Annotated in this window: 96 protein-coding genes, 1 tRNA gene and 1 riboswitch (2 of these 98 cut by a window edge); of the genes, 32 read left to right on the forward strand and 65 right to left on the reverse strand. The window is 72.4% G+C overall.

Annotated features, from left to right (window positions below; genetic code table 11):
* The 3 genes in view from meaB to EMA17_RS15090 are tightly spaced (each overlapping or abutting the next) and all read right to left on the reverse strand, a layout consistent with a single transcriptional unit that may run on beyond the window.
* On the reverse strand, positions 1-183 hold the beginning of the coding sequence (gene meaB / locus EMA17_RS15080; RefSeq protein ID WP_126637496.1) for a methylmalonyl Co-A mutase-associated GTPase MeaB. The gene continues 816 nt to the left of window position 1, outside the view; only the first 183 of its 999 coding nucleotides appear in the window; it begins with the start codon at positions 181-183; its stop codon lies off the left edge, out of view.
* A complete protein-coding gene (scpA, locus tag EMA17_RS15085; protein WP_126637497.1) occupies positions 183-2,399 on the reverse strand; it encodes a methylmalonyl-CoA mutase in 2,217 nt (738 codons plus the stop codon). The genes meaB and scpA overlap by 1 nt, the downstream gene beginning before the upstream one ends.
* The gene (locus tag EMA17_RS15090; protein ID WP_126637498.1) at positions 2,396-4,303 is read right to left on the reverse strand and encodes a methylmalonyl-CoA mutase subunit beta; all 1,908 of its coding nucleotides are present in this window, start codon (positions 4,301-4,303) and stop codon (positions 2,396-2,398) included. The genes scpA and EMA17_RS15090 overlap by 4 nt, the downstream gene beginning before the upstream one ends.
* A 395-nt stretch (positions 4,304-4,698) precedes the next feature.
* On the opposite strand from EMA17_RS15090, the gene sdhC reads away from it, so the two are divergent.
* Genes sdhC through EMA17_RS15110 form a run of 4 tightly spaced genes read left to right on the forward strand, consistent with a single transcriptional unit; the run spans position 4,699 to position 8,103 of the window.
* Positions 4,699-5,079 carry a succinate dehydrogenase, cytochrome b556 subunit gene (sdhC, locus tag EMA17_RS15095; RefSeq protein ID WP_078979260.1) on the forward strand — a complete coding sequence of 127 codons (381 nt, stop codon included), beginning with the start codon at positions 4,699-4,701 and terminating at the stop codon, positions 5,077-5,079.
* Between the two features lies 1 nt (position 5,080).
* The gene (locus tag EMA17_RS15100) at positions 5,081-5,527 is read left to right on the forward strand and encodes a succinate dehydrogenase hydrophobic membrane anchor subunit (protein WP_126637499.1); all 447 of its coding nucleotides are present in this window, start codon (positions 5,081-5,083) and stop codon (positions 5,525-5,527) included.
* A gap of 39 nt (positions 5,528-5,566) precedes the next feature.
* Positions 5,567-7,324: a succinate dehydrogenase flavoprotein subunit gene (sdhA, locus tag EMA17_RS15105; protein WP_126637500.1), complete on the forward strand. Its 1,758-nt coding sequence runs from the start codon at positions 5,567-5,569 to the stop codon at positions 7,322-7,324.
* On the forward strand, positions 7,321-8,103 hold the full coding sequence (locus EMA17_RS15110) for a succinate dehydrogenase iron-sulfur subunit (RefSeq protein ID WP_371863005.1): 783 nt from the start codon (positions 7,321-7,323) through the stop codon (positions 8,101-8,103). Before sdhA ends, EMA17_RS15110 begins: the two co-directional genes overlap by 4 nt.
* A 72-nt stretch (positions 8,104-8,175) precedes the next feature.
* Here the strand turns inward: EMA17_RS15110 and EMA17_RS15115 are convergent, their stop codons facing one another.
* From EMA17_RS15115 to mfd, 3 genes are all read right to left on the reverse strand, one after another.
* Positions 8,176-9,228: a nucleoside triphosphate pyrophosphohydrolase gene (locus EMA17_RS15115; protein ID WP_126637501.1), complete on the reverse strand. Its 1,053-nt coding sequence runs from the start codon at positions 9,226-9,228 to the stop codon at positions 8,176-8,178.
* 21 nt (positions 9,229-9,249) lie between these two features.
* Entirely contained in the window at positions 9,250-9,966 is a 717-nt protein-coding gene (locus tag EMA17_RS15120) for a SurA N-terminal domain-containing protein (protein ID WP_160161411.1), read from the reverse strand.
* A 208-nt stretch (positions 9,967-10,174) separates the two neighbouring features.
* Positions 10,175-13,732: a transcription-repair coupling factor gene (mfd, locus tag EMA17_RS15125; protein WP_126637503.1), complete on the reverse strand. Its 3,558-nt coding sequence runs from the start codon at positions 13,730-13,732 to the stop codon at positions 10,175-10,177.
* 266 nt (positions 13,733-13,998) lie between these two features.
* Here mfd and EMA17_RS15130 point away from each other — a divergent pair, with 266 nt between their 5' ends.
* The 3 genes from EMA17_RS15130 to EMA17_RS15140 all read left to right on the forward strand — a co-directional run bounded on the left by EMA17_RS15130 (position 13,999) and on the right by EMA17_RS15140 (position 17,603).
* Positions 13,999-15,465: an aldehyde dehydrogenase family protein gene (locus EMA17_RS15130; RefSeq protein ID WP_126637504.1), complete on the forward strand. Its 1,467-nt coding sequence runs from the start codon at positions 13,999-14,001 to the stop codon at positions 15,463-15,465.
* Between the two features lie 195 nt (positions 15,466-15,660).
* A complete protein-coding gene (locus EMA17_RS15135) occupies positions 15,661-16,290 on the forward strand; it encodes a hypothetical protein (protein WP_126637505.1) in 630 nt (209 codons plus the stop codon).
* Positions 16,291-16,346: 56 nt separating this feature from the next.
* The gene (locus EMA17_RS15140) at positions 16,347-17,603 is read left to right on the forward strand and encodes a nucleotide sugar dehydrogenase (protein WP_126637506.1); all 1,257 of its coding nucleotides are present in this window, start codon (positions 16,347-16,349) and stop codon (positions 17,601-17,603) included.
* Positions 17,604-17,701: 98 nt separating this feature from the next.
* Here EMA17_RS15140 and EMA17_RS51750 read toward each other — a convergent pair whose 3' ends face one another.
* The 7 genes from EMA17_RS51750 to EMA17_RS15170 form a co-directional block, all read right to left on the reverse strand.
* Positions 17,702-17,857 carry a hypothetical protein gene (locus EMA17_RS51750; RefSeq protein WP_160161412.1) on the reverse strand — a complete coding sequence of 52 codons (156 nt, stop codon included), beginning with the start codon at positions 17,855-17,857 and terminating at the stop codon, positions 17,702-17,704.
* 371 nt (positions 17,858-18,228) lie between these two features.
* A complete protein-coding gene (locus tag EMA17_RS15145) occupies positions 18,229-19,791 on the reverse strand; it encodes an MBL fold metallo-hydrolase (protein WP_126637507.1) in 1,563 nt (520 codons plus the stop codon).
* Positions 19,788-20,924, reverse strand: coding sequence for a DegT/DnrJ/EryC1/StrS family aminotransferase (locus EMA17_RS15150; protein WP_126637508.1), 1,137 nt, complete (start codon positions 20,922-20,924; stop codon positions 19,788-19,790). The genes EMA17_RS15145 and EMA17_RS15150 overlap by 4 nt, the downstream gene beginning before the upstream one ends.
* Positions 20,914-21,624, reverse strand: a complete 711-nt coding sequence (locus EMA17_RS15155) for an acetyltransferase (RefSeq protein ID WP_126637509.1) — start codon at positions 21,622-21,624, stop codon at positions 20,914-20,916. Before EMA17_RS15155 ends, EMA17_RS15150 begins: the two co-directional genes overlap by 11 nt.
* Positions 21,624-22,844 carry a DegT/DnrJ/EryC1/StrS family aminotransferase gene (locus EMA17_RS15160; protein WP_246126667.1) on the reverse strand — a complete coding sequence of 407 codons (1,221 nt, stop codon included), beginning with the start codon at positions 22,842-22,844 and terminating at the stop codon, positions 21,624-21,626. The genes EMA17_RS15155 and EMA17_RS15160 overlap by 1 nt, the downstream gene beginning before the upstream one ends.
* A gap of 39 nt (positions 22,845-22,883) precedes the next feature.
* Positions 22,884-23,852, reverse strand: a complete 969-nt coding sequence (locus tag EMA17_RS15165) for an SDR family NAD(P)-dependent oxidoreductase (RefSeq protein ID WP_246126668.1) — start codon at positions 23,850-23,852, stop codon at positions 22,884-22,886.
* On the reverse strand, positions 23,849-24,922 hold the full coding sequence (locus EMA17_RS15170; RefSeq protein ID WP_126637510.1) for a Gfo/Idh/MocA family protein: 1,074 nt from the start codon (positions 24,920-24,922) through the stop codon (positions 23,849-23,851). The genes EMA17_RS15165 and EMA17_RS15170 overlap by 4 nt, the downstream gene beginning before the upstream one ends.
* A 290-nt stretch (positions 24,923-25,212) precedes the next feature.
* Here EMA17_RS15170 and EMA17_RS15175 point away from each other — a divergent pair, with 290 nt between their 5' ends.
* A complete protein-coding gene (locus tag EMA17_RS15175; RefSeq protein WP_126637511.1) occupies positions 25,213-25,725 on the forward strand; it encodes a YwqJ-related putative deaminase in 513 nt (170 codons plus the stop codon).
* A 1-nt stretch (position 25,726) separates the two neighbouring features.
* Entirely contained in the window at positions 25,727-26,209 is a 483-nt protein-coding gene (locus EMA17_RS15180; protein WP_126637512.1) for an SUKH-3 domain-containing protein, read from the forward strand.
* A 75-nt stretch (positions 26,210-26,284) separates the two neighbouring features.
* Here the strand turns inward: EMA17_RS15180 and pth are convergent, their stop codons facing one another.
* From pth to EMA17_RS15205, 5 genes are all read right to left on the reverse strand, one after another.
* Entirely contained in the window at positions 26,285-26,881 is a 597-nt protein-coding gene (gene pth, locus EMA17_RS15185) for an aminoacyl-tRNA hydrolase (RefSeq protein WP_126637513.1), read from the reverse strand.
* 38 nt (positions 26,882-26,919) lie between these two features.
* The gene (locus EMA17_RS15190) at positions 26,920-27,498 is read right to left on the reverse strand and encodes a 50S ribosomal protein L25/general stress protein Ctc (protein ID WP_126637514.1); all 579 of its coding nucleotides are present in this window, start codon (positions 27,496-27,498) and stop codon (positions 26,920-26,922) included.
* 422 nt (positions 27,499-27,920) lie between these two features.
* Positions 27,921-28,898, reverse strand: coding sequence for a ribose-phosphate diphosphokinase (locus EMA17_RS15195; protein ID WP_126637515.1), 978 nt, complete (start codon positions 28,896-28,898; stop codon positions 27,921-27,923).
* Positions 28,895-30,433, reverse strand: a complete 1,539-nt coding sequence (gene glmU, locus EMA17_RS15200; protein ID WP_246126669.1) for a bifunctional UDP-N-acetylglucosamine diphosphorylase/glucosamine-1-phosphate N-acetyltransferase GlmU — start codon at positions 30,431-30,433, stop codon at positions 28,895-28,897. Before glmU ends, EMA17_RS15195 begins: the two co-directional genes overlap by 4 nt.
* Positions 30,434-30,605: 172 nt before the next feature.
* Positions 30,606-30,678, reverse strand: a tRNA-Gln gene (locus EMA17_RS15205).
* Positions 30,679-30,978: 300 nt separating this feature from the next.
* On the opposite strand from EMA17_RS15205, the gene EMA17_RS15210 reads away from it, so the two are divergent.
* Positions 30,979-31,956 carry an acyl-CoA desaturase gene (locus tag EMA17_RS15210; protein ID WP_246126670.1) on the forward strand — a complete coding sequence of 326 codons (978 nt, stop codon included), beginning with the start codon at positions 30,979-30,981 and terminating at the stop codon, positions 31,954-31,956.
* A gap of 58 nt (positions 31,957-32,014) precedes the next feature.
* Positions 32,015-32,617 (forward strand): TetR/AcrR family transcriptional regulator, encoded by a 603-nt coding sequence (locus EMA17_RS15215; protein WP_126637516.1) that lies wholly within the window; start codon positions 32,015-32,017, stop codon positions 32,615-32,617.
* A gap of 234 nt (positions 32,618-32,851) precedes the next feature.
* Here EMA17_RS15215 and rocD read toward each other — a convergent pair whose 3' ends face one another.
* Together rocD and EMA17_RS15225 are read right to left on the reverse strand one after the other, a co-directional pair.
* Entirely contained in the window at positions 32,852-34,123 is a 1,272-nt protein-coding gene (gene rocD / locus EMA17_RS15220; protein WP_246126671.1) for an ornithine--oxo-acid transaminase, read from the reverse strand.
* A gap of 174 nt (positions 34,124-34,297) precedes the next feature.
* Positions 34,298-35,212, reverse strand: a complete 915-nt coding sequence (locus EMA17_RS15225) for a dimethylarginine dimethylaminohydrolase family protein (RefSeq protein ID WP_126637517.1) — start codon at positions 35,210-35,212, stop codon at positions 34,298-34,300.
* 335 nt (positions 35,213-35,547) lie between these two features.
* Here EMA17_RS15225 and trpS point away from each other — a divergent pair, with 335 nt between their 5' ends.
* From trpS to EMA17_RS15240, 3 genes are read left to right on the forward strand one after another with little or no spacing between them, the layout of a single operon-like run.
* Positions 35,548-36,576, forward strand: coding sequence for a tryptophan--tRNA ligase (gene trpS / locus EMA17_RS15230; protein ID WP_126637518.1), 1,029 nt, complete (start codon positions 35,548-35,550; stop codon positions 36,574-36,576).
* A gap of 10 nt (positions 36,577-36,586) precedes the next feature.
* Entirely contained in the window at positions 36,587-37,129 is a 543-nt protein-coding gene (locus EMA17_RS15235; protein WP_078975647.1) for a 2'-5' RNA ligase family protein, read from the forward strand.
* Between the two features lie 42 nt (positions 37,130-37,171).
* Positions 37,172-38,212 (forward strand): YihY/virulence factor BrkB family protein, encoded by a 1,041-nt coding sequence (locus EMA17_RS15240; RefSeq protein ID WP_246126672.1) that lies wholly within the window; start codon positions 37,172-37,174, stop codon positions 38,210-38,212.
* A 291-nt stretch (positions 38,213-38,503) separates the two neighbouring features.
* Here the strand turns inward: EMA17_RS15240 and EMA17_RS15245 are convergent, their stop codons facing one another.
* Complete coding sequence (locus EMA17_RS15245) at positions 38,504-39,712, reverse strand: D-alanyl-D-alanine carboxypeptidase family protein (protein ID WP_246126673.1); 1,209 nt, start codon at positions 39,710-39,712, stop codon at positions 38,504-38,506.
* Between the two features lie 107 nt (positions 39,713-39,819).
* On the opposite strand from EMA17_RS15245, the gene EMA17_RS15250 reads away from it, so the two are divergent.
* Positions 39,820-40,053, forward strand: a complete 234-nt coding sequence (locus EMA17_RS15250) for an SCO4848 family membrane protein (protein ID WP_126637519.1) — start codon at positions 39,820-39,822, stop codon at positions 40,051-40,053.
* Entirely contained in the window at positions 40,050-41,342 is a 1,293-nt protein-coding gene (locus EMA17_RS15255; RefSeq protein WP_126637520.1) for a cytochrome P450 family protein, read from the forward strand. Before EMA17_RS15250 ends, EMA17_RS15255 begins: the two co-directional genes overlap by 4 nt.
* 643 nt (positions 41,343-41,985) lie before the next feature.
* On the opposite strand, the gene EMA17_RS15260 is transcribed toward EMA17_RS15255, so the two are convergent.
* A complete protein-coding gene (locus tag EMA17_RS15260; protein ID WP_126637521.1) occupies positions 41,986-42,480 on the reverse strand; it encodes a MarR family winged helix-turn-helix transcriptional regulator in 495 nt (164 codons plus the stop codon).
* A gap of 210 nt (positions 42,481-42,690) precedes the next feature.
* Between EMA17_RS15260 and EMA17_RS15265 the strand changes: the two genes are divergently transcribed.
* Positions 42,691-43,635, forward strand: a complete 945-nt coding sequence (locus EMA17_RS15265) for an ADP-ribosylglycohydrolase family protein (RefSeq protein ID WP_126637522.1) — start codon at positions 42,691-42,693, stop codon at positions 43,633-43,635.
* 221 nt (positions 43,636-43,856) lie between these two features.
* Here EMA17_RS15265 and EMA17_RS15270 read toward each other — a convergent pair whose 3' ends face one another.
* Positions 43,857-44,360 (reverse strand): carboxymuconolactone decarboxylase family protein, encoded by a 504-nt coding sequence (locus EMA17_RS15270; RefSeq protein WP_126637523.1) that lies wholly within the window; start codon positions 44,358-44,360, stop codon positions 43,857-43,859.
* A gap of 47 nt (positions 44,361-44,407) precedes the next feature.
* On the opposite strand from EMA17_RS15270, the gene pdxR reads away from it, so the two are divergent.
* A complete protein-coding gene (gene pdxR, locus EMA17_RS15275; protein WP_126637524.1) occupies positions 44,408-45,892 on the forward strand; it encodes a MocR-like pyridoxine biosynthesis transcription factor PdxR in 1,485 nt (494 codons plus the stop codon).
* 30 nt (positions 45,893-45,922) lie between these two features.
* Here the strand turns inward: pdxR and EMA17_RS15280 are convergent, their stop codons facing one another.
* Complete coding sequence (locus tag EMA17_RS15280) at positions 45,923-46,912, reverse strand: malate dehydrogenase (RefSeq protein WP_126637525.1); 990 nt, start codon at positions 46,910-46,912, stop codon at positions 45,923-45,925.
* Between the two features lie 263 nt (positions 46,913-47,175).
* Here EMA17_RS15280 and EMA17_RS15285 point away from each other — a divergent pair, with 263 nt between their 5' ends.
* A complete protein-coding gene (locus tag EMA17_RS15285) occupies positions 47,176-48,582 on the forward strand; it encodes a type I glutamate--ammonia ligase (RefSeq protein ID WP_246126674.1) in 1,407 nt (468 codons plus the stop codon).
* Between the two features lie 70 nt (positions 48,583-48,652).
* Here the strand turns inward: EMA17_RS15285 and EMA17_RS15290 are convergent, their stop codons facing one another.
* The 3 genes from EMA17_RS15290 to EMA17_RS15300 form a co-directional block, all read right to left on the reverse strand.
* Positions 48,653-49,033, reverse strand: coding sequence for a DUF3017 domain-containing protein (locus EMA17_RS15290; RefSeq protein WP_160161413.1), 381 nt, complete (start codon positions 49,031-49,033; stop codon positions 48,653-48,655).
* Between the two features lie 80 nt (positions 49,034-49,113).
* The gene (locus tag EMA17_RS15295; protein ID WP_126637527.1) at positions 49,114-49,971 is read right to left on the reverse strand and encodes a bifunctional methylenetetrahydrofolate dehydrogenase/methenyltetrahydrofolate cyclohydrolase; all 858 of its coding nucleotides are present in this window, start codon (positions 49,969-49,971) and stop codon (positions 49,114-49,116) included.
* A complete protein-coding gene (locus EMA17_RS15300) occupies positions 49,968-52,046 on the reverse strand; it encodes an FUSC family protein (RefSeq protein WP_160161414.1) in 2,079 nt (692 codons plus the stop codon). The genes EMA17_RS15295 and EMA17_RS15300 overlap by 4 nt, the downstream gene beginning before the upstream one ends.
* 347 nt (positions 52,047-52,393) lie before the next feature.
* Between EMA17_RS15300 and EMA17_RS15305 the strand changes: the two genes are divergently transcribed.
* On the forward strand, positions 52,394-53,056 hold the full coding sequence (locus EMA17_RS15305) for an RDD family protein (RefSeq protein WP_126637529.1): 663 nt from the start codon (positions 52,394-52,396) through the stop codon (positions 53,054-53,056).
* A 111-nt stretch (positions 53,057-53,167) separates the two neighbouring features.
* Here EMA17_RS15305 and purH read toward each other — a convergent pair whose 3' ends face one another.
* Both purH and purN read right to left on the reverse strand, forming a co-directional pair.
* Positions 53,168-54,754: a bifunctional phosphoribosylaminoimidazolecarboxamide formyltransferase/IMP cyclohydrolase gene (gene purH, locus EMA17_RS15310; protein ID WP_126637530.1), complete on the reverse strand. Its 1,587-nt coding sequence runs from the start codon at positions 54,752-54,754 to the stop codon at positions 53,168-53,170.
* The gene (purN, locus tag EMA17_RS15315; protein ID WP_126637531.1) at positions 54,751-55,395 is read right to left on the reverse strand and encodes a phosphoribosylglycinamide formyltransferase; all 645 of its coding nucleotides are present in this window, start codon (positions 55,393-55,395) and stop codon (positions 54,751-54,753) included. Before purN ends, purH begins: the two co-directional genes overlap by 4 nt.
* Positions 55,396-55,741: 346 nt before the next feature.
* Between purN and EMA17_RS15320 the strand changes: the two genes are divergently transcribed.
* Positions 55,742-56,401 (forward strand): hypothetical protein, encoded by a 660-nt coding sequence (locus tag EMA17_RS15320; protein WP_126637532.1) that lies wholly within the window; start codon positions 55,742-55,744, stop codon positions 56,399-56,401.
* Here EMA17_RS15320 and EMA17_RS15325 read toward each other — a convergent pair.
* Positions 56,398-58,305: a cell division protein PerM gene (locus tag EMA17_RS15325; RefSeq protein WP_246126691.1), complete on the reverse strand. Its 1,908-nt coding sequence runs from the start codon at positions 58,303-58,305 to the stop codon at positions 56,398-56,400. The two genes, EMA17_RS15320 and EMA17_RS15325, sit on opposite strands and share 4 nt — an antisense overlap.
* 140 nt (positions 58,306-58,445) lie before the next feature.
* Between EMA17_RS15325 and EMA17_RS15330 the strand changes: the two genes are divergently transcribed.
* Positions 58,446-59,627 (forward strand): RNA polymerase sigma factor, encoded by a 1,182-nt coding sequence (locus EMA17_RS15330; protein WP_126637534.1) that lies wholly within the window; start codon positions 58,446-58,448, stop codon positions 59,625-59,627.
* A gap of 81 nt (positions 59,628-59,708) precedes the next feature.
* Here EMA17_RS15330 and sucD read toward each other — a convergent pair whose 3' ends face one another.
* The 6 genes from sucD to EMA17_RS15360 all read right to left on the reverse strand — a co-directional run bounded on the left by sucD (position 59,709) and on the right by EMA17_RS15360 (position 67,396).
* A complete protein-coding gene (sucD, locus tag EMA17_RS15335) occupies positions 59,709-60,593 on the reverse strand; it encodes a succinate--CoA ligase subunit alpha (RefSeq protein ID WP_126637535.1) in 885 nt (294 codons plus the stop codon).
* Positions 60,594-60,609: 16 nt separating this feature from the next.
* Positions 60,610-61,785 carry an ADP-forming succinate--CoA ligase subunit beta gene (gene sucC / locus EMA17_RS15340; protein ID WP_126637536.1) on the reverse strand — a complete coding sequence of 392 codons (1,176 nt, stop codon included), beginning with the start codon at positions 61,783-61,785 and terminating at the stop codon, positions 60,610-60,612.
* Between the two features lie 393 nt (positions 61,786-62,178).
* Complete coding sequence (locus EMA17_RS15345; RefSeq protein WP_126637537.1) at positions 62,179-63,342, reverse strand: VWA domain-containing protein; 1,164 nt, start codon at positions 63,340-63,342, stop codon at positions 62,179-62,181.
* Positions 63,339-65,618: a DUF5682 family protein gene (locus EMA17_RS15350; protein WP_126637538.1), complete on the reverse strand. Its 2,280-nt coding sequence runs from the start codon at positions 65,616-65,618 to the stop codon at positions 63,339-63,341. Before EMA17_RS15350 ends, EMA17_RS15345 begins: the two co-directional genes overlap by 4 nt.
* The gene (locus EMA17_RS15355; RefSeq protein WP_246126675.1) at positions 65,618-66,727 is read right to left on the reverse strand and encodes an ATP-binding protein; all 1,110 of its coding nucleotides are present in this window, start codon (positions 66,725-66,727) and stop codon (positions 65,618-65,620) included. Before EMA17_RS15355 ends, EMA17_RS15350 begins: the two co-directional genes overlap by 1 nt.
* Before the next feature lie 81 nt (positions 66,728-66,808).
* The gene (locus EMA17_RS15360) at positions 66,809-67,396 is read right to left on the reverse strand and encodes a Uma2 family endonuclease (RefSeq protein WP_160161415.1); all 588 of its coding nucleotides are present in this window, start codon (positions 67,394-67,396) and stop codon (positions 66,809-66,811) included.
* Between the two features lie 329 nt (positions 67,397-67,725).
* Between EMA17_RS15360 and EMA17_RS15365 the strand changes: the two genes are divergently transcribed.
* Positions 67,726-68,259 carry a Uma2 family endonuclease gene (locus EMA17_RS15365; protein WP_126637540.1) on the forward strand — a complete coding sequence of 178 codons (534 nt, stop codon included), beginning with the start codon at positions 67,726-67,728 and terminating at the stop codon, positions 68,257-68,259.
* Here EMA17_RS15365 and EMA17_RS15370 read toward each other — a convergent pair.
* The 3 genes from EMA17_RS15370 to icmB form a co-directional block, all read right to left on the reverse strand.
* Positions 68,202-69,716 (reverse strand): DUF5691 domain-containing protein, encoded by a 1,515-nt coding sequence (locus tag EMA17_RS15370; RefSeq protein WP_246126676.1) that lies wholly within the window; start codon positions 69,714-69,716, stop codon positions 68,202-68,204. The two genes, EMA17_RS15365 and EMA17_RS15370, sit on opposite strands and share 58 nt — an antisense overlap.
* Before the next feature lie 89 nt (positions 69,717-69,805).
* Entirely contained in the window at positions 69,806-71,122 is a 1,317-nt protein-coding gene (locus tag EMA17_RS15375) for an SWIM zinc finger family protein (protein WP_126637541.1), read from the reverse strand.
* Between the two features lie 99 nt (positions 71,123-71,221).
* Positions 71,222-71,632: a coenzyme B12-dependent isobutyryl CoA mutase small subunit gene (icmB, locus tag EMA17_RS15380; RefSeq protein ID WP_126637542.1), complete on the reverse strand. Its 411-nt coding sequence runs from the start codon at positions 71,630-71,632 to the stop codon at positions 71,222-71,224.
* 225 nt (positions 71,633-71,857) lie between these two features.
* On the opposite strand from icmB, the gene EMA17_RS55350 reads away from it, so the two are divergent.
* Together EMA17_RS55350 and EMA17_RS15390 are read left to right on the forward strand one after the other, a co-directional pair.
* The gene (locus tag EMA17_RS55350; protein ID WP_281290496.1) at positions 71,858-73,489 is read left to right on the forward strand and encodes a M23 family metallopeptidase; all 1,632 of its coding nucleotides are present in this window, start codon (positions 71,858-71,860) and stop codon (positions 73,487-73,489) included.
* Between the two features lie 40 nt (positions 73,490-73,529).
* Positions 73,530-74,447: a glutathione S-transferase family protein gene (locus EMA17_RS15390; RefSeq protein ID WP_126637543.1), complete on the forward strand. Its 918-nt coding sequence runs from the start codon at positions 73,530-73,532 to the stop codon at positions 74,445-74,447.
* 147 nt (positions 74,448-74,594) lie between these two features.
* Here the strand turns inward: EMA17_RS15390 and EMA17_RS15395 are convergent, their stop codons facing one another.
* Positions 74,595-75,365, reverse strand: a complete 771-nt coding sequence (locus EMA17_RS15395; RefSeq protein WP_126637544.1) for a hypothetical protein — start codon at positions 75,363-75,365, stop codon at positions 74,595-74,597.
* A gap of 73 nt (positions 75,366-75,438) precedes the next feature.
* Positions 75,439-76,734 carry a PspC domain-containing protein gene (locus EMA17_RS15400; RefSeq protein ID WP_160161416.1) on the reverse strand — a complete coding sequence of 432 codons (1,296 nt, stop codon included), beginning with the start codon at positions 76,732-76,734 and terminating at the stop codon, positions 75,439-75,441.
* A 133-nt stretch (positions 76,735-76,867) separates the two neighbouring features.
* On the opposite strand from EMA17_RS15400, the gene EMA17_RS15405 reads away from it, so the two are divergent.
* Together EMA17_RS15405 and EMA17_RS15410 are read left to right on the forward strand one after the other, a co-directional pair.
* Positions 76,868-78,127, forward strand: a complete 1,260-nt coding sequence (locus EMA17_RS15405; RefSeq protein WP_246126677.1) for an ATP-binding protein — start codon at positions 76,868-76,870, stop codon at positions 78,125-78,127.
* On the forward strand, positions 78,124-78,801 hold the full coding sequence (locus EMA17_RS15410; RefSeq protein ID WP_126637547.1) for a LuxR C-terminal-related transcriptional regulator: 678 nt from the start codon (positions 78,124-78,126) through the stop codon (positions 78,799-78,801). Before EMA17_RS15405 ends, EMA17_RS15410 begins: the two co-directional genes overlap by 4 nt.
* A gap of 96 nt (positions 78,802-78,897) precedes the next feature.
* Here the strand turns inward: EMA17_RS15410 and EMA17_RS15415 are convergent, their stop codons facing one another.
* On the reverse strand, positions 78,898-79,983 hold the full coding sequence (locus EMA17_RS15415) for a C40 family peptidase (protein WP_126637548.1): 1,086 nt from the start codon (positions 79,981-79,983) through the stop codon (positions 78,898-78,900).
* A 9-nt stretch (positions 79,984-79,992) separates the two neighbouring features.
* Positions 79,993-80,123: riboswitch (cyclic di-AMP (ydaO/yuaA leader) on the reverse strand.
* Positions 80,124-80,499: 376 nt separating this feature from the next.
* Here EMA17_RS15415 and EMA17_RS15420 point away from each other — a divergent pair.
* Entirely contained in the window at positions 80,500-80,856 is a 357-nt protein-coding gene (locus EMA17_RS15420) for a hypothetical protein (protein WP_126637618.1), read from the forward strand.
* Between the two features lie 19 nt (positions 80,857-80,875).
* Here the strand turns inward: EMA17_RS15420 and EMA17_RS55355 are convergent, their stop codons facing one another.
* Complete coding sequence (locus EMA17_RS55355) at positions 80,876-81,595, reverse strand: PIG-L deacetylase family protein (RefSeq protein ID WP_218042828.1); 720 nt, start codon at positions 81,593-81,595, stop codon at positions 80,876-80,878.
* A gap of 180 nt (positions 81,596-81,775) precedes the next feature.
* Between EMA17_RS55355 and pcrA the strand changes: the two genes are divergently transcribed.
* The gene (gene pcrA / locus EMA17_RS15430; RefSeq protein ID WP_126637550.1) at positions 81,776-84,292 is read left to right on the forward strand and encodes a DNA helicase PcrA; all 2,517 of its coding nucleotides are present in this window, start codon (positions 81,776-81,778) and stop codon (positions 84,290-84,292) included.
* A 68-nt stretch (positions 84,293-84,360) separates the two neighbouring features.
* Here pcrA and EMA17_RS15435 read toward each other — a convergent pair whose 3' ends face one another.
* Together EMA17_RS15435 and guaA are read right to left on the reverse strand one after the other, a co-directional pair.
* The gene (locus tag EMA17_RS15435; RefSeq protein ID WP_126637551.1) at positions 84,361-85,557 is read right to left on the reverse strand and encodes a hypothetical protein; all 1,197 of its coding nucleotides are present in this window, start codon (positions 85,555-85,557) and stop codon (positions 84,361-84,363) included.
* A 334-nt stretch (positions 85,558-85,891) separates the two neighbouring features.
* Positions 85,892-87,481, reverse strand: a complete 1,590-nt coding sequence (guaA, locus tag EMA17_RS15440; protein ID WP_126637552.1) for a glutamine-hydrolyzing GMP synthase — start codon at positions 87,479-87,481, stop codon at positions 85,892-85,894.
* Between the two features lie 286 nt (positions 87,482-87,767).
* Here guaA and EMA17_RS15445 point away from each other — a divergent pair, with 286 nt between their 5' ends.
* Complete coding sequence (locus EMA17_RS15445; RefSeq protein WP_126637553.1) at positions 87,768-88,052, forward strand: chorismate mutase; 285 nt, start codon at positions 87,768-87,770, stop codon at positions 88,050-88,052.
* A 607-nt stretch (positions 88,053-88,659) separates the two neighbouring features.
* Here the strand turns inward: EMA17_RS15445 and EMA17_RS15450 are convergent.
* From EMA17_RS15450 to EMA17_RS15505, 12 genes are all read right to left on the reverse strand, one after another.
* The gene (locus EMA17_RS15450) at positions 88,660-90,237 is read right to left on the reverse strand and encodes a succinic semialdehyde dehydrogenase (RefSeq protein WP_246126678.1); all 1,578 of its coding nucleotides are present in this window, start codon (positions 90,235-90,237) and stop codon (positions 88,660-88,662) included.
* A gap of 93 nt (positions 90,238-90,330) precedes the next feature.
* Positions 90,331-91,722 (reverse strand): dihydrolipoyl dehydrogenase family protein, encoded by a 1,392-nt coding sequence (locus tag EMA17_RS15455; RefSeq protein WP_126637554.1) that lies wholly within the window; start codon positions 91,720-91,722, stop codon positions 90,331-90,333.
* Between the two features lie 66 nt (positions 91,723-91,788).
* Positions 91,789-93,615, reverse strand: coding sequence for a serine/threonine-protein kinase (locus tag EMA17_RS53295; RefSeq protein ID WP_218042836.1), 1,827 nt, complete (start codon positions 93,613-93,615; stop codon positions 91,789-91,791).
* Positions 93,616-93,837: 222 nt separating this feature from the next.
* Positions 93,838-95,526: a serine/threonine-protein kinase gene (locus tag EMA17_RS54070; protein ID WP_246126679.1), complete on the reverse strand. Its 1,689-nt coding sequence runs from the start codon at positions 95,524-95,526 to the stop codon at positions 93,838-93,840.
* A gap of 107 nt (positions 95,527-95,633) precedes the next feature.
* Positions 95,634-97,940 carry a serine/threonine-protein kinase gene (locus EMA17_RS15470; protein ID WP_126637556.1) on the reverse strand — a complete coding sequence of 769 codons (2,307 nt, stop codon included), beginning with the start codon at positions 97,938-97,940 and terminating at the stop codon, positions 95,634-95,636.
* Between the two features lie 34 nt (positions 97,941-97,974).
* Positions 97,975-99,837, reverse strand: coding sequence for a serine/threonine-protein kinase (locus EMA17_RS15475; RefSeq protein WP_126637557.1), 1,863 nt, complete (start codon positions 99,835-99,837; stop codon positions 97,975-97,977).
* A 209-nt stretch (positions 99,838-100,046) separates the two neighbouring features.
* The gene (locus EMA17_RS15480; protein ID WP_126637558.1) at positions 100,047-101,753 is read right to left on the reverse strand and encodes a glycerol-3-phosphate dehydrogenase/oxidase; all 1,707 of its coding nucleotides are present in this window, start codon (positions 101,751-101,753) and stop codon (positions 100,047-100,049) included.
* Between the two features lie 219 nt (positions 101,754-101,972).
* On the reverse strand, positions 101,973-103,088 hold the full coding sequence (locus tag EMA17_RS15485) for a GuaB3 family IMP dehydrogenase-related protein (RefSeq protein ID WP_078975688.1): 1,116 nt from the start codon (positions 103,086-103,088) through the stop codon (positions 101,973-101,975).
* 135 nt (positions 103,089-103,223) lie between these two features.
* Positions 103,224-104,726: an IMP dehydrogenase gene (gene guaB, locus EMA17_RS15490; protein ID WP_126637559.1), complete on the reverse strand. Its 1,503-nt coding sequence runs from the start codon at positions 104,724-104,726 to the stop codon at positions 103,224-103,226.
* A 207-nt stretch (positions 104,727-104,933) separates the two neighbouring features.
* On the reverse strand, positions 104,934-105,140 hold the full coding sequence (locus EMA17_RS15495; protein ID WP_078975690.1) for a hypothetical protein: 207 nt from the start codon (positions 105,138-105,140) through the stop codon (positions 104,934-104,936).
* Positions 105,137-105,730, reverse strand: a complete 594-nt coding sequence (gene shbA, locus EMA17_RS15500) for an RNA polymerase sigma factor ShbA (RefSeq protein ID WP_078979276.1) — start codon at positions 105,728-105,730, stop codon at positions 105,137-105,139. The genes EMA17_RS15495 and shbA overlap by 4 nt, the downstream gene beginning before the upstream one ends.
* A gap of 230 nt (positions 105,731-105,960) precedes the next feature.
* Positions 105,961-106,572, reverse strand: coding sequence for a response regulator transcription factor (locus tag EMA17_RS15505; RefSeq protein WP_020549179.1), 612 nt, complete (start codon positions 106,570-106,572; stop codon positions 105,961-105,963).
* Positions 106,573-107,119: 547 nt separating this feature from the next.
* On the opposite strand from EMA17_RS15505, the gene EMA17_RS15510 reads away from it, so the two are divergent.
* The gene (locus EMA17_RS15510) at positions 107,120-107,452 is read left to right on the forward strand and encodes a WhiB family transcriptional regulator (protein ID WP_078975691.1); all 333 of its coding nucleotides are present in this window, start codon (positions 107,120-107,122) and stop codon (positions 107,450-107,452) included.
* A 198-nt stretch (positions 107,453-107,650) separates the two neighbouring features.
* Here EMA17_RS15510 and EMA17_RS15515 read toward each other — a convergent pair whose 3' ends face one another.
* The 3 genes from EMA17_RS15515 to groES form a co-directional block, all read right to left on the reverse strand.
* Complete coding sequence (locus EMA17_RS15515) at positions 107,651-108,469, reverse strand: SDR family oxidoreductase (RefSeq protein WP_126637560.1); 819 nt, start codon at positions 108,467-108,469, stop codon at positions 107,651-107,653.
* Positions 108,470-108,677: 208 nt separating this feature from the next.
* On the reverse strand, positions 108,678-110,306 hold the full coding sequence (gene groL, locus EMA17_RS15520) for a chaperonin GroEL (RefSeq protein WP_126637561.1): 1,629 nt from the start codon (positions 110,304-110,306) through the stop codon (positions 108,678-108,680).
* Between the two features lie 134 nt (positions 110,307-110,440).
* Positions 110,441-110,749, reverse strand: a complete 309-nt coding sequence (gene groES / locus EMA17_RS15525; protein ID WP_078975694.1) for a co-chaperone GroES — start codon at positions 110,747-110,749, stop codon at positions 110,441-110,443.
* A 246-nt stretch (positions 110,750-110,995) separates the two neighbouring features.
* Here groES and EMA17_RS15530 point away from each other — a divergent pair, with 246 nt between their 5' ends.
* The gene (locus EMA17_RS15530; protein ID WP_126637562.1) at positions 110,996-112,183 is read left to right on the forward strand and encodes a class I SAM-dependent methyltransferase; all 1,188 of its coding nucleotides are present in this window, start codon (positions 110,996-110,998) and stop codon (positions 112,181-112,183) included.
* A 57-nt stretch (positions 112,184-112,240) separates the two neighbouring features.
* Here EMA17_RS15530 and EMA17_RS15535 read toward each other — a convergent pair whose 3' ends face one another.
* From EMA17_RS15535 to tsaB, 5 genes are all read right to left on the reverse strand, one after another.
* Positions 112,241-113,134 (reverse strand): polysaccharide deacetylase family protein, encoded by an 894-nt coding sequence (locus EMA17_RS15535; protein ID WP_126637563.1) that lies wholly within the window; start codon positions 113,132-113,134, stop codon positions 112,241-112,243.
* 276 nt (positions 113,135-113,410) lie between these two features.
* A complete protein-coding gene (locus EMA17_RS15540; RefSeq protein ID WP_126637564.1) occupies positions 113,411-113,686 on the reverse strand; it encodes a hypothetical protein in 276 nt (91 codons plus the stop codon).
* Positions 113,687-113,688: 2 nt separating this feature from the next.
* Positions 113,689-114,732 (reverse strand): tRNA (adenosine(37)-N6)-threonylcarbamoyltransferase complex transferase subunit TsaD, encoded by a 1,044-nt coding sequence (tsaD, locus tag EMA17_RS15545; protein WP_126637565.1) that lies wholly within the window; start codon positions 114,730-114,732, stop codon positions 113,689-113,691.
* On the reverse strand, positions 114,725-115,213 hold the full coding sequence (rimI, locus tag EMA17_RS15550; protein ID WP_126637566.1) for a ribosomal protein S18-alanine N-acetyltransferase: 489 nt from the start codon (positions 115,211-115,213) through the stop codon (positions 114,725-114,727). Before rimI ends, tsaD begins: the two co-directional genes overlap by 8 nt.
* A gap of 39 nt (positions 115,214-115,252) precedes the next feature.
* On the reverse strand, positions 115,253-115,343 hold the 3' portion of the coding sequence (gene tsaB, locus EMA17_RS15555) for a tRNA (adenosine(37)-N6)-threonylcarbamoyltransferase complex dimerization subunit type 1 TsaB (protein WP_126637567.1). Its footprint extends 593 nt past the window's final position; the window shows 91 of its 684 coding nt (coding positions 594-684); its start codon lies off the right edge, out of view; the stop codon is at positions 115,253-115,255.

Genomic DNA, 115,343 nt, shown 5'->3' on the forward strand with positions numbered 1-115,343 from the left:
GCCGGTGATGCCCACCCGGTGGGCACCGCCGGCGTGCGGCAGCAACTTGACCAGCAACTCCTGCGCCAGGTCGCGGTGGTCGGCCCGGGTGGACTCGACCAGCGTGACCGCCCGGGCCAGGATCGTGCGATTGCCCGCGAGCACGCCCTCGGCGTACGCGCCGACGTCGATCACCCGTGCCATCAGTCGACCGGCAGCTCGTGGTCCAACTGCTTGTACAGGCCCCGGAGCAGGTCCACCGCGGCGTCCGCGATCACCGTGCCGGGCGGGAAGACGGCGGTGGCGCCCATGTCGAGCAGTGGTCGCACGTCGGCGGGCGGGATCACCCCGCCGACCACGACCATGATCTCCTCGGCGTCCAACGCGGCCAGTTCCCGGCGCAGGGCCGGCACCAGGGTGAGGTGACCGGCCGCGAGCGAGGACACGCCGACCACGTGCACGTCCGCCTCGACCGCCTGTCGGGCCACCTCGCCCGGCGTCTGGAAGAGCGCGCCCACGTCCACGTCGAAGCCGAGGTCGGCGAACGCGGTGGCGATCACCTTCTGCCCCCGGTCGTGCCCGTCCTGGCCCATCTTGGCCACCAGGATGCGCGGCCGGCGGCCCTCCAGCTCCTCGAACCGGGCGACCAGCCCGCGGGCCGTCTCCACGTTGGCCGACATGCCCACCTCTTCCCGGTACACCCCGGTCAGCGTGCGGATCTGCGCCTGGTGTCGGCCGTACGCCGACTCCAGCGCGTCGGAGATCTCGCCGACGGTGGCCTTGGCCCGGGCCGCGTCCACCGCGAGCGCGAGCAGGTTGTGTTCGAGATCACGCGGCCGGGTGCCCTCGACGTCCGCCTGCGCGGCGCCGGACAGCGCGGCCAGCGCCCGGCGCACCGCGTCGTCGTCGCGCTCCTCGCGCAGCCGGCGCAACTTCTCCAGCTGGCCCTCGCGCACCGCGTTGTTGTCGATCTTGAGCACGTCGATCGCCTCGTCGCTGGCGACCAGATACTTGTTGACGCCGATCACCGACTGCCGGCCCGAGTCGATCCGGGCCTGGGTGCGCGCCGCCGCCTCCTCGATCCGCAGCTTGGGCAGACCCTCGGCGATCGCCGACGCCATGCCGCCCGCCCGCTCGGCCTCGGCGATGTGCTCCCGGGCGCGCACCGCGAGGTCGTGGGTGAGGCGTTCGATGTAGGCCGAGCCGCCCCACGGGTCGATCACGTCGCAGGTGCCCGACTCCTGCTGGAGCAGCAGCTGGGTGTTGCGCGCGATCCGGGCGGAGAAGTCGGTCGGCAACGCCAGCGCCTCGTCCAGCGCGTTGGTGTGCAGCGACTGGGTGTGGCCCTGGGTCGAGGCCATCGCCTCCAGGCAGGTGCGCACCACGTTGTTGAACACGTCCTGCGCGGTCAGCGACCAGCCCGACGTCTGCGAGTGGGTGCGCAGCGAGAAGGACTTGGGGTTCTTCGCGCCGAACGACTTGACGATGTCGGCCCACAGCAGGCGCGCCGCGCGCAGCTTGGCGACCTCCATGAAGAAGTTCATCCCGATCGCCCAGAAGAACGACAGGCGCGGCGCGAACGCGTCGATGTCCAGGCCCGCCTCGACGCCCGCGCGCAGGTACTCGATGCCGTCCGCGAGCGTGTAGGCCAGCTCCAGGTCGGCCGTGGCCCCGGCCTCCTGGATGTGGTAGCCGGAGATGGAGATCGAGTTGAACTTCGGCATCTTCTGCGAGGTGTACGCGAAGATGTCGGAGATGATCGACATCGAGGGCTTGGGCGGATAGATGTAGGTGTTGCGGACCATGAACTCCTTGAGGACGTCGTTCTGGATCGTCCCCGTGAGCTGTTCCGGTGCCACCCCCTGCTCCTCCGCCGCGACGATGTAGAGCGCGAGCACGGGCAGCACCGCGCCGTTCATCGTCATCGACACCGACATCCGGTCCAGCGGGATGCCGTCGAAGAGTTGGCGCATGTCGTAGATCGAGTCGATCGCCACGCCCGCCATGCCGACGTCGCCGGTCACGCGCGGGTGGTCCGAGTCGTAACCCCGGTGGGTGGCCAGGTCGAACGCGATCGACAGGCCCTTCTGGCCGGCCGCCAGGTTGCGCCGGTAGAAGGCGTTGGACTCCTCGGCGGTGGAGAAGCCCGCGTACTGGCGGATCGTCCACGGCTGGTTGACGTACATCGTCGGGTACGGCCCGCGCAGGAACGGCGTGATGCCCGGGTAGGTGCCCAGGAAGTCGAGCCCTTCCAGGTCCTCGTCGGTGTACAGCGCCTTGAGCGGGATGCCCTCGGGAGTGTCGTGGGTCAGCGCGTCGGCGTCCTTGCCGGTCTCCTCGCGCACCGCGTCGCGCCACGCGTCGAGGTCGCCGGACGCGGGCGCGTCGAGCTCGACCTGGGTGAAGTCGGGAATGCTCATTTCGCCCCCTCCGGGGTCGACGAGAGGTTGTCGTACGTGGTGTGCAGCACGTCGAGCGCGTCGCATCCGCTGTATACGTACCCGTCCACGTCGGCTCCGTGCGCCTTCTGCCCCGCGAGCAGGATCCGGCCCGCTCCGGCGGCGCGCAGCGCGGCGGCGACCGGGGCCGCGAGCGTGGCGTAGAGCTTCTCCGAGGAGGTCAGCACCACGGTCGCCGGGCGGCCCGCCTCGATCCAGCGCGCGACGATCGCCTCGGCGGCGCTCTCGTCACCCTCGGTGGTACCCGCCTCCACGGTGGCGACGCCGCCCGCCGCGAACAGGTTGGCGGCGAAGCCGGCCCGCGCGGTGTACTGCGCGAGCGGTCCCAGGGTGGCGAGGAAGACGGTCGGCCGGGAGCCGGTCGCGGCGAGCCGCGCGTCGGAGCGGTCGCGCAGCGACTCGTACGCCTCGGCGTAGCGCACCCGGGGCAGTCCGGCGGCGGAGACCGGGACCTCGGGCGCGGGCTCGCGCACGACGGGGGCCTCGGTCAGGTTCGGGAACTCGCTGACCCCGGTGATCGGGTCGGTCCGGGTCGCGATGGCCCGGTCCCGCTCGGCGCGCACCTCGGCGAGGCGGTCGGCGAGCCACCCCGAGTCGAGCGCCGCGACGATGCCGCCCCGCCGCTCGATCTCCCGGAAGAACTCCCATCCGGCCCGGGCGAGGTCGTCGGTGAGTTGTTCGACGAACCACGAGCCGCCCGCCGGGTCGATCACCTGTGCGAGGTGCGACTCCTCCAGGAGCAGTGCCTGGGTGTTGCGGGCGATCCGCCGGGAGAACGCGTCGGGCAGCCCGATCGCGGCGTCGAAGGAGCGCACGGTGACCGCGTCGGCGCCGCCGACGCCGGCCGCGAAGGAGGCGACCGTGGTACGCAGCATGTTGACCCAGGGGTCGCGCCGGGTGGTCATCGCCCACGAGGTCAGCGCGTGCTGGCGCTGGGCGCCGGCCGCGGGGGACGCGCCGGACGCCTGGGCCACCCGGGCCCAGAGCCGGCGCGCGGCGCGCAGCTTGGCGATGGTGGGGAACTGTTCGGCGGTGGCGGCGAAGCGGAACTCGATCAGCCCGAGGGCGGTGTCCACGTCGAGTCCGGCGGCGGTGAGCGCGCGCAGGTAGGCGACGCCGGCGGCGGTGGCCGCGCCGAGTTCCTGTCCGTCCGAGCCGCCCGCCTCGTGATACGGCTGTCCGTCGGCGACGATCGCCTGGATCCCGGCGAACTCCGCGTGGGCGCGCGCCGCGAGCTCCGCGGCGGCGCTCGGGTCGGCGCCCGAGCCGGTGCGCGCGTGCGAGGAGATCGGGTCGGCGCCGAGGTTGCCGCGCAATTCGGCGGGCGCCACGCCGCTCTCCCGGAACACCGCGAGCAGCGCGTCGGCGGCCGGAACGAAGTCGGCGCCGGTGGCCAGGGCGACCGGCGCCAGGTCGAGCAGCACGCCGTCGAGCGCGCGGGCCAGGGCGTCGGGGGCGAGGGCGTCGGCACCGACGTACAGGAAGACGGAGGTGACCCCGTTCTCCAGGTCCGCGAGCACGCTCTCGTTGACCCGCCCCGGATCGGTGTCCGCGTGCGCCTGGCGCACGTCCCAGCCGTCGGCCGCGTGACCGGCCGCGCGCGAGCCCCGGACGAACGGGCTCAGCCCGGGCAGGCCCGGCCGCGCCGCGGCCTCGGTGTAGAGCGGGGACAGCGTGACGCCGTCGTAGGTGGTGGTCGCGAGCAGGTCTTCGGGGCGCTCGGGCGTGTCGTTCTCGCCCAGCACCTTCGATTTGCGGAGCACGCCGGCCACGAGGCGCTGCCATTGGTCCCGCGTGGGTTGCGGGAACTGGCTCGCGAAGGTGGATCCGGTAGACGTGCCGCCATCGACAGTAGCCTCCGTCATGCGTCGCATCGTAGGGACCGGGGCGGCGGATGAATACGCACGACTGATGTGATGTCAGCCCTACCGGCGGGTCACCTCACCGACCTGCGCGTTCGCGCTTGCGGTGATCTTTCGTCCGGGCGTGGCCCGCTTTCCCCCATACGAGTGCTGACGGGGCGTCAGGAAATGGTGACCCGCTACGCGCACGTCACCCGGATGGTTCCACTCCGCCGTGCGGAATGGATCACATCGCGCGCCCTGCCACAAGAGGGCCCCCGATCGGTGGCTACCATGGCCGGGGCCGGGCGACCGATACCCGGCCGGGCCGACCGACAACCAGAGGGTCCGACACCGAACGCGGACACCCTCCCAGCCGGCCGTGTCCCCTCATGTACCGCACCCGGAGGGTAGTTTCCGTGCCGGCTGGAACGCTCTACCGCGGCCGGGAAGGCATGTGGTCCTGGGTGGCTCATCGAGTCACCGGCGTCCTCATCTTCTTCTTCCTGTTCGCGCACGTCCTCGACACCGCACTCGTTCGCGTATCCCCCGAGGCGTACGACGAGACGATCGACATCTACAAGAACCCGTTCGTCAACCTGCTCGAATACGGGCTCGTCGCGGCCATCCTGTTCCACGCGCTCAATGGTCTGCGGATCATCGCGGTGGACTTCTGGGAGAAGGGCCCGCGCTACCAGAAGCAGATGCTCTGGACGGTCGTCGGCGTCTGGGTCGTGTTGATGGCCGGCAGCGCCTACCCGATCCTGCAGCACTCGATCAAGACCATCTTCGGGAGCTGAAGTGTCCGCCACCATCGAAAACGCACCCAAGATCCACGGCGGCGGACCGTCGATCGAGTCGCCGCGCAGCAAGCGTTCGCCGCGCTCGACCAAGACCAACTTCGAGCTGTACGGCTGGCTGTTCATGCGGCTGTCCGGCGTGCTCCTGGTCGTCCTGGTCCTGGGCCACCTGCTCATCCAGCTCGTCCTGGACGGTGGCGTGTCCAAGATCGGCTTCGCGTTCGTCGCGGGCCGCTGGGCGTCGCCGTTCTGGCAGTCGTGGGACCTCATCATGCTGTGGCTCGCCGAGCTGCACGGTGTCAACGGTCTGCGCACGATCATCAACGACTACGCGGAGCGGGACCAGACCCGGTTCTGGCTCAAGGCGCTGCTGTACACGTCCGCGCTGATCGTGCTTTTCCTGGGGACGCTGGTGATCTTCACCTTCGACCCCAACATCGGCAACTGACCGCGGCCGATCCCAGCACCCGAGGACTGAACGAGCATCATGCAGACCCACAAGTACGACACCGTCATCGTCGGCGCGGGCGGCGCCGGCATGCGCGCGGCCCTGGAGTCGAGCAAGCGCAGCCGTACCGCCGTACTGACCAAGCTGTACCCCACGCGTTCGCACACCGGCGCCGCGCAGGGCGGCATGTGTGCCGCCCTCGCCAACGTCGAGGAGGACAACTGGGAGTGGCACACGTTCGACACGGTCAAGGGTGGTGACTACCTCACCGACCAGGACGCCGCGGAGATCATGTGCAAGGAGGCGATCGACGCCGTCCTGGACCTGGAGAAGATGGGCCTCCCCTTCTCCCGGACCCCCGAGGGCCGGATCGACCAGCGCCGCTTCGGCGGGCACACCCGCGACCACGGCAAGGCGGCGGTGCGCCGCTCCTGCTACGCGGCGGACCGCACCGGCCACATGATCCTCCAGACGCTGTTCCAGAACTGCGTCAAGCAGAACGTCGAGTTCTACAACGAGTTCTACGTCCTGGACCTGCTCCTGGCCGAGGACGAGGCGGGCAACAAGTCCACCTCGGGCGTGGTCGCCTACGAGCTGGCCACCGGCGAGATCCACGTCTTCCAGGCCAAGTCGGTGATCTTCGCGACCGGCGGCTTCGGCAAGGTCTTCAAGACCACCTCGAACGCGCACACCCTCACCGGCGACGGCATGGGCATCGCGTGGCGCCGGGGACTGCCGCTGGAGGACATGGAGTTCTACCAGTTCCACCCGACCGGTCTCGCGGGCCTGGGCATCCTGCTCACCGAGGGCGCCCGCGGCGAGGGCGGCATCCTGCGCAACGCGGACGGCGAGCGCTTCATGGAGCGCTACGCGCCCACCATCAAGGACCTCGCGCCGCGTGACATCGTCGCGCGCTCGATGGTCCTGGAGGTGCTGGAGGGTCGCGGCGCCGGTCCGAACAAGGACTACGTCTACCTCGACCTGACCCACCTGCCGGCGGAGCAGATCGAGGAGAAGCTGCCGGACATCACCGAGTTCGCGCGCACCTACCTGGGCGTCGAGCCGACCACCGAGCTGGTCCCGGTGTACCCGACCGCGCACTACGCGATGGGCGGCATCCCGACCAACGTCGAGGCCGAGGTGCTGTCGGACAACACCACGGTGGTCCCGGGTCTGTACGCGGCCGGCGAGGTCGCCTGCGTGTCCGTGCACGGCTCGAACCGGCTCGGCACCAACTCGCTGCTCGACATCAACGTGTTCGGCCGGCGCGCGGGCATCGCCGCCGCCGAGTACGCGACCACGCACGACTTCGTCGAGCTGCCCGAGGCCCCCGAGACCACGGTCGTCGAGCTGATCGAGCGGCTGCGCGACAGCTCGGGCACCGAGCGGGTCGGCGCGATCCGCGCCGAGATGCAGGAGACGATGGACGCCAACGCCGGCGTCTACCGCACCGAGGAGACGCTGAAGCAGGCGCTCGCCGACATCAAGGGCCTGCAGAAGCGCTACCTCGACGTCTCCATCCAGGACAAGGGCAAGCGGTACAACACCGACCTGCTCGAGGCGATCGAGCTGGGCTTCCTGCTCGACCTCGCCGAGGTCCTGGTCGTCGGCGCGCAGAACCGCAAGGAGTCGCGCGGCGGCCACGCCCGCGAGGACTTCCAGGCGCGCGACGACGAGAACTACATGAAGCACACGATGGCGTACCGCGAGGTCGACGCGAAGGGCGAGCACTCGATCCGCCTGGGCTACAAGCCGGTCGTGGTCACCCGCTACCAGCCGATGGAGCGTAAGTACTGATGACTGCCGTAGTGGAAGAGACCGCGCCCGGCACCGGGCACGGCAGCACGGCCGCCGAGCGCGACCACACGCCGATCGTGATCACGCTGCGGATCCGCCGGTTCAACCCGGAGACCGACGCGGAGCCGTACTGGCAGGACTTCAAGGTCGAGGCCGACCCGACCGAGCGCATCCTGACCGCCATGATGAAGATCAAGGCGGAGCAGGACGGCTCGCTCACCTTCCGCCGCTCCTGCGCGCACGGCATCTGCGGCTCGGACGCGATGCGGATCAACGGGCGCAACCGGCTGGCCTGCAAGACCCTGGTCAAGGACCTGGACATGGCCAAGCCGATCACGGTCGAGGCGATCAAGGGTCTGAAGCTGGAGAAGGACCTCGTCGTCGACATGGACCCGTTCATGCAGGCGTACAAGGACGTGATGCCGTTCCTGATCACGTCGGGCAACGAGCCGACGCGCGAGCGTCTGCAGTCGCCCGAGGACCGCGAGCGTTTCGACGACACCACCAAGTGCATCCTGTGCGCGGCGTGCACCACGTCGTGCCCGGTGTTCTGGAGTGACGGGCAGTACTTCGGCCCGGCCGCGATCGTCAACGCGCACCGGTTCATCTTCGACTCGCGGGACGAGGGCGCCGAGGAGCGTCTGGAGATCCTGAACGAGAAGGAGGGCGTGTGGCGCTGCCGCACGACCTTCAACTGCACCGAGGCGTGCCCGCGTGGCATCGAGGTCACCAAGGCGATCCAGGAAGTGAAGCGCGCGCTGATCTTCCGCCGCGTGTGATCGATTCGTACCGACGAGGGCCCGGAACCGTGCTTCGGTTCCGGGCCCTCGGGCGTCGGCGGTCGGCGTCCGTCAGCCCGCTTCGGCCGCGCGGACCCGCTCTCCGTGGCGCAGGGTCGCGGCGCGCAGCGCGGTCTCGGCGTCGACGCCCCGGCGGGCGGCCAGTTCGGTGACGGCCAGCAGCAGGTCGCCGATCGCCTCGGGGCCGGCGTAGTCGTCGGCGTCGACGGCGGTCGGGAGCGTGGGGGTGGGTACGGTCAGGCCGGCCTTGCCGGTCCGGGACAGGAACTTCGCCGCCAGCGCCAGGGCCGGCTGGCTCATCGCGACGCCGTCGAGGGCCGATGCGCGATGCGACTTCTCCGCGGCCTTGAGCGCGTCCCAGTTGGCCTCGACCGCCTCCGGGGTGTCGGCCTCCACGTCGGCGAACACGTGCGGATGGCGGCTGATCAGCTTGTCCACGATGCCGCCGGCCACGTCGTCGATGCCGAACGGGTCGGCCTCGTCCTCCTCGGCGACCCGGGCGTGGAAGAACACCTGCATCAGCACGTCGCCCAGTTCCTCGCGCAGGTGGTCCCGGTCCCCCGAATCGATCGCGTCGACCAGCTCGTAGGTCTCCTCGACCAGGTAGCGGGCCAGCGACTCGTGGGTCTGCTTCGCGTCCCACGGGCAGCCGCCGGGCGAGCGCAGCCGGTCCATCACCGCGACCAGGTCGAGCAGGCGCGCGCCCGGCAGGTCCCAGGCGCCGGGCAGCAGTTCGATCTCCGGGACCGGCTCGCCGCCCTCGTCGCCCGCCGCGACCCGGGCCAGCGCCGGGCCCAGGCCGGGGTCGTCGTCGGTCGCCGCGAGCCAGACGACCAGGCCCGCGCGGGCCCGGTCGAGCAGTTGCCGGGCGAGCGCGAGCGGGCCCGCGTCGAGGTCGGCGATGTCGACCTCGACGCCCGCCTCGCGCAGATAGGGCAGCTGGGGGTGGTCGGCGTCGGCGGTCAGCACGCACCCGGTCGGCGTGCCGGCCGCCTCGCGCAGCGTGCGCCACGCGGGCCAGCTCAGCAGGCCGGGGGCGACCCGGTGGGTGCCGGCGAGCAGGACGAGGCGGGCGGGCGGCGCGGCGGTAGGCGTGTCACTCACCCGGCCAGCCTACGGTCCGGCTCAGGTGCCGCTCGCCGCCCCGGGCGGGGTGTCCACGGAACCGGTCGCCGGCTGGGTGCCCGGGGCCAGCCACGAATAGGTCGCGGCGGTGGTGGTCATCTTCGCCGAGTCCCAGGCGCCGTACCTCGGGTTCACCTTGATCTTCATCGAGGCCGCCACGTCGCCCAGGTAGGCGTCCAGCTGCGCCTGGCCGTCGGCGGTGCCCAGGTCGATCCCGCGAGCCCGGGCGATCTCCGCCTTCAGCGACTCGGTCCGGACGAAGTCGTCCACCTCGGCGGGCAGCACGCCGATCCGCACCAGGCGGGCCTCCAGGTTCTGCGCGCCGCCGAGCCGGGCCTCCAGCGTGCGGCGGGCCTGGAGCACCTGGGTCGCGTTCAGGGCGACGTGGTTGCGCTCGGCCGCCTCGGCGATCACCCGACGCGAGATCAGCTGGACCAACTCGGCCTGGTTGGCCTCCAGTTGGGCGCCGGTGCCGTTGAGCGGCAGGTTCTGCCGGGAGAACGCCTGCTCCAGCTTGTCGACCTTGGCGTTGAGGGTCGAGATCTCGATGCGCTCCCCGCCGACCATGGCGGCCGCGCCCGCCTTGGAATCCGAGCAGCCGGAGAGCGCGAAGCCGGTGACCAGCACCAGCCCCACCGCGGCCACCCGGGCCCGGGACGCGGCCCGCCGCCGGCGGTGCGCGGAATCGACAGGGACGGAACGCGACGTGCGACTCACACGAACTCCCGATGCTCGATGGCGCTGTACGGCGGTACGACTGTCGGCCACGGCGGACGTGCGACCCATGACCAACGATCAAAGATACGGGTGGGCACGCCCGAAGTCCGCACATTCGCCAAGATCATCCTCGGCGGCCGAGCACCCGCCGCGGCTCCCGAATCGGCGACCACGCGCCGGTCCGGGAGCCGGAGAGCCGGGCCGCGGCCTACTTCTTCGCCGCCGCGATCGGCTCCAGCAGGATCGCGTCCACCAGATCCCGCGCCCAGGTCAACAGCGCCCCGTCACGCAGCGGTTGCCCACCGATCCGGGCGGTCATCGGCTTGGGCACCAGGATCTGCTGGGTCGCCGCCTTGACCAGCGTCTTCGGATACAGCCGCTGGAGCCGCAACTGCTGCGACTCGCGCAGTTCGACCGGGCCGAACCGGACGAAGTTGCCCTGGAGCGTGACGTCGGCGATCCCGGCGGTGCGTACGTGCGCCCGGAACCTGGCCACCTCCAGCAGGTTCTCCACCGGCTGCGGCAACGGCCCGTAGCGGTCCACCAGTTCGGCCCGCACCGCGTCGATGTCCGCCTCGCAGGTGATCGCCGCGATCCGCCGGTACGCCTCCAGCCGCAGCCGCTCGCCGGGCACGTAGTCGTGCGGGACGTGCGCGTCGATCGGCAGCTCGACCCGGATCTCCGGGACCTCCTCCGCGCCGTCGCCGCCCGCCGCGAGTTCCTTGTACTGGTTGACCGCCTCGCCCACCATGCGCACGTACAGGTCGAACCCGACGCCCGCGATGTGCCCGGACTGTTCGCCGCCGAGCAGGTTGCCCGCGCCGCGGATCTCCAGGTCCTTCATCGCCACGAACATGCCCGCGCCCATCTCGGTGTGCTGGGCGATGGTGGCCAGGCGCTCGTGCGCGGTCTCGGTCAGCGGCTTCTCCGGCGGGTACAGGAAGTACGCGTACGCCCGCTCGCGGCCCCGGCCCACCCGGCCGCGCAACTGGTGCAGCTGGGAGAGCCCGAAGTTGTCGGCCCGCTCCACGATCAGCGTGTTGGCGTTGGAGATGTCGATGCCGGACTCGACGATCGTGGTGCAGACCAGGACGTCGAACTCCTTCTCCCAGAAGTCCACCACCACCTTCTCCAACGCGTTCTCGTGCATCTGGCCGTGGGCGACGGCCACCCGGGCCTCGGGCACCAGTTCGCGGATCCGGCCCGCCGCGCGGTCGATCGACTCGACCCGGTTGTGGATGTAGAAGACCTGCCCCTCGCGCAGCAGTTCGCGCCGGATCGCGGCGCCCATCTGCTTCTCCTCGTACGGCCCGACGAAGGTGAGCACCGGGTGCCGCTCCTCGGGCGGCGTGGTGATCGTGGACATCTCCCGGATGCCGGTGACCGCCATCTCCAGGGTGCGCGGGATCGGGGTCGCGGACATGGTCAGCACGTCGACGTTGGCGCGCAGCTTCTTCAACTGCTCCTTGTGCTCGACGCCGAAGCGCTGCTCCTCGTCGACGATGACCAGGCCCAGGTCCTTGAACCTCGTCTCGGCCGAGAACAGCCGGTGGGTGCCGATCACGATGTCGATCGAGCCCTCGCGCAGGCCCTCCAGGACCGCCTTGGCCTCGGTCTCGGTCTGGAACCGGGACAGCGACTTCACCACCACCGGGAACTGCGCGTAGCGCTCGGAGAAGGTGGAGAAGTGTTGCTGGACGAGCAGCGTGGTGGGCACCAGGACGGCCACCTGCTTGCCGTCCTGGACCGCCTTGAACGCCGCGCGCACCGCGATCTCGGTCTTGCCGTAGCCGACGTCGCCGCAGATCAGCCGGTCCATCGGGATCGGCTTCTCCATGTCGCCCTTGACCTCCTCGATCGAGGAGAGCTGGTCGGGCGTCTCGACGTAGGGGAAGGCGTCCTCCAACTCGCGCTGCCACGGGGTGTCCGGGCCGAAGGCGTGTCCGGGCGCGGCCATCCGGGCCGAGTAGAGCTTGATCAGGTCGCCCGCGATCTCCTTGATCGCCTTCTTCGCCTTGGCCTTGGTCTTGGCCCAGTCGGCGCCGCCGAGGCGGTGCAGCGACGGGCTCTCGCCGCCGACGTACTTGGTGACCTGCTCCAACTGATCGGTTGGCACAAACAGGCGATCGCCCGGTTGGCCGCGCTTGGCGGGGGCGTACTCCAGGACCAGGTACTCGCGCTGCGCGCCCTGCACCGTGCGCCGGACCATCTCCACGTAGCGCCCCACGCCGTGCGACTCGTGCACCACGAAGTCGCCGGGCTTGAGCTGGAGCGGGTCGACCATGTTGCGTCGCCGGCTGGGCAGCCGGCGCATGTCCTTGGTCGAGGTGCGCTGTCCGGAGACGTCCTCCTCGGTCAGCACGAGGGTGCGCAGCGACTCGGAGCCGAAGCCGTGTCCGATGCAGCCGGTGGTCACGTGCACCACGCCGGTCTCCGGCACCTCGGCGAGGTCCGCGTCGAGCCGGGCCGGCACCCCCTCGCCGGACAGCGTCTCGACGAAGCGCGCGGCCGGTCCGTGGCCCTCGGTGACCAGCACCACGCGCCAGTCGTCGGCGAGTCGGCCCTTGATCTCGGCCAGCACCCGCTGCGCGTCGCCGCGGTAGGCCTCCACCTCGACCGCGCCGATCTCGGTACCCGAGTCGTCGGCGTCGGGGCCGAACGGGCTGAGCGACCACCACGGCACGCCGATCCCGGCGGCGTGCTCGCGCACGTCGGCCAGGCTCCACAGGGAGGCGGCGCCCAGGTCGATCGGGCTCTCCCCGCCGCCCGCCGCCGCGGCCCAGGAGGCGTCCAGGAACTCGCGGCTGGTGGCCACCAGGTCGGCGGAGCGGGTGCGGACCCGCTCGGGGTCGCAGACCAGCACGTGGCTGCCCGCGGGCAGGACGTCGAGCAGCAGCTCCATGTCGTCCACCAGCGCGGGGGCCAGCGACTCCATGCCCTCCACCGCGATGCCCTCGGCGATCCTGCCCAGCATCTCGACCAGGCCCGGATGCTCCACCAGGAGCTCGCGGGCCCGCTCGCGCACCTCGTCGGTGAGCAGCAGCTCCCGGCACGGGGGTGCCCACAGGCCGTGTTCGGCGGTCTCCAGGGAGCGCTGGTCGGCGACCTTGAACCAGCGGATCTCCTCGACCTGATCGCCCCAGAACTCGACCCGGAGCGGGTGCTCCTCGGTCGGCGGGAACACGTCCAGGATGCCGCCGCGCACGGCGAACTCGCCGCGCTTCTCCACCAGGTCGACACGCGCGTAGGCGGCCGCGGCCAGGCGCTCGACCACGGTGTCGAGGTCGATCTCCTGCCCGGCCGCCAGGGCCACCGGTTCCAGCTCGCCCAGGCCCTTGACCTGCGGCTGGAGCACGCTGCGGATCGGCGCGACGACGACCTTGAGGGTGCCGGTGCCGGCGTCGGCGCGCTCGCCCGAGGTCGGGTGGGCGAGCCGGCGCAGCACCGCGAGCCGGCGGCCGACGGTGTCCGAGCGCGGGGACAGCCGCTCGTGCGGCAGCGTCTCCCACGAGGGGTATTCCACGACGGAGTCCTCGGGCAGCAGCGACCCAAGGGCCGCGACCAGGTCCTCGCACTCGCGGGTGGTGGCGGTGACCGCGAGTACGGGTCGATCCGCGCGGGCGGCGACGGCGGCCACCACGAAGGGTCGCAACGCCGGTGGTCCGACGAGGTCGAGGGCGGTACCGCGGCCCTCGGACGCGGCCCGCACCGCCTCGGCGACGGCGGGGTCCTGGACGACGATGTCTAGCAGACCGGTCAGACTCATGGGCCGGTTGGATCCTCCGCAACGCGAACGGCCCCGACCTTGGAAAAGGACCGGGGTTCCCCGACAACCCTACGCCCGAAGGGGTCGGTGCCGCCCGCGATGACAACGTGTGACTGTGACCAGTACCGCCCACCCCTCCCCCTTGGCAATGTGACTGATAGGGGGTCCAATGGCCTCCGAACAGGAATCTGACGGGTCGTCGGATTTCCGGCGGGCGGCCGTCGGCAGTCCGGGCGGCGGCTGGACCAGGGGAGACGACGGACACGATGAGCAGCGCGCAGCAGAAGCTCTACATCGGCGGCGAATGGGTCGAGCCGGAGCGCGGTCACTACGAGGTGATCAACCCGGCCACCGAGGAGGTCGTGGGCCTGGCGCCCGAGGCGTCGGTGGAGCAGGCGAACGCGGCGACCGCGGCGGCGGCCGAGGCGTTCGGCACCTGGTCGCGGACCACCCCCGAGGAGCGCTCCCGGATCCTGGACCGGGCCGCGGACCTGTTCCTGAAGATGGGCGGCGAGGTGGTCCCGCTGGCCTCCGCCGAGACCGGCGCCACACTCTCGGTCACGGGCATGATGCAGCTGGGCACCACCTACTCGCGGTTCAAGCGCTACGCCAAGGGCGCGCTGGAGCCGACCGAGTTCGCGCTCGCCCCGCAGCCGACCCCCGAGACCGCGCTGAGCCGGGCGGGCATCTTCGGCGCCGTGGAGGTGCGCCAGCCGGTCGGCGTGGTCACCTGCATCACCTCGTACAACAACCCGCTGGCGAACACCGCGGGCAAGGTCGCGCCGGCGCTGGCGATGGGCAACACGGTCGTGGTCAAGCCCGCGCCGCAGGACCCGCTGGCGGTGTACCGGATGGCCGAGGCGCTGGCCGAGGCCGGGCTGCCGGCGGGTGTGCTGAACGTGGTCACCGGCTCGGGCGTGGACGTGTCCGAGGCGACGGTGGCCTCGCCGCACGTGGACATGATCAGCTTCACCGGCTCGACCGCGATCGGCGCGCGGATCGCCGAGGTGGCCGGCCGTACCTTCAAGCGCCAGCTGATGGAGCTGGGCGGCAAGGGCGCGTGCATCGTGCTCGACGACGCCGACCTGGACGCGGCGGTGCACGGCATCGGCACGGTGTGGAGCTTCTACGCGGGCCAGATCTGCACCGCGCCGACCCGGGTGATCGCCCAGCGCGGCATCTACGACCGGCTCGTGGAGCGGCTCGCCGAGCACGCGAACGGGCTGAAGGTGGGCAGCCCGCTGGATCCCGCGACGCAGGTCACCCCGGTCATCTCCGCGGTGCAGCGCGGCCGGGTGGAGGCGCTGATCGCCAAGGGCCGCGAGGAGGGCGCCCGCCTGGTGGTCGGCGGCGAGCGGCCCGACTTCGCGAAGGGCTTCTACGTGGCGCCGACGCTGTTCGCGGACGCGACCAACGAGATGACCATCGCGCGTGAGGAGTTCTTCGGCCCGGTGGTCACGGTGATCCCGTTCGACGGGGACGAGGAGGAGGCGATCCGGATCGCCAACGACTCGGACTACGGCCTGATCTCCTACGTCTTCGCGGGGGACACCACGCGCGCCTACGGCGTCGCCCGCCGGCTGCGCTCCGGCGGCGTCGGGGTGAACACCGTCGGGCGCAACATGGAGGCCCCGTTCGGCGGCTTCAAGCAGTCGGGCGTCGGCCGCGACGGCGGCTCCTACGGCCTGGCCGCCTACAGCGAGATCCAGAGCATCGTCTGGCCCAGCGCCTGACCGGCGCGACACGATCCGCGAGCGGCCCCGGGATCCTTCCCCGGGGCCGCTCGCCCGTTTTCGACCGCCCCTTCGTGTTCGGATTCGGGACACTTCGGGTTCGCCGGTTTCCCGCGTGGGGACGAGGTCGTGGCCATAACCTGAGGGGCGGTTCGCGGCGCTCGGTCGTGGGCCCGTCAGGGGGGATCTCTCGCAATGTCGCAACCGCAACGTCTGGTCCGGGCCTGGTCGGTGCGCGCGGGGGCCGCGCGCACCCAGGTGGAAGCCGGGGTGCGGGCGCGACGGTGGTTGTGGTTCCGCGAGGCGTTCCCGGACATCGAGCGGTTGCGCGTGGTGGACCTGGGCGGCTCCACCGAGTTCTGGTGGCACGCCCCGGTACGACCCGCGCACGTGCGGGTGATCACGACGGCCGAGCGGGCCGCCGAACCGGCTCCGTGGCTGGCCGTCGAGGCCGGCGATCCGCTGGCCTGGAACGGCGGTTGCGACCTGGTGGTGAGCGACGGCCTGCTGGACCGGCTGGCCGCGCCGACCGACCGGGCCCGGCTCGCCGACGTCGTGCACGCCTCGGCCGAGCGCTATTGGCTGCGCACCGCCGCCCGCGAGCACCCGCTCGATCCGCAGACCTCGCTGCCCGCCGTGCACCTGCTGCCCGGTCGGGTCCGGACCCGGATCGACGGCTTCGCGCCGAGGGTGTTTCCGGCCCGACGCGCGGAGTTGGCCTCGCGCTTTCCCGGGTCGGTGGTCCGCGGCGAGCGGGTGGCCGGGCTCGTGTCGTCCTGGGTGGTGGCCAAGCCGCGTGCCGATCACGTGCCGGGCCGCTCCTGACGTTGCATCACCAGCCGCTCGGGGGTGGGCGGTTGCGCGAGGAGGGGGATTCTCGGATGCGTGTTGTCATCGCCGGTCAGGGATATGTGGGACTGCCGCTGGCGGTTCGGGCCGCGCAGGTGGGCCACGAGGTGGTCGGCTACGACGTCGACCAGGGGCGGGTCAAGCGGCTGGCGGCGGGTGAGTCCTACGTCGAGGACATCCCCGCCGCCGAGGTGCGCGCGATCCTGGACGCGGGCCGCTACCGCGCCACGAGCGAGCCGAGGGATCTGGGCGGCTACGACATCGCGGTGATCACCGTGCCCACGCCGCTGCGCGAGGGCGTACCGGACCTGAGCTACATCGAGGAGTGCGCCCGCACGCTCGCGCGGTATCTGCGCCCGGGCGCGTGCGTGGTGCTCGAATCGACCACCTACCCGGGCACCACCGAGGAGTTGGTCGGCCCGATCCTGGAGGAGGGCTCGGGGCTGACCGCGGGCCGCGACTTCCACCTGGGCTACAGCCCGGAGCGGATCGACCCGGGCAATCCGACCTGGAACCTGGTCAACACCCCGAAGGTGGTGTCGGGGGTGGACGCCGCCTCGCTCGCGGTGGTGGAGGGCTTCTACGGCTCGCTGGTCGAGCGGGTGGTGCCGGTGTCCTCGCCCAAGGAGGCCGAACTGGTCAAGCTGATCGAGAACACCTTCCGGCACGTGAACATCGCGCTCGTCAACGAGGTCGCGATGTTCGCCCACGACCTGGGCATCGACGTGTGGGAGGCGATCGACGCCTGCTCCACCAAGCCGTTCGGGTTCCTGCGCTTCACGCCGGGTCCCGGGGTCGGCGGGCACTGCCTGCCGATCGACCCGTCGTACCTGTCCTGGCGGGTGCAGCGCGCGCTCGGACAGAGCTTTCGTTTCGTGGAGTTGGCCAACGACGTCAACAACCACATGCCCGACTACGTGATCCGCCGACTCACCGCCGCGTTCAACACCCGGCGGCGCTCGGTCAACGGCTCGCACGTGTTGCTGGTGGGGCTCGCGTACAAGAAGAACACCGGCGACGCCCGGGAGTCGCCGTCGACGCACGTGGCCCGACTGCTGCTGAACCTGGGTGCCGAGGTCACCGCCGCGGATCCGCACGTGGAGCAGTCCCAGGTGGTGGACGCGCGGTTGCGGCGGGTGGAGTTGACGCCGGAGACGGTCGCCGCGGCCGACGCGGTCGTCCTGCTCGTCGACCACGACGACATGGACCTGGAGTTGCTGCGCACCGCCGACTACGTGCTCGACTGTCGTCGGGTGCTCGGCGCGGGGCCCAACATCGAGGTGTTGTAGGCCGATCGCGGCCGGCGCGCGGTGGTCGGGGGTGTCGACCACCGTGCGCCGCTCCGGCCCGTCCCGGGCCCCTGCGGCCCGTTCCCGTCGGTCCCGCCCTACCTGTATTCGATGATCTTCGTCTTGTGCCCGGTGGCCTTGGTGTGCGCCTTGGCCGCCACCTGTGCCGCGTCCTTCGACCGGTACCGCTGGCGCGCGCCGTCCGACTTCGACGGACAACCGCCTTCTTGGCAAAGCCATCCCCAGGTACTCATGGACAACCTCCAGACATCACGGGCGCCATTCCCGTCCCGACGCAGGACACGAATGACTTGGACGGCCACACCGCAGCACCTGCGGCCGCCGTGCGACCGACACTCGACACGTCATGACACGCTCGTGACGGAACCCGGACGTTCCGGAGAAAAACGTTTTCCTTTTGAATGCTTACCGCTTCGCTATCGACATACAAAGGATGCAATACCGCGATCAATGATCTTTTCTGCCTATTACGACGAAAGAGTGGTACCGGGTAGCTCGCCGGGGTGACGGCACACAAGGCGCGGCGGTCGATTGCCGATAGGCGCGACACGTTATGTCAACCGGATCGCCTCGAACGCGCGCCCTCGCCGCCCGGCGGCGAATGTCACGGATCCGGGACATCCGGACCGGCACGATCGACGCCGCCGGCCGGGCCGACACGCAGCGGCACCGTCCCGCCCGAGACGCACTCCCCGGTGTCCAGCCGCCACTTCCAGTGGTGTCGAGGGCACTCCAGCACGCCCGCCTCGATGTCCGCGTGCGACAGGTCCTCGCCGGCGTGCGGACAAAAGCGCTGCATCCGCACCCCGCACCGCTCGATCGACTCGCCGCGCGCGGCCGATTCGCGTTCCCTGACCATCTGCATGGTCTGCGCCGGGTGTTCGCCGTAGCGCAGCAGGCTCATCAGGGTCAGGTCGAACACGTCCGGATCGCGGGCCAGGCCGAGCCGCATGGACAGCAGCGCCTCCTCCCAGCCCACCTCGCCGTCCACGATCGCGCGCAGCGCCCGCTGCGGCACCTCGATCGTGTAGGCGGGATCGACGGGTTCGTCCTCGAACACGATGTCGCCGGCGATCCGGCCCAGCCGCACCGACCACGAACCGCCGTCCGAGGTCAGTCGCACGTCCTTGCGCCACTCGCCGAGGAAGCGCTTGTTCCAGCTCTGCAACCGGGCGAGGTAGGCGTCCAGTTCGGCGGGCGTCACCGGCTCGAAGGGCGGCTCGGCGTACGCCCGCCACTCCTGCTCGCGGCGGTCCCGGTAGGCGCTCAGGTAGGCGTCGGTGCGCCAGTGCGCCGACGGGCCGCTCGGCGCCGCGAGGTCGTCGCCCGGCGCCGCCTCGATCACCCGCACCCTCGGGCAGGCCGCCGCGAAGTCGGCCGCGAACGCCTCCCACAGCGGGAAGATGGTCTCGTCGCGGTCGTTGTACCGGGCCAGTTCCGGGTCCAGGAACACCGGCGGGCCGGCCGAGGGCAGATAGGACCGCGCACCGGTCAGCCGGACCTTGCGCACGAGCGTGTCGAACAGGTCCGAGCGCACCTCGGCGGTCTTCTTGCGCTGCACCTCATCGGGATACGCGTACGCGTTCGGGTACCACATCGCGCCGGAGAACTGGGCGGACAACAGGTCGATCTCGTCCGGGAGTTCGCCGAGCGGGGTGTTGCAGTCGTTGAGGTCGAGGAAGCGGTATCCGTCGAGGTCGACGAGCAGCCCGCTGTCCTCCTTGTGGCTGGTGTCGAGGAACATCGTCAGGGTCAGCCCGGGCACCGGCGTGAACGACTCGCGGTGGCCGAGCACCACCTGCTCGCGGAACCCGAGCGCGGTCATCCGCCGGACCAGCGACTTGGACCGGTAGCGGGGCAGCACCACGGTGACGCCCCGGTCCAGCCGGTCCAGCAGCCGCTCGTCGAAGTGGTCCTCGTGCAGGTGCGAGAGGTAGAGGAGGTCGGGTCGGCCGGCGACCACCTCCGGCAGCAGTTCGCGGTTGTCGGGGAAGGGGAACCACGAGCCGAGGAAGGCGGGGTGGAACCACGGGTCGATCAGCAGCGAGACGCCGGCGTGCGCGACCACGAAGCCCGCGTGGCCGAGATAGCGGATCGTGCCGGGCGCCGGCGGGCGGGGCCTCGGGGCGACCGGCCCCGGCCGGCGGCGGTCGGACCCGGGCGTCACAGCCGGCTCAGCGCTCCCGCGAGCACCTCCGCGACGCGCTCCTGCTGCCCGGCGGTAAGCTGCGGGTACAGCGGCAGCGAGAGCAACTCCTCGGCGGCCCGCTCGGCGACCGGGAAGTCGCCTCGGGCGTGGCCCAGTTCGGCGAACGCGGGTTGCAGGTGCACCGGCACCGGATAGTGCACGCCGGCGCCGACGCCCGCCTCGTTCAGCAGCGCGAGCACCTTGTCCCGCTCGGGCACCCGGACCGCGTACAGGTGCCACACGTGCTCGTTGCCGGGCGCGGTCCGGGGCAGCCGTACACCCTCGATACCGGCCAGCAGCGTGTCGTAGCGCGCCGCCGCCGCCCGCCGCCGCACGTTCCAGTCGGCCAGCCGGCGCAGCTTCGCGCGCAGCACCACGGCCTGGATGGTGTCCAGGCGCGAGTTGAACCCGAGCCTGGTGTGCACGTACTTGCGCGAGGAGCCGTGGTCGCGCAACTCGCGCAGTATTCGCGCGTGTTCCTCGTTGCCGGTGCACACCGCGCCGCCGTCGCCGTACGCGCCCAGGTTCTTGCCCGGGTAGAAGCTGGTGGCCGCGATGGCGTCCGGACCCCACGCGCCGGGGGCCACGCCGTCCTGGGTGGCGCCCTGGCACTGCGCGGCGTCCTCGACCAGGAACACCCCGCGCGCCTTCGCCAGCGCCCGCAGCGCGCCCATCGGGGCCAGTTGCCCGTTCAGGTGCACCGGCAGCAGGGCGCGGGCCCCCGACGGGTCGCCCAGCGCCTCGGCGGCCCGCTGCGGGTCGAGCAGGAGGTGGTCCTCGTCCACGTCGGCCAACACCGGCCGCGCGCCCGCCCGGACCACCGCCTCCGCGGTCGCCACGAACGTGTTGGCGGGCACCACCACACCCTCGCCCGCGCCGACCCCGAGCACCCGCAGCGCCAGCTCCACCGCGTCGGTGCCGTTGGCCACGCCCACGCAGTGCGCGGCACCGGTGAACGCGGCGAACTCGGCCTCGAATTCCGCCACATCGGGGCCGCCCACGAACGCGCAGGTGTCCAGGACCCGGGCGATGCCGGCCGCCACCTCGGTCGCCACCTCGGCGTGCGCGGCGGCCAGATCCACCAGCGGGATCCGGTTCGGCTCAGCACTCATGCGTGTCTCCCCCACCTCGTCGCTCCGATTCGGCGAGGTCCGGCGCCGCGCGCAGTCGGCGTGCCGGCACCCCCGCCCACACCTCGGCCGGCGGCACGTCCCGCGTCACGACCGAGCCCATCCCCACCAGTGATCGGGCGCCGATCACCCGGTGCTCGCGCACCAGCGCACCGGCCCCCAGGTACGCCTCCCGGCCCACCACGACCCCGCCGGCCAGCCGCACTCCCGCGGCCAGCGTGGCGAACTCGCCCACGTCGTCGTCGTGGGTCAACACCACCTGCGGCATGGTGTGCGCGTGCGCGCCGACCCGGACCCCGGTGGTCAACACCGTCTGCGCCATCAACACCACGCCGGGGCCCACCTCGCAGGTCCGCGGGACCACCGCGCTCGTGTGCACCAGGGTGGCCCAGCGGTCGACCGGCAGCCCGAGCCGGGCCACCACCCGCGACCGGCTCCACCAGTGCGCCGGGCTGCCCGTGCACACCACCACGAGGGCGTCCGGCCACTTGTGCACCGCGTCGGCCCCGCCGAGCACCGGCACGCCGTCCACCTCGGTGTCCCGCCGGGCCGGGTCGTCGTCCAGGAAGCCGAGCAGCCGCCATCCCGAACTCCCGCGCGGGGCACGAAAGTCCGGCAGCGCGGCGGCGACCTCCCGGGCGAAACCCCCGGCGCCGACGAGGAGCAGATCGCGAAAGGACACTAGACGGCCGCCCGCACGCCCGCCGCCGCCCGCACCGCGGCGACCACCCGGTCCTGCTGCGCCTCGGTCAGCTCGTGGAACAGCGGCAGGATCAGCGAATCGCGGGTCAGCCGCTCGGTGACGGGCAGCGGTACGTGCTCGACATCGGCGTAGGCGGGCTCCAGGTGCGCCGCCATGATCCCGCGCCGGGCGGAGATGCCGGCCCGGGCCAACCCGCCGAGCAGTTCGTCGCGCGACATCGGGAAGTCCTCGGGCAGCAGTACCCAGAACGCCTGGAAGTTGGTCAGCCCGTACGCGGGATCCGCGGCCGTCTCCAGGCCCGCCACATCGGCCAGCGACTCCCGGTATCGGGCGGCCAATTCCCGCCGCCGCTCGACCATCGCGGCGAGCCTGCCGAGCTGCACCAGGCCGATCGCCGCCTGCACGTCGGTCATCCGGTAGTTGAAGCCCAGTTCGTCGTAGCTCTCCACCACCGGCGCCCCACCCGCCCGGTCCGCCGCGTCCCGATCGGCCGCGCTCACACTCATCCCGTGCTCGCGCAGCCGGCGCAACCGCGGCGCGTGGCCCGCGCGTGCCAGCGTGAGCATGCCGCCCTCGCCCGTGGTCAGCAGCTTGCGCGGGTGGAACGAGAAGGTCGCGGACATCGCCCCCGCGCCGACGGGCCGGCCCTTGTAGGTCGAACCCGCCGCACAGGCGGCGTCCTCCACCACCACGATGCCCCGGTGGTCCACCAGGGCCCGCATCGCGTCCAGGTCGGCCGGGATGCCGCCCTGGTCGACCAGGATCACCGCCCGCGTGGCCGAGGTCAGCACCGGCTCGACGGTGTCCGGGGACAGGTTGCCGGTGGCCCGCTCGACGTCGGCGAACACCGGGCGCGCGCCCACGTAGCGCACCGCGTTGGCGGTGGCCACGAAGGACAACGAGGGCACCACCACCTCGTCTCCCGGCCCCACCCCGGCGTTGATCAGCGCCAGGTGCAGCGCGGTGGTACACGAGGACACCGCGATCGCCTCCGCCACCCCCAGACGGTCCGCGAAGGCCCGCTCGAAGGCCGCCACCCGAGGTCCCTGGGCCACCCACCCGGAGCGCACCGCGTCGGCCGCCGCGGCCGCCTCCTCGTCGCCCATCCAGGGCCGCATCACCGGAATTCGTTCCATGCCCATCGTGTCCTCCCCCAGCCCCGTCCGCGCCGAACCCTTGACCCAGCTCCGCGTGTCCATGCCCGAGCCGCACCGAACTCCCGCGGTGCGCCCATCGGTTCAGACCGCGTCCCGCCACCACGCCACCAGTCGGCGCAGCCCCTCGTCGATGTCCACCTCGGCGGTGAAGCCCAACTCCCGTGCCGCCTTGGTGGTATCGGCCAGCCGCCGGGTCACCCCGCCACTGGCCCGGGCCGGGCCGTACTCGATGCCGAGGTGCTCGGCGCCCATCACCACCAGCAGCCGCTCGGCCAGCGCGCCCAGCGAAGTCTCGCTCCCGGACGCGATGTTGAACACCTCACCGCTCGCATCCGCCCGCGCGGCCAGGAGATTGGCGCGCGCGATGTCGTCGGTGTACACGAAGTCCATGGTCTGCAGGCCGTCGCCGAAGATCAACGGGGGCTCCCCCTTGCCGATCCGCTCCATCCAGCGGATCAACACCTCGGTGTACAGGCCGTGTACGTCCATCCGGGGGCCGTAGACGTTGAAGTAGCGCAGCGCCACGTAGTCCAGGCCGTACATCGCCCGGAAGCTGCGCAGCAGGCCCTCGTTGAACAGCTTGGCCGCGCCGTAGAGCGTGTCGTTGTCGTACGGGTGGTGCACCTCGGTGGTCGGGAAGTGCTCGGCCAGCCCGTACACGGACGCGGAGGAGGACGTGACCACCTTGCGCACGTCGGCCGCGACCGCCGCCTCCATCACGTCGTAGGTGCCGTCCACCAGCACTTCGAGGGCGAGCCTGGGCTCCTCGACGCACTGCGTGATCCGGATCGCGGCCAGGTGGAACAACACGTCGACGCCCGGCGTCAGCCGGGCCAGCAACGCCCGGTCGCGGATGTCGCCGTCCACCAGCTCGACCCGCTCGTCGGCCAACGCCCGGGCCAGGTTGCCCCGGTGACCCCGGGTCAGGTTGTCGAGCACGACCACCTTGGCCGCGCCCGCGTCGAGGAGGCGGTCCACGATGGTGGATCCGATGGTCCCGGCCCCGCCGGTGACCAGGCAGTGCGATCCGGCGATCTCGACACTCGTCACGATTGTTCCCCCACGGCGACGGCGACGCCGCCCAGTTCCAGGCTGCGCGAGGCGGCCTCCAACAGTTCCAGTACCCGCAGTCCCGCCCGCCCGTCGGTGAGCGCGGGGCGGGCCGCGCCGATCGCCTCGGCGAACTCGGCCATCACCGCGCGCAGCGCCTCGCGTTCGGGCAGCGCGGGCAGAACCACGTCGCCCATCCGGTAGGAGATCAGCTTCTCCCGGCGGGCGTCGTGGTCGAGCGTGGTGTCCTCGATCCGGTCCACCCCCTTGTCGTGCACCTGGAGCCGGGCCGCCGGGTTGGTGTCGTCCCACACCAGCGTGCGCCGCGAGCCGCCGATGATGGTGGTGCGGACCTTGGTCGGCGAGAGCCAGTTGACGTGCACGTGCGCGATGGCGCCGTTGCTCAGCCGCAGCACCAGGTAGGCCAGACAGGCCCGGCCGGTGCCCAGCGGGTCCGCGCCGTGCGCGGACACCGACACCGGGCGCACCCCCGGCGGCAGGATGAAGTCCAGGATGGACAGGTCGTGCGGCGCGAGGTCCCACAACACGTCCACGTCGGGCTGCACCAGCCCGAGGTTGATCCGGACCGAGTCGAAGAAGCGGATGTCGCCCAACTCGCCGCCGTGGATCATCTCGCGGATGTGCCGGACCACCGGCATGTAGCAGAACGTGTGATCGCACATCAGGGTCAGCCCGGTGCGCTCGGCCAGTTCGACGAGCTTGACCGCCTCGGCGTACGCGGCCGTGATCGGCTTCTCGACCAGGACGTGTTTGCCCGCCTCCAGGGCCGCCGCGACCAGTTCGAAGTGCGTCGCGGCCGGTGTCGCGATGGCGACGGCCTGCACGGCCGGGTCCGCGAGCACGTCCCGATACGACGTGCTCACCCGGACCGTGCTGTAGTCGCCCAGGACCGCTCGGGCCCGTGCCTCGTCGAGGTCACACAGCCACTCCACCCGCAGCGCCGGCGTGGCCTGCGCGTTGCGGATCAGATTGGGACCCCAGTAGCCGGCCCCTATGACGGCCAGCCCGATGGGCCGACCGGATCCGGAACCAGATCCGGAATTCGACATGACGGAACGTCAACTCCCCTGCACCCCCCGGCCGCACGGGCCCAGCCGCCGCACGGCACCCCCACCCGAACGAAGCTAGCGCCCGATCCGGCCCGGCGCGGGCCAACCGGGAAATCCGCGGGGGTCGGACCGGCCTGCGAAGATCCTTGGCGGAGTCCCGGTTGCACGTGACGCCGAGGCGTTTGGCACGCTGTTGCACGCACAGTCACCGATCCGGGCGCCGGCACGATCCCAGCATCGATGGGAACGGCCGCCCGGCAAGCAGCACATGAACGAGAAGGGAACGCCACGTGGCCGCGGGTACCCCGACGACGACACTGGCGAAGGAACGTACGGCGGAAGTGGATCCGACGATCGAACCGGCCCGCGAGACCCCGGACCGGGGCACCCCGCGGGGAACGCGCGAGAGCATCCTCCCGGCCGTGGCGGCCGCGCTGATCATCGGCAAGCGGATCAGCACCCGGGCGGGCGCCAAGGGCGACACCGTGCCGAACCCGCATCCGCTGGTCCGGGACTTCCTGCTGGCACTGCCGCCCGAATCGCGCGAGCGCTGGCGGGGCCGCTGCCCCGAGGTCGAGTTGGTCTCCGAGCACCTCTTCGAGGCCGAGGCGGCGCGCAGCAAACGGGCGGCCCGGCGGCCGTTCACCGTGCAGGAGGCGCGCCGCTCGCTCAAGGGGGCCAAGCTGACACTGCGCCGGATCCGCGAGGACGGCGACCCACAGCACGACACCTATCAGCCGCCGTGCCGATCCTGCGCTCCGATGCTCGACCACTTCGGCGTCACACCGACGGAAAGCGGCTGACGTGTCCCGGTTCTCCTCCGACGTGGTGCACGAACTCAAGCGGGCCGGCTGGACGGTGGGCCGGCGTCGGCTGACCCAGGCCGAGACGTGGGCCCGGCAGATCAGCGACCACGAGTCGCCCGACGGCCACCGGCACAGCGTGTTCCCGGCGGCGCTGGTGGCCTGGGCCGAGTTCGGCACCCTGCACTTCGCGATCGGCGGCGCCGGCAAGGACGTCCTGCGCCGACCGTTCACCATCGATCCCACCCGGGGGTTGCACCTGCCCCGCACGCTGACCGACGTGGGCCGCGCGCTGGGCACCCCGCTGGCGCCGCTCGGCGACGAGGACGGCGGCAGCGCCTACCTGGCCATCGACCCGGGCGGTCGGGTGTTCGGCCTGGACCACACCGGCGAGTGGTTCATCGGCTCGTCGATGGACGCCGCGATCAGCACGCTGGTCCTGGGGCACGCCCCGGTACGCATCCGCGACGACGGGCGCTGGTAGCCGCGGCCGGCGGTGCCACGCGTGCGAAAGGGCGGCGCCCCGCAGGGGGCACCGCCCTTTGTCGTCGTGGCTCGCTCAGGTGTTGAAGCGGTTCTGCGCCCGCTCCAGCCCCTCGCGGACCAGTGCCTCGCACGCGTCGGCCGCCCGGTCCACCTCGAACCCCAGTTCCTTGCGCTCGGTCGCGGAGAAGTCCCTGAGCACGAACGCCGCGACGTCCATCCGGCCCGGGGGTCGCCCGATGCCGAACCGCACCCGCAGATAGTCCGGCCCGAGCGACTTGGTGATCGACTTCAGGCCGTTGTGCCCGTTGTCGCCCCCGCCGCGCTTGAGCCGCAACACGCCGTAGTCGACGTCCAGCTCGTCGTGCACCGCGATGATGTTCGCGACCGGGATCTTGTAGAAGTCGCGCAGCGCGGTCACCGGACCGCCGGAGAGGTTCATGAACGACATCGGCTTGGCCAGCACCACGCGGTGCGGGCCGATCCGGGTCTCCACCACCTGGGCGCGCGACTTGTGCGCCTTGAATTTCGACCGATCCCGCTCGGCGAGCAGGTCGACCACCATGAACCCGACGTTGTGGCGATTCCCGGCGTATTCGGGGCCGGGATTGCCGAGGCCCACGACCAGCCAGGGACTGTCGTCCGTGGTGGCGTGGGCCTGCGACTCACTCATGATGCCGTTGTCCCCGCGTTCGTCGCGCGTGTGTCGACTCAGGCCTCGTCGGCCGCGGTCTCCTCGGCGGTCGGCTCGGGCGCCGACGGGGTCAGGATGTGCAGGATGACCGCCTCGGGGTCGCCCGCGAGCGCGGTGCCCTTCGGCAGCTTGATGTCCTTGGCGTGTACCGAGGCGCCCGGCTCCAGGCCGGTCACGTCGATCTCGATGGTGCCGGGGAGGGCGGTGGCGTCGGCCTCGACGGGGAGCGCCGGGACGACGGTCTCCAGCAGGCCGCCCGGGGCGATCTCGCCGACGGTGCTGACCGGAACCTCGACCGTGACCGTCTCGCCCTTCTGGACGATCAGGAGGTCGACGTGCTCCAGGTGCCGCTTGATCGGGTGCCGCTGGACGTCCTTGGGCAGGGCGAGCTGCGCCTTGCCGTCGATGTCCAGCGAGAACAGCACGTTGGGGGTCTTGAGCGCGAGCATGAGCTCGTGGCCCGGAAGCGCAAGGTGGAGCGGAGCGGAGCCGTGACCGTAGAGGACGGCCGGCACCTTACCCGCGCGACGGGCGCGACGGGCGGCACCCTTGCCGAACTCGGAACGCGGCTCGGCGACGATACGGACCTCGGACACGACGGGTACTCCTCGAACGACGCGGTGGCGGATGGCGGGGCGGGGTCCCCATGATGCGGATCGACTGCGGACGGTGATCGCCGGAGCCGGTTCGTAGGTGCCCGAGTGGCACCGGGTCCCCTGCAAAAGCCTTGGAGGAGTACACGACACACAACTACCGCGTCGATCACGGAGCAAGTAGCGCGCATCCCTCGCCGGGCAACCCCGTTAGCCTACCCGCTCTTCTCGGTCGACCCGAAATCGGGTCGCGACAAGCACCACTCGAACGAGTGATGGCACGCCCCCCGGTCAGGGCACGATACCGCGAAGAGCGAGCGGGCACACGTACGCCGCCCGGCCGAACGGACGGGCGGCGTACGCGAGTTGGAACAGTCGAGACTCGGCATCCCGCTAAGGTGCCGAATGTCGGCCGGACCTTCGGATCAGCTGTGGCCCTCGAACAGGCTCGTGACCGAACCGTCCTCGAAGACCTCGCGGATCGCGCGGCCCACCATCGGGGCGATCGACAGGACGGTCAGCTTGTCGAACCGACGCCCCTCCTCGATCGGCAGCGAGTTGGTCACGATGACCTCGCTGATCCGCGAGTTCTTCAGCCGGTCCACGGCGGGGCCGGAGAGCACCGCGTGGGTGGCGGCCACGATCACGTCGGCCGCGCCGTTCTCGTACAGCGCGTCGGCGGCGGCGCAGATCGTGCCACCGGTGTCGATCATGTCGTCGACCAGCACACAGGTGCGGCCGGCGACGTCACCGACCACCTCGTGCACGGTGACCTCGTTGGCGATGTTCGGGTCGCGACGCTTGTGGATGATCGCCAGCGGGGCGCCGAGGCGGTCCGTCCACTGGTCCGCCACCCGGACCCGGCCGGCGTCCGGGGAGACCACGGTCAGCCGCTCGCGGTCCACCCGCTTGCCCACGTGGTCGGCCAGCAGCGGCAGCGCGAACAGGTGGTCCACCGGGCCGTCGAAGAAGCCCTGGATCTGCGAGGTGTGCAGGTCCACGGCCATCAGTCGGTCGGCGCCCGCGGTCTTGAACAGGTCCGCCATCAGCCGCGCCGAGATCGGCTCGCGACCGCGGTGCTTCTTGTCCTGACGGGCGTAGCCGTAGAACGGGACGATGACCGTGATGCGCTTGGCGGAGGCCCGCTTGAGCGCGTCGATCATGATCAGCTGTTCCATGATCCACGTGTTGATCGGAGCCGTGTGGCTCTGGATCACGAAGGCGTCGGCACCTCGTACGGAGTCCTCGAACCGTACGTAGATCTCCCCGTTGGCGAACTCGAAGGCCTTGGTGGGAACGAGGTCCGCACCGAGCTCCGAGGCCACCTCCTTCGCAAGTTCGGGGTGGGCCCTGCCCGTGAAGAGCATGAGCTTGCGCTCAGGCGTCACCTTGATCCCGCTCACAGCACCGTCTCCTTGCCATTCGCCTCGGCAGAACCGTCGTTCGGCCCGGCCGTTGTGTGCACGTCACCCGCGTCGCCCTGGCTCGACGCGAGCGCGCGTTCGGCGGCCTGCGCCGAGGCCGTACCCGCGCGTTTGCGTGCGACCCACCCGTCGATGTTGCGTTGGCGCCCCCGCGCCACCGCCATCACACCGGGTGGGACATCTTCGGTGATCGCCGATCCGGCGGCCGTGTAGGCGCCGTCGCCGATCTCGATCGGGGCGACCAGCATGGTGTCGCTGCCCACGCGGACGTGGTCGCCGACCACCGTGTGGTGCTTGTTCACGCCGTCGTAGTTCACGAAGATCGTGGCCGCGCCGATGTTGGTGCCCACTCCGATGGTCGCATCCCCGACATAGGTCAGATGCGGCACCTTCGAACCCTCGCCGACCACGGCGTTCTTCATCTCCACGAAGCCGCCGGCCTTGGCCTTGGCGGCGAGGCGGGTACCGGGCCGCAGGTAGGTGTACGGGCCCACGGTCGCCTCGGGGCCGATCTCGGCACCCTCGCTCGTGGTGTTGTACACGTGCGCCCGCGGCCCGACGACCGTATCGCGCAGCGTGCAGTTGGGACCCACCACGGCCTCGGCGGCGATGCTGGTGACGCCGTGCAGCTGGGTGTTGGGGTGCACGACGGCGTCCGGCTCGAACGTCACGTCGACGTCGATCCAGGTGGTCGCGGGGTCGATCACGGTGACCCCGGCGCGCATCACGGCCTCGATCAGGCGGTCGTTGAACACCCGCCGCGCCTCGGCGAGCTGCACCCGGTCGTTGACGCCCAGGATCTCCCGGTGGTCCACGGCGGCCGCGGCGCCCACCCGGTGTCCGGCCTCGCGCAACACGTGCAGCGTGTCGGTGAGGTATTCCTCGCCCTGACTGTTGTGCGGGGTGATCTGTCCCAGCGCCTCGCGCAGCAGCTTGCCGTCGAACGCGTACACGCCGGAGTTGATCTCGGCGATCGCGCGCTGCGCGGCGGTGGCGTCCTTGTGCTCGACGATCGCGGTCACGGCGCCGCGCCCGTCGGGGGTGTTCTCCCGGACGATCCGGCCGTAGCCGGTCGGGTCGGGCACCACCGCGGAGAGCACGGTGACGGCGTTGCCCTCGCTCTCGTGGGTGGCGACCAGGGCGGCCAGGCTGTCCGAGGTCAGCAGCGGGGTGTCCCCGCAGGTGACCAGGACCACTCCGTCGGGTTCGCGGCTGCTCGCGGCGAGCCCGTCCAGGGCGACGCGCACGGCGTGGCCGGTGCCGTTCTGCTCCTCCTGGACGACCACCTTGGCCGCGGGGTCCAGTACGGAGAGGTAGCCGGCGACCTTGTCGCGGCCGTGGCCGACGACGACGATCAGGTCTTCGGGATCCAGTCGTCGGGCGGCCTCCACCACGTGCCCGACCATGGCCCGACCGGCCAGGGTGTGCAGCACCTTCGGGGTGGTCCTGGAGCGCATGCGGGTGCCCTCACCCGCAGCGAGTACGACGACGGCAGCCGGGCGGATGGGGCTCACAGAGCAAGGCTCCTCGGCATCGCTGGCGGGGGATGCCCGACGACCCCGAAGGCCGACTTCGGAGATACGAAATGACGGCACGACGAAGCCGAGCCGAACAAACCGGGCCCTATGAGGATAGCGCCGTCGGCGGGAGCCTCCACGCGCCGATGCGGTCCGCACGACCGAAGGGCTCCGCTACCAGGATTTGAACCTGGACCAAGGGGACCAAAACCCCGTGTGCTGCCGAGTTACACCATAGCGGAATGAATCGGGCATTCCGCCTGAGCAGCGGGTTCATCCCGTTTTCACGGCACCCACTATGCCGGCCCCCCGGCGTCCCGTGCGCGAATAACCCCCCGGAAACCGGGCCCAAGATCGCCGACGCGCCGTCGGCATGCTCGCGCGCGCACCTGGAAAACGTCCTCCCCGGGGTGCGCGAAGGAAGAACGAGAAGGCGTACAGACCCCTCGCTTTCCGCTCATGACCTGCCATACTGACGGAACTTACGGCTCCGTAGGTTACGTCGCCGTAGCGTTGCCTGCCCCCGACCTGAGGGAATCCCTATGACCGTTTCCTCCCCCGGTTCCCCCGGCGCCGGCGTGCTCGAAGCCGAACGGAAGTCCGCCGACTCGGCCCCACGCGGCACGCTCGGCGGCGAGCGCAAGCACGCCGCCGAACAGATCGCGCTGGCGCTCTTCATCGGCGTCCCGTTCCTCGCGCTGGTGGCAGCGGTACCGGTCGCCTGGGGATGGGGACTGTCCTGGCGCGACGTGGTGCTCGCGGTGGTGATGTACGCCATCACCGGTCACGGCATCACCATCGGGTTCCACCGCTACTTCACCCACGGGTCGTTCAAGGCCAAGCGCCCGGTCCGGATCGCGCTGGCGATCGCGGGCAACATGGCCGTACAGGGGCCGCTGGTGCGCTGGGTGGCCGACCACCGCAAGCACCACAAGTTCTCCGACAAGGAGGGCGACCCGCACTCGCCGTGGCGCTACGGCACCGGCGTCGGCGCGCTGTCCAAGGGCCTGTGGTGGGCGCACATGGGGTGGCTGTTCGACGTCGAGCAGACCTCGCAGGAGAAGTACGCGCCCGACCTGCTCAAGGACCGCGACATGATTCGCGTCTCCCGCCAGTTCCCGCTGTGGGTGGCGGTCTCACTGGCCGCTCCCGCGCTGGTCGGCGGGCTGTGGGCGTGGTCGTGGCAGGGCGCGGTGACCGCGTTCTTCTGGGCCGGCCTGGTCCGGGTCGCGGTGCTCCACCACGTGACGTGGTCGATCAACTCGATCTGCCACGCGGCGGGCGAACGGCCGTTCAAGTCGCGCGACCGTTCCGGCAACGTGTGGTGGCTGGCCATCCCGTCGATGGGCGAGTCCTGGCACAACCTGCACCACGCGGACCAGACCAGCGCCCGGCACGGGGTGCTGCGCGGTCAGCTCGACAGCAGCGCCCGGACGATCCGCTGGATGGAGAAGCTGGGCTGGGTCTGGGACGTGCGTTGGCCGGACCGGGAACGGGTCGCCGCACGGCGCGCGGCATGATGGGCCAGTGACCGAGACCAGCAGGCGGAGTGCACCGCGCGGCGGCGGTCGTGTGCGCATGACCGGAAAAGAGCGCCGGGAGCAGTTGATCGACATCGGTCGAACACTGTTCGCGGAGCGTGGCTACGACGCGACCAGTGTCGAGGAGATCGCGCACAAGGCCGGCGTGTCGAAGCCGGTGGTCTACGAACACTTCGGCGGCAAGGAAGGGCTGTACGCGGTCGTCGTGGACCGCGAGACGAGCGCACTGCTGGACGGGGTGACCGGCGCGCTGACCGGCGGCCACCCCCGGGAGCTGCTGGAGCAGGCCGCCTTCGCGCTCCTCGACTACATCGACCACAACACCGACGGCTTCCGCATCCTGGTCCGGGACTCGCCGGTGGCCCAGTCGACGGGCACCTTCGCCTCGCTGATCAGCGACATCGCCTCGCAGGTCGAGGACGTGCTCGGCCTGGAGTTCAAGTCGCGCGGCTACGACCCGAAGCTGGCCCCGATGTACGCCCAGATGCTGGTCGGGATGGTCGCCCTGACCGGCCAGTGGTGGCTCGACGTCCGCCGCCCCAAGAAGGCCGACGTCGCCGCGCACCTGGTCAACCTGGCCTGGAACGGCCTCTCCGGCATCGAACCCAAACCGAGGCTGGTCGGCCGCCGCAGCTCGTGACCCGACCCGGAGTCGGCGGCATACGTGGCGGGGGCGCCCCCCGGGGGGTGGCCCCTTTCTCGGCCCGCGCCGCGGCCGACCCCGACATCCGACGCGTCGGCCTCGACACGTTGTCCGGCCCGGCGTCGCATCGAGGCCGGCGCCGGCCCATCGGCGGCGGACTCGCGCCGTGTGGCGTGGGGACGGCCGCGGAGTGCCGGAGGCTCCGCGGCCGTCGCGATCCGGCGGACCGGGCTACGCCAGGACCGCGCGGAGTTGGTCCAGGGACCACTCCAGGTCGTCCTTGGAGATCACCAGGGGCGGGGCGATGCGGATGGTCTGGCCGTGGGTGTCCTTGACCAGTACGCCCCGGTCGAGCAGGGCCTGGGAGACCGCGCGCGCGGTGCCGTGCGCCGGGTCGACGTCGACGCCCGCCCACAGGCCGCGGCCGCGGACCGCGGTCACGGAGTGCCCCACCAGCGTGGCGAGTTCGCGGTGCAGGTGGTCGCCGAGGTCGGCGGAGCGCTGCTGGAACTCGCCGGAGCGCAGGATCTCCAGGACCTCCAGGCCCACCGCGCAGGCCAGCGGGTTGCCGCCGAACGTGGAGCCGTGCTCGCCGGGGGCGAACACACCGAGCACCGCGCGGGACGACACCACGGCCGAGATCGGCAGGATGCCGCCGCCGAGCGCCTTGCCCAGGATGTACATGTCGGGCACGACACCCTCGTGCTCGCACGCGAAGGTGCGGCCCGTGCGGCCGAGTCCGGACTGGATCTCGTCGGCGATGAACAACACGTCGCGCTCGGCGGTGACCCGGCGCACCTCGGCCAGGTAGCCGGGCGGCGGGACCAGCACGCCGGCCTCGCCCTGGATCGGTTCGAGCAGCACCGCCACCGTGTCGTCGGTGATCGCCGCGCGCAGCGCCGCCGCGTCGCCGTAGGGCACGACGTCGAAGCCCGGGGTGTACGGGCCGAAGTGCCGGCGCGCCTCCTCGTCGGTGGAGAAGCTGACGATCGTGGTGGTGCGGCCGTGGAAGTTGCCCGCCGCCACGATGATCCGGGCCCGCCCGTCCGGCACGCCCTTGACCTCGTAGCCCCACTTGCGCGCGGTCTTGACCGCGGTCTCCACCGCCTCCGCGCCGGTGTTCATCACCAGGACCATCTCCATGCCCGCCAACTCCGCGAGTTGCTCGCAGAACGGCGCGAAGCGGTCGTTGTGGAACGCCCGGCTGGTCAGCGTGACCCGGTCCAACTGCCGCTTGGCGGCGTCGATCAGGCGCGCGTTGCCGTGTCCGAAGTTGAGCGCGGAGTACCCGGCCAGCATGTCCAGGTAACGCCGGCCCTCGACGTCGGTCATCCAGGCCCCGTGCGCCTCGGCGACCACGATCGGCAGCGGGTGGTAGTTGTGCGCGCTGTAGTCCTCGGCCAACGCGATCAGTCGGGTGCTCTCGGTGCCGGGGCCGCCCGGGCGGCCGACCCCGGACTTGTGCTCGGGAGCGGAGGGGGCGGGGGTGTGCTGCGTGCTCATGACGTCCTTTCGCAACGGTGGAGAACCGTGGAATCGCTACGAGAGTGGAGAACGGCGATAGGGGGATACCGAGAGGAGATTTGCTACGAAGACGGGAAAATCCCGTGACAAACGACAAGGCGGAGGAAAGTCACCCGGGTGGGTACGGACGGGATACCCCGCAGGGGCGTTGGATCAACGAGCGGCGCGCAGTTCCAGTACGCAGCCGCGCACGCTCGCGCCGTGGGCCGCGAACGCGGACATGTCCAGCTCGATCGTACGGAATCCCCGCTCCGTCAATCGGGCGGCGAGCGCGGGTGTCGTGTCGCCCATCACCACGCTGCGCCCGTCGGAGACCGCGTCGAGGCCGAACGCCGCCGCGTCCGCCTCGTCCACCTCTATCCGCTCCGGGAACACCCGGGTCAGCCGGCGCAGCGCGGTCGGGGTGAACGCCCCCGGGTAGTAGGCCGCGGTGTGCTCGCCCAGCACGGTCAGCGCCGAGCCGAGTCGGGGAAAACGCGGGTCGGCCAACTCCAGCGGGACCACCGGCAGGCCGAAGAACGCCTGCGCCTCGGCATGCGCGGCCGACTCCGTCAGCGGCCCCACCGCGGCCAGCAGCCGGGGGCCGACCGGGATCAGATCGCTCTCGCCCTCGTGGGCGAACACCGGCTCGAGCGCGGAGCGGAAGCCGTGCCGGGCGAACCACTCCAGATACGCCGGTGTCTCGGCCGACCGGGCCGCCGCGCGCGGACGCGCGCCGAGCACCCGCCCGCCCACCACGGTCGCCGCCCGCGAGGCGAAGACCATGTCGGGCAGCCCCGGGCGACCCGGCACCAGGCTCACCCGATGCCCGAGCCCGATCAATACCGTGCGCAACCGCTCCCACTGACCCATCGCGGTCGTGGTGCGCGCCGTGAACGCGGTCGCCGGCGGCGTCTCGTCCAGGAACACCGGCGGACACATCACGTAGTGCCGCAGTTCGGCCGCCCTCGGGGCGACGAAGCCGCGTCGCCGCTGTCGGGGCACCCGCGCCCGCTCGGCTCCGGGCGATATGCGTTCCGACCGCAGGTCGGAACGGCCCGATCGACCGCAGCGCGAGGTGAGGCGCACGCGATATCCCCTTCTCGCGACGGCGGCGGCAGGCGCGTGCCCGGGATTTCCGCGGCCCACGCCCGTCCGACCCTGCCGATGGTGATGCCGTGCAGTCGGCGGCAGGCCGGGGGCCGCACCCGATCGTCACCGTGGATAGGCGGTCGACGACCCTGTGTGTCGGCCCTGGAAAGCCTAGGCGCCGGCACCGGGGGCGTAAAGGCGGCTGCGTTGTCCCATCCCGCACGATCGTTGCGTGTTTCCCCGGGCGCTCACCCGCTTTGTTGTGCGCCCCGCGCGGACGTCGCGTGGCTCCCCTGACCGGAACCGGGTCACGCGCCTGAGAGAATGGCGGCATGGCCTCGACGCGTCCCCGTGTTCTGTCCGGAATCCAGCCGACCGCGGATTCGTTCCACCTGGGTAACTACCTGGGCGCGATCCGGCAGTGGGTGCCGTTCCAGGACAGCCACGATGCCTTCTACATGGTGGTCGACCTGCACGCGATCACCGTTCCGCAGGATCCGAAGCAGTTGCGCGAGCGCACCCGGATCTCCGCCGCGGAACTGCTCGCGGCCGGTCTGGACGCGGACCGCTGCACCCTGTTCGTGCAGAGCCACGTGCCCGAGCACGCACAGCTCGCGTGGGTGATGAACTGCATGACCGGGTTCGGCGAGGCCGCGCGGATGACCCAGTTCAAGGACAAGTCCGCCAAGCAGGGCACCGACCGCACCACGGTCGGTCTGTTCACCTACCCGGTGCTCCAGGTCGCCGACATCCTGCTCTACCAGGCCGACGCGGTCCCCGTCGGCGAGGACCAGCGCCAGCACGTGGAGCTCACCCGCGACATCGCGCAGCGGTTCAACTCGACGTTCGGCGAGACGTTCACCGTCCCCAAGCCGTTCATCGTCAAGGAGACGGCCAAGATCGTCGACCTCCAGGATCCGACGATCAAGATGAGCAAGTCCGCCTCGACGCCCAAGGGCATCGTCAACCTGCTCGACGACCCCAAGACCAGCGCGAAGAAGATCCGCAGCGCGGTCACCGACACCGGTACCGAGGTGCGCTTCGACGAGGTCGAGAAGCCGGGGGTGTCCAATCTGCTCACCATCCACTCGGCGCTCTCCGGTACCTCGATCGCCGCGCTGGAGGAGCGCTTCGCGGGTCGGGGCTACGGCGACCTGAAGAAGGAGGTGGCCGAGGTGCTGGTCGAGTTCGTCACCCCGTTCCAGCAGCGGGTGCGCGGCTACCTGGACGACCCGGCCGAGTTGGACGCCGTGCTCGCGCGCGGCGCCGACAAGGCCCGCGCGGTGGCGTCGCGGACGCTCGCGGAGACCTACGACCGTGTCGGCTTCCTGCCCCCGGTCGCCGGCGGGTCGGGAGGCTGAGGCGCAGCACATGGCCAAGCGCACCATCGGGGTGTCGATCGCGATTCCCGAGCCCTACGGCAGCGAGTTGCAGGCTCGCCGCGCCGGGTTCGGGGATCCGCTCGCGAACGCCATCCCGACCCACGTGACCCTCCTGCCGCCGACCGAGGTGGCCGACGAGGCGATGGCCGAGGTCGAGGAGCACCTGCGCGCGGTCGCCGCCGGCGAGGCCCCGTTCGACATACACCTGCGCAGCACCGGTACGTTCCGACCGACCTCGCCGGTGGTGTTCGTCCAGGTCGCGCGCGGTATCCCGGAGTGCGAGCGGATCGAGGCCGCGGTGCGATCCGGGCCGCTGGAGCGCGAGTTGCACTTCCCGTACCACCCGCATGTGACCGTCGCGCATCACCTGCCCGATCACATGCTCGACCTGGCGTTCGCGGAACTCGTCGACTACGACGCGGTCTTCCCGATCTGGGGCTTCAGCCTGTACGAGCACGGCACGGACGGGGTGTGGCGCCCGCAACGTGACTTCGCGTTCGGCCAATCGTTGCCAGGTCCGCTGCCCGTGTGATGCCGTCCCGGCCGCACGGGACGTCACGGAGTGGAGTCGCGTGTGGGCAGGACGTCGGGCGGGCAGCAGTCATCCGTGGCGATCAAGGAGCGGCTGGCGAGGATCCCGGTCATCGGCCCCACCTGGCGGGCCTATTCGCGCTACGGCGATCGATACGGCAATCGACTCGCCGCGGCGGTGACCTACTACGGGTTCCTGTCGCTGTTCCCGTTGATCACGCTCGCCGCGGCGGTGGTGGCCGCGGCACTCGACCCCTCCCAGGTCCGCCGGATGCAGAACAAGATCTCCGAGCAGATCCCCGGTATCGCCGACAAGTTGGACCTGGACGCGCTGGTGCGCAACGCGGGCGCGGTCGGGGTGATCGGCGGCGCGCTGCTGCTGGTGTCCGGGACGGGGTGGGTGGACGCGACGCGTTCCTCCATCCGGGCGATCTGGGACGTGGAGGAGGAGCCGGGCAACGTCGTCGTGCGCAAGATCGCCGACGTCGGCGTGCTGATCGGCCTGGGGCTCGCGTTGGCGCTGTCGGTCGGCGCGTCCACGTTCGCGACGGTGGTGATCCGGCACGTCTCCGACTCGATCGGGCTCGAACACCAGCCGGTCGGCCGGATCCTGCTGCAGATCGCCGCGTTCGCGGTCGCGGTCGGCGCGAGCGTGGTGTTGTTCCTGTACCTGCTCGTGGGGATGCCGCGACTGACCATGCACCGCTCGGTCGCGATCAAGGGCGCGTTGATCGGGGCGGTCGGCTTCGAGTTGCTGAAGCTGTTGGTGTCCTCGTACATCGCGGGGGTCGCGGGCAAGAGCGCCTACGGCGCGTTCGGGGTCCCGGTGGCACTGCTGCTGTGGATCTACTTCGTGACCCGCCTGCTCCTGTTCTGCGCGGCCTGGACGGCCAACGCCCAGGAGGCCGGGGAAGCCGCCGACAACATCGAGGCCGCCGCCGAAAAAGCCGCCGCGGAACCCCCATTGGACCTGTCCGCCTACGGCACCAGGCCCACCCACCCCATCCGCACCTACGCCCTGGCAATAGCCGGCACCGCCACCCTCGGCATCCTCCTGGAACGCTTCACCCGAAACCACCCATAACCGAGGACCACAACCCGACCACCGTTCAAAACCATCAACAAAAGCCGAGCACCTTCGCGAGACCAACCACCCCAGCCCGGCCGGCGTCCGAGACCATCAATAAAAGCCAAACGCCCCCACGAAGCCACGCACCCCAGCCCGGCCAGCGTTTGAGGCCATCGGCAAAAAGCCAAACAACCCCGCGAAGCCACCCACTTCAGCCCGGCCGGCGTTTGAGGCCATCCGTAAAAGCCAAGCACCCTCGCAAAGCCAACCACCGCAGCCCGGCCGGCGCCTGAGGCCGCCCCACCCCTACGGCAGGATGTCGTCCTCGAACCGCACGCCCGAACCCCCCTCGCGCCGCCGAAGGGCGAACAGCACGCCACCGCCCACCACAAGCGCCGCCGGCACCCCCAGCCCCGCCCACAACACCCAGTCGAACCCGTCGTCGTCCGAGGCGGACGAGGCCTTCGCGGTCTTGGCGTCGCCCGGCTTCCCGTCGGCCGCCTTCGTGCTCTTGTCGTTCTTGTCCCCCGGCGCCGACAACGGCTCCACCAGCATGCCGACCGGCTTCGCCTGGGCCATCGCGGCGAAGCCCCAGTCGAGCAGCTTCCCGGTGTCCTCGTACGTCTTGCCCTTGCCCTCGACGTGCATGATGCTCACGAGCAGCGTGTGCCCGCCCCGCTGCGCGCCGCCGACGAAGGTGTTCCCGGCGTTGGTGGTGTAGCCGTTCTTGACGCCGAGCATGCCCGGATACTGGCCCAGCATCGTATTGGTGTTCTGGATCTGGAACTTGGCCCCCGCGACACCGGGGAAGTCGGCGACCTTGGTGCTCGCGTACGAGCGGAAGTCGTTGTTCTTGAGCCCTTCGCGGGCGAACAGCGCGAGGTCGTACGCGCTGGAGACCTGCCCCGGCGCGTCGTAGCCGTCCGGCGAGACCACGTTGGTGTCGCCCGCCCGAAGCTGCTTGGCCCGCTCGTTCATCTGCCGCACGGTGGTGTCCACGCCACCGTTCATCGCGCACAGCACATGCACCGCGTCGTTGCCCGAGCGCAGGAACACCCCGCGCCACAGGTCCTCGACCTTGTAGGTCTCGTTCTCCTTTATCCCGACCAGGCTGCTGCCCTCGCCGAGGTTGCGCAGCTCGGCCGGCGCCACCTGGTGGGTGGTGTTGCGGTCGATCTTGGGCAGCACGGTGTCCGCGAACAACATCTTCAGCGTGCTGGCCGGCGGCAACTTCCAGTGCGGGTTCTTCGCCGCCAGGATTTTGCCGGTCTCCGCCTCGGCGACCACCCACGAGTAGCCCTCGACGGCGGGCGGCGGCGGGCTCCCGGGCGGCAGGTCGCTCTGTACCCCCGGTTGGGCCAAGCGCGCGCCACCCACATCCGACATCGACGCGGGGGGCTGCGGCTCCGGCGTTTCCGGCGCCGCCTGCGCCATCGAGGCGGAACCCAACACGAAAGCGATCGCCCCCGCGCACGCGACAGCCGGCTTGCGAGAAGCCCGGAACCAGTAAGACATGCGATGAGCGTACTGGCGGCCCCCGGCTGCGGTTCGGCGCCCGCGCCGCCGCATACTGAACCGGGACAAATTTGCTGAACTTTTGACCGGGAAACGGGTGCTTCACGTTGAGGATCGGCCGCGGTACATCCGCCTGTCTGGTGTTGTTCGGCGTCTGGAGCTGGATCCTGTGGCCGAACTTCCTCAGGAACATCTGGGCCGACGACCGCTCCTGGAACGACGGCCCGACCGCGTTCTTCCTGATCCACCTGGCCCTGACGATCGTCTCGTTCGCGGCGGGCAACGCGATCGGTTGGCTCGGGATCAAGGGGCTGCGCGCGACACGGACGTCGCGGACGTGACCGACGACCCCGCGGGCTGCCCCGCGCACCCGGTGCCGGCCGGGCCCGAGTTGTTCACCCGGGAGTTCATCGCCGACCCGTATCCGGCGTACGCGCATCTGCGCAAGCACGCCCCGGTGCACCGCACCACGCTGCCCAGCGGGGTGGAGGCGTGGCTGGTCACCCGATACGCCGACGCCCGGCAGGCGCTCGCCGACCAGCGGCTGAGCAAGGACCCGCGACGGTCGGAGGCGGCCTGGAAACAGGGCAAGGTCGGCGTGCCCGGCGAGCAGCGCTCGGGGGTGGGCGCGCATCTGCTCAACCTCGACCCGCCGGACCACACCCGGCTGCGCCGCCTGGTGTCCAAGGCGTTCACGCCGCGCCGCGCCGAGGAGTTCCGCCCACGCGTCCAGGCCCTGACGGACCGGCTGCTCGACGACTTCGCCCGGACCGGCGAGGCCGACCTGATCCACGACTTCGCGTTCCCGCTGCCGATCTACGCGATCTGCGACCTGCTCGGTGTGCCGGAGGAGGATCAGGCGGACTTCCGCACCTGGGCCGGGATGATGATCCGGCACGGCTCGGGGCCGCGCGGCGGGGTGGCCCGGGCGGTGCGGCACATGCGTACGTATCTCGCCGAGTTGATCCACCGCAAGCGCGCGACGCTCACCGACGCGGACGACGACCTGATCTCGGGGCTGATCCGGGCGAGCGACCACGGCGAACACCTGACCGAGGACGAGGCCGCGGCGATGGCCTTCATCCTGCTGTTCGCCGGTTTCGAGACCACGGTCAACCTGATCGGCAACGGGCTCCTGACGCTGCTCACGCACGACCGGGAACGGCTCGCGCTCCGGGCCGACCCCGAACTGCTCGCACCCACCGTCGAGGAACTGCTGCGCTACGACGGGCCGGTCGAGGTGGCCACGTGGCGGTTCAGCACCACCGAGTTGGAGATCGGCGGGACCCGGATCCCGGCGGGCGAGCCGGTGCTCGTGGTGCTCGCGGCGGCCGACCGCGACCCGCGCCGATTCCCCGCGCCCGACCTGCTCGATCCGGCCCGCGCGGACAATCAGCACCTGGCCTTCGGGCACGGCATCCACTACTGCATCGGCGCGCCGCTCGCCCGGCTCGAGGGCCAGATCGCGATCGGCACGCTGCTGCGTCGGCTACCCGATGTGCGGCTCGCGCTGCCGGCGGACGAACTGCGGTGGCGCGGCGGGCTGATCATGCGGGGCTTGCAGCGGCTGCCGGTGACGTTCGCCCCGGAGACGGACGGCCGCGAGGCGGGTGGGCCGGAGGGCGGTTGAGCCGGAGGGCGCTCGACCGGAAGGCGGTTCGCCCGCGGTCGATCGGGACGGACGTGGGTCGGCGGGGTGACGGATCGTCATCCATCGCCCCGCCGACCCGCCGGTCCCGAGCACCCTTCTCCCCGAATCGCCCCCGCCCCCGGTCTTCCCGCCCCCGGTCCCGCCCCGGTTCCACCCCTGGTCCCGCCCCCGGTCCCACCCCCGGGTCTTCCCCACCCGTTCCCCGCCTTCGAGGCCCCCTGCGCGCGTTCCCCCGCCTCACATCCCGTTGTTCACCACCCCTACGCCCCCCGGCGTTCCACCCCTCGGATCACCGCCACCCGTCCGCTCCGGCGTTACTTCCCCAAGACGCCTTCGCGGATCCGGACGATGCTCCCCACCCCCCGACCCCCGTCACGACCCGGGCTAGTCGTGTCCGGTCAGTGCCGCGAGATCGGCGGGCGTGGGCCGACGGCGCCGCGTGCCGCGGACCGGGTGAATGGTGAAGGTCATGCCCTGCTCCTGTTCCCCGAGGCGAACCCTTGCGGTTTCGCTCCCAACAGGGACTTGTCTACAGGGCGCCGTTCCCGGCACACAACGGGTCCTTGACACATTTGATCACTTGGAGTGAATTCCGACCATGGAAGGGTCAAAGAGGTTTGTTTCAGGCGTGGTTGTCGAACGGCGCCACGAGCGAACGCAACAGCCCGGCCAGCGCGGCCTGCTGATCGACCGTCAGGCCGGCCAGGATGGCCCGTTCGTGGTCCAGCAACTCGGCCATCGCCGCGTCGACCCGATCCCGGCCGTCGTCGGTCAGCCGGACCAGCACCCCCCGCCGGTCGTCGGGGTCGGGCAGGCGCAGCACCAGGCCCTTGGCCGCGAGGCGGTCGATACGATTCGTCATCGTCCCGGAGGTGACCAGCGTCTGGGTGAGCAGTTGGCCGGGCGAGAGCTGATACGGCGCGCCGTCGCGGCGCAGCGCGGAGAGCACGTCGAATTCCCACGGTTCGAGGTCGCGCGCGGAGAACGCGGTACGCCGGGCGCGGTCGAGATGCCGCGCCAGTCGGGTCACCCGGCTCAATACTTCGAGGGGTTCGACGTCGAGGTCGGGGCGCTCCCGCTTCCATGCCGCGACAAGCCGGTCGACCTCGTCTTTCATGAGGTCATTCTAGCGAATCGTTCGATGCCGAGCCTCTTGATGTCGAGATAAGAATCAGCAATATTCGCCACGTTCCGAGAGGATGCGGCCACCTTATGGCCGTACCGCACCCCGAAGGGCCGGAACCCTCGTCTCGGGTCGGGCGAAGTCGCCGTCCCGGCACGGTAATCCCTTGGCTGCCGGCCCCGGCCGGCCGGCAGGGTGGGGCGCATGGACCGCACCCGACGCGTCGCGAACGCGGCGCGCTCCCTGCACGGATTGGCCCTCGGCGACGCCTTCGGCGAGCAGTGGTTCGGCTACCGGGGGGCCGAGCTCACCGAGCGGCTGACCCGCCGCATCGCCCCGCAGGCCCGCCTCTGGTACTGGACCGACGACACCGCGATGGCGCTCTCGCTGCTGCGGATCCTGCACCTGTGCGACGTGGTGGACCAGGACGCGCTCGCGACGCACTTCGCCGCGTCGTACGAGGCCGATCCGTATCGCGGCTACGGCCCGTCGATGCACGGCGTGCTGCGCGCGATCCACGAGGGCGAGCCGTGGCGGGAGGTGACGCGCCGCCAGTTCGAGGGCCAGGGCTCGTGGGGCAACGGCGCGGCGATGCGGGTCGCGCCGCTGGGGGCGTGGTTCGCCGACGACGGGCTCGCGGTGGTGGCGGCCGAGGCGGAGCGGTCCGCCGAGACCACGCACGCGCATCCGGAGGCGGTGGCGGGAGCGGTCGCGGTGGCGATCGCGGCGGCGCTGGCGACTCGGGGGCGGGGCGAAGCGGCCCCGGATCCGGCGGAGTTCCTGGCCGAGGTGGCCGGGCACACCCCGGAGAGCGACGTGGCGGCGGGCCTGCGGGCGGCCTCCCGACTGCCCGCCCACTCCTCGGTCCGGCACGCGACGGGCGTACTCGGCAACGGCTCGCGGATCAGCGCCCCCGACACGGTCCCCTTCGCCCTGTGGACCGCCGCCCACCACCCGGACTCCCTCCCGGAGGCCCTGTGGCACACCGCGACCGGCATGGGCGACGTCGACACCACCTGCGCGATCACCGCGGGCGTCGTCGCCTCCCGCACCACCCTGTCCGACATCCCGAAACCCTGGCTGACCGCCCGCGAACCGATCCCCACCTGGGTCGACACCGGCGGAACGCCGGCGCCGCCCCGGTCCTGACCGGACTCGGGAATCGAGCGCCCGACCACGCCGCATACTCCCGGCGGGTCCTCCGGCCCGGCCCCTTCGACGAGCGGTGACCGTGGGTCGGCCGCCGGGTCGTTCGGTTGTCCATGCCCTCGATCGCCGCGACCGGTGTCGGTCGGCGATTCCGGTGGTTCGACCGGATTCGCCCCGGCCGACCGGATCCCGCCCCCCGGGCGGGCGCGGCGTGGGATCCGTCAGCGGGCCAGGTCCGGGCGGTACGAGCCCACCACCCAGGCGCGAGTGGCGACGCCCACCCGGTTGAGGGTGTTGATCGCGGCGATCGACCAGACGATCCGGCCCATCTCCACGTCGTCGAAGTACTTCGCCGCCTCGTCCCAGACCGGTGTCGGCACGTGGCCCTCGGTGAGCAGCGTGACCGCCTCGGTCAGCGCCAGCACCGCGCGCTCCCGGGCGGTGAAGAACGGCGTCTCGCGCCAGACCGGGATCGCGTGCATACGCTGCTCGGTCTCGCCGAGTTCGCGGGCGTCCTTGGTGTGCATGTCCACGCAGTAGGCGCAGCCGTTGATCTGCGACGCGCGGATCTTGATCAGCTCCGCGACGATCGGGTCCAGACCCTCGGCCGCCACCGTGCTCAGCGCGATGGCGGCCTTGTACGCGGCGCCGTGCAGGGACTCGACGGGCAGTCGGGCCGGCTCGCCGGCGACGGGGGTTTCCGCGGTCACTTCCTGAATGCTCATGATCATGACCCTACGTGCGGACCGGACCGCGACTAAGGTCCAATCCCATGCGAAGTTCCCGGGCCATCGGCGATGTGGATCTGTACCTGGAACCCGGCCCCGTGCGCGGCCGGCGGATCGGATTGGAGCGTGCGCTGCGCGCGGCGATCGTGGACGGCCGGCTCGCCCCCGGCACCCGGCTGCCCTCCTCGCGCACCCTGGCCGTGGACCTCGCGATGGCCCGCAACACGGTCGCCGAGGCGTACGCCCAACTCGTCGCCGAGGGTTATCTGATCGCCCGTCGCGGCGCCGGCACCCTGGTCGCCGAACGCCCGGCCGACCCGGTGCCGGTACCGGTGTACGCGCGTGCCTCGGCCCCGCGCTTCGACCTGCGGCCCGGACGCCCGGACCTGTCCGCGTTCCCCCGGGCCCGCTGGGCCGCGGCCCAGCGGCGCGCGCTGGCCGCCGCCGGGCCCGACGCGTTCTGGCCGTCGGTCGACCCGCGCGGCCGGATCGAACTGCGCGAGCGCCTGGCCGACTACCTCGGCCGGGTCCGGGGGGTGCGCACCCGGCCGGATCGCATCGTGGTGTGCGCGGGCTACGCGCAGGGCCTGTTCCTGCTCGGCCACGCGCTGGCCGCCCGCGGTGCGCGCCGGATCGCCATGGAGGACCCGGGGCTGCCGTTCCTGCGCGAGATCGTGGCCCGCACCGGCGTCGAGGTCGCCTCCGTCGCGGTGGACGGGCAGGGCGCCCGGATCGACACCGCCGGCGACGCGGACGCGATCGTGCTGACCCCGGCCAACCAGTCCCCGATGGGCGTGCCGCTGCACCCGGATCGGCGCGCGGCGGCGCTGCGCTGGGCCGCGGAGACCGGTGGCGTGGTGATCGAGGACGACTACGACGGCGAGTTCCGCTACGACCGGCACCCGGTCGGCGCGCTCCAGGGCCTGGGCGCCGAACACGTGGTGTACGCGGGCACCGCGAGCAAGATGCTCTCGCCGGGCCTGCGGCTCGGCTGGCTGGTGGTGCCGCCGTACCTGCTCGACGACCTGCTCGCGGTCCGCGATCGGCCCGAGTTGACGGTGGGCACGCTGGACCAGCTCACCCTGGCCGAGTTCATCGCCGCCGGCGACCTGGACCGCCACGTCCGCCGCGCCCGCCTGGCCTACCGCGACCGCCGCGACCGGCTCGTCGCGGAGCTGGCCCGGCGGGTGCCGGCCGTACGGGTGTGCGGCATCGCCGCAGGCCTGCAGGTGCGGCTCGAACTGCCCGCGGGCGGACCGGGCGAGGAGGAGACGCGCACGCTGCTGGCCCGGCGCGGTGTGGCGGTGCATCGCCTGGGCTGGTACCACCTGCCCCCGTACGCCGAGCACCCGCCGGGTCTGGTCGTCGGCTACGCGGCCCCCTCCGCGGCGGCCTTCGCCGGCACGCTGGAGGCCCTGGTCGCCGCGCTGGCCGAGTTGTTCGGGCCGAGGACCGCGCCCGGGCGCGCCCGGCTCCCCGAACACACCGGCGGCGGGCCGTTCGGCCCGCCGCCGGTCGATTCCGCGTGAGGCCGGCGCCGGGAAGGCACCGGCTCCGACTCAGATCAGGCCCAGCTCGCGCACCGCGTCGCGCTCCTCGGCCAGCTCCTGCACCGAGGCGTCGATCCGCGCCCGGGAGAACTCGTTGACGTCCAGGCCCTGGACGATCTCCCACGCGCCGTCCTTGCAGACGACCGGGAAGGACGAGATCAGGCCCTCGGGCACCCCGTAGGAGCCGTCCGAGACGACACCCATCGAGGTCCAGTCGCCGTCGGCGGTGCCGTTGACCCAGGTGTGCACGTGGTCGATCGCCGCGTTGGCCGCGGACGCCGCCGAGGACGCGCCGCGCGCCTCGATGATCGCCGCGCCGCGCTTGGCGACGGTGGGGATGAAGGTGTCGGCGAGCCAGGTGCGGTCGTCGACCACGTCGGCGGCGTTCTTGCCGGCGATCCGCGCGTGGAAGATGTCCGGGTACTGGGTGGCCGAGTGGTTGCCCCAGATGGTCAGCTTCGCGATGTCGGTGACCGCGACGCCGGCCTTCTTCGCGAGCTGGGTCAGCGCGCGGTTGTGGTCCAGGCGGGTCATCGCGGTGAAGCGCTCGGCCGGTACGTCGGGCGCGTGCCGCTGCGCGATCAGCGCGTTGGTGTTGGCCGGGTTGCCGACGACGAGCACCTTGATGTCGTCGGCCGCGCCGGCGTTGATCGCCTCGCCCTGCGGCTTGAAGATGCCGCCGTTGGCGGCCAGCAGGTCGCCGCGCTCCATGCCCTTGGTGCGCGGGCGGGCGCCGACGAGCAGTGCCACGTTGGCGCCGGCGAAACCGTCGGTCGGGTTGTCGAAGATGTCGATCCCGGCGAGCAGCGGGAACGCGCAGTCGTCGAGCTCCATCGCGGTGCCCTCGGCGGCCTTGACCGCCTGGGGAATCTCCAGCAGGCGCAGGCGGACCGGGGTGTCGGGGCCGAGCAGGTGACCGGAGGCGATGCGGAACAGCAGCGCGTAGCCGATCTGACCGGCCGCGCCCGTGACGGTGACGTTGACGGGGGTACGGGACATTGCGCGCGGGTCTCCTCTGCTGCGGCGGGATCCGACGCCGATGGCAGTCCGCCGGTAGCTCGGCATCGAGATACTTTTCGCGGCCACACTACCCCCGCCTCCGGGGCGGCTCGGCCACCCACCGGTGTGAGGTTCGCCCCGGCCGCGCGTCGGGGCGAACACCCCCCGCCGGGGTACGTCGGGTTCGCCGGTTTCCGTTTCGGCGGAACCGGCCGGTAGGTTCGTGACGGATCGAAGTCGTACGGCCTCGGAGGGTGATCCCGATGTGCATGTCACCACACCGCGTCGCGTCGATCCCGGCGGAGGTGCCGGCGTCGGTGCCGGGACCCGTGCCCGCGCCCGTGCCGATCGCGCCCGCGATCGAGGGCGCGTCGGTCGACCCGATCGACGCGGTGGTGCTCGGCTGGGTCGACAACGCGGGCATCACCCGGGTCAAGACCGTCCCGTACTCCCGCCTGGACGCGGTCGCCGTGCACGGCGTGGGCTTCTCCCCCGTGTTCGACGTGTTCCTCGCCGACGACTCGATCACCGCGGGCAACCTGGTCGGCGGTCCGACGGGCGATCTGCGCCTGGTCCCCGACCTGACGGCGCTGCGGCCGCTGGCCGCGCAACCGGGCTGGGCCTGGGCGCCCGGCGACCGCTACACCCAGGACGGCGTGCCCTACGCGGGTTGCCAGCGCACCTTCGCCCGGCGGATGGCCGCCCGCGCCGGGCTGCGCGGGTTGTCGCTGCGGATGGGCTTCGAGGTCGAGTGGGTCACCGGCACCGAGGACGCGGCCGGCCGCTTCCTGCCCGCCTTCCACAAGGCCGCGTACGGGATGACCCGGGTGGTGCGGGTGTCCGCCCAACTGCGCGAGCTGATCCGCGCGCTCGCCGCGCAGGAGGTGCGCGTGTTGCAGGTGCATCCGGAATACGCGGCGGGTCAGCTGGAGGTGTCCGTCGCCCCGGAGGACCCGATCGGCGCGGCGGACACCACGGTCCTGGTGCGCGAGACGATCCGGGCGGTGGCCGCCCGGCACGGGCACGCGGTCAGCTTCGCCCCGTGCGTGGTGCCCGGCGAGGTGGGCAACGGCGCGCACCTGCACTTCTCGCCGTGGCGCGACGGGACGAACCTGTGCCACGGGGGCGAGGGGCCGCAGGGGCTGACCCGCGAGGGCGAGGCGTTCCTGGCCGGGGTGCTGCGCGAGTTGCCCGCGCTCCTGGCGATCGGCGCGCCCGGCGCGGCCAGTCATCTGCGTCTGGTCCCGGCGCAGTGGGCGGGGGTGTACCGCTGCTGGGGCCTGGAGAACCGCGAGGCCGCGATGCGGCTGGTCACCGGGATGGCGGGCGAGCGGCAGCACACCGCGAACGCCGAACTCAAGTGTTTCGACGCGACCGCCAATCCGTATCTGGTGGTCGGCACGGTGATCGCGGCCGGCCTGGCCGGGATCGAGGACGGACTGCGGCTGCCGGTGGAGGTGCCGAGCGACCCCTCGACCGCCGGCGACGTACCGCGCCTGCCCGGCTCCCCGGCGGCGGCGCTGGCCGCCCTGGAGGCGAGCCCGGTGCTGCGCGAGGCGCTGGGCGAGACCCTGTTCGACGCGATCACCGCGGTCCGCCGGGCCGAGATCACCCGCTCGGCCGGGATGACCCCGAACGAGATCGCCACCGAAGCGCGCCGGTTGTACTAGCCGCACGCGTCCTCTCGCGGCGGGACGCCCGACCCGGCGCGCCGGGTCGGGCGCGCCGGACGGGCCCCGGCTAACGGCCGGTGCGCTTGGGCACCCACGGCAGGTCGACCAGCGGTTCGGGGATGCTCAACCCCAGGAGCAGGACCGCGCCGCCGAAGAACAGCAGGATAACCACGTCGGTGAACCGGCTGCGGACCGCCAGCACCCCCACGTCGGACACGAACACCCGCAACAGCGCGGCGACCAGGAAGGTCCCGGCGATCATCATCGCGGCGGGACGGTAGCCGCTCAGCGCCGCGGTCAGCAGCGCGGCGAGCAGGCAGCCGAAGACCACCGTCGCGGGCCACTCGCGCAACCGCCCGGGGCCGGTCGGCGAGCCGGCGCCCTCGGGCGGGAAGGTGCCCGGATCCCTCCTCCTGCCGTCCCTGCGTCGCCCCCGAGTCGTTGCCACCACGTCCACCTCTCATCGACAGGGCGAGCGATGCCGCGACGGGCCCGGAGCGGTCCGGCCCCGGGCCCGTCGCGACCGGGTCACAGACCGGTGACCTGCCGCTCGGCGGCCTCGACGACGTTGGTGAGCAACATCGCGCGGGTCATCGGACCCACCCCGCCGGGCATCGGGGCCACCCACGCGGCCTTCTCGTACGCCTCCGGGTGCACGTCGCCGACCAGGCCGTGCTCGGTGCGGGTGATGCCCACGTCGAGCAGCACCGCGCCGGGCTTGACCATGTCCGCGCTGATCAGCCCGGGCACCCCGGCGGCGGCGATCACGATGTCGGCCTGGAGCACGTGGAACGGCAGCTCCTTGGTGCCGGTGTGGCACAGGGTCACCGTGGCGTTCTCGGTCCGGCGGGTGAGCAGCAGGCCGATCGGGCGACCGACGGTGACCCCTCGGCCGATCACGCACACCTCGGCGCCGTTGATCTCGATGTCGTGCCGGCGCAGCAGTTCCACGATGCCGCGCGGCGTGCACGGCAGCGGCGCCTCCTGGCCGAGCACCAGCCGGCCGAGGTTGGTCGGGTGCAGGCCGTCGGCGTCCTTGTCCGGGTCCATCAGCTCCAGGACCCGGTTGGCGTCCAGGTGCCGGGGAAGCGGCAGTTGCACGATGTAGCCGGTACAGGCGGGGTCCGCGTTGAGCTCGCGGACCACGTCCTCGACCTGCTCCTGCGTCGCGTCGGCGGGCAGGTTGCGCTGGATGCTCGCGATGCCGACCTGGGCGCAGTCGCGGTGCTTGCCGCGCACGTACGAGTGGCTGCCGGGGTCGTCGCCCACGAGCACGGTGCCCAGACCCGGCGTGATGCCGCGGGCCTTCAGGGCCTCGGCCCGTACGGCCAGTTCGGCTTTGATGGCGGCGGCGGTGGCCTTGCCGTCGAGGATCTGCGCCTTCAAGTTGTCTCTCCTGGTCCACGGTTCCGGGCCGGTCGTTGCGATTGTCCCGTATCCGGGCCGGCCGTGCGGCGGACCCCGTACAGCAACCGCGCCGGCGGGGCCAGGATGCGCTGCCGGACGAACGCGGGCAGGTGCCGGGCCGCCACCGGTTCGTTCGCGCGGGTGATCACCCGACCGAGTCGCCTGAGGTGTTGCCGCAGTACCGGATACCCCCACAGGTCCGGGAGTTCGGGCAGGGTCGGGGGACGGCGCTCCTCGGCGGCCGAGGCCAGTTCCTCGACGTAGGCGTCGAGTCGGGCCAGGTCGTCCTCGGGGATCGGCTCGGGCGGATCCGTGCGGTAGGTCTCGGGCGCGGTCATCAGCCGGTAGCCCAGCCGCTGGGCGGTGACGATGGCGGGCCACAGGCGTTCCGCGTCCAGGTGCCGGCCGGTGATCTCGCCGAGCGCGGACTCGTACACGCTCCACAGGTCGATCAGCTCGCGGCGGGCCGCCCGGCGGGTGCCGCCCCAGGCCCGATCGTCGACGATCTGCCCGGTGACGGTGGCGCGCAGCAACATCGCCTCGGCGCGGATGGCCCGGCCCAGCTGCCGGGGCAGCCGGGTGGCCGAGGCGCGCGGCCACAACACCAGGCTCGCGACCAGGCCGACCGCCAGGCCGAGCACGGTGTCGATCATCCGGGTGGCGGCCAGGTCGCCCACATGCGCGCCGGGGCTGCCGGCGGCGGCCAGGAACAGGCCGACGGGTGTCACGCAGGCCGCGCCCACGGCGAGGTTGCGGGCGATCACCGTCTGGGTGGCGCCGAACAGCAGCGCGACGACGATCACCACCATCCACCGGTCGGGCCGCAGGTCGTGGAAGAACAGCGCGATCACCGCGACGCCGAGCAGGGTGCCGATCGCCCGTTGCAGCACCCGGCCGAAGTCGAGCACGACATTGCCGCCCTGGAGCGCGGCACCGGCGGCGATGGCCACCCACACGGGGTGCACCACCGGCAGCAGCACGGCGGCGAGCGCGGCCGAGCCGACACCGAGGCCGGTGCGCAGGGCGGTCGGCGGCACCAGCGAGGACCGGTCGAACGCGGCGCGCAACCGCTCGCCGGCGCTGGGCCGCCGACCGGGGATGATCTCGCCCTCCTTGACCGCGGGTTGCCCCGCCGCCGCGGCGGCGGCCCGCAGCGCGGTGCGCAGGGTGCGTTCGGCGGCGGTCTCGGTGTCGGCGAGCACCGCGGGCAGCACCGGGACGAGGGTGGGCCGCCCGACGGCGCCGGCCAGCGCGCGCACGGTCTCGATGATCTCCGCCGGCAGCGGCCGGTCCCGCTCGACGGCGAGCAGTTGCGCGGCCTGGAACAGGTCGAGCGCGCGCCGGCACAACACCCGCAGCCGGCGGGCCTCACCGGTGCGCCGGTTGCGCCGGGTGTCGGCGCGCAGCACGGTCACCCACGCGCTGTGCACGGTCTCGGAGGCGCGGTGCCGGGCGGCGTCGCTCGGCTGGTCGCCGATCGCGGCGAAGAAGTCGGCCAGCGCCTCGAAGCAGGCGGCGAGCGCCAGGTGCTCGGGGTGGCGCGGGCGCACCAGCCAGCCGGACATCGACACCAGCCACGCCCCGGCGGCGCCCGCGAGCACGAGGGCGCCGCGTTCGAGCACCCGGTCCGGCTGGTGCGGCAGGAACGCGCCCATCGCGCAGACCAGGGTGAACATGTACCCGCCGGGACGGTCCACCTGGAGCGCGCCGCACAGGAAGGTGGCGACGCCGGCCACCAGGGTGATCACCGGGACGTACAGCAGCGGGGTGCCGGCCGCGAGCGAGCCCAGCATCAGCGACACGGCCAGGCCCAGGCCGACCAGGGCGAGGGTGATGCCGCGGCGCGCGTAGGGCTCCTTGGCCGCGTACAGGACGGCGTAGCCGCCGAGCGCGGCGAAGGTGGCGTCGCCGAGGCCGAGCGTGGCGGTGACGATCGCGAAGGGGATGCCGACGCCGAGCGCGGCGCGGATCCCGGCGGCCCAGGTGAAGCCTTTCCCGGTGAGCGTGACCAGCGGCCTGATCTGGTTCTGCGGACCCAACTCCGGCGGATGCACCGCCGGGAACGGAGGCAACGTCGGCGGCCCGTTCGGGTCTGCCGAGGGCCCGGGCGGCAACGCGAGGGGGGCACGTTCCGGATGGGGTCCCGGGGTCGCCTGATCCTGCATGCTCCCATGCAACGCACGTTTCGCCGGGAATGCCAAGTCCCGCTCGGATGATCCCGGTCACCGGACCGGGCGCAAACCTACCGGGCGCCAACCGTGGCGGTGTAAGGTGCCGCCTCCAATGGACTCTCGGGTCGTGGGGGCGACGCCGGGCTCGAACGCGGCGCTCGCGCGTCGACATGCCCGGGGGTCACCGGCGTCGCGCACGGTGTGCGCGCGTTCTCAGGGGAGAGTTCCAGATGTCCCAACCTCCGGGTCCGTACGGCCCGCCGCCCGGTTACGGCGCCGAGGGTCAAGGCGCGGGCTACGGCCAACAGCCCGGCTACGGCCAACCGGCCTACGGTCAACCCGCCTACGGGCAGCCCGGCTACGGCCAGCCCGATTACGGTCAGCAGGCCGGCTACGCCCAGCCGTACGGTTACGGACCGCCGCAGAATCTCGGCGACTACTGCGCGAGCTGGGGACGGCGCCTGGGTGGGATGCTCCTGGACGGGCTCGTCATGCTGCCGGTGCTGATCCCCTACTACATCGGGTTCGGGATGTACGTGAGCAAGACCGAGACCACCAGCAACCTCGACGGCAGCGAGACGACCACCTACGACGGTGGGTCCGGTCCGATCGTGCTGATGATCGTCGGCGGTGTGCTCTCGTTCGCGTTCGGTCTCTGGCAGCTCTACCGCCAGGGCAAGACCGGTCAGACGATCGGCAAGAAGGCGGTCGGGATCAAGGTCTTGCGCGAGCGGGACGGCATGCCGACCGGCTTCGGGATGGCCTTCGTCCGCGGCATCGCGCACTTCCTCGACACGATCGCGTGTTTCCTCGGCTGGTTGTGGCCGCTGTGGGACGACAAGAAGCAGACGTTCGCCGACAAGGTCTGCTCGACGGTCGTGGTCAAGGTCTGAGCACCACCACCGACGCGCGCGAGGCGCGGCCCCGTTCGGGGTCGCGCCTCGCGTGTGTCCGGGGCCGGATCGGTGCGGCCGGATCGGCGGTCCGGGATCGGTGGATCCGGATCAGTGGAAGAAGTGCCGGGTCCCGGTGAAGTACATGGTGATGCCGGCCGCGCGCGCGGCCTCGACCACCTGCTCGTCGCGGACCGAGCCGCCCGGCTGCACGACGGCCTTGACGCCGCCCTCGATCAGCACCTCCAGGCCGTCGGGGAACGGGAAGAACGCGTCGGACGCGCCCACCGAACCCGCCGCCCGCTCGCCGGCGCGCTGCACCGCCAGCCGGGCCGAGTCGACCCGGTTGACCTGGCCCATGCCCACCCCGACGGTCGCACCGCCGGTCGCGAGCAGGATCGCGTTGGACTTGACCGCGCGTACCGCCCGCCAGGCGAACACCAGGTCGCGCAGCGTCTCGGCGTCGGCCGGCTCGCCGGTGGCCAGCGTCCAGGCCGCCGCGTCGTCGCCCGGTGCCTGGTAGCGGTCGGCGTTCTGCAGCAGCAGCCCGCCGTCGATCTGGCGGAACTCGACCGGCGTGGCGGGCGCCTCGGGCGCGCGCAGCACCCGGATGTTCTTCTTCCGGGCCAGCACCTCGACCGCGCCGTCCTCGTAGCCCGGCGCCACGATGACCTCGGTGAAGATCTCCGCGACCTGCTCGGCCATCGCGACGCTCACCGGGCGGTTGACCGCGATCACGCCGCCGTAGGCGGACACCGGGTCGCTCGCGTGCGCCCGCAGGTGCGCCTCTGCGACGGTCTCGCCGATCGCGATGCCGCACGGGTTGGCGTGCTTGATGATCGCCACGCACGGCTGCTCGTGGTCGTAGGCGGCGCGGCGGGCCGCGTCGGTGTCCTGGTAGTTGTTGTAGGACATCTCCTTGCCGTGCAGCTGCTCGGCACCGGCCAGACCGCCGGTGCCGTCCACGTAGAGCGCGGCGGCCTGGTGCGGGTTCTCGCCGTAGCGGAGCACGTTCTCGCGGCGCCGCACCGAGCCGAGGAAGGTCGGGAAGCCCTCGTCGTCGGCCGGGGCGTAGCTGCTCGAGAACCAGGACGCGACCGCGACGTCGTACGCGGCGGTGTGGCCGAACGCCTCGCCCGCGAGCCGCTTGCGCTGCGCGAGGTCGAAGCCGCCGGCCTCGATCGCGGCGAGCACGTCGGCGTAGCGGTCCGGGCTGGTCACCACGGCCACGGACGGGTGGTTCTTGGCCGCGGCACGCACCATCGAGGGCCCGCCGATGTCGATCTGCTCGACACACTCGTCCGGCGTGGCGCCCGACTCGACGGTCGCGGTGAACGGGTACAGGTTGACCACGACCAGGTCGAACGGCCGGATCTCCAGCTCGTCGAGCTGCGCGCGGTGCGACTCCAGGCGCAGGTCGGCCAGGATGCCGGCGTGGACGCGCGGGTGCAGCGTCTTGACCCGGCCGTCCAGGCACTCGGGGAAGCCGGTCAGCTCCTCGACCCTGGTCACGGGCACGCCCGCGGCGGCGATCCGGCCGGCGGTGGAGCCGGTGGAGACCAGTTCGACCCCGGCGGCGTGCAGGCCGCGGGCCAGCTCCTCCAGACCGGTCTTGTCGTACACGCTGATCAGCGCGCGACGGATCGGGCGCAGCCCGTCCTGGTCGGCGGGGGTGGGGGTGGGGGCGGCGGAAGTCATGCGGGGATCCGGACCTTTCTTCCTTCGATGCGGTAGCCCTCGCGGGCCAGCCGGCCCACGACCTCGACGAGCAGGGTGCGCTCGACAGTCTTGATGCGCTCGTGCAACGCCTCGCCGCCGTCGGCGTGATCGCCGTCCTCGACCGCGACGACGCCCTGAGCGATGATCGGCCCGGTGTCCACGCCGGCGTCCACGAGGTGCACCGTGCAGCCGGTCACCTTGGCGCCGTACGCGAGCGCGTCCCGGACGCCGTGCGCGCCGGGGAACGAGGGCAGCAGTGCGGGGTGGGTGTTGACGGTGCGTCCCTCGAAGCGGGCCAGAAAACGCGGGCCCAGGATCTTCATGAAGCCTGCCGAGACCACCAGGTCGGGCTCGTGCGCGGCGACCGCGGCGGCGAGCGCCGCGTCCCAGTCGGCCCGGGTGGGGTGGTCGGCCACCCGCTCGACGAAGGTGGGTACACCGGCGCGTTCGGCGCGGGTCGGCCCCGCGATGCCGTCACGGTCGGCGCCCACGGCCACCACGCGCGCGCCGTACGCGGGATCCGCGCACGCGTCGAGCAGGGCCTGCAGGTTCGTGCCGGAACCGGAGACGAGGACGACGAGCCGGGCCGGCCCGGGGGTGCGCGGGGCGTGAACGGCCACTGCTTTCAGGCTCTTTCCGGAAGGGAAGGGCGGGAGGGGCACCCAAGGGATTCGCGCTCTCGCCGGGATCTCGCACGGGTCCGGCGGGCGTTCCCCGACGGGAGGCGGGAACACGGAGCGGCGCCCGTACGTCGGCAACGATAGCGTCAGGGGGTAGGCAGTACCGAACCGGCGGGGTGGGATGCCATCGGCGGTGCCGGCGTGATCCGGTCGACGGGCCCACGGGCCGCGGTCGACGGGGGCCTCGGGGCCCCGCGAACGCCGCCGCCCGGCTACGGTGCACCCCGCACACGTACGATCCTGGGAAGGGAATCCCGCGATCCGGCACGACGAGGGCAGGCAGAGGATGAGTACCGGCAACGAGACCGACGAGCGGGATCCCTACGCCCCGCCGCCGGAGGGTACGCCCGACCGCCCGCCGGCCGCCCCGTGGAACGTGCCCGGCAACGGGCGAGGGGACGGCAACGGAGGCAACCGACAGGGCCGCGAGGACCGGCCGCAGCGGGCACCGCGCGAGCCGCGCGAGCAGCCCGACCCGAAGGACGTCCGGGTCCGCAACGCGCGCCTGGCGCTGTGGGCGGGGGTGTGGGCGGTGTTCTTCGCCCTGTTCTTCCCGTCCGACCTGGGCCTGGTGCTCGGCGTGGTGCTGGGTGTGGTCGCCCTGGCACTCGGCATTCGCACCGTCCGCAGCACCACCCCGGCCACCGCCGGGCCGCGGATCGAGGAGGGCCCGGGCGGCACCGCCCGACACCCGGGACACGCGCCCGGCGGCCCGGCCCACCGGCCGCGCGTACGCCGGCCGGCCCGCGCCCGCTCGGGCGCCGCGCTCGCGGGTGTGGTCACCGGCGCGATCGCGGTGGTCTACGTGCTGGGCGTGTGGACCTTCGAGGCGGTCAACAAGGACTACTACGACTGCATGGACAGCGCGCTCACCAAGACGGGCGAGCAGCGCTGCCTGGACAAGCTGCCGGACCGGTACCACTGGGTCGTGGACGGCACGTTCTAGGGCTCCTGCCGGATCCGGGGCCCGGAATCTCGGGCCCCGGGGTTTCGGGGCTCCGTGTTCCGGGGCTCCGTGTTCCGGGGCTCCGCGGATCCGAGGAGCGGGCGCGGTCCCGCGTCGGTCGGGTCGGAATGGAACGAGGCGAGGGCCGTCTCCGCTGCGGCGGGGGCGGCCTTCGGGGTCTCCGGGCTCTTGGGGCTCTTGGGGCTCTTGGGGCTCTTTAGGGTCGTCGCGTCGTCCGGGGTCGTCGAGCCGGGCGGGTCGGCCGGGCTTGTCGGGTGCTCCCGGCCGCGCCACCAGGTGGCGGCCAGGGCGGCGGGGGCGGCGACCAGGGCGATCTCGACGGTGAGCGCGGCGGCGGTGCGCCACACGTTCGGGCCCAGGTCGGCGAGGTTGGCCAGGCCGGCGGTGCCGGTGGCCAGCCGGGTCGAGGCGAGGGCGAGCAGGCCGACGCCCACACCGGCGCCGACCGCGTGCGCGGTGACCGGGAGCCAGGACCGGGGCGGCTCGGCACGGGCCGCGAAGCAGCCCGCCACGACACCCGCGAGCACCGGCAGCACCGCGGGCGCCCACGCGGTGGAGGGCACCGTCGCGGGGCCCGGCAGGGCGGCGAGCAGCGGCAGCGTGGGCAGCGTGCCGAACGTGCTGCCGGTGGGCGCGATGGTGGTGGCCGCGCCCAGCGCGAAGCCGGTGCCGGCCGCGTAGCACACCGCCCAGACGATCGCGTTGGGCACGAGGGCGGCGCACAGGACGGCCAGGGCCGCGAAGCCGACCGCGTCGTTCGTGGTGAGCTTCAGGGCCAGGCGGACCTGCCCCGTATGGGCGAACAGGCAGACCAGGACCAGCAGTGCCCCGCCCGCCGCGAGCACCGCGGCCGAGGCCAGACCCGCGCGAACCGCGGGCACCCGGACCAGGATCGGGCCGAACGCCCCCAGCACGCCCGCGGCCAGGACACCGAGCCCGGCGACCGCGACGGTGTCCGCGACCGGCCGCACGCTCGCGGTGCCGACGCCGGCGGCCACCGCGTACATCAGGCCCGTGTAGACCGGCACCTGCGCCGCGAGCACGAGCACGGTCCCGGCCACGCCGTCGGCGAGCCGTCGGCCCATCCGGCACAGCAGCCAGATCAGCGGGACGGTCAGACCGAGCGGGGCGAGTTGCAGCGGCACCACCGTCACGATCGGCGCGACGGAGCCGGTGGCGACGTGGCTGGTCTCCACGACCTCGAAGCCGACGTGATGCGCGGCGAGCCAGATCCCGCCGACCACGCGCAGCAGCGCCCTGGGGTGGTCGAAGCTGCCCGAGCCGGCGCCGCAGGTGGCCACGATCAGCACCAGCAGCGCGACCGTGCCGAGTCCGGCCGCGGCCACCAGCAGCGCGGACACCACGCCTCGGGCGAGCGCCTGGGCGATCCGGGCGGTGTCGGGACGGTGTGCGGCGAGGGCGGTCAGGGTCGCCGCGCCGGGCAGTGTGGACCACACGAGCGGCGTCGAACCCGCGGGCACCGGTGGGCCCCACCGGCGGTCGGGCGGCGGTGGGGGTTCGGAGGCGGTGGGGGTGTCGACCGGGGCGGGCGCGGGGAGGGCGTCCGGGAGGTGGTCGGGCCTGGGGGGAACGACGGGGGGTGGGGTGTCGGGGCGCGGGGGCGGGGGCGGGGGTTCGTCCGCCGTTCCCGGCGTCGCCGGGGGTTGCCGCGGCGTCTGCTCCGGCGCGTCGTGGGTGTGTACCGCGTCGGCCGCCCGGGCCGGCTCCGCCGTCTCGTCGAGCGGGGTGGGGGGCGTGCTCGACGGGGCGGGTGGCTGCTCGAGGGGCCCGGAGCGGGGCGCGAGCAGGCTCTCCACGCCGGCCCACGGGCCGGCTCGGACCACCGCCCAGGGCGCCGCCGAGCCGTGCTCGGTTTCCGGCATTTCGGTCACGGTCCCCATGCTGCCCGCGCGACTCCGATCCGGACCGCATATGCCTGCCGAGCGGGGCAAGACACCCCATTTGCTCGATCGCAAGCATTTAATATGCATTTTCGGTCGACCCTCGGGTACCTCAGCCCCTCATGGGCATCGACGACGAGCACACGGTCCCGCGCGCGAGCGCCCCGGGGTTCGACGCCCTGCTCGCGGCGACCGCCCCCGACATCGCGCGCTACACGTTCCTGTTGACCGCGAGCCCGACCCGGGCCGCGCACGTGACCCGGCACACCTTCGCCCGGGTCTGGCGCGACCTGCCGGACGCGGCGGACACCCCGGCCGACGCCGCCTACGTACGCACCCTCGCCGGCGATCTCGCGCTCGGCCGCCGGTTCCTGGTCCGCCGGGCGCTGTGGCGGCTCGTACCGCACCCCGACCTCACCGCGCGGGTGGTCCCGCACGCCGACGACGACACGCGGCGCGACCAGGACATCGCGCTCCTGCGCGCGCTCCAGCGGGTGCCCGCGCACCGGCGCCGGGTCTTCGTCCTGCGGCACCTGTTCGGGTTGTCCCCGGAGCAGGTGGCGGCCGAGACCGAGGCGACCACCGAGGTGACCCGGATCCGGCTGATGCACGCCCACGAGGACCTCGCCGACCGGGTCCCGGCGATCACCGGCCCGTCCCCGAACTGCGCCGAGGCGCACGCGTTCCTGAGCACGCTCACCCGCGACCTGGCCGCCCGCCACGCGCCGCACGTCCCCCGCGCGCACACCGCGCGCGTGGGCAGCCGGGCCCGCACCGCGACGCTGGTCACCGTGGTGGTCGCGGCGATCCTGGCGCTCTTCGTGGCCGCGTTGCCCCGGCTGCTCACCCCGGGTACCTCCCGCGACCCGCGCGCGGGCGACCGGGTGCAGCCGCTTATCGGCCCCGAGGTGGCCCGCCGGGTTCCGCCGGTGCCCGCGGCCACGATGCCGGACGAGACCCCGCCGGCCCCGGCCGCGGCCCCGCCCGCGCCCGCGGAGCGGACGGAGGCGCCGAGCGAGGCACCGGCCGCCCCCGAGGCGCCCGAGCCGCCGCCCGCGGCCCCGGCGGACGGGCAACCGGCCCTCGGCGGGGCGCCGGTCCCCGCCGCCCCTGGGCGGCTCTCGCCGCTGATCCGACCGGCGACGCCCACCGGTGCCCGGACCGCGGCCGGATCGGCGGCCGACCCGCGGCCGCGCACGGAGGCCGCGGCGACCGGGCCGGGCGCGCTGCTGGCCCCGGAGCGGGCCTTCGTCCTCGACACGAGTTGTGTGAACAACGGGCTGCGCCGGGTCGCGGCGCCCTGACCGGAACGGCCGCGGAAGACACGACGCCCCGCACCCCACCGGGAACGGCGGGGTACGGGGCGTCGTCGGTGACCGGGTGGGTCAGCCGGCCATGATCTCGCGCATCAGGCGCGCCGTCTCGGACGGCGTCTTGCCGACCTTGACGCCGACGGCCTCGAGCGCGTCCTGCTTGGCCTGCGCGGTGCCCGAGGAGCCCGAGACGATGGCGCCGGCGTGGCCCATGGTCTTGCCCTCGGGGGCGGTGAAGCCCGCCACGTAGCCGACGACCGGCTTGGTGATGTGCTCGGCGATGTAGGCCGCGGCACGCTCCTCGGCGTCGCCGCCGATCTCGCCGATCATCACGATCGCGTCGGTGTCCGGGTCGTCCTGGAACGCCTGGAGGCAGTCGATGTGCGTGGTGCCGATGATCGGGTCGCCACCGATGCCGACGGCGGTCGAGAAGCCGATGTCGGCCAGCTCGTACATCATCTGGTAGGTCAGCGTGCCCGACTTGGACACCAGACCGATCCGGCCCGGCTTGGTGATGCTGGCCGGGATGATGCCCGCGTTGGACTGACCGGGGGTGATCAGGCCGGGACAGTTCGGGCCGATGATCCGGGTCTTGTTGCCCTTGGCGCCGGCGAGCGCCCAGAACTGCGCGGTGTCGTGCACCGGCACGCCCTCGGTGATCACCACGGCGAGCCCGATGCCCGCCTCGATCGCCTCGACCACGGCGTCCTTGGTGAACTTCGGCGGCACGAAGACCACCGTGACGTCGGCGCCGGTGGCCTCCATGGCCTCGGCCACGGTGCCGAATACCGGTACCTCGGTGCCGTCCACGTCGACCGTGGTGCCGGCCTTGCGCGGGTTCACGCCACCGACGATGTTCGTCCCGGAGGCGAGCATCCGGTGGGTGTGCTTCATCCCCTCGGAGCCGGTCATGCCCTGGACGATGACCTTGCTGTCCTTGGTCAGGAAGATAGCCATGCTGGGTCGGTCTCCCTTACTTCGCGGCAGCGAGCTCGGCGGCCCGCTCGGCCGCGCCATCCATGGTGTCCACCTGCTGGACCAGCGGGTGGTTCGCGTCGGTCAGGATCTGCCGACCCAGCTCCGCGTTGTTGCCGTCCAGTCGCACGACGAGCGGCTTGGTGACCGCCTCGCCCTTCTGCTTCAGCAGTTCGAGCGCCTGCACGATGCCGTTCGCGACCGCGTCGCACGCGGTGATGCCGCCGAAGACGTTGACGAAGACCGACTTGACGTCGGCGTCGCCCAGGATGATCTCCAGGCCGTTCGCCATCACCTCGGCGGACGCGCCGCCGCCGATGTCGAGGAAGTTGGCGGGCTTGACGCCGCCGTGGTTCTCCCCGGCGTACGCGACCACGTCGAGCGTGGACATGACCAGGCCCGCGCCGTTGCCGATGATGCCGACCGAACCGTCGAGCTTGACGTAGTTCAGACCCTTGGCCTTGGCCGCCGCCTCCAGCGGGTCGGCCGCGTCCTTGTCCTCGAGCGCCTCGTGGTCGGGGTGGCGGAAGTCGGCGTTCTCGTCGAGCGAGACCTTGCCGTCCAGCGCGATGATCTTGCCCTCTTCGGACTTGATCAGCGGGTTCACCTCGACGAGCGTGGCGTCCTCTTCGACGAAGACGGTCCACAGCGTCTTGAGGGTCGCGACGATCTGGTCGTGCAGCTCGGCCGGGAACTTCGCCGCCTCGACGATCTCGCGGGCCTTGGCCTCGGTCACGCCCTCGATCGCGTCGACCGGGATCCTGGCGAGCGCGTCGGGGTTCTCCTCGGCGACGACCTCGATCTCGACGCCGCCCTCGACCGACGCCATCGCGAGGAAGGTGCGGTTGGTGCGGTCGAGCAGGAACGAGACGTAGTACTCGTCCACCGGCTTGGCCAGCCCGGCCAGCATGACCTTCTTGACGATGTGGCCCTTGATGTCGAGGCCGAGGATCTGCTCGGTCTTCTCGACGACCTCGTCGGTGCTGAAGGCCAGCTTCACGCCGCCGGCCTTGCCGCGGCCACCGACCTTCACCTGAGCCTTGACGACGGCCTTGCCGCCCATGCGTTCGGCGGCGGCCCGTGCCTCCTCCGGAGTGAAGACGACTTCACCGGGCAGAACCGGCACACCGTGCTTAGCGAAGAGATCCCTCGCCTGGTACTCGAACAGGTCCACGCGGGTCCGTCCTTGTGATCGCGATCGGATATGCGGAACATGCGCAGCCGCGTCCGTCGTCGCGCAGGTCCGGCAGGCTCGCCCCCGGTTCCGGTGGACGGCGTCCGCACGCGTAGCTGATCCGCCTTGCAGGCTATCGGGCACGGGTGCCAGGCCCGAATCAGGGTCTCGGTCCCGCTCCCGGCCACCTCTCGACCGCGGCGGCGCCGCGTGTCGAGATCCGCCTGTTTGCGCCTGTTCCACCGTGACACAGGGAACACACCAAAACGGACAGTGACCACTCGATGTGGCCGACGACACGCCGAACACCGCGGCGGATGATCACGCCCGTCCCCAACCGTACGCCTGGAGTTCATCGTCCCGATGCCCGCGCCGCCGTCTCGCGGGCCGTTCCTACGGCTTCGGGACGGGCAGGGGCAGGCCCTGGAGGGCGGCGGCCATGACCTCCGGGAACAGGTCGGGAGTGCAGGCGAAGGCGGGGCTGCCGATCGCGGACAGGGCGGCGGCGTTGGTGTGGTCGTAGGCCGGGGCGCCCTCGTCGGAGAGGGCCAGCAGGGTGACGAAGGTGGTGCCGGCGGCCCGCATGCTCGCCGCGCGGCGGACCATCTCGTCCCGCACGCCGCCCTCGTACAGGTCGCTGATCAGCACGACGACCGTCTCCGTCGGCCGGGTGATCAGCGATTGGCAGTAGGTCAGCGCGCGGTTGATGTCCGTGCCGCCGCCGAGGCGGGTGCCGAAGAGCACGTCGACCGGGTCGTTCAGCCGGTCGGTCAGGTCGACCACGCTGGTGTCGAAGACCACCAGCGAGGTCCGCAGCGCGTGCATCGAGCCGAGCACGGCGCCGAACACCGACGCGTAGACCACCGAGGCCGCCATCGAACCGGACTGGTCGACGCACAGGATCACGTCCTTGCGCACCCCGTGCCGGCGGCGCCCGTAGCCGACCAGGCGCTCCGGCACGATCGTGCGGTGCTCGGGCTGGTAGTGCCCGAGGTTGGCCCGGATCGTGGCGTTCCAGTCGATGTCCCGCGGGCGCGGGCGGTGCACCCGGGTCGAGCGGTCGAGCGCGCCCCGGACCAGGCTCGTGGTGCGTTGCGCGACCCGGCGCTCCAGGTCGTCGACGACGCGCCGGACCACCGCGCGGGCGGCCTCCTTCGTCGCCTCGGGCATCAGCGCGGTGAGCGCGAGCAGGGTGCCGACCAGGTGCACGTCGGGTTCGACGGCGGCCAGCATCTCCGGCTCCAGGAGCAGCCGGGTCAGGTCGAGCCGCTCGATCGCGTCCTGCTGGAGGATGCTCACCACGCCCGCCGGGAAGTAGGCGCGGATGTCGCCGAGCCAGCGGGCCACCGACGGCGCGGAGGCACCGAGGCCGGCGGCGCGCGGCCCGGTCGCCCGCCGACTGCCGCGCGGGGCCTGGCTCTCCGGGCGGTACAGCGCGCTCAGCGCCCGGTCGATCCGGGCGTCGTCGCCGGTGAGGCCGTGACCGGTGCCGTCGGGTTCGCCGCCGAGCACCAGGCGCCAGCGGCGCAGCCGTTCGTCGTCGGCCTCGTGCGTCACGGGGTCACCTCCCGGTGCGCCAGGCCCAGGATCCCGGCCAGCAGCGGCAGTACGGCGTCGGCGCGCCCGCCGTCGAAGTGCTCGGCGGTCGCGATCGGGACGGCGGCCCGCGCCGGGGTGCGGATCCGCTCGCCGAGCAACCGGCGTTCGGGCGCGGCGAAGGTGGCGAAGGTGCGTCGCAGCAGCGGCAGGATCTCCACGAACAGGTCGTCGGGGGTGCCGGTGATCCAGGCGTCGACCAGGTCGAGGAGCCCTTCGTCGTGGATCAGCAGCATGCCGCCGCCGGCCAGGAATCCCTCGATCCAGGCGGCCGATTCGCGGTGCGGGACGCCCCGGGTGAGGGCGCGGGCCAGGCGGGGCGCGGCCGCCTCCGGCGCGAGGCGGCCCAGGTCGAGCAACAGGCGGGTGGCCCGGCCGGTGAGCAGGCCCGGCAGGTTCTCCCGGTCGGCGAGCCGCCGCAGGGTGGCGTACCACTCGTCCTGCCGGCGCTCCGGCAGCAGTTGTACCGCGGCGTGCACGTCGTCGAGGCGACGACGCATCGCCGCGGCCCCGTCGTGGTCCAGTCCGGCGCAGGCCGCGGGCAGCCCGACGCAGATCCGGACCACCAGGCCGGCCACGACGGTGTCGAGCGCCGAGGTGTCGGTGCCCCGGACGTCGCCGTAGCGCAGCGCCCGCACCAGTCCCGGCAGCGCGTCGGCGAGCCGGCCGACGTCGGCGTCCAGGGCGGCGCGCCGATCGAGCACCCGCATGATCACCGGCAGCGCGTCGGGCAGGTCGGCGCGCAGGCAACGCTCGGCGACCTCGGTGACGTCGGCGAGCGATTCGGCCCGGATCGCCAGGTCGCTCGCGCGCGCCTCGGCCGCGGCGACCACGGTGGTCCCCCACACGCCCGCCTCGGCCACCCGGATCGCCAACTCCGGCTGCCAGTCAAGCCGCCAGGTCTCCCGGAAGGTGCCGCGGCTCTCCCGACCCGGGACCGGCACGCCCCACGGGACGTCGAGCAGGGCGAGCCGGTTGAGCAGTCGGCTGCGGTCGGCGTGCGAGTCCTTGCGCAGGTCGAGTTCCAGTTCGCGGGCGGCGGGCTCGGGTCGCAGCCGCAGCCGGCGCTGCTCGCGGGTGAGGTCGCGCTGGAGCGGTACGGCGGGCACCGTCGGCGGCACCTCGCCGATCACGTCGCCGACCACGAGGGCGTCGTGCACCAGCGCGAGCGGCCCGGTGACGCCGTCGCACATCACCGCACGGACCGCTTCGAGGGTCTCGTCCAGACCGGCCAGCGGTCGTCCGCGCAGCGCGGCGAGCGCGTCGGCGTGGCGGGTCGCCTCGATCACATGCGCCGAGGAGACCGGGTGGCCCGCCTCGCGCAGCAGCGTGGCGATCCGGACGAACCAGCGGGGCAGCGGGTCGGGCTCGGCGGCGGTGTCGAACAGGTGCCGGTACCAGCCCGGGGACGCGACCCCGGCCCCGTAGCCGGAGTTCTGCGCGAGGCGGTGGTGGGTCCACGGCACCCACGTGGTCTCCACCTTGACCGCGGCCCGGTGCGGCGCGAGCAGCGCGCGGTCGGCGGCGGCGGAGGGCGGGTCGGCGAGCGCGGGCACGTGCCAGGCGCCGCACACCACGGCGATCCGGGTGTGTCCGGCCCGGCGCGCGGCCCGGACGCACTGGCGCATGTGGGCCTCGCGCAGTCGTTCGATGTCGGGCTCGGCGGTCGGGCCCGGGTCGACGGCGGGCCGCTCGTCCTCGCGCAGCGCGGCCATCGCCTCGGCGAGCGCCGCGAAGGGCCGCAGCGGGTCGTCGGCGGGCGGGCGGTGCTCGATCACGTCCTCCCACCAGTGCTCGGCGTCGTCCCGACCGGCCAGTCGGGCCAGCGCGGCGATCGGGTCCACCGGGGACGGGACGGGCTCGGCCGGCTCATCGTTCTCGCGCTCGCGGCGGGCCCGGTCGAGGGTGAAGGACACCGCGACCGGCAGGTCGATGAACCGGACCGGGACACCGTGCCCGCTCGCGTGGGTGATGGCCACCCACTCGGGGCTGAAGTCGGCGTACGGCCAGAAGCCGGCCTGCGCGGGATCGTCGACCGCGTGCGCGAGCAGCGCGACGGGCGGACGCAGGCCGGGCTCGGCGGCGAAGGACAGCAGCGGGTCGGCCTCGGGCGGACCCTCGATCAACACGATGTCGGGCCGCAGCCGGGCCAGCGCGGCGCCGACCGCCCGGGCCGAGCCGGGGCCGTGGTGCCGTACCCCGAGCAGGGTCGGTCGCGCGGCCGGGAGCCGCGCCATCAGGCCGGGTCCGCGTCGCGGCAGGCCCGGTAGAAGTCCTGCCAGTCGGCACGCGGGCGCACCGCGGTCTCCAGGTATTCGCGCCAGACCAGGGTGTCGGCGACCGGGTCCTTGACCACCGCGCCCAGGATCCCCGCCGCCACGTCGGCCGAGCGCAGCACACCGTCGCCGAAGTGCGCGGCGAGCGCGAGGCCGCCGGTGACCACGGAGATCGCCTCGGCGGTGGACAGCGACCCGGACGGGGTCTTCAGCCTGGTCCGGCCGTCTTCGGTGAGGCCGGCGCGCAGTTCGCGGAACACCGTGACCACGCGGCGCAGTTCGGCCTCGGCGCCGGCCACCGGCGGCAGTTCGAGGCCGGAGCCGAGCTGGGCCACCCGGCGGCCGACGATCTCCACCTCCGCGTCGGCGGTCGCGGGCAGCGGGAGCACCACGGTGTTGAACCGGCGGCGCAGCGCCGAGGAGAGTTCGTTGACCCCTCGGTCGCGGTCGTTGGCGGTGGCGATCAGGTTGAACCCGCGCACCGCCTGCACCTCGTCGTTCAACTCCGGTACGGGCAGGGTCTTCTCGGACAGGATGGTGATCAGCGAGTCCTGCACGTCGGCCGGGATGCGGGTCAACTCCTCGACCCGGGCGACCAGTCCGCGGCTCATCGCACGCATCACCGGGCCGGCCACCATGGCCGCGCGGCTGGGCCCGTGGGCGAGCAGTCGGGCGTAGTTCCAGCCGTAGCGGATGGCCTCCTCGGGGGTGCCCGCGGTGCCCTGGACGAGCAGCGTGGAGTCACCGCACACGGCGGCGGCCAGATGCTCCGACACCCACGTCTTGGCCGTGCCCGGCACGCCGAGCAGCAGCAGCGCGCGGTCGGTGGCCAGCGTGGTGACGGCGACCTCGACGATCCGGCGCGGCCCGATGTACTTGGGCGAGATCACCGTGCCGTCGGGCAGCGTGCCGCCGAGCAGGTAGGTGGCCACCGCCCACGGCGACAACCTCCACCGCGGCGGCCGGGGCCGCTCGTCGGCGGCGGCGAGCGCGGCCAACTCCTCGGCGAACGCGTCCTCGGCATGCTGCCGGAGCACGTCCTCCCCGACCGATTCGGCGGCAATTCCCACCACGGCTCCCCCAGCGCTCGAACAAACCCGAACAGGGACAAGTCTGCCGGTCGGGTCCGACACGCCGAGGCGGCAAAGAGGTCAGAGGTGATCGAGCAGGAACCCGGTCTCGACGGTCGCGTCGAACGGCTCCGGCAACATCACCGACGCCCCGGCCTTCACCCGCTCCGTGAAGGTGTAACGCCCGTCGACCGGCCCGAAGCGCACGATAACGTCGTGCTCCTGCCGGTCGACCGTCAGCATCACCGGCACGTCGGCCCGCGCGAACTCATGGGGCTTTTCCCGTAGGTCGACACGACGTGTGCTGTTCGAGGTCACCTCGACGAACATCCAGACGCCGGACGCAGAAGTCGCGTGCCCATCGCGAAATTCGGCTGTCTTGCGGGTGTCGACGACGACGAGGTCGGGCGTACGTTCGGTGCCGATTCCCACCAGAAAGGCAACGCCTTCCAGCACGACGACCTCGGCCGGCAGCCGCGGTTCGAGCAGGTGGCGCAGACCCGTGACGATCCGGGCGTGCTCCCAGTCGGGTGACGCCTGCATAACCAGGCCGGACGGTGACGCCTCCCAGCGCACAGCCTCGGGAAACTCGTCGGATGCGCGCAGTATCCGCAGGGCGGCCAGGCGCCACTTCGCCAGTGGGTCCGTCTCGGTGCCTTCGTCACTCACAAGGTGATCCTCTCGTGGCAGGGGCCCACGAATCGTCACGGGTTCGCGAACCTTCGATTGCATGCCTGCTCCCTGATCTTGTGCTGGGAAATCTCCCTTCGATATTGGTGGGTTCCGGCATTCGATCCGCGTCGGCCGCTCACGGATGAGTGGAATCCGACGAGATCCGACACTCCGAGTCGAACGTCCACTATCGTCGCAGGTTTGATCGACAACGCGGGGAGGACACCGGTGCGCTCTCGACCTTCGTTGCCCTGGTCACCCATCGAGCCCGAAGGTGGTTGGACCGCCGAGGACCTCGATCGGCTTCCACCAGGCGCCCCGCCCGGGTGGAACTGCTCGACGGGATGCTGGTCGTGCGGTCCCCGCAGTCGTTGCTCCACTCGGAAATGGTCGGCGACCCGACCCGATCCCTCGACGCGCAGGCCCCGGCCGCGCTCACCGTGGTCCGTCGCATGACGGTGCGCGTCGGGCCGCGATCCCGGCCGGAGGCAGATGTGTTGGTCGTGCGGACCGACTCCGCCACGAACCCGGATCTCATCATGTTCCAGCCGGCCGACGTGCGATTGGTCGTCGAAGTGGTCGCCCCGGATACGCGGGCACACGATCGAGGGATCAAGCCCGCGCTGTACGCACGGAGCGGCATTCCGTACTTCCGGCGCGTCGAGCAGGACACGGAGGGCACGACCGTCCACGTTCACCGGCTCGACCCCGCGACACGCACCTACGTCCCGACCGGCGGGCATCGTGCCGCCATGAGACTCGATGTGCCGTTCCCGGTCGTGGTGGATGTGGCCGCGTTGGCTCACCGAGCCGAACGGGGCTCACCGTCGAGGATTTCCCGGCGCATCCCGGCCCGGTAGCGGAGGGTTTCGGCGAGAGCGCGGAAGGCCTTGGGCCATTCGCCGTCGCCTTCGGCGAGCCCGTCGACGCGGGTGACCAGTGACGGGTCGAGGCCGCGGCCGGCGACGTCTCGGGCGCCGCTGAAGCTCCAGGGGTACGCGCCTGATCCGGCCGCCGTCGCGAAGGCGTCCAGGACCGCGTCGCCCAGCGAAACGGGCCACGGGGTCGGGCAGTTGGTGAGCAGTTGCAGGGCCTCGGACAGGCCGTGCTCGGCGATGTGGCGGGCCACGTGGTCGGCGCACTCGGCCGGCGGCAGCACGGTGAGCAGGCGGGTGGGCGCACCGCGACCGGCCAGTGCCCGGGCCCAGTCGACGTCGCGCTGGAGCACCGCCGCGCGGGCCCAGCCCTCCCGGACGTCCTCGGCGAACCGGCGCGGCAGCGCACGGGCCGCGATCTCCTCGGGGCTCGCCCCGAACACCTCCCGCCACACCGACAGCGGCGTGGCCGCGACGACCTCGCCCAGCCACCACGAGTGGTCCTCGCGCCCGGTCGGCGAGGACCGGTCGATCCCGTCCCGCAGCATCGCCTCGTCGCACTCGCCCGGCGGCACCACCAGCACCCGCCCCGCTCCGTCGGGTCGCAGGCAGGCCCGACCCCGCGCGCTCATCCGGGCCACGAACGCCGATCCGGGCAGCGCGCCGAGGCGCCGCGCCGCGGCCACCCGGACCACCTTGGCCCGATCGTCCAGGGCCGCCTCCAGGAACGCCTCGTCGCCCGCCGTCGCCCCGGTGCCCAGCGCCTCGACGAACACCGCGCGGTCCTCGGCCGGTTCGGCCCGCCAGGTCCGGGCCAGCAACTCCCTGGCCGCGTCCGGGTCCGCGGCCCGCAGCACCGCGAACGCGGCCAGCCGCTCGCCGAATCGGCCGTGCCGCCACAGGTCGATCGGGTCGTCGGGATCCCCGGCCGCGATCCGGGTCAGCCAGGCCCACTCCGGGTTGAGCCCGGCCAGCCAACGCCCCCTCGGCCCGGCGAGTTCGGCCACGATCGCCCGCAGGTCCGTGCGCGAGCGGGCCGCGGTCAACAGGCCCGGCAGTTCGGACTCGGGCGCCCGCAGGCCGGCCGTCCGGGCCACGGCGAGCCATTCCGGCAGGAAGTCCATCCCGTCGCCTTCGAGCAGGATCCGCAACCGCACCCGGGCCGACTCCGGCACCGACGGTCGCGGGTCCACCTCGGCGCACGGCTCCGGCGGCGCGCCCGCGGGGGCCCGTCGGCCCGCTCGCCGATGCACCATCACGATCGCCGCCAGGTCGAGCAGCCGGACCGCCTCGTCGGTCCGGTCCACCCGCGCGGCCAGCTCGCCCAGCGCACCCTCGGCGGGCCATTCCGCGGCCCTGCGCCGCCCGGTGCCCACCAGTGCCGCCGACACCAGGTCGTCCCACACCGGATCCGCGACCCGCATCCCGAACTCCCCTTCCACACATGGCGATCGTCCCCATGACGATCGGCCGCCGAAGATCGGCGGCGGTGTCCGTCCCGCGCCCGATCGGGCCGGTCGCGGCCGACCGGCTACAGCGGGACGGCTCGGCCCTCGTGCCACGCGGTCACCGGGACGAATCCGCGCGCGCCGTACTCGCCGAACACGGTCAGCCCCGTGCCGCCGGACATCGCGGACAACCGCCACAGCGCCTGCTCGCCGGTCCGGGCCCGGTCCACCGGCAGCCAGAACCCGTCCGCGCCGGCGATCCGCCACCCCATCGGCTCCGGCACCGCCACCACGTCGGCGAGCACCACCGGCCAGGCCTCCAGCCAGGGCTCGCGGCGCAACGCCTCGGCGTAGGCCAGGGTCGCCTCCTCGGGCCCCACCCCGGCCGGCTCCGCCCCGGCGGCCGGCTCACCGGTCCGCTCGCCCAGCGCCACCCGCAGCGGCACCGCGTCGTCGTGGAAGGCCGCGTCGGCCTCGATGGTGCGCCCCACGGGCAGGGCCAACCGCGGCGCGCGCCCCTGCGGCCCGAAGGCCAGCACCAGCGCGGGCCGGCCCGACCCGATGCCGCGCAGCCAGATCCGCCGCTCGGTCAGTCCGCCGTCGACGCTGTCCCGGCTGCCGAGCACCAGCCACCGATCGTGCACCGCGGTGCCCTCGGCCCGCGCCGCCCGCAGCACGTCCTCCGCGTCCACGGTCCAGCCGATGCGCGCCCGCAGTCCGGCCACCAGCGACGGATCGAGGTCGTCGGCGTGTTCGTGGGCGCGCAGGAGCAGCCACAACTCGGCGTAGTCCTCCAGCAGTCGGCCCGGCCAGCCCTCCGCCCCGGACGCGGGTATCGCGCCCGCCGCGCGCAACCGGGCGGCCAGGCCGGGGGCCTTGGCGTCGACCATACGCTCCGCGATGCCGTCCCACATCGCGTATCCCTCACGCTCGGTGCCCACCAGCCCCTGGTGCACCCGATCGGCCAACCACCGGCGCAACCGCTCGGTGCCCTCGGCGACTTCGGCCGCCCGCCGCTCGGCGCGGCGCCGGGCCGCGGCGGGATCGGCCAGACCGGCCCGCGCCCGCCGCCCGGCCGCCGGGGCGTCGACCCAGTCGGGGACGGTCGCCCCGACCGGCACCGCGGCCGGATCGTTCGCCCACAGGAGCAGCAGGCCGAGGGCGTGTGCGCAGGGAAAGCCCGGTCCGGGACACGAACATCGGCCCGTGGGACCGGCGGGATCGACCACCGTGCGGTAGGCCGTCGCGCCGCCGCCGGACCCCCAGATCGGGCCGCCCGCGATCGCCGAGGCACCGGTGGCCGACCACGACTCCGGTCTCGCGAGGGCGCTCCCGGCCGTGCGTGCTGCGGCGTCGGGAGCCAGTGCCAACACCCGTTCCGCGGTCCACCGTTGCTGCATGACGGCCACGGTACGGGCCCGCACCGACACGTGTGTGCGAGCCCGTCGAACCCGCGGATCGCAGCGGGCCGAATGTCCGGATCCGAGGGAAGTGCCCGGTCAGGCGGCGGTGGTCGCCACGTGTGCGCGCACCCAGTCGACGATGTCGGTGGTCGGTGCGCCCGGGGTGAACACCGCCGCGACACCGATCCGTTGCAACTCGGGCACGTCCTCCTCCGGGATGATCCCGCCGCCGAACACCAGGATGTCCTCGGCCTCGCGCTCCTTGAGCAGTTCGATCACCTTGGCGAAGAGCGTCATGTGCGCGCCGGAGAGCACCGACAGGCCGATCGCGTCGGCATCCTCCTGGATGGCCGTCTCGACGATCTGGACCGGGGTCTGGTGCAGCCCGGTGTACACCACCTCGAAGCCCGCGTCGCGCAGTGCGCGCGCGACCACCTTGACCCCACGATCGTGTCCGTCGAGCCCGGGCTTGGCCACGACGATCCTGATCGGTCCGGGAACACCCATCACTGCCTCCATGTACATAGCGAAGCCCTCGCCCGGAGCGTAACCCCCGCCCGGTCGGCGCACGGGCGGCGGTCGACGGCGTCCGCCCGGACGGGTGCCGCCGAGGCGGACCTCGTCACCCGCCCGGCCGTCTGACCTGCGGTTCCGATCGCGAGGATTGTCCTGTGAACGTCAAGGGAGCTACAGTCCGTTTCCGACCGGCCCCCGAAACGTAAGGCGACGTAGGTGACGGACGTTCGCTACCCGAGTGCGGAGCAGCAGGCTCGCCACGGGTCGGACGCCGAGGGTGCGTACTCCCCCTACGGCTCGTCCGACCCGGTTCACGGCGGCTACGACCAGGGCTACGGGTACGGCGCGAACGCCTACCCGACCGACCCGAGCGGCGGTTGGCCCGCGGTCGACGCATCGGGTGGTTGGGGTGTACCGGCACCCGCGTACGACGGGTACGACACCGGCACCGGCCACCCCGCGGCGGCCGGCTACGCGTCCGGCGGGTACGCCGCCGTCGACCACTCCGGCACGCAGTACTCCGCCGTCGGCTACGACCCGACGGGCCACGGCTCGGGCGGCTACGACACCTCGGGGTATCAACCCGCCTACGACGCCTCGGGATACGTCCGGGTACCGAGCCACGACGGCTACGGCGACGGCTACACCGGGTCGTACGACGCCTCCGGCGGCTATGCCGCGACCGGCACCTACGGCCATCCCGCGGTCCAGGACACCGGCTACGACACCCGGACCTGGGCGGTGACCGACACCGCGGCGCAGGATCCGGCGCCTGCCCCGTACGTCGACCCCGCGTGGGACGGTGGCTCGAACACCGGTATGTGGTACGCCGCTTCGGACACCGCCGCGTGGGAGTCCGACACCTGGTACTCCCCCGTCCCGGTGCGCGACGACGCCGACAAGTGGTCGGGCGGCAACCGCTCGACGACGGACCTGTTCGACGACGGCGGCACGCGTGCGCCGGTCGAGCCCGCGTTCGATGTCGACGACCATGACCTCAGCGTGCCGGCCCCCACCGACACCGAGTCCGACGCGGACGACGCGCGCGTCGAGCGGCGGGTCGAACCGACCGGGAAGCCGAAGACCCGGGAGGCCAAGGCCGGCAAGGAGGCCAAGGAGTCCGCCGACAAGGCCCGGGTGAAGCGCAAACGCGCGTTCCCGCTCACCGCCGGCGCCCCGCTCGCGGTGATGGGCGCGGCGGCGATGGCCGTCGCGGCGGTCGGCGGCCTGCACACCGCGGGCGCCGAGACCAAGGACGCGGACCCGGTGGCCGGCGGCGAGGACCTGCCGCTGATGTCGCCGATGGACAAACAACTGGTGGATCTCCAGGTCGGCGCCGAGGACTTCGCCGAGCGCGCCAGTCGCGCGCAGACCCGGGTCTCGCTCCAGGAGCGCCAGGAACAGGCCCAGCAGGACCAGGAAGCCGAGCGCAAGCGCCGGGAGTCCCTCAGGCCCAAGTACGTGCTCCCGGTCGCCCAGAAGGGCCTCAGCGCCTATTTCGGCTCCTCCGGCTCGCGCTGGGCGCACACCCACACCGGCATCGACTTCCCGGTGGACCTGGGCACCCCGGTGCTCGCGGTGATGGACGGCGTGGTGCGCACGCAGGTGAACACGGCCTACGGGAACATGGTGATCCTGACCGGCAAGGACGGCACCGAGACCTGGTACTGCCACCTGACCCGGGCCAAGATCCGCTCCGGTCCGGTCAAGGCGGGCGACGTGATCGCCTACAGCGGCGACACCGGCAACAGCACCGGCCCGCACCTGCACTTCGAGGTCCGCCCCGGCGGCGGCGCCCCGATCAACCCGCTGCCCTGGCTGCGGGCGAACGGCCTCGACCCGACCTGAGCCCGACGCGCGTCGGCGATCCGGGACCTATCGTGGACGGATGAGCTCATCCGAGGCGCAGTTCACCGCCGAGACCGGCAGCCGTGGCGAGTTCGTCCGGCAGGCCAACCGGTTCACCGGGCGGCCGGAGCCGGAGCGCGGGCGATATCAGCTGGTGGTGTCCCTGGCCTGCCCGTGGGCGCATCGGGCGATCATCGTGCGTCGGCTGCTCGGGCTCGACGACGCACTGGGTCTGTCCGTGGTGGACCCGATCCGGGACGAGCGGGGATGGCGGTTCACCAACCACCCCGACGGGCGCGACCCGGCGACCGGGCTCGCGTTCCTCGCCGACGCCTACCGGGCCAGTGACCCCACCTACGCCGGTCGGGTGACCGTACCCGCGATCATCGACCTGACCACCGGGCACGTGGTCACCAACGACTATCCGCGGATCACCCTCGACTTCTCCACCCGCTGGACCGCGCTGCACCGAGCCGGCGCGCCCGATCTGTACCCCGAGCACCTGCGCGCGGAGATCGACGCGATCAACGCGGACGTGTTCCGGGACGTGAACAACGGCGTGTACCGGTGCGGGTTCGCCACCTCGCAGGACGCCTACGAAGAGGCGTTCGACACGCTGTTCGCCCGGCTGGACCTGCTGGAGAAGCGGCTGGGCGGGCAGCGCTTCCTGGTCGGCGACGCGATCACCGAGGCGGACATCCGGCTGTTCACCACGCTGGTCCGATTCGACGCGGTCTACCACGGCCACTTCAAGACCAACCTGCGCAAGCTGACCGAGTACCCGGTCCTGTGGGCCTACGCCCGCGACCTGTTCCAGACCGAAGGCTTCGGGGACACGGTCGACTTCGACCACATCAAGCGGCACTACTACGTCACACACGACGCGATCAACCCGACCGGAATCGTCCCGAAGGGCCCCGACCCGGAACTGTGGCACACACCGCACGGCCGCGGCTGAGCACACACCACGCGGGGACGGGGCGGCGCGGAGGCGCGGGCGCGGACGTATGGGTGCGAGCCCGGTGCCGCGCCCGCCGAGTACGCCCGAGGGGGCGGGGGGCCGCCGGCCCCCCGCCCCCTCGTCGTATCGGACCACCCGTGTCGGCTACTTGGTCAGGCCGACGGCCGGCGGGGGGTCGTCCGGGTCCGCGTCGGGCGCGGCCGGGAAGGCGGCCGAGGATCCGGCCGGTGAGTCCGGCGCTGCCGGCGCCTCGATCACGGCCATGATCCCGGTCTCGGTTTCCGCCTCGACCCCGGCCCGGTGCGCGCCCCCGGCACGGGACGCGGCCTCGACGTCGGCCCCGGTCTCGATGTCGGTCTCGACGCCGGTCCCGGTCTCGACGTCCGACTCGACGCCCGTCTCGAAGCCGGTCCCGGATCCGACGCCGGTCCCCAAGTCGGTCCCGGTCCGGGAGTCGGCCCCGCCCGGCTCGACGCCGGACTCGACGTCGGCCCCGGCCTCGACGCCGGGCCGGACGTCCGTTCCGAGACCCGCGGCGGCCTCGAATCCGGCCTTCGGCTCCGGCTTCGTCCCGGGGTCCTCATCGAGCGCGCCGCCGTGCTCCTCGTGCTCCTCGTGCCCCTCCCGGCCCACGAACGCCGTACCGCCCGGCTCCGACGCCGTCACCGGCGCGAAGAACGCGGCCGGCGGCGTGGGAGCGGCCGGCTCCGCATCGGATCGGCCGGTCGGCAACATCGACCACAGCGCCCCGGCGAGGCCCGCCAGGCCCACTCCGATCGCCGCGGTGGCCAGCGACCACTCGGGGCTCATCAGCGCGTGTCCGCCCGCCCGCAGCAGATACGCGATCGCGATGGCGGTGAACACCACACCCGCGATCAGGGCCATCGGGTCGAAGCGCCGCCTGTTCGTCCTCATCGGGATCCGCCCTCCATCCGGGTCACGCCGTTCCTCGGTGTCCTGCGCGGGTCCACCCGCTCGAGCGACGCGCTCATCGCGGCAACCGTCCGTGGTCGTCGTACAGCAGTTCCACCTGGCCCAGGCCGACCTCCAGGTCCAGCGTGATCGTGCCGCGCTCCGGCCCCGCGATCGGCTCCACCGTCTCGCTCCGGTCCGGCCGCCAGCCGTCGTCGCGACCGCTCATCGTGCGGACGTCACCGACGTCGGAGCGGCCCTTGAACACCACCCTGACGTCCTTGGGCACCCACACCTGGATCTGCCCGGCGCCCACCGTGGCCTTGACCGTCGCCGCGCGGGCCGGCCCCAGGTCGAGGGTACGCAGGTCCAGGTCCAGGTCGCCGCCGCCGAGGTGGTACGACGCGGGCAGTGCCGCGACCGAGGTCGGCGTGTAGGTGCGCTCCCCCCACGGCCCGGTCAGCGGCACGGTGATCGCGGTGAGTCCGGCGAGCAGCGCGGTGAGCGCGAGGGCGGGCAGGATCAGCAGCCGGGCCCGGCCGAACCAGGTGCCCGCGAGCAGGCCCAGGCCGACGACGCCGAGCACGATGGCCACCGCGACGGTGAACGTCACGTCGACCGTGTCGGTGCGGTTGAACACCCACAGCAGGCCGCCGACCATCGTGGCCACCGACAGCGTGGCCAGCGCCACGTACGAGCGCGGACGCTTCGCGGGCCTGCCCGGCTCGGCCGCGACCGGCTTCGCGGGCGGTTGCCCACCCTCCGGCGCCGAGCCGCCACCGGGCACCTGCCACCACATCGGCGGTCCCGGCGCGGTGTCGCCGGCCGGGACGGTGTCGACCGGCGCGGGAGCGCTCGCCATCGCCGCGACCCCCGCCGTTCGCGCGGCGGCCTCGGACCTGCGTTTCGTGTCGGTCCAGACCATGAACAGGACCACGGCGGTGATCATCATCAGCGGGACCGACGGGCCGAAGCCCGAGTCCAGGTACGTGAAGAACAAGGCGACCCCCATCACGGCGACCACGGTGGCGGCCGTCGCCCCGCGGTCGAACTTCCCGGCGAGCACCCGGCGCAGCACCGGCTGCTCCTCTCCACGGGCCGGGATCAACAGCCAGCCCAGGCTGTACACCAGTACGCCCACCCCGCCGAAGAGCGACAGCACCGCGAAGACGATGCGGAAGATCACCGGATCGAGGCCGAAATGCTCGCCGAGGCCGCCGCACACGCCGGAGACCATGCGGTCGTCGACGCTGCGCAGGAGCTGGGGTCGAGTGGTCGTCGTCGTGGGCGCCGCGGACGACCCCGGAGGGCCGCCCGGGACGTCGCCGGCCCGGTTGCCGGCCGAGACACCGGGTTTCATGTCGTCGTTCATGGGTCCATCGTGGCGTGCGCGCGGCCCCGTTCCCATCGGGCTCCGCCCTGGTCGACCCCTGGTCCGACCCTGAGGGGGAATCAGGGTCGAGCCCTGATGCGCCCGGGCTTGCCGGCGTGTGACGATCGGTCGTGTGACCGCCGTATATCCGCCCCCCGCCGCGCCGAACCGGCCCGCGTACCCGACACCGAAGCTCCGCCGCGCCGCGTCCCACCGGTTCGCCGGCGGCGTCGCGCGCGGCCTGGCCGAGCACCTCGGCGTCGAGGTGGTGGTCCTGCGGGTCGCCTTCGTCGCGCTCGCGTTCTTCGCGGGCCTGGGCGTGGTCATGTACGCGGCCTTCTGGATCTTCGTACCGCAGAGCGTGGGCACCGCCGCCCCGCCGAGCCGCGAGCGCGGTCGGGAGCGGCATCAGGCGCTCGCGCTGATCATCGTGCTGATCGCGGCGACCATGCTCACCGGGCTCGGGACCGACACCGACACCGGCTCCGGCGACTGGTTGTGGCCGCTGCTCGTGGCCGGGCCCGGGGTGATCCTGCTGTGGCGTCAGGCCGACGAGTCGCAGCGGCAGCGCTGGTTCTCGCTGGACGGGCGCAGCCGGGTGGCGGGTTGGCTGCGCGCCCTGATCGGCGCCACGCTGGTGGTCGCGGGCCTGATCTTCTTCTCGCTCGGCCGCGGCGGCATCGGCGACGCGCTGGCCGCGATGCGCGGGGCGGGCCTGCTCCTGGTCGGCCTGCTGGTCATCTTCGGTCCGTATCTGCTGCGACAGACCCGCGAATTGGGCGCCGAGCGCCGGGCCCGCATCCGGGCCCAGGAGCGGGCCGAGGTGGCCGCGCACGTGCACGACTCGGTGCTGCACACGCTGACCCTGATCCAGCGCCAGGTGGAGGACCCGCGCGAGGTGGCCCGGTTGGCCCGGGCGCAGGAGCGCGAGCTGCGGGCCTGGTTGTACCGCCCCGACGGCGAGGAGCCGGACCGCACCTTCGCCGCCGCGCTGCGCGGGGTCGCCGCGGAGGTGGAGGACGCGCACGGGGTGTCGATCGAGATCGTGTGCGTGGGCGACTGCCCGGTCGACGACCGGCTCTCCGCGCTGATCGCCGCCGCGCGCGAGGCGATGGTCAACGCGGCGAAGTACGCGGGCGGCGCGGCGATCTCGGTGTTCGGCGAGGCCGACGAGGACATGGTCACGGTGTTCGTCCGCGACCGCGGGCCCGGTTTCGACCCGGACTCCGTACCCGCCGACCGGCTGGGTGTGCGAGAGTCCGTGCTCGGGCGCATGCGCCGCAACGGGGGCGCCGCGAACATCCGCAGCGAACCCGGCGAGGGCACCGAGGTCGAGCTGGAGATGCGCCGCGCCGACGCCGGCCGGTCCGCTGTGGGAAGGACGAACACGTGAACACCACCGAGACGAGTAGCGCAGCCGCCGAGGGCACGCCCCGCACCCGGGTGGTCCTCGTCGACGACCACCGGATGTTCCGCACCGGCGTGCGCGCCGAGATCGGCGAGGCGGTCGAGGTGGTCGGCGAGGCCGACGACGTGGCGAGCGCGGTGGCCGTGGTCACCGAGACCCGCCCCGAGGTGGTTCTGCTCGACGTGCACCTGCCCGGCGGCGGTGGGGTGGAGGTGTTGCGCCGGTGCGCGTCGCTGATCCCGGCGGTGCGCTTCCTCGCGCTGTCGGTGTCGGACGCCGCGGAGGACGTGATCGGGGTGATCCGGGGCGGCGCCCGCGGCTATGTGACCAAGTCGATCACCGGCGACGAACTGATCCGCGCGATCGGCCGGGTCGGCGAGGGTGACGCGGTGTTCTCGCCGCGCCTGGCGGGCTTCGTACTGGACGCGTTCGCGGCCACCGACGTGCCGCCGATCGACGAGGACCTGGACCGGCTCACCCAGCGCGAGCGCGAGGTGCTGCGGCTGATCGCGCGCGGCTACGCCTACAAGGAGATCGCCCGCCGACTGGTCATCTCGGTCAAGACGGTGGAGACGCATGTCTCCGCCGTGCTGCGCAAGTTGCAGTTGTCCAACCGGCACGAACTGACCCGCTGGGCGACGGACCGGCGACTGGTCTGACCCGCCGGCGACACCCGGCACACACGACGGCGCCCGTCCTCGGAGACGAATCCGAGGACGGGCGCCGTCGTGTGGTGTCGCGGGGTGTCCGAGGCTCTAGCCGGGGCGGATGGCCGCGAGGAACGGCATCGAGTCCAGCGGCGCCTTGGTCACGGTCTTGCCCGGACGCGGAGCGTGCACGATCTGGCCGTTGCCGATGTACATGCCCACGTGGCGGTTGTCCGAGTAGAAGAACACCAGGTCGCCCGGCTGGAGGGCACTCTTGGCGATCTTGGGGCCGTCGTTGATCTGGGTCCAGGTGGTGCGGCTGAGCGAGACGTTCGCCGCCTTCCAGGACGCCTGGGTCAGGCCCGAGCAGTCGTACGAGCCGGGGCCCTCGGCGCCGGAGACGTACGGCTTGCCGATCTGTGCCAGCGCGAAGTTGATCGCGACCTGGGCCCGACCGGAGGCCGGGACGTTGGTCGCCGGCGCGTTGTCCTTGTCCTTGTCCCGCGAACTGCGGTCGTTGCCCCGCGTGGTGTCGTTCGCGTGCTCGTCCGAGTTGAGCACGTCCTCGCGCTGCTTCTCGGTGAGCGTGTTGAGCAGCCGCTGCGCCTCGGCGAGCTTGGCCTGGATGTCGGTCTTGTTCTTGTTCAGGTCGGTGCGCAGCTTCTCCAGTTCCGCGAGCTGCGAGGAGGCCTCGGTGCGGTCCTGCTGGAGAACTCGGGCCTGCGCCGCGATCTGCTTCAGCTTCGCGGCCTGCTGGCCGTCGAGCTGGGACATCATCTGCGACTTCTGCAGGTAACCCTCGGGGTCGCCGCTGAGCGCGAGCGAGAGCGACGGCGGCAGGCCGCCACTGCGGTACTGGTTCGCCGCCAGGACGCCGATCTGGTCGCGCAGGGCGTTCAGCGCGGCCTGTTCCTCGGTGATCCGGGCCTGCGTCTGGTTCGCGGTGCCCTGCTGCTTCTCGATCTGCTCCTCGACGCCGTTGGCGGCGTCGGTGGCCTTGACCACGTCGCTGTGCAGCTGGTTGACGCGGTCCTTGGTCTGCTGGAACGACTGCGCGGGGTCCGCGCTCGCGGTGCCGGCGAAGGTCATCACGCCGGTCATCGTCGCGGCGGCGGTGACCACGGTCGCGGCGGTGCGCACGGCGGTGCGCGGCTTGGGCTTGCGGTGTTGCCCGGGTCGACGTTGGGACGCCACTGGTGGCGGGTCTCCTTCCTCGGCCGCCTACCGGGTTAGCTGACGGGTTCGGGCGGAAGAAGGCGCCCTACGGTGCCGGAGCACCGATTCACCCCAAGGGACTGCGAGGGTCCCCGGTTCCGGCTTCGCGTCGCGACGACCGTGGTTGCCCACCGTCACCGAAACCCGTCACCGAATTCGGCGGAGGCGATCGTGTCGACCGGGTGGCCGACCTCGAGCCGATCGCCTGCCGCAGAACACTAGTCACACGCGTGTCAGGACCATCACCATTGGCCTTCACATTGCCAAAACTTTACCAATGTCGCCGTTTCCATCTCCGCGTATCACGGGAAAAGCGCCCTGATTCCCTAAAGTCGATCTTGATCCCTTTTGCCGATCTTTAACGGCATTCGACCGGTGCGCGAGGCGTGGACCGCCGCCGGCTAGGCTGCCGGACGGCGGCGGCGGTCTCCGCGTCGACGCCGAGAACGCCGGCCGGGTGCCCGCCGGGCGATGATCGACGAGGGGTTGTACGACGTGGACGTTCTGCGGCAGATCCTGCTGGTGCTGCACATCGTGGGCATCGCGGCCCTGCTCGGCGGCTTCCTCACCCAGATGTCCGCGCTGCGCACCGGCGACGTGCGGATCGTGCCCGCGATGACGCACGGCGCGCTGACCATGCTCGTCACCGGCCTGGCCCTGGTGGGTGTGGTGCAGTCCGGCCTGGACCGGGACGTGGACACCGCCAAGATCGGCACCAAGCTCGGCATCCTGCTGGTCGTCCTGCTGCTGGTGTGGGGCAACCGCGCCGCGGACCGGGTGTCCGCGCGCGTCCTCGGCGCGATCGGCCTGCTGACCGTGGCGAACATCGCCATCGCCGTCATGTGGACCTGAGCCGCGGGTCCCGCCGCCGCTACCGGGTGTCCACCACCCGGAACACCTCGGCCATCCGCCCGGCGCCCAGTTCGAACCGCGCCGCGTTGCCCTCCAGCATCGACACGACGTGCTCCCGCAGCTCCGGCAGATGGCTCGTCTGGCTCTCGTGCGACAGCAGCGCCGCGATCTTGCGCTCGAACACCTCCGTCACGTCCACCGCGTGGTTCGGCGCGGCGGTCGGCGACAGCCAGGTCTCCGGCACCGTCCACTCCTTCAGCCCCTCCGCCTCCAGCAGCTCGGGATGGGCGAACGGGTTGCGCGCGTCCGGATAGATCGCCCGCATCGCCGCCTCGCCGGCCTCCAGGTGATCCGGGTGGCTCGGCGCCAGCCGGGACCAGTCCCGCTCCGGACTCGGGATCACCATGCGCTGCGGGCGCACCTGCCGGATCACCCGACTGATGTCGCGCCGCAGTTCCATGGAGACCGCCACGCGCCCGTCCGGATACCCCAGCCAGTACAGCTGCCGCACCCCCACGTGCGCCGCCGCCGCGTTCTGCTCGGCCCGCCGGATCCCGCCGATCTCCGACCGGGGCACCGCCGGATCGAACCCGCCCGCGTCCCCGTCGGTGACCAGGCAGTAGCTCACCTCGATGCCCGCCTCGGTCCACGTGGCGACCGTCCCCGCCGCCCCGAAGTCGATGTCGTCCGGGTGCGCGGCCAGCACCAGGACCCGCTCCACGTCGCGATCGTCCAGCACGATGTACTCCCTTGATCCGACTCGATCCGACTCCATCCGCCGGGCCGGGCGACCGGTGGTCGGCCGATCCCGGTCGACCCGATGTCCGACGGCGCGAAGATGGTTGTCGGCGCAATGATCCCTGGCCGCGACAACGGCCCGGGCACGACCCGCCCGACACCCACCTAGACTCGGGGAACGATGAGCAGCCTCTTCGACGACATCCCCCTGCCCGGTTTCGACACCGCGGCCAAGAAGTCCCCCGCCGGCTCCGCGGACGAGATCCCGCTGCCGCCCGAGCCGGACGAGAACCACGTGTACGGCCTGCCGGAGGACTATCCGGACGACCTGTACGAGGGGCAATACGCGCCGCCGCCCGAGCCGCGCGACGCCTACTACCGCAACGGCGCCCCGCGCCCCGTGGTGGACCCGGCCCGACTGCTCGACGGGATGAACCCGCAACAGCGCGCCGCGGTCGTGCACGAGGGGTCCCCGCTGCTCATCGTGGCGGGCGCGGGCTCCGGCAAGACCCGCGTACTGACCCACCGCATCGCCCACCTGCTCGCCTCCCGCCACGTGCACCCCGGCGAGATCCTGGCGATCACCTTCACCAACAAGGCCGCCGCCGAGATGCGCGACCGGGTCGAGGCACTGGTCGGCCCGCGCACCAAGGCGATGTGGGTGTCCACCTTCCACTCGGCCTGCGTACGCATCCTGCGGCAGCAGTACAAGAAGCTCGGCATGAGCTCGTCGTTCTCCATCTACGACTCGGCCGACCAGCAGCGGCTGATGGCGATGGTCTGCCGCGACCTCGACCTGGACCCGAAGAAGTTCCCGCCGCGCAAGTTCAACGCGCAGGTGTCCAACCTCAAGAACGAACTGATCGACCACGAGGACTTCGCGGCCAAGGCGATCAACGAGTCCGAGCGCATACTGGCGCAGGCCTACACGATGTACCAGGAACGGCTGCGCCAGGCCAACGCGCTCGACTTCGACGACCTGATCATGACCACGGTGCACCTGCTCCAGGCGTTCCCGGACGTCGCGGAGCACTACCGGCGGCGGTTCCGGCACGTGCTGGTGGACGAGTACCAGGACACCAACCACGCGCAGTACACGCTGGTCCGCGAACTGGTCGGCGGCGCGGCCGGCAGCGGCCCGCGCCTGACGGTGGACGGCGAGTTGGTCAACCCCGCCGAGGCCGGGCTCGTCGGGCTCGAACCGGCCGAGTTGTGCGTGGTCGGCGACGCGGACCAGTCGATCTACGCGTTCCGCGGCGCGACCATCCGCAACATCCTCGACTTCGAGGCCGACTACCCGAACGCCACCACGATCCTGCTGGAGCAGAACTACCGCTCCACGCAGACCATCCTGAGCGCGGCCAACGCGGTGATCGAGCGCAACAGCAACCGGCGCGCGAAGAACCTGTGGACCGACGCCGGCGCCGGCACCCCCATCGTCGGCTACGTCGCGGACGACGAGCACGACGAGGCGCAGTTCGTCGCCGACGAGGTGGACCGCCTCACCGACGCGGGCCACACCAAGCCGGGACAGGTCGCGGTGTTCTACCGGACCAACGCCCAGTCCCGCGTCTTCGAGGAGGTCTTCATCCGGGTCGGCCTGCCGTACAAGGTCGTCGGCGGCGTGCGCTTCTACGAGCGCCGCGAGGTCCGCGACGTGCTCGCCTACCTGCGCCTGCTGGCCAACCCCGACGACACGGTCTCGCTGCGCCGGATCCTGAACGTGCCCAAGCGCGGCATCGGCGACCGGGCCGAGGCGTGCCTGGACGTGCTCGCGACGCGCGACCGCATCCCGTTCGCCCAGGCGCTGCGCCGGGCCGACGACGCGCCGGGGCTGGCCAAGCGCTCGGCCAACGCGGTCAAGGGCTTCGTCCGGCTCCTGGACGACCTCACCGCGGTGGTGGACGGCGGCGCGGGGCCCGCGACCGTCCTGGAGGCGATCCTGGAACAGAGCGGCTACCTCGCCGAGTTGCAGGCGTCCAGTGACCCGCAGGACGAGACCCGGATCGAAAACCTTCAGGAACTCGCGGCGGTGGCACTGGAGTTCGAGCAGGCCCAGGCTCAGGAGGGCGGCTCGGGCACGCTCGCCGACTTCCTGGAGCGGGTCTCGCTGGTGGCCGACTCCGACCAGATCCCCACCGACGCCGAGGACGGCGGCGTGGTCACCCTGATGACCCTGCACACCGCCAAGGGCCTGGAGTTCCCCACGGTGTTCCTCACCGGCCTGGAGGACGGCGTCTTCCCGCACATGCGCTCGCTCGGCGACGCGAAGGAGTTGGAGGAGGAGCGCCGGCTGGCCTACGTCGGCATCACCCGCGCCCGCGAGCGGCTCTACGTCACGCTGGCGAAGATGCGCAGCGCGTGGGGCGCGCCGTCGTACAACCCGCCGTCCCGCTTCCTGACCGAACTGCCGGAGAAACTGGTCGACTGGCGCGGCACCTCGCCGTCGGCGGCCAAGGCGATGTCGGCGACGAAGTCGACGGTCGGCTCGCGCGGCGGCTTCGGCAAGGGCGCGCAGATCAAGGAACGCCCGGCCATCGCGCTGGCCCCGGGCGATCGGGTCACCCACGACAAGTTCGGCCTGGGCACGGTGGTGTCCACCGCCGAGACCGGTGACAAGGCGAAGGCCACCATCGATTTCGGCGCGGGCGGCGAGAAGACCCTGCTGCTGCGCTACGCGCCGGTGCAGAAGTTGTAGCGCCGGACGGGACGGACGCGGGCCGGGTCGATGTCCTCGACCCGGCCCGCGTGCGTATCCCGGTGCGGTCAGCCCGCGATCTGGATCTCGTACGGCGCCGACTCCACGCCGGAGGCGGAGACCACGCACAGCTCCACCCGGCCCGGCTCCACGTCGACCGGGACCGGGACGACCACGCACGCGTCGGAGGGGTTGGCGAAGCCGGTGTCGGCCGGGATCAGCGGGGCGTGCACGTGGACCGCGCCGAACTTGACCACCACGCGCGCCAGCAGGTCCGCCTCGTGCGAGCCGCCCGCCGCCAGGTTGATCCCGCGCACCTCGATGTCGTCGCCCTGGCGGACCGCGGAGTCCAGGTCGCCGCGCGTGCGCACGCGCACCACGGACAGGATCACCGGGCGGTCGTTCTCCGCCAGCTTGCCGGCGAGGTAGGTGACCACCGAGACCACGGCGAGCGCGACCAGCGTGGCCGGGATGTCCGGGAGCCGATCGGGGTCGCGGGCCAGGCCGACCACGACGAAGCCGACCGCGACCAGGTTGACCAGGACGTACTGGGCGTCCACGAACGAGGCCCGGCCCGCGTCGTCGGTGACCAGGTCGCGCAGCGAGGCCTGGTCGGCGCGGAGCTTCTGGAGCACCCGGCGGCCGACCTTGTCGCCGACGATCCGGCGCACCGCCACCGCGGCCAGCAGCGGCGCGGTCACCAGGGTGATCTGGTCGAGCGCGACATCGCCCAGCCGATCCAGCAGCCGGTCCCGGTCGCCGTCCCCGGAGGCGGCGGCGAGCCGCATGCCCAGGAAGGCGAAGCAGTACATCAGCGCCACCATCCACAGCGCGGCGACCGCCTTGGAGGTGGACAGGCGCCCGTCCAGGCCCCGTACGGGCGCGAACACGCCGCCCCCGGCCCGGGCGGCCCAGCCGACCACGCTGAGCGCTCCGGCGACCACCACGGCCGCCACGATCCCGGCGGTGCGGGATCCGGTCCAGCCCGCGCCGATCGCGGTCAGCGCCTGCACCAGGACGAGCACGGCGACCAGGAACCACAGCACGATCAGCGCACGACCGCCGAGCACCTGCAGCCAGGCCCGCCCCTGGGCCCGCCGCATGGCGGCCAAGTCCTGGGCCTTGCCCCGCAGTTCGTCGGAGATCCACTGGCGCGCGCCGCCGTCGGAGTGGGCGACCGCCGAGGGCACCCCCTCCTTGCGGGCGAGCGCCCGCCGCAGCGTCTCGAAATCGGCGACGGTCCTGCGGTATTCCTCCCGGACCACGCAATGACAGTCCGGTCCGTGCACACCGACACCGTGCGCCACTTCGCCACGCCCTCCCCACCACCACATACGAACGTGCTCGTTCAGCGGCACATTGTGCCGCATCCGAGAGGGGCGTACCGGCCCGGTCCGGCGATCGCGCGCAATCTCGATCGAAGACCCGCCGCGAGGCCAACCCCCGTGTCCCACAAGGCGGTCCGCCGGCTCGTCGACCCGGCCGCGACGAACTCCGGGAACGCCGCCGGCCCCCGTCCGAAATCGGGCGGAGGCCGGCGAAGCACACACGATCGGGATCAACCCGGATCGAGCGGATCGAGCGGATCGACGCGGGAGGCTACTCCCACTCGATGGTGCCCGGGGGCTTGCTCGTCACGTCGAGGGTGACCCGGTTGATCTCCCGGACCTCGTTGGTGATCCGGTTGGAGATCCGGGCCAGCAGGTCGTAGGGCAGGCGCGACCAGTCGGCGGTCATGGCGTCCTCCGAGGACACCGGACGCAACACGATCGGGTGACCGTAGGTGCGGCCGTCGCCCTGGACGCCGACCGAGCGCACGTCGGCGAGCAGCACCACGGGGCACTGCCAGATCTCCCGGTCGAGCCCGGCCCGGGACAACTCCTCGCGGGCGATCGCGTCCGCCTCGCGCAGGATCTCCAGCCGGTCGGCGGTGACCTCGCCGATGATCCGGATCCCCAGGCCGGGGCCCGGGAACGGCTGCCGCCAGACGATCTCGGACGGCAGGCCCAACTGCTCGCCGACCGCGCGCACCTCGTCCTTGAACAACTTGCGCAGCGGCTCGATCAGCTTGAACTGGAGGTCCTCGGGCAGCCCGCCGACGTTGTGGTGCGACTTGATGTTCGCGGTGCCGGTGCCGCCGCCGGACTCGACCACGTCCGGGTAGAGCGTGCCCTGGACCAGGAACTCGACCTCCTCGCCGTGCGCGCCGGCCTCGGCGACCACCTCGGCGGCGGCCTGCTCGAAGACCCGGATGAACTCGCGCCCGATGATCTTCCGCTTCTCCTCGGGGTCGGTCACCCCGGCGAGCGCGGACAGGAAGCGCTCCTGGGCGTCGACCACCTTGAGCGAGACCCCGGTGGCCGCGACGTAGTCCCGCTCGACCTGCTCGGGCTCGCCCTTGCGCAGCAGACCGTGGTCGACGAACACGCAGGTGAGCTTGTCGCCCACAGCGCGCTGGACCAGGGCCGCGGCGACCGCGGAGTCGACCCCGCCGGACAGGCCGCAGATCACGTGCTTGTCGCCGACCCGCTCGCGGATCAGCTCGACCTGCTCCTCGACGATGTTGACCATCGTCCAGTTCGCCGCGAGCTTCGCGCCCACCTTGAGGAAGCGCTCCAGGATCGCCTGGCCGTGCTCGCTGTGCATCACCTCGGGGTGGTACTGCACGCCGTACAGCCGCGCCTCGTCGTTCTCGATCGCGGCGACCGGCGCGCCCGCGCTGGTCGCGGTGACCGTGAAGCCGGCCGGCGCGGCGGAGACCGAGTCGCCGTGCGACATCCACACCGACAGGTCGGTGGGCAGCCCGTCGAACAGGGTGCTCTCCGTGCCGGTCACGGTCAGCGGGGTGGCGCCGAACTCGGCGAGACCGGTCTTCTCGACCACCCCGCCCAGGGTCTGCGCCATGGCCTGGAAGCCGTAGCAGATGCCGAGCACCGGAACGCCGGCCGTGAACAGCGCCGGGTCGATGCTGGGCGCCTCGTCCGCGTACACCGAGGAGGGGCCGCCGGACAGGATGATCGCGGCCGGGCGCTTCGCGAGCATCTCCGGCACGGGCATGCTGTGCGGCACGATCTCGCTGTATACACGCGCCTCGCGCACCCGGCGGGCGATGAGCTGGGCGTACTGGGCGCCGAAGTCGACGACGAGGACGGTTTCGGTGCCGCCTCCGTCCGGGCTGGCAAAGGTCACGAGGGGCCTTCCGGCGAAGCGAAAAAGGGGTGTACGCCGATTCTACCGGCGTCGCGCGGGTGACCCCGGCTGGTGCCCGCTCCCGCCGTCGCGGCATACTGACGCCATGTCCTCGTTCGGCGTGACGCACGGCTTTAGCCATGGCACCGGGATCCCCGGCGCCACCGTCACCGCCTGAACGCGGCACCACCACAGGCAGACGAAGACGCCCCGGGTCCGGTACCCGGGGCGTCTTCGCGTTCGTGTCGAGGCCCCCGGATCCGACCCCTTCCGGAGAGCAGGCCGCATGGACGACACCACCACCCCGCCGCAGACGTCCGAGGACGTGATCGACGCGGGCCGCACCCGTATCGACGACCTCGACCGGCGGATCATCGCGCTGATCACCGAGCGGGTGGACATCTCCGCCGAGATCCAGCGGGTCCGCGTCGCGGCGGGCGGTGCCCGCGTGCAGTTGTCCCGCGAGATGGAGGTCATCGCCCGGTACCGCGAGGGGTTGGGCAAGCCGGGCACCACCGTCGCGCTGACCCTTCTGGAGTTGTGCCGCGGTCGGGTCGGCCCCCGGGCGTAACCTCGTCGCGCCGGCGGTCGTTGTGACTGATGGCCGGCCCGCTTCATGCGCGGGCCGGGCACCGCAAGGCCGCCGACGCGATGAGGCGCGCTCACCAGCGCGCCGTGGGACCTCGCGTTGGTGCCGTGACCGGGACGCAGGGGACAGCAACCGGTCACAACCCCGCCGGCGGCCGGTGTCGGGGACGCCCGACACCGGCCGCCGCGCCTTGGGTCGATCCACGGATCGACCCCGGCGCGGCGGGCCTCGGCGTGCCCCATTCACCACGAATCCCACGTACCGCGAAAGCTGCGCAACGCGGATCTTTCACGCCAAAGCCGCCGGCAGCGCCAAGAGTAGCGGGATTCCCCACCCCCATCGGTGGTTCCGGCGAAGTGCGCGACCGACTCAAGGGCGTCCGGTTAGCGCAAATAATGATCATTAACCGGTCGATAGATGTCATTTTGCCCCGAGTTGGCAGTCCCTTGCCCGGTCCCGCTCGACGAACGGAATTCACCCTTCCGCAGTCTCGCGCCCCGCGAGCCGCACACACGCCTGCCGGCGCGCGACGCGCGCGCCGGGTGTGGCGGGTGTGAGACACCCGAGGACACCGACCCGACGGGTGGGGTCAGCGCACGCGCAGGGCCTTCATGACGCGCAGGGACAGCGTCAGCGAGCGAGCCCACTGCTCGTCGGTCATGCCGAAGGGGGCGGCGATCGGGAGGAGGCGCTGGGTGGCCACGGTCTGCGCCTCGGTGAACTTCATGATCCCCTCCGCGCCGTGCCGTCGGCCCAGGCCCGAGTCGCCCATGCCGCCCATCGGCGCGCCCGCGCTGCCGTACGCCGCCGCGTAGCCCTCGTTGACGTTCACCGTGCCCGCGCGCAACCGCCGCGCGAGCGCGCCGCCGTGCCGGGTGTCGCGCGTCCACACGCTGGCGTTGAGGCCGTACGCGGTCTCGTTCGCGCGGGTGACGACCTCTTCCTCCTCGGTGTAGCGGTACACCGACACCACGGGGCCGAACGTCTCCTCCGCGCACACCGCCATCTCGGGGGTGACGTCGGCGAGCACCGTCGGCTCGTAGAACAGCGGCCCCAGGTCGGGCCGGGCCTTGCCGCCGACCAGCACCCGTGCGCCCGCCGCCCGGGCCTCGTCCACGTGCCGGGTGACCGCGTCCAGTTGCCGGCGCGAGACCAGCGAGCCCATGTCGGTGTCCCACTCGTATCCGGCCGCGAGCCGCATCGCCTGGATCCGACCCAGGAACCGGTCCACGAACGCGTCGTGCACGTCCTCGTGCACATACATCCGCTCGATCGAGACGCACAACTGGCCGGCGGAGGAGAAGCAGGCGCGCACCGCCCCCTCGGCGGCCCGGTCCAGGTCCGCGTCCGCCAGCACGATCATCGCGTTCTTCCCGCCCAACTCCAGCGACGCGCCGACCAGTCGCTCGGCCGCCCGCCGGGCCACCTCGCGGCCGATGCGGGTGGAGCCGGTGAACCCGACGTAGTCCGCGCCCTCCACCACCGCCGTGCCGACCACCGGGCCGTCGCCGAGCACGATCTGCCACAGGTCCTCGGGCAGGCCGCAGTCGATCAGTACGTCCTGGGCCCACAGCGCGGTCAGCGCGGTCTGCGTGTCGGGCTTCATCACCACCGCGTTGCCCGCGATGAACGCCGGGATCGCGTCGCCGATGGACAGCGCCAGCGGGTAGTTCCACGGCGACACCAGGCCGACCACCCCCTTGGGGTGGCGGACCTCGATCGCCTTGGTGAGCACCGGCAGCGCACCCGCCCGGCGGCGCTCGCGCAGGTAGCCCGCCGCCCGCCGGCCGTAGTGCCGCGCGCACAGCGCGACGTCCAGGACCTCCTCGAAGGCGTGCTTGCGCGCCTTGCCGGTCTCGGTCTGGATGATGTCCAGGATCTCCGACCGGCGCTCCAGCACCCGGTCGTGGAAGCGCAGGAACACCGCCGCCCGCTCACGCACCGAACGTTTGGCCCACGCGGTCTGCGCGAGCCGCGCGCGGGCGAAGGCGGAGGTGACGTTCTCCGGGGTGGACTCGGGGAGTTCGGCGATCGGCGACCCGTCGAACGGACTACGGGTCGTCACCTTCGTCGGCACGGTGCCGGTCACCACGCGCCGCGCCAGTCGCTCGGCGGGCAGGTGGGGCACGGCGATGGAGGCTGCTGCGGGCGCTGCGATGTCCGTCATGGCACCAGCCTAGACAGCGCTACTTTCGGGTAACAAGAACCGTCCGGCGCGCGAACGGACACGACCCGTCCGCGCGCCGTTCCCGGGCCCGATTCAGTCCGTGTCGAGGTCGGCCAGCGCCGACTCGATGGTGCGGTGATACGTGGGATACGCGTACATCATGTTCCGCAGCGTGGCCACCGGGACCGCCGCGCGCACGGCCACCACCAGCGCGCCCAGGATCTCGCCGCCGGCCGGACCGGCGGTGGTCGCGCCGACCAGCACGCCCCGGTCGACGTCCTCGATCACCTTCACGAAGCCGCGCGCGCCGGTGATGTGTCCGCGCGAGGAGGCGGCCAGGTCCGCGTGGCCGATGCGCACCGAGAGCCCGGCGGTGCGGGCCTGGTGCTCGGTCAGGCCGACCGCGCCGATCTCCGGGTCGACGAACGTCACGCGCGGCAGCGCGCTGTGGTCCGCGTCGGGTCCGGCGGTGCCCCGACCGGCCGCGTGCAGGACCGCCTTGGTCACGATGGCCGACTGGTACATCGCCACGTGGGTGAACGCGCCCTGCCCGGTCACGTCGCCGACCGCCCAGACCGCGGGCGCCGCGCCGCCGGGCTGCACCCGCAACTGCCCGTCCACCGGCAGCGCGTGCGCGTGCGGGTCGACGCCCAGCGCCTCGGCGCCGAGTCCGGGCAGGTCCACCCGGCGGCCGGTGGCCACGAGCAGCTTCTCCGCCTCGATCGAGCGCCCGTCGGAGAGTTCGACGGTGAACGCCTTCCCGTCGTGCGCGACCCGCTCGGCCCGCGCGCCCAGGTGGATCTCGACGCCGTCCTCGCCCAGCGCCCATGCGGCCAGGTCGGAGGATTCCGGTTCCTCGACGGCCAACACCCGCTCGCCGTTCTCCACGATCGTCACCCGGGTGCCGAATCGGGTGAACACCTGGGCGAGTTCGAGGCCGATCGCGCCGCCGCCGAGCACCGCGAGCGAACTCGGCGCCTCGTCGGCCTCGATCGCCTCGCGGTTGGTCCACAGCGGGGTGCCCGCCAGGCCCTCGATCGGCGGGACGAAGGCCCTGGTGCCGGTGCCGACCACGATCGCGTGCCGGGCCCGGAAGCGCCGCACCCCGTCGGGGCCGGTCGCCTCGACGGTGTCCACGCCGGTGATCCGGCCGGCGCCGCGCACGAAGGTCATGCCCTTGTCGACCAGCCGGTCCACGGCCGCCGTGTCGTCCCAGTCGGCGGTCAACTCGCGGATCCGCGCGGCGAGCGGCGCCCAGTCGGGGTGCTCCTCGGTGCGGGCCCGGGCCGCCGCGTACACCATCGCCTTCGACGGGATGCAGCCCCAGTACGGACACTCGCCGCCGACGAGGCCGTCCTCGACGCCCACCACGTCCAGTCCGGCCGAGGCGAGGTTCCCGGCGACGGCCTCACCGCCGACGCCGAGACCCAGGACGATCACGTCGACGTCGACGGTCGCGACGTCTTGGGGGTGCTGCGTGCTCACTGGTGTACCTCCGGGGTGGCTGGGTTCCCTCGGACCGTACCCCGGGACGAGTCTCGGACTCGCGTGTCACTTGCCCTGGAAGGACTCCGTCATCTTGTCGAAGCGCTCCCGCGAGAGCGGTTCCCAGTCGCTCTGGTACGACGCCACATACAGCGCGTAGTCCACGTTGCCGGTGGTCACGACACCCAGGTTCATCACGTGGCTGGGCACCCGATTGCCCGAGCCGTCGCCGTTGATCGGGTCGCCGTCGAAGGTGTACTCCCACATCGCGGCCTTGCGCGCTCCCGGCGGAAGCGGGGTGTAGTCCCGGAGTTGGAGCCGCTTGTAGGCGGGCTTCGTCTTCGCGGTCGCCTCGACGACCTGCTCGAAGTTGCCCAGGGGGTCGTGGCCGACCGGCGTCGCGCCGATCAGGTAGGCGGTCTTGCGATCGGCCGTCACGTACTTGATCTGGTCCTTGTTGGCGCCGAAGACCGAGCGGGACTTGGCGGCGCCCGCGGGCAGGAACAGCGAGAACCCGAGCGGGTCCTTGACCAGTTCGTAGCCGGCGGGCGGGACCGACCCGTTCGGCGCGGAGGCGGACGGCGGCGAGGTGGGGGGAACGCCGCTCGCCGACGGCTGGGTCGGCGGCGTCGTCGCCTGCTCGGAGTTGCCCGGGTTCGGCTTCGCGTTGTCGCCCTTGTCGTCGTCCCGGGTGACCAGGAACCCCACCGCGGCGCCGCCCGCGATCAGCGCGACCACGAGCGCCACGACCGCGACGATCCGGCCGCGGCGGCGCGGCTCGGGGGTCGGCTGGTGCGGCGGCGCGGGGGTGTGCGGGATGTGCGGGATGTGCGGCGGTTGCGGGGGTACGCCGGTACGGGTCGGCGACGCCTCGGCGGGCGAGTAGGCCGGTTGCGACCAGGAGTTCGGCGGCGTGTTGCCGCCCGGGTGTCCGGTGGCGCCCGTGTCGTGGCCGGCCTGCGCGCGCCCGTGCGGGTCGTACGGCTGGGCCGGGGTGGTCGGCGCGCCGGGGTCGGCGACCGGGGTCGGCGGTGGCGGGACCGCGCCGTACTGCCGCGACGGCGTCGAGTTCGCCACCTCGCGCAGGATCCGGGCGCCGTCCTCCACGCCCATCCGCAGGTCGACGTCCTTGACCAGCCAGCCCGCGATCACCGGCTCGAGCCCGCCCGCGTGCCGGGGCGGGTCGGCCTCGTCGTTCAGGATCGCGTTCAGCGTGCTGATCATCGTGCCCCGGCGGAACGGGTTGCGTCCCTCGACCGCCATGTACAGCACCACGGCGAGCGACCACAGGTCGGCGGCGAGCAGCGGGCGTTTGCCCTCGGCCCGCTCCGGCGACAGGAAGTCCGGCGAGCCGACCAGCATGCCGGTGGTGGTGAGCGTCGCGGTACCGGTCGCGGTGGCGATCCCGAAGTCGGTCAACACCACCCGCCCGTGCGGGGTGACCAGGATGTTCGCGGGTTTGACGTCGCGGTGCAGCACACCCTTCTGATCGGCGGCGAGCAGCGCGTCGAGCACTTTCAGGCCCAGTTCGGCGGCGTCCGCCGGGGTCAGCGTGCCCTGCGTCTCCAGGATCTCGGCGAGCGACTGGGCCTCGACCAGCTCCATCACGATCCACGGGATGCCGCCGTCCTCGACCACGTCGTGGATGGTGACCACATTCGGGTGCCCGATCCGGGCGGCCGTGCGGGCCTCGCGCATCGTGCGTTCGCGGGCGAGCTCCTTCTCCTCGTCGTCGAGGTGGTCGGGCAGCCGCAGCTCCTTGATCGCGACGTCGCGGTGCAGCATCTCGTCCACGGCACGCCACACCGTGCCCATGCCGCCTCGGCCGAGCATGGTGCCCAACCGGTAACGCCCGCCGACCACCCGACCGCGCGTGCCCCCGGTCTGTGCCACGTACCCTCCCCGCATCGGCCGGCTGTCCCGCCGGCCATCTTCGGTCTGCAACCCGCCACATTAGATGCGACTCCCCGGGGTTCGGCGAGCGGATCCGCCGGCCGGACCGTTCCGGGCCCGCCTCCCGCACCCCGCCGGCGGTCCCCGTGACGGCCGTGACGTGGGGTTTTCCGGCCGCGGGCGACCCGCGGCCGGTACTCGATCGGGTGGGAGCGAATCCGATCAGGTCGCCGTCCCCGCGTGGCTGGGCGGCGGGTCGGTGATCGGCGGGCGGGTGGTCGTGGTGGTCGTCGGCGGCCTGCTCGTGGTCGGCGGCCTGGTGGTGGGCGGGCGCGTCGTGGGCGGGCGGGTGGTCCAGGTCTCCGTGTTCGTCGGCCGCGAGGTGCGGGTCGACCCGGATCCCTGGCTGCCGCTGCCCGAGGTGCCGCCGTCCTTGTTGTTCCCGGAACCGGTCGAGGAGCCGGTGGCGTGCAGCATGTCGTTGCGGGTCCCGCTCCCCGGCGGGTTCGCGGCGCCCGAGCCGACGGGCTGCGTGTTGGCGATCTTCATGTCGCCCGAGTCGCGGTCGCCGGCTCCGCCACCGTCCTGCCCGCCCAGCGCGTTCGGCACGAAGATCGCCAGCGCGGCCACCGCGGCGGCGACCATGGTGCCGAAGACGACGGCCTTGCGGCGCTTCTTCCTCGTGGCGGCGTCGGCCGCCGACGCGTCCCCGGAGGGGCCGCCGGCCGGGCCGATCAGCACCGGGTTGACCCGGTCGTCGGCGGTGGCCGAGCCGTGCACCGCGTCGGTGGGCGACCAGGCGTGCGCGCCGGTCGCCGGGTAGCCGCCGCCGGGACCGCCCGGATCGGCGGAAGCGGCCGCGCCGAACGGCGGTGCCGGGGCGGCCGGCGGCTGCTGCCGCCAGTCCGGCTCGGGTCCGGGCTGCGGCATCGGCACCGGCGTCGACGGGGTCTGCGGGGTCGGCGGCGGGGCCGGCTGCCAGGACGAGCGGGTGGCGCCGCGGACGCCGCCCGGGTCCTCGACGGTCGCGGTGCCCGGCGGAATCGGGCCGGCCGCGTTCCACGCGTCCTCGGGAAGCGGTTCGACGCCGACCAGCGCGGCGGTCAGGAGTCGTTCGGTGGTGTCCTCGTCGGCGCGCTCCAGCGGGTCCTTGCGCAGCAGCGCCTCGATGGCGGGCCACAACGCGCCGGACTGCCGGGGCGGCGCGGGCTCGTCGGTGAGCACCGCGCTGAGCGTGTCCATCGCGCCCGACCGGCGAAACGGCGAGAAACCCTCCACCGCCTGGTACAGGGTCACCCCGAGCGACCACAGGTCGGAGGCCGGGCCGGGCCGACGCCCGAGCACCCGCTCCGGCGCCAGGTATTCGGGCGAGCCGACCAGCATCCCGGTCGCGGTGAGGGTGACGGAGCCGGCCACGGTGGCGATGCCGAAGTCGGTCAGCACGATCCGGCCGCCGGGCGCCATCAGGATGTTGCTGGGCTTCACGTCGCGGTGCAGGACGTCGGCAGCGCGGGCGGCGCGCAGCGCGGCGAGCACCGCCAGGCCGACCTCGGCCGCCTCGTGCGGGGCCATCCGGCCCTCGTCGAGCACGTCGGTGAGCGAGGGCGCGCGGACCAGCTCCATCACGATCCACGGACGCCCGTCGTCCTCGGCGACGTCGAAGATGGTGACCACGTTCGGGTGGGTGATCCGGGCCGCCGCACGGGCCTCGCGCAGCGCCCGCTCACAGCGCCCCTGGGTCTCCATCTCGTCCAGGTCGTCCGGGATCCGGACCTCCTTGACCGCGACGTCCCGGCGCAGCAGCTCGTCGAAGGCGAGCCACACCGTGCCCATGCCGCCCCGACCGAGCGGCTCGCCCAGGCGATAACGCCCATCCACCAGGCGGCCGTGCGAGCCGCTGTCGTGTGCCACGTGGTCCTCCCCAAGACCGTGGACACCACCGATCCGCCCCGTCGGCGCGTCTTTGGCGTCACGTATAGGACGTCCGGCGGGTGCCGAAGGTTCCGCTCCGGCCGGGCTCAGCCGCCCGGCGTGAAACTCTCCCGCGCCGCGTCGAACGCCGAACGCACCAGCGGCGAACCGGCGTCGGGGCCGGAGACCCAGAAGTCCCAGGTCCGGCCGTCCTCGACGAAGCGCATGTTGATCGATCGGCGCACCGCGCCCCGGTCGTTCCAGGTGAACTCCCAGAGCCCGGCGACCTGTCCGTGCACGGTCGTGCAGAGCAGGCGGATCTGGTGATAGTCCGTTCCGTTTCCGATGAAGGTGCCCGGTCCCAGGCCCTTGGATGCCTGTGTGGCCAATTCCCCGCACGGATCGCCGTGCGCGTCGGACGCGTCCGGGCGCACGCCGAGGCGGAACAGGTCGTCCGGCGAGCGGTAGTAGACCCGCTCGCCGGCCGCGTCGCGCACGGTCCAGTCGGCGGGCACCAAGACGGTGAACGCGCCGCGCGCGGTGACCCGCCGGAAACCGCCGCCCGACGACCCGAACGGGCCGGGGGCGGTCGGGCCGAAGGCGGTCGCCCCGACCGCGGGTGACCCGGTCGCCGACACCGCGCCCCGGTGGTCGGCCCGCTCCACCAGCACACCGATGATCACCCCGGCCACCGCGAGCAACGCCCCCGCCGTCAGCGTGCCGACCACGACAAGCGACCGCCCCGGCGACCGACCGACCGCGGACCACTCCGAGGCCACGGCCGACGCGGGCCTTCCGGACGGGACCGACCCGAACGGCGCCGACACCTCCAACGGCACGGCCGACGCGGACGGCGCGACCGACCCCGGCGGCGCAGGCGGCGCGACCGACCCGAGCGGAACGGGCTGCGCAGGCGACCCCGTCAGCACGGGCGACCCGGGCGGGGCGAACGACTCGGGCGGTGCAGGCGACCCGGGCGGGACGAGCGACCCCGGCAGCGCGAGCGACCCCAGCAGCGCAGGCGACCCCGGCGGCGTGGGCGACTCGGGCGGGACGAGCGACCCCGGCGGCGCAGGCGACCCGGGCAGCGCGGGCGAGCCCGGCGGCGCGGCCGACCCGAGCGGAACGGGCGGCGCAGGCGACCCCGGCACCACGGGCGACCCGGGCGGTGCAGGCGACCCCGGCGCCACGGGCGACCCGGGCGGGGCGAACGACTCGGGCGGTGCAGGCGACCCGGGCGGGACGAGCGACCCCGGCAGCGCGAGCGACCCCGGCGGCGCAGGCGACCCGGGCGGCGCAGGCGACCCCGGCAGCACGGGCGACTCGGGCGGGGCGAGCGACCCGGGCGGGGCGGGCAACCCCGGCGGGGTGGGGCACTCGGGCGATGCCGGCGACCCCGGCGGGGTGGGGCGTTGTGGTGGTGCGGGGTCGGGGGGCGGCTGCGGGGGCGCTGGGCCGGGGGCCGCGGCCGGATCGACGCCGAGGACCGAGGCCGGCGACGGCGACGACTCGGGTGTCCCGGTCGGGTCGGGCCACCCGGGCGCGTCGGTGGGGGCGAGGTGGGGGCGCGGGACGGGCGTGCCGGTCGCGCACCGCTGCCCCGCTCCCCCCGCGCTCGCCGCGGCCAGCAGCGCGGCCGCGTCCGCCGCCGTCATCCGCGCGACCGGATCCGGGGTGAGCAGCCCGAGCACCGCCTCGGCCAGCGGCCCGGCGTGGGTGGGCGGCGGGCACCTGCCCAGCGCCACGGCCTGCAGCGTGGCCAGCGGGTTGTCCCGGCGGAACGGCGAGAATCCCTCGACCATCTCGTACAACGTCACGCCCAACGACCACAGGTCGGCCGGCGCCCCGGACGGCCGCCCGCTCGCGCGCTCCGGCGCCATGTACTCCGGGGTGCCGGCGGTCGCGCCGGTCTCGGTGACCGCGGGCGCGTCCGGGTGCGTCGCGATGCCGAAGTCGGTGAGCACCACGCCGTCCTCCTCGTCCACGATCACGTTGGCGGGCTTGACGTCCCGGTGCTCGATGAAGACCCGGTGCACGGCGGCCAGCCCCGCGAGCATGCGCGCGCCGATCCGCGCCACCCGCTCCGGCGCCATCGCGCCCTCGGCGATCAGCGCGGTGAGCGGCCGACCCGGGAGCAGCTGCATCACGATCCACGGCCGGCCGTCCTCGACCACGATGTCGAACACGGTGACCACGTTCGGGTGCCGGACCCGCCCCGCGGCCCGCACCTCGCGCTGCATCCGCGCCGAGCGCCGGGCCACCTCGTCGGCTTCGAGCCAGTCGGGCAGCCGCAACTCCTTGATCGCCACGTCCCGCCCGATCTCCGGATCGTGGGCCCGCCACACCACCCCCATGCCGCCCTGCCCCAGCACCTCCGTCAACAGGTACCGCCCCGCGAGTACGCGCCCACTCATCGCCGCCCCCGACCGGATCGTCTTCCGGGCCCGGTCAGCCGGCGATCGACAGGTGACGGCGGGCGTGCTCGTAATAGGCGCCGGCCGTGCCCCACAGGTCGTCGCGACCGCGCACGGTCAGCCAGTAGCGCAGGCCGGACGTGGTGCGCACGACCAGGTCCTTGCCGTGGTAGGTGGTCAGGTCCTGGCCGCGCCAGACGTACTCCCACTCCGCGGCCTCGTGGCCCCGGTAGTCGATGGCCTGCAGGAGCAGCCGCTCGTAGTCCTCGCCGTCCAGCCGCTCCCGGCCGCCGACGCTGCCGTGCTCGCGGTGCGCGACCGACTCCTCCGGGGCCATCACGATGCCCCGGTCGACGGTGACGGTGACCGAGATCAGCCGGTCCGGGTCGGTCACCGTCAGCCCGCTCTGGCTGTCCGTACAGGTCCAGCCCTCCGGCACGGGCAGCGCGAAGCCCAGATCGGTGCGGCGCCGCCGGCGCAGTCGCGGTATCACCTTGTTGTCCACGAGCGGGCCGACCACCAGGCAACCGCCGATCAGCGCGCCGACGATGATCGGATTCGGATTGATCTTCGCCGCCTCCAGCGCGCCGCCGGCGATCACCCCGAGCAACATCGCGACCGGTACCGACCGGGAGATCCGCCGGTGCGGCAACACCAGCCACACGCTCAGCGCGAGCGCGAGCAGCACGATCGTGTACATCCCGGTCCAGTTGCCGAACGCGGCCAGCCAGCGCGCGCCGGCGGCGGTGGCGATGCCGACCGAGGTCAGGATGGTCGTCCAGTGCCGGAACCACCAGCGCGGCCAGCGCCGGTAGCGGGCCCGGAACGCGCCGCCCTCGCGGGGCAGGCGCACGTTGGTGGAGGTCTCGTCCAGGCTTCCCCGGGCACCGCCCCGGGTGCCCGCGCCCGCCCGGGCCGGCGGCCGCGGCGTGCCCGGCGCCCGCGGCGTCCCGGGGCGCAGCGGGGTGTGCGGATGTCCGGTCACCCGCACCCCGTGCCGCCGCACCGCGCCGGGCCGGGTCCGGTCCGGCACGAAACGCTCGGAGGTCGATCCGCCGGCCGCGGTCGGCATCTGCTCGACGATCTCCAGGAGCAGTTCGCGCACCTGGGCGACCGAGCCGCGCCGGGCCGGATCCTTGACCAGCAGCGCCTTCAGCACCGGGGTCAGCGGGCCGGCCAGGAAGATCTCCGGGAAGCGGCCCGCGGCCACCGCGCCGAGGGTGGCCGCGTGCGTGTTGCGGCGAAACGCCGGTCGACCCTCGACCGCCTCGAACAGCGTCGCACCGAGCGACCACAGGTCGGCGGACGGCCCGGGCGGCTCGCCCGCGATCTGCTCCGGCGCCAGGTATTCGGGCGAGCCGACCATCGCGCCGGCCTGGGTGAGCGTGGCGCTGTCCTCGACCGAGGCGACCCCGAAGTCGGTGAGCACCACCCGGCCGTTGCGGGCCAGGAGCACGTTGGCGGGCTTGACGTCGCGGTGCAGCACGCCGACCTCGTGCGCGGCCTCCAGCGCGGCGAGCAGAAGCAGGCCCAATTCGGCGACCTGCTCGGGCGGGATCGGCCCCTCCTTGTCCAACTCCTGGGCCAGGGAGAGCCCGCGGACCAGTTCCATCACGATCCAGGGCCGCTCGTCCTGCTCGGCGACGTCGAAGATGGTCACCACGTTCGGGTGATCGATCCGGGCCGCCGCCCGCGCCTCGCGCAACATCCGCGCGCTCAGCGTGCCGCGTTCGTCGTCGTCCTCGTAGCGGGGCAGCCGCATCTCCTTGACCGCCACGTCGCGGTCCAACATGGTGTCCACCGCCCGCCACACGGTGCCCATCCCGCCCCGGCCCAGCTGATCACCCAGGCGGTATCGCCCCGCCAGCAGACGCTCGGGCGCTTCCGGGTCGGTCAAGTCTCTCGCTCCCCATACAGCCGCGGTCCCGCCGCGCGATCGGGTGGTTGCCTTCCCATACTCCTGTCCGGCGGCGCGCGGGGTCCACCGGTTCGCGAACGAACCTCGCCGACGACACCTGACCGGCCTATCGATGGAACGTGACGACGCCCGGGAAGGTGCCCGCGACACCCCGGATCAACCGCCGGGCTCGGGTACCGCCGCGGGCCTCAGCCGGGGACGATGTCCTCCGCTCCGAGCCGCACCGCGTCCGCCGTGTGATCGTCCATCTGCTCCTGCGAGGACCGCTCCGCCTCGATCCGCTTCAGGTAGTAGTCCACCTCCCGCCGCGACCGGTCCTCCTCCCAACCCAGCACCCGGGCCATCAAGGCACCGCAGGCCCGGGCCGCCCGCGCGCCCCGGTCGAAGGTCTCGATCGACACCCGGGTCCGGCGGTCCAGCACGTCGCCCAGGTGCAACGCGCCCTCGTGGGTGCACGCGTACACCACCTCGGCGGCCAGATAGTCGTCCGCGCCGTCCAGCGGATACGCCAACTCCGGCTCCGCCGCGATCAGCGCCAGCGGCTCCTCGATCAGCGACCCGTACCGGTTCAACAGGTGCTCCACCCGGGCCACGTGCAGCCCGGTGCGCGCCGCCGTCGCGGCCCGCGCGTTCCACAGCGCCCGATACCCCTCCGCGCCCACCAGCGGCACCGTCGCGGTGCAACTCGGCGGCACCTTGCGGTCCAGGCCGTGCACGGCGGCGTCCACCGCGTCCGCGGCCATCACCCGATACGTCGTGTACTTGCCGCCCGCGACCACCACCAGGCCGGGCACCGGGTGCGCCACGGTGTGCTCGCGGGACAACTGCGAGGTGGCGTCCGACTCGCCCGCGAGCAGCGGACGCAGGCCCGCGTACACCCCCTCGACGTCCTCGCGGGTGAGCGGCACCGCGAGCACCTCGTTGACGTGGTCGAGCAGATACTCGATGTCCGCCCGACTCGCCGCGGGATGCACCTTGTCCAGGTCCCAGCGGGTGTCGGTGGTGCCGACGATCCAGTGCCGGCCCCACGGGATCACGAACAGCACGCTCTTCTCGGTGCGCAGGATCAGCCCGGTCGAGGAGTGGATCCGGTCCCTGGGCACCACCAGGTGGATGCCCTTCGAGGCGCGCACGTGGAACTGCCCGCGCTCGCCGACCATGGCCTGGGTCTCGTCCGTCCACACCCCGGTCGCGTTGACCACCTGCCCGGCCCGGACGTCGTACGTCGCGCCGGTCTCCATGTCGCGCACGTGCACCCCGACCACCCGCTCGCCCTCGCGCAGGAACCCGGTCACCGTCGCCCGCGAGGCCACGTGCGCGCCGTAGCCGGCGGCGGTGCGCACCAGGGTCATCGTGTACCGCGCGTCGTCCACCTGCGCGTCGTGGTACTGCACCGCGCCCACCAGCGCGTCCTTGCGCAACGCCGGTGCGAGGCGCAGCGCCTGACGTCGCGTCAGCTGCCGATGTCGGGGCAGCCCCGGATCCCGACCGGCCGACATCGCCATCGTGTCGTAGAGCGTCACCCCGGCGGTGACGTAGGGCCGTTCCCAGCCGCGATGGCGCAGCGGGTACAGGAACGGCACCGGCTTGACCAGGTGCGGCGCCAGCGTGCGCAGCAGCAGCCCGCGCTCGCGCAGCGCCTCGCGCACCAGCGCGAAGTCCAGCATCTCCAGGTAGCGCAGCCCGCCGTGGATCAGCTTGCTGGAGCGGCTGGAGGTGCCCGACGCCCAGTCGCGCGCCTCCACCAGCCCCACCGACAGACCCCGGGTGACCGCGTCCAGGGCGGTGCCCGCGCCGACCACGCCGCCGCCCACCACGACGATGTCCAGTTCACGCTCGGCCATCCGCCGCAGCGCCCGCGTGCGCTCCCCGGGCCCCATCGCCGTGGTCCGCATCCGCCACCTCCGACCTCGATCATCACGCAAGGGACCACACGGACGGCGACGACGCGCCCCTCCTGCGTGTACCCATTGCCCCGCCGCCCGGACCCCGCACGCGCCGCGCGTCCCACGCGCACCTCGCGAACGAGTCGCCCGCGGGCCGCCCGTGAGCCGCCCGGAAACGACGAACGGCCCCGAACACCGAGGGTGTTCGGGGCCGGACGGGGATTCGGGTCAGTGCGCGGGCGAGACCGTGACCTCGACCTGCTGGAACTTCTTCAGCTCCGAGTAGCCCGTGGTGGCCATCGCCCGACGCAGCGCGCCGAACAGGTTCATCGAACCGTCGGACACGTGCGAGGGACCGAGCAGGATCTCCTCCAGGGTGCCCACCGCGCCCAGGTTCATCCGCCGCCCGCGCGGCAGTTCGGGGTGGTGCGCCTCCGAACCCCAGTGATGGCCGGCGCCGGGGGCGTCGCTCGCCCGGGCCAGCGCCGAGCCGATCATCACCGCGTCCGCGCCGCACGCCACCGCCTTGGCGATGTCGCCGCTGCGGCCCACGCTGCCGTCGGCGACCACGTGCACGTAGCGGCCGCCCGACTCGTCGAGGTAGTCCCGCCGCGCCTCGGCGACGTCGGCCACCGCGGTCGCCATCGGCACCGCGACGCCGAGCACGCCGCGGGTGGTGTGCGCCGCGCCGCCGCCGAAGCCGACCAGGACGCCGGCCGCGCCGGCGCGCATCAGGTGCAGCGCGCCCTGGTAGGTCGCGCACCCGCCGACGATCACCGGCACGTCGAGGTCGTAGATGAACTGCTTGAGGTTCAGCGGTTCGGCCCGACCGGACACGTGCTCCGCCGAGACGGTGGTGCCGCGGATGACGAACACGTCGACACCGGCGTCGATCACGGCCTTGTGGTACTGCGCGGTGCGCTGCGGCGACAGCGCCGCGGCGGTGACCACGCCCGAGTCGCGGATCTGCTTGATCCGCGCGCCGATCAGCTCCTCCTTGATCGGCTCGGCGTAGATCTCCTGCATCCGCCGGGTCGCCGCGTCCTCGTCGAGCGCGCCGATCTCCTCGATCAGCGGCGTGGGGTCCTCGTAGCGGGTCCACAACCCTTCGAGGTTGAGCACGCCGAGGCCGCCCATCCGGCCGACCTCGATCGCGGTCTGCGGCGACACGACGCTGTCCATCGGCGCGGTCAGGAACGGCAGCTCGAACCGGTACGCGTCGATCTGCCACGCGATCGAGACCTCTTCGGGGTCCCGGGTCCGCCGGCTGGGGACGATGGCGACGTCGTCGAAGTGATAGGCACGCCGGCCACGCTTGCCCCGGCCGATTTCGACCTCAGTCACGTTGCGCCTCTCCTGCTGGAATCGGTGGCTGGGAAAATCCCCGTATCCCAGGGTACGGGGCGAGTACGCAGGCGAGGGGCCCCGCCCGGCGTACGGACGGGGCCCCTCGGTGTAGTACGGATACCACGGCGCCTGTCAGCGCGAGTGGTAGTTCGGCGCTTCCTGCGTCATGTGGATGTCGTGCGGGTGCGACTCCTTGAGGCCGGCCGAGGTGATCCGCACGAAGCGGCCCTTGTCCTGGAGCTCGGTCACGGTCGCGGCGCCGGCGTAGCCCATCGACGCGCGCAGGCCGCCGATCAGCTGGTGCGCGACGGCGGACAGCGGGCCCCGGTAGGGCACCTGGCCCTCGATGCCCTCGGGGACGAGCTTGTCCTCGGAGAGCACGTCGTCCTGGAAGTAGCGGTCCTTGGAGAAGGACTTGGCCTGGCCGCGCGACTGCATCGCGCCGAGCGAGCCCATGCCCCGGTAGGACTTGAACTGCTTGCCGTTGATGAAGATCAGGTCGCCGGGGCTCTCCTCGCACCCCGCGAGCAGGCTGCCCAGCATCACCGTGTCGGCACCCGCCGCGATCGCCTTGGCGATGTCGCCGGAGTACTGGAGGCCGCCGTCGCCGATCACCGGCACGCCCGCCGCCCGCGCCGCCTGCGCCGCCTCGTAGATCGCGGTGACCTGGGGCGCGCCGACGCCGGCGATCACCCGGGTGGTACAGATCGAGCCGGGACCGACGCCGACCTTGACGCCGTCCACGCCCGCGTCGATCAGCGCCTGGGCGCCGTCGCGGGTGGCCACGTTGCCGCCGATGACGTCGACCTTGGTGTTCGCCTTGACCTTGGCGATCATCTCCAGCACGTTGCGCTGGTGGCCGTGCGCGCTGTCCACCACGATGAAGTCGACGCCGGCCTCGACCAGCGCCTGGGCGCGGAGGTAGCTGTCGTCGCCGGTGCCGATCGCGGCGCCGACCACGAGCCGACCGTCGGCGTCCTTGGTCGCGTTCGGATACTGCTCGCTCTTGACGAAGTCCTTGACCGTGATCAGGCCGTGCAGCTTGCCGGCGTCGTCGATCAGCGGCAGCTTCTCCACCTTGTGCCGGCGCAGCAGTTCCATCGCCTGGTCGCCGGTGGTGCCGACCTTGCCGGTGACCAGCGGCATCGGGGTCATGATGTCGCGCACGCGACGCGAGTGGTCGACCTCGAAGCGCAGGTCGCGGTTGGTGACGATGCCGAGCAGTCGGCCCTTGTCGTCGGTGACCGGGACGCCGCTGATCCGGAACCGCGCGCACAGCGCGTCGACTTCCTGCAGCGTGGCGTCGGCGCCGATGGTGATCGGGTCGAGCACCATGCCGGCCTCGGACCGCTTGACGGTGTCCGCCTGCGCGGCCTGGTCCTCCACCGACAGGTTGCGGTGCAGCACGCCGACGCCGCCCTGGCGGGCCATGGCGATCGCCATCCGCGCCTCGGTGACGGTGTCCATCGCCGACGACAGCAGCGGGATGCGGACGCGGATGTTGCGGGTGACCCGGGCGGAGGTGTCCACCTCGCTCGGCACGACGTCGGACGCGCCCGGCAGCAGCAGGACATCGTCGTACGTCAGCCCGAGCATCGCGAACTTCTCGGGTACGCCGTCGGCCGTGAGACTCATGACACCTTCCGAAGGTATTCCGATGGACCGCTCCGCCGGCCCTGCGGGGAGCGGGGTCCCCGGGTAGCCGGGTAGGACGAGAACGCGCTCTCGGCAAGCGGATGGGTGGGTTGAGGGTTCATGCTACTGGCCCCGCGCGGTGCTTCGAGCCCGCTTGCCGACGGTGAGCACAACGGCACACCCGGCCCCGACCATTCCCGGCCGGCCTCAGCATCGGTCCGGCACCACCCGACGGCGGTTCGCGGCGGTGCCGTCCACCTCGGCGAGCAGCGCGTCGAACAACCCGACGATCCGGTCCTGGACGGGGAGCGGGCGCCGCCGGCGCAGCTGCTCCACGAGTTCGTCGTCCTGGCGCAGCAGACCCAGATCGGCGGTGCCGGATCGGCCGCCGAACCGCACACCGCCGCCGCTCACGCGGTCTTCTCCTCGCCCGCCAACGCCCGCAGGCGGGTCAACGCGCGATGTTGGGCGACCCGCACCGCGCCGGGCGACATGCCCATCGCGCGCCCGGTCTCCTCGGCGGACAACCCGACCGCGACCCGCAGCACGAGCAGTTCGCGCAGGTTGTCGGGCAGTCTGCCGAGCAGGGCGCGCGCGTGCGCGGCGTCGCTGCGCCGCACCACCTGGTCCTCGGGCCCGGGGTGGTCGTCCACCGCCTCGGGCAGATCGCAGGTGGGCACCGCGCCGCGCATCGCGGCGCGCTGCACGTCGACCACCTTGTGTGCCGCGATACCGAACACGAACGCCTCGAACGGGCGCCCCTCGTCGCGATATCGCGGCAGCGCGGAGAGCACCGCCAGGCACACCTCCTGCGCGGCGTCGTCGGCCGCGTGCTCGGCGCCGGAGACCCGGCCGAGCCGGGCCCGGCAGTAGCGCAACACCAGTGGTCGGACGTAGGCGAGCAGTTCGTCGGTCGCCTGCACGTCCCCCTGGACCGCGCGGACCACGACGGCACGCATGCCGTCGTCGGCGTGCGCGTGTGCTTCGTACGACTCGTCCGGCATTCGCTCGGGGGTCCCACCCATGCCATTCAGTATGCAGGGATCGGCGACCGAATCACGGCCATGCCGACCCGGGGGACTCATCCGGCCCCCCGGGCAACGGCATTCACCGCACGGACCCTCGCCCGTCGGGGGCCGTCGGCACCCGCCTCATCGCACAAGTCCCCACCGACCGTGCCCGCCCGGACGAACCCCCGGGCCCTCGCGGTCGGGGAGGTCCTCGCGGACGTTCGTCATCGCACGAGTCCCCACCGGAATCCCAGCGCGACCGCGTGTGCCCGGTCGGACGCGCCCAGCTTCTTGAACAGGCGTCGGGCGTGGGTCTTGACCGTGTCCTCCGACAGGAACAGCTCGCGCCCGATCTCGGCGTTGCTGCGCCCGTGGCTCATGCCCTCGAGCACCTGGATCTCACGTGCCGTCAGGGTCGGCGCCACGCCCATGTCGGGCGAGCGCAACCGCCGGGGCGCCAGCCGCCACGTCGGGTCGGCGAGCGCCTGGGAGACGGTCGCGCGCAGTTCCGCGCGCGACGCGTCCTTGTGCAGATATCCCCGAGCCCCGGCGGCGACCGCGAGGGCCACCCCGTCCAGGTCCTCGGCCATCGTCAGCATGATCACCCGTGCGCCGGGGTCGCCGGCCAGGAGGCGGCGCACCGCCTCGACGCCGCCGAGCCCGGGCATCCGCACGTCCATGAGGACGAGGTCGGACCGCTCCGCGCCCCAGCGCCGCAGTACCTCCTCGCCACTCGTGGCCGTCGTCACCCTCTCGACGCCGGGGACCGTGGCCACCGCCCGCCGCAGGGTCTCCCGAACCAGCGGGGAATCGTCGCAGACCAGGACGGTCGTCATCGCCGGCCTCCGCAGTGGATCCGCGTCACGTTGAGCCTCCACGCCTGTACGTACCGTTTCCTTTGCGGCGACCCCGAGGGTCGGTGGCTCGGGATCCAGCCCCGACCGCCCTCGTCGCCAACCGCTTCACCCACCCCAACGAGCATCACTCGAAAGGGTTACGGGGGGAGTTCCGCTCCGCCGCCACCACAACGAGGCGGCCGTCCGGAAGGACACGCGAGGGTGAAACCCACCCGACCCACACCACCCGGGCCCCGCCCCCACTCCCCACTCCCCGGTGCCCCAGGTCCCGAAAGCCCCACCACGCACACCACACCCATTCGCACCAAATCACCCACATTCACCCGATGCACCCGCCGCAGAGCCCACCCTGGGTAATTTTTTCGGGATTCGATGCATAAGTGGGAATTAGGATTGGAACTGATCATTTCGTGACACAGTCGCACCTACTTCTGATCGCTTGATCACGACTGTTCTGCACGGTCCGACCAGAGGTGGCATCCCTGCTCACCGATCACTCGTACGCGATAAGCAAGAGGGACGAGTCATGGCTGATTTCTCGCGACTCCCCGGCCCCAACGCCGACCTGTGGGACTGGCAGCTGTCGGCAGCCTGTCGCGGAGTCGACAGCGCACTGTTCTTCCATCCCGAAGGCGAGCGAGGCGCCGCCAGGGTCGCCCGGGAGGCTTCGGCCAAGGAAGTCTGCATGCGGTGCCCGGTCCGTCGCCAGTGCGCCACGCACGCGCTGAAGGTGCGCGAGCCGTATGGCGTATGGGGCGGGCTCACCGAGGACGAACGGGTGGAACTCGACAGCGACCGCCGGCACGGGGTCGCCGCGGAACGGGCGGCCGCGGCGAGCGGCGCGTCCGTGACCCACTGACCTCCCACGCACCCGACCTCCGCGCACCGACCCCACAGGCGGCCACGCGCCGCCTCCCGCCCGACCGCGGAGCCCGACGACACCATCGCGAAAACGTTCGGCGGCCCGCCCCCAAGCCGGGGGCGGGCCGCCGAACGTCGACGCGAGCCGGTCGCCCGACACGTGTCGCCACGGGACGCGCGGGAGGGTTCGGGCCGGTTATTGGAAGGCGGACATGTCCATCTCCCACACCTTCGGCCAGTCCTTGCCCCGGAAGGAGGCGTCGGTACCGCCGTCGCAGAAGACCACGGAGCCGACGAAGAAGCTCGACTCGCCGCCGAGCAGGAACGCCACCAGCGCGGCGATCTCCTCGGGCCGGCCACCGCGACCGGCCGGGATGGTGCTCAGGAACATCTCCATGCCCTCGGCGGTCAGCGGGTCCGTACGACCCTCGGCCGTCATCGGGGTCTCGATCAGGCCCGGCGCGATCGCGTTGAGCCGAATACCGTCGGCGATGTACTCGGCGCACCGGGTCCGGGCGTACCAGGCGAGCGCCGCCTTGGTCGCGGGGTAGGCCTGCAACGCCGCGAACTCGCCGAACGCCTCGGCCACCGCGCTTGCCCCGGCCTCGTCCCCGGCCAGGCACGACTCGGCCACCTCGACCGGCCAGTTCGGCTGCGCCGTCGTGGAGTTCGAGCTGATCAGCACGACCGAGGCGCCGTCGCCCGCGGCGAGGAGCGGACGCAGCCCCTCCAAAAGCACGATCGCGCCGAAGTAGTTCACCGACACCAGCAGGCCGCCCGACCGACCGGTGGCCGCGGCCAGGCCCGCGAACGGCACGAAGCCGTCGAGCACGCCGCCGGACAGCTCGGTGACCCGCGTGATCGCCTCGGCCCGACCCTCGGCCGTGCCCAGGTCCACGGTGACGTCGGCGTCGCGCAGGTCGACGCCGATCACCCGGTGCCCGTCCGCCTCGAGCCGGGCCTTGGTCGCGGCGCCCAGGCCGGAGGCCGCGCCGGTGATCGCGTAGGTACCCATGTGTCTCCTTCGTGCTGCTCGACGGGATCGGCCGCACCCGGCGGCTGACGGTCCGTCAGTTATTGGGCTCCGGGCACTCTCGCAGATCGGGCCGGCGGCGAAAAGGCCGACGGGCCCGACCGCGGGGATGCGGTCGGGCCCGTCGGGGACGTGCGGGGTGGAACCGGCGCGCGGGGAGCCCGTGCGCGCGGAACCGATGCGCGTGGAACTAGTGCGCGTGGCCGTGGCCGCCGTGGCTGTGCCCGGCGGGCTCCTCCTCGGCCGGCTTCTCGACGACCAGGGTCTCGGTCGTGAGCAGCAGCGACGCGATCGACGCGGCGTTCTGCAGCGCGGAACGGGTCACCTTGACCGGGTCGATGACGCCCGAGTCGACCAGGTTGCCGTACTCGCCGGTCGCGGCGTTGAAGCCGTGCCCGACACCGAGCTCCTGCACCTTGTTGACGATCACGTAGCCCTCGAGGCCCGCGTTCTCGGCGATCCAGCGCAGCGGCTCGACCACGGCGCGACGCACGACCGAGACACCGGTCGCGATGTCGCCGCTCTGGCCCAGGTTCTCCGCGAGCACCGAGGCCGCGTGCACCAGGGCGGTGCCGCCGCCGGCGACGATGCCCTCCTCGATGGCCGCGCGGGTCGCGGAGACCGCGTCCTCGAGACGGTGCTTCTTCTCCTTGAGCTCGACCTCGGTGGCCGCGCCCACGCGGATCACGCACACGCCGCCGGCCAGCTTCGCGAGCCGCTCCTGCAGCTTCTCGCGGTCCCAGTCGGAGTCCGTGGACTCGATCTCACGCTTGATCTGCTTCACCCGGTCGGCGATCGCGGCGCCGTCGCCGGCGCCGTCCACCAGGGTGGTGGCGTCCTTGGTGATGGTGATGCGACGGGCGCTGCCCAGCACCTCCAGGCCGACCTGGTCGAGCTTGAGGCCGACCTCGGGGGCGATGACCTGACCGCCGGTCAGGATCGCCATGTCCTCCAGCATCGCCTTGCGGCGGTCGCCGAAGCCCGGGGCCTTGACCGCGACCGCGTTGAAGGTGCCGCGGATCTTGTTCACGACCAGGGTGGACAACGCCTCGCCGTCCACGTCCTCGGCCACGATCAGCAGCGGCTTCGACGCGCCGGCCTGGATGATCTTCTCCAGCAGCGGCAGCAGTTCGGCGATGGCCGAGATCTTGCCCTGGTGGATCAGGATGTACGGGTCGTCGAGGACGGCCTCCATACGCTCCTGGTCGGTGACCATGTACGGCGACAGGTAGCCCTTGTCGAACTGGAGGCCCTCGGCGAACTCCAGCTCCAGACCCATGGTCTGGGACTCCTCGACGGTGATCACACCGTCCTTGCCGACCTTGTCCATGGCCTCGGCGATCAGCTCGCCGATCTGCTTGTCCTGGGCGGACAGCGCGGCGACGGCGGCGATGTCCTCCTTGCCGTCGATCGCGCGGGCGGTCCCGAGCAGCTGCTCGGACACGGCGGCGACGGCGAGGTCGATGCCCTTCTTCAGGTCCATCGGGGCCGCGCCGGCGGCCACGTTGCGCAGACCCTCGCGCACCAGCGCCTGGGCGAGCACCGTCGCGGTGGTGGTGCCGTCACCCGCGATGTCGTTGGTCTTGGTCGCGACCTCCTTGGCGAGCTGCGCGCCAAGGTTCTCGTACGCGTCCTCGAGCTCCACCTCACGGGCGATGGTCACGCCGTCGTTGGTGATGGTCGGGGCACCGAACTTCTTGTCGATCACGACGTTGCGGCCCTTGGGGCCGAGCGTGACCTTGACGGTGTCGGCCAGCGCGTTGACGCCGCGCTCCAGCGACCGCCGGGCCTTCTCGTCGAACTGGAGGATCTTCGCCATGAGGGTCTTCGTCCTTAAAGGTTGCTTTTCGACGTCGTACAACCGACTCCGCCCCGGGTCCACCGGCCGCGAGGGCAGGGCGATCCGGGGCGGGGTCGTCGAACCGTCACCGGTTCCGGCGCGTCAGCGCGATGTCACTTCTCGATGATCGCGAGCACGTCGCGGGCCGAGAGAACGAGGTATTCCTCGCCGTTGTACTTCACCTCGGTGCCGCCGTACTTGCTGTACAGCACGGTGTCACCGACGGCGACGTCGAGCGGCAGACGCTGACCGTCCTCGAAACGACCCGGGCCCACGGCCAGGACGACGCCCTCCTGGGGCTTCTCCTTGGCGGTGTCCGGGATCACGAGACCCGACGCGGTGGTCTGCTCGGCCTCAAGCGTCTGAACCACGATGCGGTCCTCGAGCGGCTTGATGGCAACCTTGGTGTTGGCGGTCGTCACGATGCGACCTCCCCCTTCGGAGATCTCACGGAAAAATGTCTGTCGGCGAGTGGGGCGGATCCGTCGTCGCGGGTGCCGGACCTGCTCGTATCGCACTGGCACACTCATGGGGAGAGTGCCAGCACAGACACTAGGTGGCGGTTAGCACTCCGTCAACCAGAGTGCCAGATTCAGCGCGTCGCGCGCGTTCTTCATACCGGTGGGCCGCGGATCGATGGGGGTCGGGCGCTCGGCGAGAATGGCCGTGTGCACACCGACGCCATCGAAGCCCTCACCGCGCTGCTGACCGACGAGGGCCGCTCGCTGCTCGACCTGCTGGCCGATCACGACGCCGCGGACGAGTTGTCGCTGGCCACCCGGCTGCGTCGGGAACACCCGCCGGAGTTGATCGCGGCCGCGCTCACCCAGTCCCGGTTGCGGCAGCGCGGTCGGGCCAAGTTCGGGACGGACGCGGACCGGATGTTCTTCACGTCCGACGGCCTGGAGCAGTCCACCCGGACCTCGGTGGCCGACCACCGGGCCGCCCGGCTGGCCGCGGCCGGCGTCCGCCGGGCGATCGACCTGTGCTGCGGCATCGGCGGCGACGCGCTCGCGCTGGCCCGCGCCGGGATCGCGGTACACGCGGTCGACCTCGATCCGCGGACCTGCGCGGTGGCCCGGGCCAACGCGGACGCGCTGGGCCTGGCCGACCTGCTCACGGTCGAGTGCGCCGACGCGACCGAGGTGGACCCGTCGGGCTTCGACGCGGCGCTGATCGACCCGGCCCGGCGTACCGCCCGCGGCCGTACCTTCGACCCCGAGTCGTACGCGCCGCCCTTCTCGTTCCTGACCACCCTCGCCGCCCGCGTCCCCGCCGGCGCGGCCAAGGTGGCCCCCGGCATCCCGCACGAGATCGTGCCCGCCGGCATGGAGGCGGAGTGGGTCTCCGACCGCGGCGACGTCAAGGAGGCGGTGTTGTGGTGGGGCGGGCTCGCCCGGGCCGGCCTGCGCGCCACCCTGTTGCCCGGCGGCGCCGAGCTGACCTCGGAGTTCGTCCGGCAGGCGCCGGTGGGCCCGATGCGCCGCTACCTCTACGAGCCGGACGGCGCGGTGATCCGCGCCCATCTGGTGTCCGAGGTCGGCGAGTTGGTGGACGGCAACCTGGTGGACGAGACGATCGCCTACCTGACCTCGGACCGGCTGGTGGCCACCGCGTTCGCGAGCGTGTACGAGATCACCGACGTGTTGCCGTTCAACCTCAAGCGGCTCAAGGCCCTGTTGCGCGAGCGCGGCGTCGGCACCCTGACCGTCAAGAAGCGCGGTTCGGCGGTCGAGCCGGAGGAGGTCCGCCGCCGGGTCCGCCCCACCGGCCCGAACGCGGCCACGGTGCTGCTGACCCGGGTGGCGGGCGCGCCCACGATGCTGATCGGTCGTCCGGTGTCCGGCACCGGATGACCCGAACCGGCCGAGGCGGTCCTCGGCCCGGCCCCCCTCGGCCCGGCGGTCCTCGGCTCAGCCGATGTAGTCCTCCAGGCGCGCGATCGTGAAGCCCTGGGCCTGGATCTTGCGCAGCATGTTGCCGAACATCTCGGTCATCGTGGTGCCCTTGAGCTCACTCGGGCCGCGGAAGTGGGCGAGGATGATGTCGCCCGGGTGCAGCTTCTTCTCCCCCACGTACTGCATGTCGTTGATCTGCATCGACTCCTGCCACTTGACGATCGCGCCGATCCCGCCGCAACCGCCGGCCACCGTCTGCGTGGTCGCGTTCCAGTTGCCGTAGGGCGGCCGGAACAACGTCGGGCGTTTGCCGTACAACTCGCCGAGCCGGTCCTGTTGGCCGCAGATCTGGTGCTTCTGCGCGTCGGCGCCCAGGGTCTTCAGGTCGGGGTGGGAGAGCGTGTGGTTCTGCACGGTGGCGCCGAGGTCCTGGAGCTTGCGGAAGTATTCCGGGTCCTGGCGCACATAGGTGTCGTTGAGGAACATCGCCACCGGGATGCGCAGATCCCGCATCATGTCCAGGAACTTGGGATCCTTCTCCGCGCCGTCGTCGATCGTGATGAACACGATCTTCTCCTGCGTGGGGATCTTCTCCACCACCGGCGGCTTGGGCCCGCCCCCCTTGATCGGCTTGTCCGCGGGCGGGGCGGGCGGCGCGGCGAACGGCTTCAGGTTCCACTTCGCGGCGAGCGCGGCGGGGTCGGCGCCCGGGGTGTCCGGCTTGGCCGCGGGCGCCGGTTTGGCGGCGGCGGTCGAGGTGCCGCCGGACGGCGCCCGCGTGGCCTCGACCGACGAAGCGCCGTCGGATCCGCCGCCGCAACCGGTCAGCGCGAGCAGCAGCACGCCGGCCAGGCCGACGCCGGCCGAGGCGAATACGCCTCGCCGCTTTTGTACCGTTCCATGCACCACTGTCGCCGGCCCTTCCCTCGCCTGGACCGTTCGCCCGATCCACCCGCGCCCACGCTACGCGGCCGGGCGGCCTGTCACGGTCCGGACAAGCCCTGTTCAAGGGACTGTCGAAGGACTGTTGAGCGGCGGATGAGCTGGGCACACTCCCGGCAAGGCCAATGGCACGTGCGGCGGCACGCAGCCATCAGCCAAGGCACTCGGCCCGCGTCCGGCTTGCGAATGGCCTCCTCGTCGGACGCGGGTCGAGTGTTGCGCCGACTCGGACCGGGCGGAGCCTCAGGGACCGACGCTGAGCCGTTCGAAGTTCCAGGCGTGCGGCGGCCGGGCGACCAGGGCGGTCGGCGGCTCGGGCAGCGCCACCGGCGGGCCGGTCCACAGCGCGATCACCACCACGCGGTCGCCGTCGGGTCCGTCCGGGGCGGCGAACACCTCGATCCGCTCCAGGCCGGGCGCGCCGACCACGGCCGGCAACGCCACCTCGTGCACCCACGCGGCCAGCGCCGCACCGTCGCCGGACTCGGTCCTGGCCTCCCACATCGCCGCGATCGCCATGGTCAGGACACCGCCTGCGAAACGGTGACCGGCATCGACGAGTCGGCCGGGATGGACAGTGTGGAGGGGGCCCGGTCGCGGGCGACCATCTCGGCGCCGAGCGCGGCGACCATCGCGCCGTTGTCGGTGCACAGGCCCGGCCGCGGTACCCGGAGCACGATCCCGGCCGCGTCGCAGCGCTCCTGCGCCAGCGCCCGCAGACGGGTGTTGGCGGACACGCCGCCGCCCATCATCAGGTGCTCGACGCCGTTCTCCTTGCAGGCCCGGATCGCCTTGCGGGTCAGCACGTCGACCACCGCCTCCTGGAAGGAGGCCGCCACGTCCGCCACCGGCACGCTCTCCCCGGCCCGCTGTCGGGCCTCGACCCAGCGCGCGACCGAGGTCTTGAGGCCGGAGAAGGAGAAGTCGAACGGCGCGTCGCGCGGACCGGTCAGCCCGCGCGGGAAGGCGATCGCGGCGCGGTCGCCCTCGCGCGCCCACCGGTCGATCACCGGCCCGCCCGGGAAGCCGAGGCCGAGCACCCGCGCGACCTTGTCGAACGCCTCGCCCGCCGCGTCGTCGATGGTCGACCCCAGCGGGCGCACGTCGGAGGTGATGTCGGGCACGAGCAGCAGCGAGGAGTGCCCGCCGGAGACCAGCAGGGCCATGCACGGCTCGGGCAGTCTGCCGTGCTCCAACTGGTCCACGCACACGTGCGAGGCCAGGTGGTTGACGCCGTACAGCGGCTTGTCGAGGGCGACCGAGTAGCCCTTGGCCGCGGCGACGCCGACGAGCAGCGCGCCCGCCAGGCCGGGGCCCGAGGTGACCGCGATCGCGTCGATGTCGCGCATCGTGACGCCCGCGTCGGCCAGCGCGCGGCGTACCGTCGGCACCATCGCCTCCAGGTGCGCGCGGCTGGCGACCTCGGGTACCACACCGCCGAACCGGGCGTGTTCGTCGACGCTGGAGGCGACCGCGTCGGCGAGCAGCGTGGTGCCGCGCACGATGCCGATGCCGGTCTCGTCGCACGAGGTCTCGATGCCCAGGACGAGTGGTTCGTCAGCCACCGGTGGCCGTTCCTTCCCGACGTTCCTTCAGATCGCAGCGCATCACCAACGCGTCCACGTTGGCGGGCTGGTAGTAGCCCCGGCGCACGCCGATCCCCTTGAAGCCGAAGCGCTCGTACAGTGCCTGCGCGCGGGCGTTGTCCACCCGCACCTCGAGCAGTACGTCCCGACAGCCGCGTGCCACGGCCAGGTCGAGCAGTTCGGTCAACAGCAGCGAGCCCAGGCCCGTGCCCCACCGATCGCGGCGCACCCCGATGGTCTGCACGTCGCCCTCGTCGCCGATCACCGCGAGCCCGGCGTATCCCGCCAGCCCGCCGGTCTCGTCCTCGGCGACCACGTAGTGCCGCATCTCCGGTTCCGACAACTCGGACCAGAACATCCCCGCCGACCACGCGTCCTCGGCGAACAACTCGTGCTCGAGTCGCATCACGGCCTCGATGTCCCACCACCGCATCCGCCGCAGGCGAGACCCGAATTCCATGCGGGAAGTCTAGGGCCTGCCCGGCGGATCCCGGCGGGGCTACGCCCCGGGCGGGGGGCCCACCGGGGTGACGGCCTTGTAGCCGGCGGGGACCTGGGCGTCGGGGCGACGCAGGTAGAGGGGCTCCGGC

The sequence above is a fragment of the Embleya hyalina genome (assembly GCF_003967355.1).
Classification (GTDB): domain Bacteria; phylum Actinomycetota; class Actinomycetes; order Streptomycetales; family Streptomycetaceae; genus Embleya; species Embleya hyalina.

Excerpts from the sequence above, each read along its gene's own strand:
- scpA (WP_126637497.1), bottom strand. The coding sequence starts at position 2,399 with ATGAGCATTCCCGACTTCACCCAGGTCGAGCTCGACGCGCCCGCGTCC.
- EMA17_RS15090 (WP_126637498.1), bottom strand. The coding sequence starts at position 4,303 with ATGACGGAGGCTACTGTCGATGGCGGCACGTCTACCGGATCCACCTTC.
- sdhA (WP_126637500.1), top strand. The coding sequence starts at position 5,567 with ATGCAGACCCACAAGTACGACACCGTCATCGTCGGCGCGGGCGGCGCC.
- mfd (WP_126637503.1), bottom strand. The coding sequence starts at position 13,732 with ATGAGTCTGACCGGTCTGCTAGACATCGTCGTCCAGGACCCCGCCGTC.
- EMA17_RS15130 (WP_126637504.1), top strand. The coding sequence starts at position 13,999 with ATGAGCAGCGCGCAGCAGAAGCTCTACATCGGCGGCGAATGGGTCGAG.
- EMA17_RS15135 (WP_126637505.1), top strand. The coding sequence starts at position 15,661 with ATGTCGCAACCGCAACGTCTGGTCCGGGCCTGGTCGGTGCGCGCGGGG.
- EMA17_RS15140 (WP_126637506.1), top strand. The coding sequence starts at position 16,347 with ATGCGTGTTGTCATCGCCGGTCAGGGATATGTGGGACTGCCGCTGGCG.
- EMA17_RS51750 (WP_160161412.1), bottom strand. The coding sequence starts at position 17,857 with ATGAGTACCTGGGGATGGCTTTGCCAAGAAGGCGGTTGTCCGTCGAAG.
- EMA17_RS15150 (WP_126637508.1), bottom strand. The coding sequence starts at position 20,924 with ATGAGTGCTGAGCCGAACCGGATCCCGCTGGTGGATCTGGCCGCCGCG.
- EMA17_RS15160 (WP_246126667.1), bottom strand. The coding sequence starts at position 22,844 with ATGGACACGCGGAGCTGGGTCAAGGGTTCGGCGCGGACGGGGCTGGGG.
- EMA17_RS15170 (WP_126637510.1), bottom strand. The coding sequence starts at position 24,922 with ATGTCGAATTCCGGATCTGGTTCCGGATCCGGTCGGCCCATCGGGCTG.
- pth (WP_126637513.1), bottom strand. The coding sequence starts at position 26,881 with ATGAGTGAGTCGCAGGCCCACGCCACCACGGACGACAGTCCCTGGCTG.
- EMA17_RS15210 (WP_246126670.1), top strand. The coding sequence starts at position 30,979 with ATGACCGTTTCCTCCCCCGGTTCCCCCGGCGCCGGCGTGCTCGAAGCC.
- EMA17_RS15215 (WP_126637516.1), top strand. The coding sequence starts at position 32,015 with ATGACCGGAAAAGAGCGCCGGGAGCAGTTGATCGACATCGGTCGAACA.
- rocD (WP_246126671.1), bottom strand. The coding sequence starts at position 34,123 with ATGAGCACGCAGCACACCCCCGCCCCCTCCGCTCCCGAGCACAAGTCC.
- trpS (WP_126637518.1), top strand. The coding sequence starts at position 35,548 with ATGGCCTCGACGCGTCCCCGTGTTCTGTCCGGAATCCAGCCGACCGCG.
- EMA17_RS15235 (WP_078975647.1), top strand. The coding sequence starts at position 36,587 with ATGGCCAAGCGCACCATCGGGGTGTCGATCGCGATTCCCGAGCCCTAC.
- EMA17_RS15245 (WP_246126673.1), bottom strand. The coding sequence starts at position 39,712 with ATGTCTTACTGGTTCCGGGCTTCTCGCAAGCCGGCTGTCGCGTGCGCG.
- EMA17_RS15260 (WP_126637521.1), bottom strand. The coding sequence starts at position 42,480 with ATGAAAGACGAGGTCGACCGGCTTGTCGCGGCATGGAAGCGGGAGCGC.
- EMA17_RS15265 (WP_126637522.1), top strand. The coding sequence starts at position 42,691 with ATGGACCGCACCCGACGCGTCGCGAACGCGGCGCGCTCCCTGCACGGA.
- EMA17_RS15270 (WP_126637523.1), bottom strand. The coding sequence starts at position 44,360 with ATGAGCATTCAGGAAGTGACCGCGGAAACCCCCGTCGCCGGCGAGCCG.
- pdxR (WP_126637524.1), top strand. The coding sequence starts at position 44,408 with ATGCGAAGTTCCCGGGCCATCGGCGATGTGGATCTGTACCTGGAACCC.
- EMA17_RS15280 (WP_126637525.1), bottom strand. The coding sequence starts at position 46,912 with ATGTCCCGTACCCCCGTCAACGTCACCGTCACGGGCGCGGCCGGTCAG.
- EMA17_RS15285 (WP_246126674.1), top strand. The coding sequence starts at position 47,176 with ATGTGCATGTCACCACACCGCGTCGCGTCGATCCCGGCGGAGGTGCCG.
- EMA17_RS15305 (WP_126637529.1), top strand. The coding sequence starts at position 52,394 with ATGTCCCAACCTCCGGGTCCGTACGGCCCGCCGCCCGGTTACGGCGCC.
- purH (WP_126637530.1), bottom strand. The coding sequence starts at position 54,754 with ATGACTTCCGCCGCCCCCACCCCCACCCCCGCCGACCAGGACGGGCTG.
- EMA17_RS15320 (WP_126637532.1), top strand. The coding sequence starts at position 55,742 with ATGAGTACCGGCAACGAGACCGACGAGCGGGATCCCTACGCCCCGCCG.
- EMA17_RS15325 (WP_246126691.1), bottom strand. The coding sequence starts at position 58,305 with ATGCCGGAAACCGAGCACGGCTCGGCGGCGCCCTGGGCGGTGGTCCGA.
- EMA17_RS15330 (WP_126637534.1), top strand. The coding sequence starts at position 58,446 with ATGGGCATCGACGACGAGCACACGGTCCCGCGCGCGAGCGCCCCGGGG.
- sucD (WP_126637535.1), bottom strand. The coding sequence starts at position 60,593 with ATGGCTATCTTCCTGACCAAGGACAGCAAGGTCATCGTCCAGGGCATG.
- EMA17_RS15350 (WP_126637538.1), bottom strand. The coding sequence starts at position 65,618 with ATGGCGCGGCTCCCGGCCGCGCGACCGACCCTGCTCGGGGTACGGCAC.
- EMA17_RS15375 (WP_126637541.1), bottom strand. The coding sequence starts at position 71,122 with ATGCAGCAACGGTGGACCGCGGAACGGGTGTTGGCACTGGCTCCCGAC.
- icmB (WP_126637542.1), bottom strand. The coding sequence starts at position 71,632 with ATGGGTGTTCCCGGACCGATCAGGATCGTCGTGGCCAAGCCCGGGCTC.
- EMA17_RS15390 (WP_126637543.1), top strand. The coding sequence starts at position 73,530 with ATGAGCTCATCCGAGGCGCAGTTCACCGCCGAGACCGGCAGCCGTGGC.
- EMA17_RS15395 (WP_126637544.1), bottom strand. The coding sequence starts at position 75,365 with ATGAGGACGAACAGGCGGCGCTTCGACCCGATGGCCCTGATCGCGGGT.
- EMA17_RS15400 (WP_160161416.1), bottom strand. The coding sequence starts at position 76,734 with ATGAACGACGACATGAAACCCGGTGTCTCGGCCGGCAACCGGGCCGGC.
- pcrA (WP_126637550.1), top strand. The coding sequence starts at position 81,776 with ATGAGCAGCCTCTTCGACGACATCCCCCTGCCCGGTTTCGACACCGCG.
- EMA17_RS15445 (WP_126637553.1), top strand. The coding sequence starts at position 87,768 with ATGGACGACACCACCACCCCGCCGCAGACGTCCGAGGACGTGATCGAC.
- EMA17_RS15450 (WP_246126678.1), bottom strand. The coding sequence starts at position 90,237 with ATGACGGACATCGCAGCGCCCGCAGCAGCCTCCATCGCCGTGCCCCAC.
- EMA17_RS15470 (WP_126637556.1), bottom strand. The coding sequence starts at position 97,940 with ATGAGTGGGCGCGTACTCGCGGGGCGGTACCTGTTGACGGAGGTGCTG.
- EMA17_RS15480 (WP_126637558.1), bottom strand. The coding sequence starts at position 101,753 with ATGCGGACCACGGCGATGGGGCCCGGGGAGCGCACGCGGGCGCTGCGG.
- guaB (WP_126637559.1), bottom strand. The coding sequence starts at position 104,726 with ATGAGTCTCACGGCCGACGGCGTACCCGAGAAGTTCGCGATGCTCGGG.
- shbA (WP_078979276.1), bottom strand. The coding sequence starts at position 105,730 with ATGCCGGACGAGTCGTACGAAGCACACGCGCACGCCGACGACGGCATG.
- EMA17_RS15505 (WP_020549179.1), bottom strand. The coding sequence starts at position 106,572 with ATGACGACCGTCCTGGTCTGCGACGATTCCCCGCTGGTTCGGGAGACC.
- EMA17_RS15510 (WP_078975691.1), top strand. The coding sequence starts at position 107,120 with ATGGCTGATTTCTCGCGACTCCCCGGCCCCAACGCCGACCTGTGGGAC.
- EMA17_RS15515 (WP_126637560.1), bottom strand. The coding sequence starts at position 108,469 with ATGGGTACCTACGCGATCACCGGCGCGGCCTCCGGCCTGGGCGCCGCG.
- groL (WP_126637561.1), bottom strand. The coding sequence starts at position 110,306 with ATGGCGAAGATCCTCCAGTTCGACGAGAAGGCCCGGCGGTCGCTGGAG.
- EMA17_RS15540 (WP_126637564.1), bottom strand. The coding sequence starts at position 113,686 with ATGGCGATCGCGGCGATGTGGGAGGCCAGGACCGAGTCCGGCGACGGT.
- rimI (WP_126637566.1), bottom strand. The coding sequence starts at position 115,213 with ATGGAATTCGGGTCTCGCCTGCGGCGGATGCGGTGGTGGGACATCGAG.